The sequence below is a fragment of the Paenibacillus cisolokensis genome (assembly GCF_050481165.1).
Lineage (GTDB): Bacteria > Bacillota > Bacilli > Paenibacillales > Paenibacillaceae > Paenibacillus_AH > Paenibacillus_AH cisolokensis.
On the sequence record NZ_JBCNFP010000017.1, the window covers coordinates 1 to 115,343 of the forward strand.

Annotated in this window: 97 protein-coding genes and 2 pseudogenes (1 of these 99 running past the window's edge); 13 read left to right on the forward strand and 86 right to left on the reverse strand. The window is 57.9% G+C overall.

Features of this window, described 5'->3' with window-relative positions; all coding sequences use genetic code 11:
- Positions 1 to 24 precede the first annotated feature (24 nt).
- The 11 genes and pseudogenes from ABEV74_RS02840 to ABEV74_RS02890 form a co-directional block, all read right to left on the reverse strand.
- Positions 25 to 381, reverse strand: coding sequence for an HIRAN domain-containing protein (locus ABEV74_RS02840; protein ID WP_430143301.1), 357 nt, complete (start codon positions 379 to 381; stop codon positions 25 to 27).
- Positions 382 to 508: 127 nt separating this feature from the next.
- Positions 509 to 1,630, reverse strand: coding sequence for a Fic family protein (locus tag ABEV74_RS02845; protein ID WP_430143303.1), 1,122 nt, complete (start codon positions 1,628 to 1,630; stop codon positions 509 to 511).
- Positions 1,631 to 1,722: 92 nt separating this feature from the next.
- Positions 1,723 to 2,679 (reverse strand): 3'-5' exoribonuclease YhaM family protein, encoded by a 957-nt coding sequence (locus tag ABEV74_RS02850; RefSeq protein ID WP_430143477.1) that lies wholly within the window; start codon positions 2,677 to 2,679, stop codon positions 1,723 to 1,725.
- A 390-nt stretch (positions 2,680 to 3,069) separates the two neighbouring features.
- Positions 3,070 to 3,654 (reverse strand): ATPase, encoded by a 585-nt coding sequence (locus ABEV74_RS02855; protein WP_430143304.1) that lies wholly within the window; start codon positions 3,652 to 3,654, stop codon positions 3,070 to 3,072.
- The gene (locus tag ABEV74_RS02860) at positions 3,647 to 3,826 is read right to left on the reverse strand and encodes a hypothetical protein (protein ID WP_054797303.1); all 180 of its coding nucleotides are present in this window, start codon (positions 3,824 to 3,826) and stop codon (positions 3,647 to 3,649) included. The genes ABEV74_RS02855 and ABEV74_RS02860 overlap by 8 nt, the downstream gene beginning before the upstream one ends.
- A 151-nt stretch (positions 3,827 to 3,977) precedes the next feature.
- A complete protein-coding gene (locus tag ABEV74_RS02865; RefSeq protein ID WP_430143306.1) occupies positions 3,978 to 5,642 on the reverse strand; it encodes an SWIM zinc finger family protein in 1,665 nt (554 codons plus the stop codon).
- A gap of 368 nt (positions 5,643 to 6,010) precedes the next feature.
- Positions 6,011 to 6,649, reverse strand: a complete 639-nt coding sequence (locus ABEV74_RS02870; RefSeq protein ID WP_007781149.1) for a UPF0158 family protein — start codon at positions 6,647 to 6,649, stop codon at positions 6,011 to 6,013.
- A 12-nt stretch (positions 6,650 to 6,661) separates the two neighbouring features.
- Complete coding sequence (locus ABEV74_RS02875; protein ID WP_430143308.1) at positions 6,662 to 7,795, reverse strand: DUF6155 family protein; 1,134 nt, start codon at positions 7,793 to 7,795, stop codon at positions 6,662 to 6,664.
- A 78-nt stretch (positions 7,796 to 7,873) separates the two neighbouring features.
- Positions 7,874 to 8,266: a type II toxin-antitoxin system VapC family toxin gene (locus ABEV74_RS02880; RefSeq protein WP_036712124.1), complete on the reverse strand. Its 393-nt coding sequence runs from the start codon at positions 8,264 to 8,266 to the stop codon at positions 7,874 to 7,876.
- Positions 8,267 to 8,602, reverse strand: a complete 336-nt coding sequence (locus tag ABEV74_RS02885) for a hypothetical protein (protein ID WP_430143310.1) — start codon at positions 8,600 to 8,602, stop codon at positions 8,267 to 8,269.
- A 284-nt stretch (positions 8,603 to 8,886) separates the two neighbouring features.
- Positions 8,887 to 9,084: pseudogene (locus ABEV74_RS02890) on the reverse strand (RNA polymerase subunit sigma-70); the annotation flags it as partial.
- A 95-nt stretch (positions 9,085 to 9,179) separates the two neighbouring features.
- Between ABEV74_RS02890 and ABEV74_RS23245 the strand changes: the two are divergent.
- Entirely contained in the window at positions 9,180 to 9,527 is a 348-nt protein-coding gene (locus ABEV74_RS23245; RefSeq protein WP_488168578.1) for a hypothetical protein, read from the forward strand.
- A gap of 167 nt (positions 9,528 to 9,694) precedes the next feature.
- Positions 9,695 to 10,174, forward strand: coding sequence for a GAF domain-containing protein (locus tag ABEV74_RS02895; RefSeq protein WP_430143312.1), 480 nt, complete (start codon positions 9,695 to 9,697; stop codon positions 10,172 to 10,174).
- Positions 10,175 to 10,180: 6 nt separating this feature from the next.
- Here ABEV74_RS02895 and ABEV74_RS02900 read toward each other — a convergent pair whose 3' ends face one another.
- Positions 10,181 to 11,167 carry an aldo/keto reductase gene (locus tag ABEV74_RS02900; protein WP_062492148.1) on the reverse strand — a complete coding sequence of 329 codons (987 nt, stop codon included), beginning with the start codon at positions 11,165 to 11,167 and terminating at the stop codon, positions 10,181 to 10,183.
- Between the two features lie 135 nt (positions 11,168 to 11,302).
- On the opposite strand from ABEV74_RS02900, the gene ABEV74_RS02905 reads away from it, so the two are divergent.
- Positions 11,303 to 11,833 carry a YfiT family bacillithiol transferase gene (locus tag ABEV74_RS02905; RefSeq protein ID WP_430143314.1) on the forward strand — a complete coding sequence of 177 codons (531 nt, stop codon included), beginning with the start codon at positions 11,303 to 11,305 and terminating at the stop codon, positions 11,831 to 11,833.
- A gap of 9 nt (positions 11,834 to 11,842) precedes the next feature.
- On the opposite strand, the gene ABEV74_RS02910 is transcribed toward ABEV74_RS02905, so the two are convergent.
- Positions 11,843 to 12,589 (reverse strand): MBL fold metallo-hydrolase, encoded by a 747-nt coding sequence (locus ABEV74_RS02910; protein ID WP_430143316.1) that lies wholly within the window; start codon positions 12,587 to 12,589, stop codon positions 11,843 to 11,845.
- 311 nt (positions 12,590 to 12,900) lie between these two features.
- Positions 12,901 to 13,134: pseudogene (locus ABEV74_RS02915) on the reverse strand (YdeI/OmpD-associated family protein); the annotation flags it as partial.
- 753 nt (positions 13,135 to 13,887) lie between these two features.
- On the opposite strand from ABEV74_RS02915, the gene ABEV74_RS02920 reads away from it, so the two are divergent.
- The 4 genes from ABEV74_RS02920 (at position 13,888) to ABEV74_RS02935 (ending at position 15,078) form a co-directional block, all read left to right on the forward strand.
- Positions 13,888 to 14,088, forward strand: coding sequence for a hypothetical protein (locus ABEV74_RS02920; protein ID WP_430143318.1), 201 nt, complete (start codon positions 13,888 to 13,890; stop codon positions 14,086 to 14,088).
- Positions 14,089 to 14,102: 14 nt separating this feature from the next.
- A complete protein-coding gene (locus tag ABEV74_RS02925) occupies positions 14,103 to 14,336 on the forward strand; it encodes a transposase (RefSeq protein WP_430143479.1) in 234 nt (77 codons plus the stop codon).
- Positions 14,308 to 14,778, forward strand: coding sequence for a hypothetical protein (locus ABEV74_RS02930; RefSeq protein WP_430143320.1), 471 nt, complete (start codon positions 14,308 to 14,310; stop codon positions 14,776 to 14,778). Before ABEV74_RS02925 ends, ABEV74_RS02930 begins: the two co-directional genes overlap by 29 nt.
- Before the next feature lie 78 nt (positions 14,779 to 14,856).
- The gene (locus ABEV74_RS02935) at positions 14,857 to 15,078 is read left to right on the forward strand and encodes a hypothetical protein (RefSeq protein WP_430143322.1); all 222 of its coding nucleotides are present in this window, start codon (positions 14,857 to 14,859) and stop codon (positions 15,076 to 15,078) included.
- A 608-nt stretch (positions 15,079 to 15,686) separates the two neighbouring features.
- On the opposite strand, the gene ABEV74_RS02940 is transcribed toward ABEV74_RS02935, so the two are convergent.
- The 5 genes from ABEV74_RS02940 to ABEV74_RS02960 form a co-directional block, all read right to left on the reverse strand.
- Entirely contained in the window at positions 15,687 to 16,769 is a 1,083-nt protein-coding gene (locus ABEV74_RS02940; RefSeq protein ID WP_430143324.1) for a transposase, read from the reverse strand.
- Between the two features lie 102 nt (positions 16,770 to 16,871).
- Positions 16,872 to 18,305, reverse strand: coding sequence for an FMN-binding glutamate synthase family protein (locus ABEV74_RS02945; RefSeq protein WP_430143326.1), 1,434 nt, complete (start codon positions 18,303 to 18,305; stop codon positions 16,872 to 16,874).
- Positions 18,292 to 18,564 (reverse strand): hypothetical protein, encoded by a 273-nt coding sequence (locus ABEV74_RS02950; protein WP_430143328.1) that lies wholly within the window; start codon positions 18,562 to 18,564, stop codon positions 18,292 to 18,294. Before ABEV74_RS02950 ends, ABEV74_RS02945 begins: the two co-directional genes overlap by 14 nt.
- Positions 18,565 to 18,674: 110 nt before the next feature.
- A complete protein-coding gene (locus ABEV74_RS02955) occupies positions 18,675 to 19,535 on the reverse strand; it encodes an aminoglycoside 6-adenylyltransferase (RefSeq protein ID WP_430143330.1) in 861 nt (286 codons plus the stop codon).
- 1 nt (position 19,536) lies between these two features.
- The gene (locus ABEV74_RS02960) at positions 19,537 to 20,700 is read right to left on the reverse strand and encodes an iron-containing alcohol dehydrogenase (protein ID WP_430143332.1); all 1,164 of its coding nucleotides are present in this window, start codon (positions 20,698 to 20,700) and stop codon (positions 19,537 to 19,539) included.
- A 139-nt stretch (positions 20,701 to 20,839) separates the two neighbouring features.
- Here ABEV74_RS02960 and ABEV74_RS02965 point away from each other — a divergent pair, with 139 nt between their 5' ends.
- Entirely contained in the window at positions 20,840 to 22,639 is a 1,800-nt protein-coding gene (locus ABEV74_RS02965) for an extracellular solute-binding protein (protein ID WP_430143334.1), read from the forward strand.
- Between the two features lie 67 nt (positions 22,640 to 22,706).
- Here the strand turns inward: ABEV74_RS02965 and ABEV74_RS02970 are convergent, their stop codons facing one another.
- The 7 genes from ABEV74_RS02970 to ABEV74_RS03000 form a co-directional block, all read right to left on the reverse strand.
- The gene (locus ABEV74_RS02970) at positions 22,707 to 23,906 is read right to left on the reverse strand and encodes a trans-sulfuration enzyme family protein (protein ID WP_213528544.1); all 1,200 of its coding nucleotides are present in this window, start codon (positions 23,904 to 23,906) and stop codon (positions 22,707 to 22,709) included.
- Positions 23,903 to 24,730: a carbohydrate ABC transporter permease gene (locus ABEV74_RS02975; RefSeq protein WP_430143336.1), complete on the reverse strand. Its 828-nt coding sequence runs from the start codon at positions 24,728 to 24,730 to the stop codon at positions 23,903 to 23,905. Before ABEV74_RS02975 ends, ABEV74_RS02970 begins: the two co-directional genes overlap by 4 nt.
- Before the next feature lie 3 nt (positions 24,731 to 24,733).
- Positions 24,734 to 25,615: a carbohydrate ABC transporter permease gene (locus tag ABEV74_RS02980; protein WP_082655145.1), complete on the reverse strand. Its 882-nt coding sequence runs from the start codon at positions 25,613 to 25,615 to the stop codon at positions 24,734 to 24,736.
- Between the two features lie 61 nt (positions 25,616 to 25,676).
- Positions 25,677 to 27,026, reverse strand: coding sequence for an ABC transporter substrate-binding protein (locus ABEV74_RS02985; RefSeq protein WP_062492118.1), 1,350 nt, complete (start codon positions 27,024 to 27,026; stop codon positions 25,677 to 25,679).
- A 134-nt stretch (positions 27,027 to 27,160) separates the two neighbouring features.
- Positions 27,161 to 27,850: a FadR/GntR family transcriptional regulator gene (locus ABEV74_RS02990; RefSeq protein ID WP_062492116.1), complete on the reverse strand. Its 690-nt coding sequence runs from the start codon at positions 27,848 to 27,850 to the stop codon at positions 27,161 to 27,163.
- Between the two features lie 144 nt (positions 27,851 to 27,994).
- Positions 27,995 to 28,906, reverse strand: a complete 912-nt coding sequence (locus tag ABEV74_RS02995; protein ID WP_430143339.1) for a Gfo/Idh/MocA family protein — start codon at positions 28,904 to 28,906, stop codon at positions 27,995 to 27,997.
- A gap of 222 nt (positions 28,907 to 29,128) precedes the next feature.
- Positions 29,129 to 33,793 (reverse strand): Ig-like domain-containing protein, encoded by a 4,665-nt coding sequence (locus ABEV74_RS03000; protein WP_430143341.1) that lies wholly within the window; start codon positions 33,791 to 33,793, stop codon positions 29,129 to 29,131.
- A gap of 594 nt (positions 33,794 to 34,387) precedes the next feature.
- On the opposite strand from ABEV74_RS03000, the gene ABEV74_RS03005 reads away from it, so the two are divergent.
- Positions 34,388 to 34,552: a hypothetical protein gene (locus ABEV74_RS03005; RefSeq protein ID WP_162492428.1), complete on the forward strand. Its 165-nt coding sequence runs from the start codon at positions 34,388 to 34,390 to the stop codon at positions 34,550 to 34,552.
- A 63-nt stretch (positions 34,553 to 34,615) separates the two neighbouring features.
- Here ABEV74_RS03005 and ABEV74_RS03010 read toward each other — a convergent pair whose 3' ends face one another.
- Positions 34,616 to 35,881: a DegT/DnrJ/EryC1/StrS family aminotransferase gene (locus ABEV74_RS03010; RefSeq protein ID WP_430143481.1), complete on the reverse strand. Its 1,266-nt coding sequence runs from the start codon at positions 35,879 to 35,881 to the stop codon at positions 34,616 to 34,618.
- A 236-nt stretch (positions 35,882 to 36,117) separates the two neighbouring features.
- Here ABEV74_RS03010 and ABEV74_RS03015 point away from each other — a divergent pair, with 236 nt between their 5' ends.
- The gene (locus tag ABEV74_RS03015; protein ID WP_430143343.1) at positions 36,118 to 37,500 is read left to right on the forward strand and encodes an extracellular solute-binding protein; all 1,383 of its coding nucleotides are present in this window, start codon (positions 36,118 to 36,120) and stop codon (positions 37,498 to 37,500) included.
- 22 nt (positions 37,501 to 37,522) lie between these two features.
- Here ABEV74_RS03015 and ABEV74_RS03020 read toward each other — a convergent pair whose 3' ends face one another.
- The 42 genes from ABEV74_RS03020 to ABEV74_RS03225 form a co-directional block, all read right to left on the reverse strand.
- Positions 37,523 to 38,413, reverse strand: coding sequence for a carbohydrate ABC transporter permease (locus ABEV74_RS03020; protein ID WP_430143345.1), 891 nt, complete (start codon positions 38,411 to 38,413; stop codon positions 37,523 to 37,525).
- A gap of 14 nt (positions 38,414 to 38,427) precedes the next feature.
- Positions 38,428 to 39,384, reverse strand: coding sequence for an ABC transporter permease (locus tag ABEV74_RS03025; RefSeq protein ID WP_430143347.1), 957 nt, complete (start codon positions 39,382 to 39,384; stop codon positions 38,428 to 38,430).
- A gap of 70 nt (positions 39,385 to 39,454) precedes the next feature.
- Positions 39,455 to 41,089, reverse strand: coding sequence for an extracellular solute-binding protein (locus ABEV74_RS03030; protein ID WP_430143349.1), 1,635 nt, complete (start codon positions 41,087 to 41,089; stop codon positions 39,455 to 39,457).
- A 375-nt stretch (positions 41,090 to 41,464) separates the two neighbouring features.
- Positions 41,465 to 43,180, reverse strand: coding sequence for a polysaccharide deacetylase family protein (locus ABEV74_RS03035; protein WP_430143351.1), 1,716 nt, complete (start codon positions 43,178 to 43,180; stop codon positions 41,465 to 41,467).
- A gap of 9 nt (positions 43,181 to 43,189) precedes the next feature.
- Positions 43,190 to 44,455, reverse strand: coding sequence for a DegT/DnrJ/EryC1/StrS family aminotransferase (locus ABEV74_RS03040; protein ID WP_430143353.1), 1,266 nt, complete (start codon positions 44,453 to 44,455; stop codon positions 43,190 to 43,192).
- Entirely contained in the window at positions 44,448 to 45,434 is a 987-nt protein-coding gene (locus tag ABEV74_RS03045; RefSeq protein ID WP_430143355.1) for a Gfo/Idh/MocA family protein, read from the reverse strand. The genes ABEV74_RS03040 and ABEV74_RS03045 overlap by 8 nt, the downstream gene beginning before the upstream one ends.
- A gap of 218 nt (positions 45,435 to 45,652) precedes the next feature.
- Positions 45,653 to 47,164, reverse strand: coding sequence for an FGGY-family carbohydrate kinase (locus ABEV74_RS03050; RefSeq protein ID WP_430143357.1), 1,512 nt, complete (start codon positions 47,162 to 47,164; stop codon positions 45,653 to 45,655).
- Between the two features lie 101 nt (positions 47,165 to 47,265).
- Positions 47,266 to 50,541, reverse strand: a complete 3,276-nt coding sequence (locus ABEV74_RS03055) for an FAD-dependent oxidoreductase (RefSeq protein WP_430143359.1) — start codon at positions 50,539 to 50,541, stop codon at positions 47,266 to 47,268.
- Between the two features lie 45 nt (positions 50,542 to 50,586).
- The gene (locus ABEV74_RS03060; protein WP_430143361.1) at positions 50,587 to 52,776 is read right to left on the reverse strand and encodes a Sip1-related alpha-galactosidase; all 2,190 of its coding nucleotides are present in this window, start codon (positions 52,774 to 52,776) and stop codon (positions 50,587 to 50,589) included.
- A gap of 327 nt (positions 52,777 to 53,103) precedes the next feature.
- Positions 53,104 to 54,111 (reverse strand): ROK family protein, encoded by a 1,008-nt coding sequence (locus ABEV74_RS03065; RefSeq protein ID WP_430143363.1) that lies wholly within the window; start codon positions 54,109 to 54,111, stop codon positions 53,104 to 53,106.
- Entirely contained in the window at positions 54,108 to 54,740 is a 633-nt protein-coding gene (locus ABEV74_RS03070; protein WP_430143364.1) for a D-sedoheptulose-7-phosphate isomerase, read from the reverse strand. Before ABEV74_RS03070 ends, ABEV74_RS03065 begins: the two co-directional genes overlap by 4 nt.
- Positions 54,737 to 57,178, reverse strand: a complete 2,442-nt coding sequence (locus ABEV74_RS03075; protein WP_430143366.1) for an alpha-mannosidase — start codon at positions 57,176 to 57,178, stop codon at positions 54,737 to 54,739. Before ABEV74_RS03075 ends, ABEV74_RS03070 begins: the two co-directional genes overlap by 4 nt.
- Positions 57,179 to 57,199: 21 nt before the next feature.
- Positions 57,200 to 58,126, reverse strand: coding sequence for a class II fructose-bisphosphate aldolase (locus tag ABEV74_RS03080; protein WP_430143368.1), 927 nt, complete (start codon positions 58,124 to 58,126; stop codon positions 57,200 to 57,202).
- 69 nt (positions 58,127 to 58,195) lie between these two features.
- On the reverse strand, positions 58,196 to 58,867 hold the full coding sequence (locus ABEV74_RS03085; RefSeq protein WP_062492080.1) for an aspartate/glutamate racemase family protein: 672 nt from the start codon (positions 58,865 to 58,867) through the stop codon (positions 58,196 to 58,198).
- On the reverse strand, positions 58,864 to 60,318 hold the full coding sequence (locus ABEV74_RS03090) for a sedoheptulokinase (protein ID WP_430143370.1): 1,455 nt from the start codon (positions 60,316 to 60,318) through the stop codon (positions 58,864 to 58,866). Before ABEV74_RS03090 ends, ABEV74_RS03085 begins: the two co-directional genes overlap by 4 nt.
- Positions 60,319 to 60,389: 71 nt before the next feature.
- The gene (locus tag ABEV74_RS03095) at positions 60,390 to 62,441 is read right to left on the reverse strand and encodes a YyaL domain-containing protein (protein ID WP_430143372.1); all 2,052 of its coding nucleotides are present in this window, start codon (positions 62,439 to 62,441) and stop codon (positions 60,390 to 60,392) included.
- A 22-nt stretch (positions 62,442 to 62,463) separates the two neighbouring features.
- Positions 62,464 to 63,735, reverse strand: coding sequence for an amidohydrolase family protein (locus tag ABEV74_RS03100; RefSeq protein ID WP_062492074.1), 1,272 nt, complete (start codon positions 63,733 to 63,735; stop codon positions 62,464 to 62,466).
- Between the two features lie 90 nt (positions 63,736 to 63,825).
- Complete coding sequence (locus tag ABEV74_RS03105) at positions 63,826 to 65,172, reverse strand: ABC transporter substrate-binding protein (protein ID WP_430143374.1); 1,347 nt, start codon at positions 65,170 to 65,172, stop codon at positions 63,826 to 63,828.
- A 145-nt stretch (positions 65,173 to 65,317) separates the two neighbouring features.
- Complete coding sequence (locus ABEV74_RS03110) at positions 65,318 to 66,154, reverse strand: carbohydrate ABC transporter permease (protein WP_062492070.1); 837 nt, start codon at positions 66,152 to 66,154, stop codon at positions 65,318 to 65,320.
- A gap of 14 nt (positions 66,155 to 66,168) precedes the next feature.
- Entirely contained in the window at positions 66,169 to 67,041 is an 873-nt protein-coding gene (locus ABEV74_RS03115; RefSeq protein WP_213530355.1) for a carbohydrate ABC transporter permease, read from the reverse strand.
- 5 nt (positions 67,042 to 67,046) lie between these two features.
- Complete coding sequence (locus ABEV74_RS03120; RefSeq protein WP_160327779.1) at positions 67,047 to 68,060, reverse strand: LacI family DNA-binding transcriptional regulator; 1,014 nt, start codon at positions 68,058 to 68,060, stop codon at positions 67,047 to 67,049.
- Between the two features lie 609 nt (positions 68,061 to 68,669).
- Entirely contained in the window at positions 68,670 to 69,464 is a 795-nt protein-coding gene (locus ABEV74_RS03125) for an ABC transporter ATP-binding protein (RefSeq protein WP_062492064.1), read from the reverse strand.
- On the reverse strand, positions 69,464 to 70,375 hold the full coding sequence (locus tag ABEV74_RS03130) for an ABC transporter permease (RefSeq protein WP_430143377.1): 912 nt from the start codon (positions 70,373 to 70,375) through the stop codon (positions 69,464 to 69,466). The genes ABEV74_RS03125 and ABEV74_RS03130 overlap by 1 nt, the downstream gene beginning before the upstream one ends.
- Positions 70,376 to 70,445: 70 nt before the next feature.
- Complete coding sequence (locus ABEV74_RS03135) at positions 70,446 to 71,510, reverse strand: ABC transporter substrate-binding protein (RefSeq protein WP_430143379.1); 1,065 nt, start codon at positions 71,508 to 71,510, stop codon at positions 70,446 to 70,448.
- Positions 71,511 to 71,714: 204 nt separating this feature from the next.
- On the reverse strand, positions 71,715 to 72,236 hold the full coding sequence (locus ABEV74_RS03140) for a DUF2179 domain-containing protein (protein WP_062492062.1): 522 nt from the start codon (positions 72,234 to 72,236) through the stop codon (positions 71,715 to 71,717).
- 26 nt (positions 72,237 to 72,262) lie between these two features.
- Entirely contained in the window at positions 72,263 to 73,006 is a 744-nt protein-coding gene (gene nfsA, locus ABEV74_RS03145) for an oxygen-insensitive NADPH nitroreductase (protein ID WP_430143381.1), read from the reverse strand.
- A 20-nt stretch (positions 73,007 to 73,026) separates the two neighbouring features.
- Positions 73,027 to 73,824, reverse strand: a complete 798-nt coding sequence (locus tag ABEV74_RS03150; protein WP_213530353.1) for an ABC transporter permease — start codon at positions 73,822 to 73,824, stop codon at positions 73,027 to 73,029.
- Complete coding sequence (locus tag ABEV74_RS03155) at positions 73,821 to 74,465, reverse strand: ABC transporter ATP-binding protein (protein ID WP_430143384.1); 645 nt, start codon at positions 74,463 to 74,465, stop codon at positions 73,821 to 73,823. Before ABEV74_RS03155 ends, ABEV74_RS03150 begins: the two co-directional genes overlap by 4 nt.
- Before the next feature lie 483 nt (positions 74,466 to 74,948).
- The gene (locus ABEV74_RS03160) at positions 74,949 to 76,475 is read right to left on the reverse strand and encodes a xylulokinase (protein WP_430143386.1); all 1,527 of its coding nucleotides are present in this window, start codon (positions 76,473 to 76,475) and stop codon (positions 74,949 to 74,951) included.
- Positions 76,476 to 76,601: 126 nt separating this feature from the next.
- Positions 76,602 to 77,246, reverse strand: a complete 645-nt coding sequence (gene fsa / locus ABEV74_RS03165) for a fructose-6-phosphate aldolase (RefSeq protein ID WP_430143388.1) — start codon at positions 77,244 to 77,246, stop codon at positions 76,602 to 76,604.
- A 59-nt stretch (positions 77,247 to 77,305) separates the two neighbouring features.
- A complete protein-coding gene (locus ABEV74_RS03170; protein ID WP_062492047.1) occupies positions 77,306 to 78,310 on the reverse strand; it encodes an ABC transporter substrate-binding protein in 1,005 nt (334 codons plus the stop codon).
- Positions 78,311 to 78,426: 116 nt separating this feature from the next.
- Positions 78,427 to 79,413, reverse strand: a complete 987-nt coding sequence (locus ABEV74_RS03175; RefSeq protein ID WP_062492045.1) for an ABC transporter permease — start codon at positions 79,411 to 79,413, stop codon at positions 78,427 to 78,429.
- A 29-nt stretch (positions 79,414 to 79,442) separates the two neighbouring features.
- Positions 79,443 to 80,942, reverse strand: coding sequence for a sugar ABC transporter ATP-binding protein (locus ABEV74_RS03180; protein ID WP_430143391.1), 1,500 nt, complete (start codon positions 80,940 to 80,942; stop codon positions 79,443 to 79,445).
- A 161-nt stretch (positions 80,943 to 81,103) separates the two neighbouring features.
- Entirely contained in the window at positions 81,104 to 82,114 is a 1,011-nt protein-coding gene (locus tag ABEV74_RS03185; RefSeq protein ID WP_430143393.1) for a substrate-binding domain-containing protein, read from the reverse strand.
- On the reverse strand, positions 82,111 to 84,033 hold the full coding sequence (locus ABEV74_RS03190; protein WP_430143395.1) for a cache domain-containing sensor histidine kinase: 1,923 nt from the start codon (positions 84,031 to 84,033) through the stop codon (positions 82,111 to 82,113). The genes ABEV74_RS03185 and ABEV74_RS03190 overlap by 4 nt, the downstream gene beginning before the upstream one ends.
- 8 nt (positions 84,034 to 84,041) lie before the next feature.
- Complete coding sequence (locus tag ABEV74_RS03195) at positions 84,042 to 85,649, reverse strand: response regulator (protein ID WP_430143397.1); 1,608 nt, start codon at positions 85,647 to 85,649, stop codon at positions 84,042 to 84,044.
- Positions 85,650 to 86,601: 952 nt separating this feature from the next.
- A complete protein-coding gene (locus ABEV74_RS03200) occupies positions 86,602 to 87,144 on the reverse strand; it encodes a hypothetical protein (RefSeq protein ID WP_213529750.1) in 543 nt (180 codons plus the stop codon).
- A gap of 174 nt (positions 87,145 to 87,318) precedes the next feature.
- The gene (locus ABEV74_RS03205; protein ID WP_062492035.1) at positions 87,319 to 87,798 is read right to left on the reverse strand and encodes a MarR family winged helix-turn-helix transcriptional regulator; all 480 of its coding nucleotides are present in this window, start codon (positions 87,796 to 87,798) and stop codon (positions 87,319 to 87,321) included.
- Between the two features lie 315 nt (positions 87,799 to 88,113).
- The gene (locus tag ABEV74_RS03210; RefSeq protein ID WP_430143400.1) at positions 88,114 to 89,073 is read right to left on the reverse strand and encodes a D-alanyl-D-alanine carboxypeptidase family protein; all 960 of its coding nucleotides are present in this window, start codon (positions 89,071 to 89,073) and stop codon (positions 88,114 to 88,116) included.
- A 126-nt stretch (positions 89,074 to 89,199) separates the two neighbouring features.
- Entirely contained in the window at positions 89,200 to 89,655 is a 456-nt protein-coding gene (locus ABEV74_RS03215) for a VOC family protein (protein WP_430143402.1), read from the reverse strand.
- A 39-nt stretch (positions 89,656 to 89,694) separates the two neighbouring features.
- Positions 89,695 to 90,858, reverse strand: a complete 1,164-nt coding sequence (locus tag ABEV74_RS03220) for a sensor histidine kinase (protein WP_430143404.1) — start codon at positions 90,856 to 90,858, stop codon at positions 89,695 to 89,697.
- Positions 90,851 to 91,546 carry a response regulator transcription factor gene (locus ABEV74_RS03225; protein WP_213529757.1) on the reverse strand — a complete coding sequence of 232 codons (696 nt, stop codon included), beginning with the start codon at positions 91,544 to 91,546 and terminating at the stop codon, positions 90,851 to 90,853. The genes ABEV74_RS03220 and ABEV74_RS03225 overlap by 8 nt, the downstream gene beginning before the upstream one ends.
- 451 nt (positions 91,547 to 91,997) lie before the next feature.
- Between ABEV74_RS03225 and ilvD the strand changes: the two genes are divergently transcribed.
- Positions 91,998 to 93,683: a dihydroxy-acid dehydratase gene (gene ilvD, locus ABEV74_RS03230; protein WP_062492026.1), complete on the forward strand. Its 1,686-nt coding sequence runs from the start codon at positions 91,998 to 92,000 to the stop codon at positions 93,681 to 93,683.
- A 120-nt stretch (positions 93,684 to 93,803) separates the two neighbouring features.
- Here ilvD and ABEV74_RS03235 read toward each other — a convergent pair whose 3' ends face one another.
- The gene (locus ABEV74_RS03235) at positions 93,804 to 95,207 is read right to left on the reverse strand and encodes a polysaccharide deacetylase family protein (RefSeq protein WP_430143407.1); all 1,404 of its coding nucleotides are present in this window, start codon (positions 95,205 to 95,207) and stop codon (positions 93,804 to 93,806) included.
- Positions 95,208 to 95,409: 202 nt separating this feature from the next.
- Here ABEV74_RS03235 and ytvI point away from each other — a divergent pair, with 202 nt between their 5' ends.
- Complete coding sequence (gene ytvI, locus ABEV74_RS03240; protein WP_062492023.1) at positions 95,410 to 96,528, forward strand: sporulation integral membrane protein YtvI; 1,119 nt, start codon at positions 95,410 to 95,412, stop codon at positions 96,526 to 96,528.
- Between the two features lie 40 nt (positions 96,529 to 96,568).
- Here ytvI and ABEV74_RS03245 read toward each other — a convergent pair whose 3' ends face one another.
- From ABEV74_RS03245 to cymR, 16 genes are all read right to left on the reverse strand, one after another.
- Entirely contained in the window at positions 96,569 to 98,383 is a 1,815-nt protein-coding gene (locus tag ABEV74_RS03245) for a peptidoglycan D,D-transpeptidase FtsI family protein (protein ID WP_430143409.1), read from the reverse strand.
- Between the two features lie 129 nt (positions 98,384 to 98,512).
- On the reverse strand, positions 98,513 to 99,214 hold the full coding sequence (locus ABEV74_RS03250; protein ID WP_430143411.1) for a SurA N-terminal domain-containing protein: 702 nt from the start codon (positions 99,212 to 99,214) through the stop codon (positions 98,513 to 98,515).
- A 1,301-nt stretch (positions 99,215 to 100,515) separates the two neighbouring features.
- Positions 100,516 to 102,675, reverse strand: coding sequence for a methyl-accepting chemotaxis protein (locus tag ABEV74_RS03255; protein WP_430143412.1), 2,160 nt, complete (start codon positions 102,673 to 102,675; stop codon positions 100,516 to 100,518).
- A gap of 228 nt (positions 102,676 to 102,903) precedes the next feature.
- Positions 102,904 to 104,151, reverse strand: coding sequence for a peptidase U32 family protein (locus ABEV74_RS03260; RefSeq protein ID WP_430143414.1), 1,248 nt, complete (start codon positions 104,149 to 104,151; stop codon positions 102,904 to 102,906).
- Positions 104,152 to 104,177: 26 nt separating this feature from the next.
- Positions 104,178 to 105,107, reverse strand: coding sequence for a peptidase U32 family protein (locus tag ABEV74_RS03265; protein WP_062492012.1), 930 nt, complete (start codon positions 105,105 to 105,107; stop codon positions 104,178 to 104,180).
- Positions 105,097 to 106,239, reverse strand: a complete 1,143-nt coding sequence (mltG, locus tag ABEV74_RS03270) for an endolytic transglycosylase MltG (protein WP_430143415.1) — start codon at positions 106,237 to 106,239, stop codon at positions 105,097 to 105,099. The genes ABEV74_RS03265 and mltG overlap by 11 nt, the downstream gene beginning before the upstream one ends.
- Positions 106,240 to 106,331: 92 nt before the next feature.
- Positions 106,332 to 106,634 (reverse strand): DUF1292 domain-containing protein, encoded by a 303-nt coding sequence (locus tag ABEV74_RS03275; protein ID WP_213528966.1) that lies wholly within the window; start codon positions 106,632 to 106,634, stop codon positions 106,332 to 106,334.
- Positions 106,631 to 106,936, reverse strand: coding sequence for a DUF1292 domain-containing protein (locus ABEV74_RS03280; RefSeq protein WP_062492009.1), 306 nt, complete (start codon positions 106,934 to 106,936; stop codon positions 106,631 to 106,633). Before ABEV74_RS03280 ends, ABEV74_RS03275 begins: the two co-directional genes overlap by 4 nt.
- A gap of 8 nt (positions 106,937 to 106,944) precedes the next feature.
- Entirely contained in the window at positions 106,945 to 107,361 is a 417-nt protein-coding gene (gene ruvX, locus ABEV74_RS03285; protein ID WP_062492007.1) for a Holliday junction resolvase RuvX, read from the reverse strand.
- A 22-nt stretch (positions 107,362 to 107,383) separates the two neighbouring features.
- Complete coding sequence (locus ABEV74_RS03290; protein WP_062492005.1) at positions 107,384 to 107,644, reverse strand: IreB family regulatory phosphoprotein; 261 nt, start codon at positions 107,642 to 107,644, stop codon at positions 107,384 to 107,386.
- Between the two features lie 54 nt (positions 107,645 to 107,698).
- Positions 107,699 to 110,332 carry an alanine--tRNA ligase gene (gene alaS, locus ABEV74_RS03295; protein WP_430143417.1) on the reverse strand — a complete coding sequence of 878 codons (2,634 nt, stop codon included), beginning with the start codon at positions 110,330 to 110,332 and terminating at the stop codon, positions 107,699 to 107,701.
- A gap of 398 nt (positions 110,333 to 110,730) precedes the next feature.
- The gene (locus ABEV74_RS03300) at positions 110,731 to 111,801 is read right to left on the reverse strand and encodes an AI-2E family transporter (RefSeq protein WP_430143418.1); all 1,071 of its coding nucleotides are present in this window, start codon (positions 111,799 to 111,801) and stop codon (positions 110,731 to 110,733) included.
- A 151-nt stretch (positions 111,802 to 111,952) separates the two neighbouring features.
- Positions 111,953 to 112,150: a hypothetical protein gene (locus tag ABEV74_RS03305; protein ID WP_062491997.1), complete on the reverse strand. Its 198-nt coding sequence runs from the start codon at positions 112,148 to 112,150 to the stop codon at positions 111,953 to 111,955.
- Positions 112,151 to 112,153: 3 nt separating this feature from the next.
- Positions 112,154 to 112,702, reverse strand: coding sequence for a PRC-barrel domain-containing protein (locus tag ABEV74_RS03310; RefSeq protein ID WP_213528968.1), 549 nt, complete (start codon positions 112,700 to 112,702; stop codon positions 112,154 to 112,156).
- Positions 112,699 to 113,877, reverse strand: a complete 1,179-nt coding sequence (locus tag ABEV74_RS03315; protein WP_430143420.1) for a cysteine desulfurase family protein — start codon at positions 113,875 to 113,877, stop codon at positions 112,699 to 112,701. Before ABEV74_RS03315 ends, ABEV74_RS03310 begins: the two co-directional genes overlap by 4 nt.
- A gap of 25 nt (positions 113,878 to 113,902) precedes the next feature.
- A complete protein-coding gene (gene cymR, locus ABEV74_RS03320; RefSeq protein WP_062491992.1) occupies positions 113,903 to 114,322 on the reverse strand; it encodes a cysteine metabolism transcriptional regulator CymR in 420 nt (139 codons plus the stop codon).
- A gap of 248 nt (positions 114,323 to 114,570) precedes the next feature.
- On the opposite strand from cymR, the gene mnmA reads away from it, so the two are divergent.
- On the forward strand, positions 114,571 to 115,343 hold the 5' portion of the coding sequence (mnmA, locus tag ABEV74_RS03325; RefSeq protein ID WP_430143422.1) for a tRNA 2-thiouridine(34) synthase MnmA. 379 nt of this gene lie beyond the right edge of the window; the window shows 773 of its 1,152 coding nt (coding positions 1-773); the start codon lies at positions 114,571 to 114,573; its stop codon lies beyond the right edge, outside the window.

Here is a 115,343-nt window from a genome sequence, read left to right on the forward strand (position 1 = left end):
TTCTTCTTTTTCACAGAAGAATTATCACGGATTCAGGGAAAACGCAACGTTCTCTGTCGTTTTGATGATGTACACTTCCTCTAGACCCGGCGTAAGTTCAACAATTGCCGTATCCTTAACGACAAATCGCACCATGCCGCAAACATGATGCTCAAACATATCATAAATCCGGCCGGCGCTGCGGCATCCTTTCGGTACGGTATGCGGACTGTTGGCGACATAGCCGATTTTGCCCAATGGGATCATATCCACCTTTATCGCTTCATGGTCATGCGGATTATCCGGGTCTTTGATCAAGTGAACGACCTGACCCGGCTTTAGAAATGCTGCTCCGTAGTAATGCTGAGTGCCTGTGACGGCGATATAGATCGGTTGATCCACTGTACTCACTCCCGCATGTCTTTCCTTCATTATGACGGATCGCAACGACCATAGATTGTCAGCGAATATATGTTCTGCGCACAAAAAAAGCACTGCGGCATCTCAACTTGAGATCGCAGTGCTGCATTCATTTTAGAAAATGGGCAAACTGATCCGGCGCATTCCGAATGTCTTGTGCCAACTTCTCGTATTCCGCGGATAATTTGACCGAACGAACTCTTTTGGCGTCTTGATCGCGCGGCTCAATGAATCCTTCTTCTCTCCAATGACTTACCTTTTCCCTTATTGAACGGTCCGACAAACGCAGCAGGTCCCTCATTTCGCTTGTCGTTAGGGTATCTTGTTTAAAGGTTAATTGAGCAAACACCATTCTTTGCTGGGGATCTAACTTGCGAATTAGATCCGGTTCGATTTTGGTCATTTGAGCAGATTTCTCCGTTACGATGGCAGCGGCCTCTTGAAAAACCTCCGCCAAACCATCGATAAAGAATTCCAGCCAAGGCGTCAAATCAGCTTCATTCCGCCCAAAATAATAATTGTGATGGAGACCCAACTGGAGTCGGCGATAATATTCAGCCAAGTTGCGGTCATAGAAATTCTCGAGTACAAATAACCCCTTTAAGCCATATCCGCCGCGTCGTAAAAGATATGTCGTGATCATCCGAGCCGTTCGGCCATTCCCGTCCAAATACGGATGGATCGTTAGGAACTGCCACATGAATATGCCAGCCTTGATAGGAACCGGAACCGAATAGGTTTCCGGCGAGTTCACCCAGGCAACCAAATCCTCCATTAATACCGGGACATCTTTCCATTCCGGCGGCAAATAAAAACCGGAGGCATTGCGGCTGCCTACTTGATTCTGTTCTTCGCGATACTCGCTAACACGCGGTCTTCGTCCGTGTGATATTCGGATAATAGCATGCAGCTTTTTAATAAATTCCTCTGTGACCGGGAGCTGTCTTTTTTCGGCTTCATCCAGGTATTCCAAAGCTTTCATTAAGTTATAAACTTCCTGCTCTTCATTGTCATTGCTGGTTTGGTACAAGACTTTTCGCTTCGTCACCTCGTCAAGTGTGTTTCCTTCAATTTTCGTTGAAAGAATGACTGTCTTTTCCATGGATTCTTTCTTAAGCATATCCAGAATAGATGCGGGCAATGGAAGCAAATCCACCACAACACTGGCGCGTTGTATATCCATTAGTCTGCGGGCTATGGTGTCCGTTATTGAATATTTGGGTGTAAACATAACATCACCTTCCTCAATAACATTGTACCATTGCCGCTATTTTGCCGCAAAGTATTTTTGTTTCATTGCATTTTCTTCGTATATTTTAATTTCTACAATGACATCCTGTACAACGCTTTATTCTCCAGCCCTCGAACCGGCTGTGTCCACAACTCCTTGTCCGAAGTGGCGCTTAGTGCGTCCTCCGCCATCTGGAGTTTGGCATCCAGTGCGTCAATATAGTGCAATGCTACCGCTTCTGCCGTTTGCGGCTGTACCGGGCTCCCCCATTCTCCGAGGTTATGGTGAGAGAGAATAAGGTGCTGCAATCCGATTACTTGTTCCGAATCAAGCGGAAGTTCCAGCCGCAATGCAGCTTCTGTGATCCAACCGGCTGCCATTGCGATATGACCGATCAGCTTACCTTGTACGCTATAGTCTGTCACGACCCCAAGCTGGGCGATCATCTCCTCGGGCTTCGCGATATCATGCAGGATAATCCCGGCTTTGATCATATCTGCATTCAGAAATGGCCGCTGCTTGCATAGGAACTCACCAATTTCCAGCATACGAACGATATGATAAGCCAGTCCGGCAAAGTAAGCATGATGGTGCATTTTGGCTGCCGGATAATGAGCCAGTTTCTCACTCACCTTATCGACGCAAAAGCTTATAATATCACGAATGACCGGGTCCGAAATACTCTCGATTACTCTGTATATGACCTCTAATAATTCCGCAGATTCAATTGGAGCCGCCCGAATAAAATCGGTTAGGGACACACCGTCTTCATTACTTACATTGCGAATCCGGGTGATCTTAACCTGCGGCTTTTCCCGATACAATTGAACGATTCCCTGAACCTTGACTAGCGTCATCGGAGAAAAGCTGTCTTTTTCTGTTTCCTTCACATCCCAATACTTGGCAGGGAGCTGGCCGCTGGCATCACACAGCACCAAATCGAAGTAATCCTTTGCCGGGGATGTATTGGTCTGCTTCAGCTCCAGCTCTTTCAGCAAATAGAAGCCGACGAACTCATCGTTCGTGGTCAGTTCTTTTATCAAAGTCATTCTTTTCACCCCCATCTACAACTCCAAAAACTCTGCCTCTGCCTCTGCCTCAGTGATCTAGTATATTTTTATTTTATAGTTAAGTCATGACAACACTTTGTCAGCGAATATATGTTCTGCACAAAAAAAACGACCAGATCTAATCCGGTCGCGTAGAATTCCTTATTCACATTGGGAGAAATGTAAAATTCAAGATTTAATCATCTTCGGTTAGTAGTAATTCCCTTTTACAAACATCACACTGGACCTTGATAACCAATCCTAGACTTGTTGGTATAAATATGTACGCAAACTTTGCTCCCGTTACATCTTTGGGTTCACATTTATCCCAATTATTAATTTTGTTTTCCATAGATTTGCTAATTTCAAACTTCATATGATTCTCCATAATCAATGTAACTGATCCTTGATCTTATGCACCCATTTTGGAAGAGATTCGGCCTGATATTTTAAAATACTATGTTCAGCTTGCATAACGATTTTACCGGAAACTTCGCTATTATCAATCACAATCAAATGATCAATGAGATGGATATGAGTTAGCAGATTTTGCATGGATGTGGTTTGTCTCCGAATGATGTCTTCAGTCGGTATATGATGTCCGCCGTTTCGAACTCTGGCGACAACACGTTCGATATTGAGCCGAACATCATTTAGACCCACATAAAACATCGTCACTTCAAAGCCGTTCGCCTTGGCTTCCCGTATCAGTCTTATCGCATTACCGCCGGCCAAAGTCGTTTCTACAGAAAAATCGCGTTTATGATGGATACAATCTCTCGCAAGTTTAATCGCTTCTTTGCCTGCGGATACTTTGCGGCGATCCGGATGGTCAGGATCAATGCCGCGAGCTAAAGCGTCGGGATCTATATTGACACTGATACCAAGCCTATCCACTATCAAATTGCGAATGGTGCTTTTGCCGCTGCCGTTATTGCCGGCGAATACAACCATCACTGTGGAGTACTCATTCATGATGAACCCCAGGATTGTCGATTGGCTCGATCACACCGTTTGAATATTCTTTGACAATCTGGCCTTTTTCCGTTTGATAGACAATATAAGTTCCGTTCGCTTTTGCATCCAGTTTCGCGCGATCGCCCGTAAGTTTGATCAGTTTTTGCAAATCTTGAATACGATCCATCATAGGTCACCACCGAATCCGTCTCCATTTAGACATTATTATAACATATTCGATTATGATCAAAATTACAGGTTTCGCATACCGGTTTGTCCACCCTCATCACAAAAAAATCCGCTGTGCACAAACCGCGTGACTTCTTATTCCATTATAAAGTTCAAAAACGGATCTTCCCCAACTCCTCCCGGAAAGCCGGTCTTCGCGGAAACCTGGTTAACAATTTTTGTGTGACGGTGAACGCTTCTTTCCGTCCGCCAACCTGTTGAAGCATTCGAATGATCCGGCAAACATCGGCGTAATCTCGCCTGTCTCTGGATTGATCCGCCCGGAATTCGATATATGCCACGAAAAGCGCCTTCACCTCCTCCGGGTAATGCGGAAGCAATTGCTTATAGAACGATTCAATTCGGTAAGGTGCCTTGCGGACATGTTCCAAAAGCCGTGCGAACATCTCCTCTTCCACCAGGATTTGGGTATACGTATGCTCTCCCCTCGGGCTCTGCTCCAATTGATCAAACATATCTTGCAGATACAAGGACCATTCTCCCTCATCCGAAAATGTATCCTTCACAGACCGGTAATAATCATATTCTCCGTTCATGATCAGCTCCATCCCGAGTTTCCGCTGCTGTTCGACTTGTCCTGTGCGATGGTATGCCTCATACCGATATTTCTTCCAGCGATAGACGAGCCCCGGCAGCCCCTGATCTTGAGCTTCCCCAGCCTCCGCCAATCGGATCGCTTCCTCGGCATCGCCTTGCTCAAGCGCCGCACGAATCGCAATCTCCCGGATTTCCGGGAAATGCAGATGTCTATACAAATAAGCTTTCGCCTGTTCTTCATCTGAACGTTCCAATATTTGACCATATCGGAGCACAGCCACCCGCTCGTCTGCGTACCTCTTCGACCAATTGCTCCCGGACATATGACCCAGGAGTGAATCCGCCGCATCATCCCATTGATGTTGCATCTCTTCCGACTCGATCAGCGCGCCCGCCGCCTCGAGGAGCGCGAGCTGCCAATCCGGCCACCCGTCATAATAAGGTTGATGTATCTCCTCCAACAACCGACGGAAAATCTTCATGCGTTCTTCCGCCGGAATATGATGGCGATCCTGAACCAGCTTGAAGATCGATTCCAGACAGCTTTCGATCACGATCCCGACTCCACCGTCCGAATCGTCGGCGGACTGCAATAATTCAATCATCTCTTCGATGATGCAAAACAGAATCGCCAGCCCGTGCAACCATTCCTCTTCATCGAAGGCGGAGAGAGCCTTTTCAGCGACGATCTTCGCACCTTCCACCGCGTGGCTTACGTTCCGCCAAGACACAAAACCATGATCATCCGAATATGTGTCAATGTAGGATCGAATCAACCGTCGGCAGGCGTCCAACTCCTGATCCGCGCCCCTTTTCGACAAGTGGAGTCTGATGCGCTCTTCCGCGGTATATGAATCCGATGCAATCGAGAGCAGCAATTCGATTAATTTCTCCTTGCTCTCTGCTTCCAACAGTTGCCGGAGAGACGGTTCCGGTGAAGATACCCCGTCTGCTTCTCTATTCTTAAGCTCGAGGAATACGGCGACTTGATGCTTGCATACCGGTCCAAAATCGTACGGACAATCGCATTCCGATTCCATTATGTTGTTCTCGTTGTCTAGCCTTACATAAACCTCATAATCCTCGTACCCGCGCACAACCGCAGTGTACTTTTCATCGGCAATGGACTTCAAGGAAATTACCCGTCCTTCGGACGCGTATTCCTTCCCTCTGTGTACAACTGCAGGATCTATGTATCTGGAAAAATCGGATAAATTCAAGAGGACCACCCCCTTTTGATGCTTCTTTCCATCTTGGAATTCCAATAGTCGATGAACACCTGATAAGATCGCACCGTGGTAAAGAAGGGAATATGTTGGTCTGCCGCAGCGTCTACATATTCATCTTTTAGAAATGGTGACAGCGACACAGGTAGTATATCGGTTGCCATTTGGAAAATAATCCTGCTCATTTGTTGCTTTTATGCTTAAGGATGTATGTTTTAGCCAAGTGGTTTAGATGGCCAACAGCAATTGAATTGGGATAACCTAATTGTTGAAGTTCCGAAATGACCGCTTGAGCATACAGCTTAATCATCGTCTGTCTTGAAGAACGTTTCACCGGTATCCCCTGCCCAAACATTTCTTTATTACTCGAGAATCAACTTCACTTCAATGGATTCGAACCAATCAGAAACACGTTTGCGATTCTGCTCTTCAACAAACTGGTAATACCGCTCTAACTGCTCGCTGTCGGAAGATAACGCATCCTTGAATCTTCGGAATATTCTCTTGCCGCCGCTTAATATGTGCATCAAAGTGGATTGCAGCTTTTTATCTTCAACCGTTTCCGCAAAATCAACCATGTCGGTATATCCTTCATCCGACTCCCGTTTCGGTATCCGAAAGTAAATTTCATTAAAGCCTTCTTCAATGATCTCGCTTAATTCTTCGTCCTCTTCATCCCGGTCAAACGTTCGCAACATGACAACATCTCCAGTTTCGATATTCAGGAAGGACTCTATTCCTTCTACGTACATGTCGTATGCATCCACAATCTCCTGAAACTGCTGCTTGGTCAATTTCAATTCTTTCATAGGTTCTCCCTCAGCTACTGTCGCTTTGATCAACTCGCCGCGTTGTTCCGCCTCATATTCCTCCCACGTGATTCCATACGGGAAGCCGCCATCCGTATATCCGGCGATAAAATAGAAATTCTCGTCTTGCTCCAACAGCCCCGTGAATTCCGCTTTCTGACCGGTCCGCTTATTTTTCTTCCTGCCGCGCATTAAGTTCCCCACCTAAATCCATCTTATTTGAGCGTGCAGATTAGCCAAATTGTCATGAAAACCCCAGCCGATCCCTTCTGTTTTCGAAACAACGGCTTCGAGACGTTCCTCGAATTCGTCGAACAACTCGGCTGTTTCATCTTTATTTACTTGATCAATGATATCGGCATACATGGACATCATGCTGTAGTAGAAGCGTTCATCAATATCCCCGTAGCTTAGGGTGAAATCAACTCCATTTTCAACGTAGACCAGCTTCAATTCCAGGGCGTACCTGGCATTTCCAGTCAATCTCTCGAATTCCGAAATCGCATGTTTCGCTTCCTGGAGTCTCAGCTTGCCAAATCCCCGCTCAGGGAAAAACTCTTTCTCAACCTTCTTGCAATACTCTTGAAAGAGAGACTCTACTGCTTCATCGCCCAGTATTCTTACAGCAAGAAACTTCTCCATATCTTTGCTGGCGCCATAACAAGCCTTCACCAAATCGATAAGCTGGTCGCTATTTAGCTGCTTCAGATGCTTATTCAGAGCAGACTTCGTCAGCTTCACAGGCTTTTTCCCTACCGGCCGCTTAACCAGTGACTTGGGGATCAGCTTGTCCTTCTGCCGCTCAAGCTCCTGATTCACTTCTTCGCAGGAGAAATGTTCGGGATCATATCCTTCTCGAACCCAGCCTATAAAATGATCCCGCTCCGGATGATTGGGAGTAAGCAGTACTTCCAGCATATGCTGATGCCCCCACACGCCTCCCACATCTTCCTGCGGACAGCCGCGGGCACCATCTAGACACAAGGGTGCCGGGTCGGATGTCGATGCGTCGATTTTGATCAACGTAACCGTGTGCTGCCAATCATCTCCAAAATCATACACGTATGTAAATACGGTGTTTTCTTCGTGAACATGCTTCTGAACGATTTCCCTCCGTGCATTCAGCACCTCGCGGTCTTCTATATGCTCGAATGTCGGATCGGGCAGACCGATCACCTTTTCTTTCACATGAAACTCGTATAAATGGTAATTTTCCCATCCCATGACCGATTGGATGATTTTGTGAAGCTGATGAAACGTCACGTCCGGATGAAATTGAAACTCCCGCCAAATCTTCGGGGCAATCTCATTCAGTTCGATTCTGCATCTATAAACCATGATCGTCTGTTCTCCTTTTAAGTATTCCGAGTATATAAACAAACCCACTGTATCCCGGTTGGAATTACAATGGGTAGGCTAAATGGTAAACAGCGGCAAACCGAATGCTTCCCGAACAAAGCTCATATCGTGGTCCCTTGATACAAGACCAAGCTGGTGCTCAATAGAAGTTGCAATAATAATTGCGTCCGGAGTTTTAAGCTTCCGTCCTTTCGACTTTTGTTCCCTGCGTATGTCCCCGGCAAGTCGGGCAACACTGGAACTTACCTCAATACATCTTCGTGAATTAAACAGCTTGATTCCTTGCAAACGATAAGCGGATTCCAGCCCGCTGAACACTTCGCACTCCGTAATTACGGAGAAATAAATCGACATCCGATCGTCACTGGCTTGCCGAACAAAATCCAACGCGGCATGCTCACCAGCCAGCAGTGCAATGGCGATATTGGTATCGAGTAAATAACCATCCATTTAATTCCACTCTTCCTCGCGCATTTTCTTGACTTCATCAGCCAACTGTTTAGCTTGTTCCGGTGTTAAAACCCCGGCCGACTCGAGTATGTCATCAATGGAATAGTCATCCTCGACTTCAATCGTGTCGTTATCCAAATTGATTTTTACTTTGCTGTGCGTAATATTCATCTTTTGCAGTATGGAGCGAAGTTCCTTAGCCGTTTGTTGATCCATCTTTTTGGGCAAAGACATGGTTAAAACACCAACCTTCCGATTTAAGATTTGCAAAATATTTCCGTATTTCCGACGTATTCTGGGCTTTGCCGGATTTATATTCCATTCTGCTCTGCTCAATCAGGGATTGGAGCTCCGGATTGGCTTCAACATCAGCTTGAATCGATCACTGTTTTTCGATATCATTTCACTCCTGTCATAATCGTTTCTTCTGTCATACTGGAGCGCTTAATTTCGTGTTACCAACAGTATAACATAACACACTCAAAATCCAGAAGGAGATAAGCCGGCCTCTTTCGGACCAGCTTATCGATCCAGATGGCTTGTCCCCCCTCACCGCACAAACCGCCCGCTGCACACAAATCGCGCTGCTTCCGGACGTCGGTTCGTGTTCACAACGTGTTGACAATATGCGCGACGAGCCGCAAATTGTGCTCGATGAGCAGATTGCGCGAGTACTGGTTGCCCTCCGCCATCAGCTGCAGATGCTTCAATTCCTCTTCTTCGGAAAGCGGCTGCGGAAAAGCGTTGTTCTTCACATACGAAACGAGCAACGACAGCTGCTTGATGAATAAAGCAATAGCGGCAAACAATCCGGGCATCGTGCCACCCACCCCCATGAAGAATTTGCCGGGAACTGTTCCGGTTCCGGCAACGAAGAAGCCGTTCTTCATTGTATGTGGGCATAAGCCCAGAAGTGCCTGTACGCCGGGATATCGCAGCCGCGACATTTTCCGGAGCGGATTTTGCAGGGCGATGCGGCGTACCGGAATTATTTTATCGAAGCGGATCCGAATATGGACTATTCCTCGGTCACGAGGCCGCGGCCCATGAAGAAATCGGCTTTATCGAATCGCAGTCTTACTTGAAACCGGAAACGCAAATCAAGGAGCATTTCAAGGGAAATATTACGGACAACCGTGCTTTTGGCCGCAAAACGAACGAAGGGATTGAAAGCTATTTTCAACCGTTCTTCATCGAATCCATACTGAACAAAGAGACGGCGCAAGAAATACGAAATATTTGGACTACCCTTATCCTGTGAAGGTTTGACCGCTTTCCGTCAAACCCGCTTGACACATCGGAATATCCGTCATATGATCGAATCCAAATGACCGGGGTATCCGGCAAAATCGCGTGATTAGGACTCGAACAGGTGATTGTCGCCGACTACGACCGTCCTTTGAACCGCTTTGGAGGTGCGGAAAAGATATGTTCAGGAAGCAACCCTATACCGGCACGCGCGAGGAGCAATACGAATTGCTGCTCCGCCAGTTGACCGGTCTGATCGAGGACGAGACCTACCGCATCGCCAATCTGGCCAACGCCGCGGCGCTGCTCGGTCAGTTTTTGGACGATATCAATTGGGTCGGATTTTATTTGCTGGAAGGGGACCAGCTTGTGCTCGGGCCGTTTCAGGGGCTCCCGGCCTGTGTCCGGATTCCGGTTGGCCGCGGCGTATGCGGGACGGCCGTAAGCCGGGGAGAACCGATTGTCGTCGACGATGTGCATCGGTTCCCCGGCCATATCGCTTGCGACAGCGCGTCCAACTCGGAAATCGTCATCCCGCTGCGCAGCGGGAATGCCATCATCGGCGTGCTGGACATCGACAGCCCCCGTTTCGCCCGTTTCGATCGGACGGATTTGCATTATCTGTCCCGATTCTGCGACACGTTGGCTGCGCATTGGTAAGAGAGCCTATTCGGTCCGGACGAGCGGCCGGTAGACCGCGAACGGCTTGCCGTAGCGGAACGGCTCGCTCATCTCGTCCAGCGCGGCTTTTACTTCCGCATCCAGTCCGATCTCCAGGCTCTTCAAATTTTCCTCCAGCTGCCCGACGCGCGTGGCGCCTACGATGACAGTCGAGACGGCCGGCCGGTCCATCAGCCACGCCAGCGACAAAGCGCTTGGCGACCAGCCGCGCTCCGCCGCCAGCCGGCCGACCCGCTCCCCGAGCGCAATCGTCTTCTCATCCAGAAACCGGCGGAATGTCGGGTCCGTATCCGCCCTCGATCCTGCAGGCACGCCGTTCGCCGCGCCGTATTTGCCGCTTAGGATGCCGCCGGCCAGCGGAAAATAAGGGATGATGCCCACGCCCTGATCCGCGCACAACGGGACCAGCTCCTGCTCGGGTGTACGGTCCGCGAGCGAATAGCTGACTTGCGTAGAAATATACCGGGCATACCCTTGGCGGTCGCTGATCGCAAGCGCCTTCATCAATTCCCATGCGGCATAGTTGGACGCTCCGATATACCGCACCTTCCCCGAGCGGATCATGTCGTCCAGCGTGCGCAGCGTTTCGTCAAGCGGCGTGTTCGGATCGAAGGTATGGATCTGATACAAATCGACATAGTCGGTTCGGAGGCGCCGCAGGCTGTTTTCCAGTTCCCGCTGCAAATGGTACCGGGAAGAGCCGCTATCGTTCGGCCCTTGCCCTCGCGGCAGCCCGGCTTTCGTCGCAAGCACAACGTCGTGCCGCTTTCCGGCGAGCGCCTGTCCGATGATGCTTTCCGATTCGGTATTCGCATATATATTCGCCGTATCGATGAAATTGATGCCGCGGTCCAGCGCATGCTCGATGATGCTGATCGAGGTGTCCCGGTCCGCCCGTTTTCCGAAAGCGTTGGCGCCCAGTCCCAATGCGGAAACTTGCAGCCCGCTGTTTCCAAGACGACGATATTGCATGGTCATTCGCTCCTTTGCCCCTATAGATCGCATCTATTGTACCCCGATTTTCTTCCGGATGAGAAGCCGCACAGTACAAGTTTCTCTTAACCTTTGATATGATAGAACATAAACCGAACGAGGAGGATGAAAAATATGGGATTGGATCTAAACCGGCTGCGATATCCGATCGGCCCGTTCACCCCGCCGTCCGGCGGCGACGACGTCGAGCCGTTCATTCGCGGCCTCGAAGAAGCGCCGGCCCGGCTTCGGCAAGCGGTCGACGGACTGAGCGAACCGCAGCTCGATACGCCGTACCGCGAAGGCGGCTGGACGGTCAGACAGGTCGTGCATCATCTGGCGGACGCCAGCATGAACGGTTTTATGCGGACAAAGCTCGCCCTGACGGAGGATACGCCGGTGATCAAGCCTTTCGAAGAGGAAGGCTGGGCGCTGCTCCCCGATGCGAAGGAAGCCGAGGTCGGCCTGTCCCTGGCGATTCACGGCGCGCTGCATGACCGTTGGCTCATCCTCCTGCGCAGCCTGCGGCCGGAAGACTTCGAACGTTCGTTTCGCCATCCGGCCAGCGGCATCTGGACGTTGCGCAAGGCGATCGCGTTCTTCGACTGGCATAACCGCCATCATACCGCTCATATCACCGGCTTGCGCGAACGTATGAATTGGTGATTGCCGCTCTTATACCGCGGCCAATTCGGCGATTCGCCGATTGCAATCCCCGCGGTACATGCCGCCGTGATAACAAATCACCCGCTCGATATCGAAGGCGGCAAATTTCGTCAACGACCGGACCGCCAGCCCGGGATCGACTGCATGTTCGGGATCGGGTCCGAGCAATTCGCCTCCGGCGACGTTCATCGCATCCGCTGCGATGAGCGTCTTGCTCGGCCTGTGATACAGGCTGATATGGCCCGGCGTATGGCCCGGCGTTTCGATGACCGTCAGCCCGCCGCCGAACGGCAGCTCCTCCCCGTCCACCACCAGCCTGTCGACCGGTGCCTTCGGCGGATTCTCCAACGTCCGCTTGAACGCCTCTTTCCATTCACCCGGGACGCCTTCCGGCATGGAACGCAAAGCCGACGCGATGCGCTCCGGCGTAACCTTCAGCAGCATTCTGTCCCCTTGTATATACGGCTTCTCCAGCTCGCTTGCAATCACGTTGATTCCGTCCGGACCGTTCTTCAGTATGGTGGCCAGACTGCCGATATGATCGATATCCTGATGGGTGATGATGATGTTCGTCAGCCGATCGACGGAGAACCCTTCGGCTTCAATCGCACGCTTCAGCAACGGGTATTGGCCCGGATATCCGGTATCGATCAGTACAATGCCGTCATCATTCCATACCATGGCCGGACAGACCGTTTCGGTCCGGCCCATCACGACGGCCGAAAGCTCGAGCATGGCGATTCCTTGACTTGCCATCGTACAATGCCTCCTTCAAAACGGATGTTGGGTTCAGCCGCATTGTACCAGCAAGCAAGATTTTTGTAAATAAAAAATATTTATTATACCATATAATTTTATATTTGTCAATAATCTTTTTTCGCAAGGCTATGTTTAACCTCAATGTTGATTTTCAGCTTAAAGAAAAACCGCTCTCACGGGTGATCGATTTGTTCAGCTAACGTGTCCCGTCAGCTTAATTCTCTGTTCTCCTTTAATAGAGTGTTTATACTGCAACTTTCTTATTTGATTGAGTGTTACCTGCGATCCAAAAAGGAGTTCGAATGAACGCAAAGTGAGGATTTCATCGAATTTATTTTGAAGTTCTTCAGGAATGATGAATTCTGTATTCTTTTTAAAATTCACTTCCAAACCGGCTTTTTCAACTTCAATGGCTTCATGAATATAGGCTTTCAAGATGGTTTCCATTCAACTATTTCTCGAACATTGGTAAACCGAATCTGGCGCCCCGCCTGTACATTCTCCGTTTGTTGGATTAGAATACCATGGGCATCATGTAACAAGGGATCCCGCTCTTTCATCGCTGCTCGGATTTTGCGCAGCAAGCGGAGAGACGGTGCCGATTTTCCCCGCTTATCATAACAACGATGTCTGTATCTTGCTGTGGTCCATTAGCATTGGCTGCTTAGGGAAGAAGTAAAGCAGTTACGATTGAAAGTACCGTTGCTCGCAAAACTTTTCTAGACATAAACCATCCTCCTCCCTATTATTATAATTTGTTTCGTATATATGGTAAAATATACTAAAAAAAGTGTATATTGGGAGTGTGATATTGTGCATAAAAAAAAACAGAAGCTATATTGTTTTTGCGCTGCTTGTATGTTTGGCATTCTCTTTAACTGTGAACGTTTATCTAATGAAAAAATCTACATATACTGCTGAGGTTGCCAAAGTAATTAGTATTAATCGAGATCAAACAACGATCACAATTAGGAATTTAGGTGGTCAGGAAAGGTTGGTTAAGGTTAAGGCGGTGGACTCTGAGGTTCTTCAATTGGATACAACCTATTGGTTAGAATACAAATCGAACTTCGGTGAAACGCCTCGATTAGTTTCTTATAAGTTGTTGAAGTTCGATGAGTGATGCGAAATGTTGAATTGAGAGTTATTCATGACTTGAACCCTCTGTAAGCTTTTCTTAAATAGCGAATCAAAAGTCCAACAGCCACAAGGGTTTAGGACCTCTTTTGTCGAATTCAAGTGCAAGGAAAACAGGGGCTTACTCGCGAAAAACCTTGCACATGGTGGCATCCAAATTGTATCAGCGAACCGAGAGCCAGATGATCATGCAAGGCGACTTCTTTTTGCCGTTTGGCGGGAAACTCGCAGAAGATAACCGCTGGGTGTTGCTCGCCCAAATGTTTCCGTGGGGGAAGCTCGAAGAGAAGTATGCGAAGAACTTTGAGTCTCAAGGGTCAGAAGGCTGTATCGAATCCGTGTCGCTCTCGGCGCCCTGATCATCCAGGAGCGGCTGGGCACCGATGATCGTGAGACGCTTCGTCAGATTCTGGAGAACCCGTATCTGCAGTACTTCCTCGGTCTGCCCGAATACCAGTACCGTCGCCCGTTTCACCATTCACTCATGACACACTTTCGCAAGCGGCTGAGCGTGAAAATCCTCGATGAAGTCAATGATTGGATCGCTCTGGAAGAAGCGCGTAAGTCGAGTGAAGCGAATGATTCATCGGACATTGACGACGATTAAGCCTGGCAACGGGGCGGCCGCAGCAACGGACGAGTGCGCAGAACCGCAACTTCGGCAGATGGAACTGACAAACGTGGGGGAACTGTTGCTGGACGCGACGTGCGCGCCGGCGGACATCGCCTACCCGACGGATCTGTCTCTTCTGAATCAGACCAGAGAAAAGCTGGAGCAAATCATTGACATTCTGCATGAACCACAGCGCGGAACAACTCGCAAGCCAAGAACATACCGGGAGCGTGCCCGCAAAGCCTATCTGGCGATTGCCAAGCAAAGGCGCGTGAAGCCACGCACGATGCGCAAAGCCATCGGCAAGCAGCTGCGGTTCGTCTCCCGTGATCTTCGCATCATCGCCAAACTCGCCGAGACGACAGGCGGCCTGACGCAACTGCCGCGCCGTTTGTACAAGGAACTACTGGTCATTCAAGAGCTCTATCGCCAATAGCAAGCGATGTATGACAAGCGAACGCATAGCATACCCGATCGGATTGTCAGTATCACACAGCCGCACGTGAGGCCGATCGTGCGTGGCAAGGCTCGGGCGAACGTCGAGTTCGGCGCGAAGCTGGCGATTAGCCTGGTGAACGGTTATGCCTTCCGGAAGTATTTGTCCTGGGAAAGCTTCAACGAAGGACAGACGCTGCAGAATGCAGTGGAACGCTACCGAGCCAAGTTCGGCTATTATCCCAAAACGGTGCTGGCTGACCAGATTTATCGCACACGCGACAACTTGCGCTACTGCTAGGAGAAGTTCGTATACAGCAAATATCAACAGTTGAATTTTCTCGCAAAAAAAACTACGACTGACCAATTAACATACAATACTTATTTTCTGTTTCCTTGAGGTACTTTGCAGGATTCCGTCTAAATCTTCTGCGCTTTGTTGTTTCTTCAAGGCGTCTAGCCCAACGTTGTCGTTCAGCGTGGAACACTTCGTAGCTAACGCTTTGGAGCCTATTCAACACATCGGTTTGCCGGAGAGCATCATCGACAAATACAACAAACTCACCGGACCGCATGATGTACTCGTTCCAGCTTCTGAGTCCCGTCATTCGTCGATGACGTGTCTTTGTCCGTCGGAAAAATCGCTCATGATCGTTATTTGTTCGAGGAACATGAGGGTGATCGTAACAAGTAAAGAGTCCTTTCCAGAATCCGTTGGTGTAACTCTTGAAGTTAGTGACCATTGGGCGGTCGTGCTCTTTGGTGTATGTTTGCTCCAACCATTGCATCAAACATCGCATGTGGAGTCGCACCGATTCACTCGTTTGGTCAATGTCTGGATTCAAGATGTTAGCGGCGTGATGCAGAGGACGTGACCAGCGTTTCACTTCTTCATAGAGTTGATGGAACTCATTCAGTTTGTTGAATATTCTGAAAACGTTCTGGAGCAGAGAGGGCCCCTTTTTTATCCAGGCAATTTTGAAGCGATGTCTGAATGGCCTGGGCGTTTTCGCAAATTCGCACTCCGGGTAAGTCTAACGGTGGATTACCGTCCTCCAGTAGTACAGAACGGATCGCCGCCAAATAGTCTTTCACTACTTCGTTTTCCGGCGATTCGTCTTTGTCTAATTTTCTTTCGATATCGCGGATTCCGCGAAGACTTTTCTTAATGCCGGTTTTCAGCTTCCGGTCAAGCTCCACTACTGGCTTAGCGATGTCTTTTAAGTAGTGGTACTGACAATATTGGTACGGCACCTCTGGGAGCAGCGACTCCATTGCAAGACGTATAGATTGCTGTCCGTCCGTGACAATTCCAATGATACGGAAGCCAAGATCAATGACAGGCTGAATAAGTTCTTTCAGTTCTTCCGACGAGCTGCTCTTCACGCTTTTCGCGACAAGAATCGTCCCGCTAAACACTTCACGGATCACATAGAGCGTCTCGTTTCCTTTCTCGGGTTGAACGCCATCCATGGAGATCATAATTCCTCCGTGTTCTTCAGCAACTTGTTTGAGGACGGATTTCACATGGTCTGTGACGCTAGAGCGGAGTAAAGTGACGTACCGCTCGTACAATCTTTGTGAGTTTCGCTCAGAAGTAGCGACACCGCGTTCATTAAGTTCTTGGGTGATTTCTGCAATGGTCATGTGATGCTTAAACCGTAATTGCCCGACGAGAGCCAATACATCGAAGCCGTATGATGTATGTTTCATGCACAAGGAATCTGCTTCAGCTGATCTGTAGTATGTCTTAGGGTAGGCGCAGTTAGAGTTGGAGCAGACATATGCCATGCTCCATACTTGAATAACACCGGAAAGAGTCGCAATATTTTTCTTCCATGCTGTGTGGCTACGTTTCAATTTCGAACCACAATGGAGACGCTCAAGCTCAGGTCGATAGTATATTTTTCTCTCGGGAACAATTCGATTTTTAGGCAAAGGCATTAGAAAACCTCCGTCAAAGTATGTAAAAAATACTTCGACGAAGGTCATTGGAAATCCTTGTTAGTTAATTGGTCAGCCGTAGAAAAAAAAAGCCGGGCCGGAGGCCGGACGAATCCGCCGCCTCGCGCACCCGACTGGTCCGATTCCGGTCTAGCTGTGCAGTGGCCGGGAATGCTCAGCGTCTGCCGCGACGCCGGTTTGTTCCGAATGCGGAAATCGGACCTCCGTTTCTTCCCGCACCCGGCGCTCCGTGTCCGGAGCGACCCATCCCCACGAAATGCCGGTCGCGCGGGCGATTTCGGCATCCGTCGTGCACAGATCGCTTTTGGAAATGTCGGACAGAGCCGTTCGGCCAAGCGATTGCGCGACGAGCTCCATCTCCATGACGCAGGCGTTCAGATAGCGGGCGAGACTGCGCGACGCCGCCTCGACATCAAGCTCCTCCGTCCGTTTGCCCGTATAGACGACAAGACTTGTCGCCGGTTCGAAAGGAGCGGACTTGACGAGCTGTTCTCCGATCATCGCCATAACGGCGGCTGTGCCGATATAGACGGCGTCCGCGCCCAATGCCATCGCTTTCAGCATGCTGCCCGGCGTGATAAGCCCGCCGGTTGCGATCAGGCTCACTTTGCCGGTCTCGCCGTGGCGGGCGAGAAACTGCGCGGCGCGGGTGACCGCGAACATCGTCGGCAGCCCGACATCGTCCTGCAGCGTCGGCGCCCCGCCATGCGTACCGCCTTCCGCGCCGTCCAACGTGATGAAATCGACGCCCGCTTCCAGGGCGATCCGCAGCTCCTTCTCCAAATGATGCGTGGCGGCGATTTTCAGACCGACAGGCACGCCGGTTTCATGCCGCAGCCGTTTGACCAGCCGGATGAAGTCGTCCGCGGAATCGACCCCCGGCAGTCTGGAATGGATGACGGCGGGCTCGCCTTCCTTCAGGCCGAACACCTCCCGGTAATCCTCGCCGATATTTTTGACCGTCGTACGCTGGGAAGTCGAGCCTTGCGCCCCTTGGCCCAATTGAATCTCGATCGCGTCGAGCTGCATATATTTGTCCGGCGTATTCATCCAGCCCCCGCGATTGTACTGGCCGATAAAGAGGCGGGCCGCTTCCCGCTCCTCTTTCATCAGTCCCGCCTCGCCGGAATTGGTCGCCGTGCCGACCGCCGTGGCGGCTTTGGCCAGCGCGAGCTTGGCGTTTTTGCTGAGCGCTCCGCCGAACGACATCGCCGCGATCATGATCGGAATGGAGACGGTCAGCGGTTTTCTCGCCCGCGGTCCGATCGTGACGGACGTTTGAATGCCGATTTGCTCCGGCGTCGGCATCCGGAACAGATGAACCGGGTTGAACAGCACGCTCTCCCATGGCGAGAAATGGATGTAGCTGCCGAGCGGACGCGGCACCGGCGTGCCAGTCTCCGACCGCATCAAGATTTCCGTAAAGTTCGGCATGCCGATTTTGCGTCCGGCCGGGATCATGGCCGCTATATTTTCCACATAATGGTCCTTGATGACGCGCGTAAGCGCTTGATCCACCGCCACATCGGCAACGGAACGGACGATGCGCTCAATGAATTTCATGGTCGGCTCCCCGCTCCGTGCTGCGAAGCATGCCGTCGATTTGGCGGGACATGTTCTGGCACATCTGCTGTATCGCGCCGAGCTGGCGGGAGGCGCTCTGCTCTTCGACCGCAATATCCACGAGCTCCCGCTGATCGAAGTTCGTCAGCCGCTGAAAATGCTCCCGCTCCACGCCGGACAAGGTACCGGCCATCGTTTCGATCCGGTTAATTTCCGATTGTAAATATTGCAGCACATGCTTGACATCCTGTTTTCCCATCGCTTCTGAGCTCCTTCTGCTAATATTCGGTTATTGTCGCTCATAGCGTATCCAGAATCAGGATTGATCATGCAGCGGTTTCCTTCAGCTCCAATCGTTTGAAACGGCGGTCAGGAGCTTCGGGGCATCGCCTTGACGCGCCGCAAATAACCCGTGACGTTTTCGTCCTCTTCGGCCGGATAGCGGTACCCGAAATGGCTCGCGACAGCCTGCGACGTATCGCGGAACAGATCGCACATCGCAAACAGAGCCCGCCACATCTTCTCCTCGTCGGCATCCGCATACGTGGCGGTGAAAGCCTTCCACCGCTCCGGCTCCAGAAGCCGCTTATAATATTTGCCGAGCTTGCCGGGATCGGCCGTAAAGCCCGTTCGTACGCCGATATGCCAGTTAAGCATAAGATGGAGCATGTCCCGGACCGGACCGTCGGCATGATATTTGGCGTAGGAAAGCTCGCCTCTCCACAACCCTTTGGCGACATAGGTCGCGACCCACCAAAACTCGTTGCAGCAATCGGCGAATTGTCCGGCTGTCGGCGGCTTCGGCAAATAATCGCGATTGCTCGGGGGCGGTAATTCCCCTACGGCACCGTCCTTGTCCAGCAGCAGCAGGCTCAGGCTGTCCGGCGCCATCTCGCGGAGCCGGTCAGCGGGATAAAACGTCAGATCGATCCGGTCGCCGTCCTGAAACAGCATCAAATAAGCGAAACGATTCCGATCTTCGGACGGCGGAAACAGCCGCGAGTCGTCCGGCGTCTGCATGATCAGCACATCGCCGAAGCGGCCGATCCAGCTGCGGTCGCGGACGAATGCGCCGACGTCCGTCACGGCATAGACGATATCGTAATCCTGAAAGCGGTCGCGCGGCGCATCCGGATTGGCGCGGGAGCCGTTCATGATAACCGCACGTATCCGCTCGTCCTCCCGGGCGAAGCCGACAATCGCGTCAAGCATTTCCCGCTCGCTTCTCATCTTACAGACACATCTCCAGAATCGTTCTTACGTCGTCCTTCTCCAGCTTCTTGAAATTGCCGATCGGACCGAAACGAACCGCTTCCTCCGCCATCCGGTCCAGCATCTCGCCGCCGATGCCGAGCTGCCCGAGCGTGGCGGGCGCCCCGATGCGCGTGAAATAGGCGCGGGTCGCCTCGATGCCGGCGAGCGCCACTTCGTCGTCGCTTTTGCCGCGCGGGTCGACATTCCAGACCCGGACCGCGTACTGCACGAAGCGGTCGACCCGCTCCTTGTACACATATTTCATCCAGTTCGGGAAAATGATCGCGAGACCGGCCCCGTGCGCAATATCGTAAATCGCGCTTACTTCATGTTCGATCGCATGCGTCGCCCAATCGGTTTCGACCCCGATCGGCAGCGTGCCGTTCAGCGCATACGTGCCGCACAGCATCAAATTGGCGCGCGCCGCATAATTCGAGCCGTCCTTAAGCGCCAGCTCCCCGTTCTCGATCACCGTCTGCAGAATCGATTCCGCGAACCTTTCCTGCAGCGGCGTATCGGTCGTCAGCGAAAAATATTGCTCGAATACATGCGACATCATGTCGACGATGCCGTTCACCGTTTGATCGCGCGGGACCGTAAACGTCAGCTGAGGATCGAGAATCGAAAATTTCGGGTAGATCAGCTTGCTTCCCATTCCCCGCTTCAGTTTCTTCTCCCAATCGGAAATGACCGCGTTGCCGTTCATCTCCGAGCCCGTCGCCGCCAGCGTCAGCACCGTTCCAAGCGGCAGCGCCTCCTGGATGACCGCTTTGCGCACACAGAAATCCCATACGTCGCCCTCGTAAGGAACGCCGGCCGCAATCGCTTTGGCGGCGTCGATGACACTGCCTCCCCCGACGGCCAAAATAAAGTCCACCTTCTCCCGGCGGCACCGTTCAATCCCTTTATGTACGGTCGCCAATCGCGGATTCGGTTCGACTCCCGGAAGCTCGAACACCTCCGCCCCGATTCCGTTCAGCTGCGCGATCACCTCGTCGTACAGCCCGGAGCGCTTGATGCTGCCGCCTCCGTACACGAGCAATATCCGCTTGCCGTATGGCTTGACGTGCTCGCCGAGCTGGCTGACCGTCCCTTTGCCGAACAGAAGACGGGTCGGATTGTACAATTGAAACGAGTTCATAACACGACAACCTCCTTGAATGGTTCGTATCGCTTCATCTTTATTTTACCTTAACCGGCCGGCGCGTGCCGATTGATTATTCCCATAATTCGGAATCTTTTGTACAATGAAAATATGACATGGACGAAAGGAGATCGGTATGAAGAAGTCTGTAAAGACCGCAATCGCGTCCGCCGTTGCCGCCGCGGCGATCGCCGCCGCTCCCGCGGGAGCCGCTACGCCCCCGGGTCCCGGGGACGATCCGACGCTGTCAGAGACAACGTCCGCATATGCCGGCATTCGCGTCGCGTTTCCGGATACGCCTGTTTCGTTCCCTTATCCGCCGCGCGTAATCGACGGCACGACGATGGTGCCGGGGCAAGCGCTGCTGGAAGGGTTCGGCTATCAGGTCGAATGGAAAGCGGACAAGCAAATTTTGAAAGCGGTTCACAAATCCGGTTCCGAGCTCGTGTTTCAGGTCGGTCTGCGGGAAGCGATTTTGAACAGCCGCAAAGTTTCCGGTTTGCCGGCGGCGCCTTATATCGAACAGAATACGGTGTTCATTCCGCTCCGGATCGCCGCCGTGGCGAGCGGCATGACCGTCTCCTGGGATTCGGCCAAACGCGTCGTCGTCGTCCGCGATCCCCATGCCCTGCCCCGCATAAGAGTAAGCACAAGAGCGGACGGCGACGCCAGCGTCGCGCCGGACAAGCTGTTGGCGTACATGAAGGAAAACGCGAAGGTGAATGCGGAAATTCAGCTTATTCCGTCGGAGCACTACCGCGATAAGACGAACCTGATGATTGCCGCGGGCGATCTCCAGGACATTATGCTGCTGCAGGACCATGAAGGGTACCAGGACGAGCTGCTGCCGGCTATCGCGATCGACTTGACGGATAAGATCAAGGCGTTCCCCCGTCTGCAGAAGCTCGCGGAGAGCGGAAGATGGATTAACGGCAAGCTGTACGGCATCCCGAAGCCGGCCGACCCGCATGACGCCGCCTTCCCCGCCGTCCGCCAGGACTGGCTGAACGCGCTCGGCCTTGCGCAGCCGAAGACGATGGACGAGCTGTACGAAGTGATGAAGCGATTTGCCGAGACGGACCCGGACGGCAACGGCAAGCACGATACATACGGTCTGGCAGGATATGCGGACGGGGCCGGCTTGGGCGGGCTGGCCTGGGTCGAGCACGTCTTTACCGGCAGCCCGACCCGATTTTCCGTCAAGGACGGACAAGTGGTCGACCACGCGGTAAGCCCGGAAGAGACCGAGGCGCTCGCCTGGCTCTCGCGCGCCTATGCCGACGGATTGATCGACCCTGAATTTCCCGTCCTGAACAAATCGCAATTCGCGCAGCGGCTGTCTGCCCATACCGCCGGCATCGCCGCCGTCACCGTCGCGGAAGCCGGAGCCCTGTCCGCCGGCGATGCCGACTGGACGCCGTTATCCGATTTGAAGGCCGGCGTTTCCGGCAAGCCGGTCTCTCCGTGGAATACAAGTCATGATATGTACATCATCAGTTCCATGTCAAAGAACGATCCGCATAAGCTGCTGGAATGGCTGGACCGCGGATTCGCGATGGCCGAATCCGGGGAATGGGAGCGGATGCCCGGTTTCGGGATGGACGACCGGACGGCGGCAGGCTATCTGTTCGGCCGGCCCGATCTCGCGAACGTCATCGACGGCCTGGACAGCCTGTCGAACGAGCAGAAGGAGACGTATCGTACAGCCGTGCAGACGTGGCGTCGGACGTCTTACGAAGGGCAGACGCTTCCGCAGGCGGAAGCGTTGTGGCGATCCGGCCAGTTCGCCGAGATCAACAGCAATCTGGAGCTGTACAAGCTTAAGGTCATCCTGGGCCAGGCGTCGCTGGACGATTGGAATCAATATATCGCCAGGCTGACCGCCTCCAGCGATTACCGAAATATGATGAACGTGTTGAACAAGCTCGTCCCGTAACCCGCAACGCAAACAGGCTCTTGTCCTTCACCCGGACAAGAGCCTGTGCTGTGTAACCGGAAAACGGCTATTCATCCTGCAGCGATGCCCACGCGTCGTCCAGATCGCGGATCAGGTCATCGGGATTTTCGAGGCCGACGAAGAAACGCACGAAATTCCGCATCTCGCCGGACCGGACCGGCAGCCGGTGAACGGTAACGAGGCTTTCGAATCCTCCCCAGCTGACCCCGATCTTGAAGTAGCGCAGCCGCGTCGCCCATTCTTTCAGCTTGTCCAGCGGCTCGTCGGATTGGATGGAGAACAGGCTGCCGAAGCCGCTCATCTGCCGCAGCGCCAGCTCATGCTGCGGATGCTCCGGCAGGCCGGGATGATTCACCTGGCGGACGTAAGGGCGGCCGCTCAGGTGGCGGGCCACCTTCAACCCGCTGCTCTGATGCCGCTCCATCCGCAGCGGAAGCGTGCGCAGCCCGCGCATCACCGTCGCCGCCGTCTGGGCGGTCATAATGCCGCCGAGCAGCATATATTCCGAGCGGATCAAGCTTTCCATCAGCCGATTCGGGCCGATGACGACGCCGCCGACGCAATCGCTGTGCCCGGAAATATATTTCGTAATCGAGTGAACGACGAGATCGATGCCGAGCCGGAGCGGCTGCTGATAGACGGGCGTCGCCCAGGTGTTGTCGATAATCGTCACCGCGCCGATGCTTCTGGCGAAGGCGCCGACCGCCGCCAAATCCTGCAGCTCGAACTGCAGCGACGTCGGGCTTTCCAGATAGAGCAGCTTCGTATTCGGGCGGGCTTCCGCCTTCCATGCTTCCAGCGAGGAGCCGTCCACGAACGTCGTCTCGACGCCGAACCGCTTCAAATAATTGCCCATAAACTCCCGGGCCGGGCCGTACGCCTGGTTCGAGCATAAAATGTGATCGCCCTGCCCGACGACCGACAAGACGGCCGCCGATATGGCCGCCATGCCGGAGCCGAAGCATTTTGCCCGCTCCCCGCCTTCCAGCTCGGCCAGCTTTCGTTCCAAATATTCGACGGTCGGATTGTTGCCTCGCGAATAGACGTGAAACTGCCCGTTCTCGTCCTGGATCGCCTGCTCGAATTGGGCATAGCTCTCGAAGGCGAACAGGCTGTTCTGGTAGACGGGCATCGAAACCGCGCCGTAATGCCGGGTATCCAGCGGATCGTAGGCGATCTTCGTATAGGCCGACTCCGGTTCCGGCGCATCGTTCACGCCGCCGCTTTTCCTGTTGTGACTTGTCATCCTTTCTCCGCTCCTTGTGTAAGTCCTTCTACGATAAATCGCTGAGCCACGGCAAACAGCACGACCGTCGGAATGACGGACAATACCGTGCCCGCCGACATGGCGCCCCAGTCCACGTCAAACTTTTGCACGAACGAGTTCATCGCCACCGGCAGCGTCTTGAGCGGCTCGTCGTCAATGAACATGACCGCCAAGAACAGCTCGTTCCAGTTTTGGACGAACGCGAAAATAAAGGTGGAGGCGATCCCCGGCAGCATAACCGGTATAATGACCCGGAACAGCGCCGAAATTCGGGAACAGCCGTCCATCATGGCCGCTTCCTCCAGGCTCGAAGGGATGCGCTGAAAAAAACCTCTGAGCAAAATGGTGGAGAACGGGATCATAATGACCGTATACATCAGAATGAGCGAAAACCGGTTATTGATCAGATTCATGCTGGACATCATCATATAAAGCGAGCTCAGCGAAATAAACCCGGGCAGCATCTGCGTCGCAAAAAAGCCGAGCATAATTTGCCCATGCCCGCGGAACCGGTAGCGCGCCATGACATAAGCGCTGAATACCGCAATGACGATCACGATGAGGGACGCCACAATCGAAATCATGAGACTGTTGCCGATATAAATGTGAAACTTGGATATCCGAAAAATGCTCTCGTAATTTTCAAAAGAGATGCGTTCAGGCCAGTACCGGATCGGATAGGTAAAAATGTCTTTTTGCGGCTTGAGCGACGTAATGGTGATCCAATAAAGCGGAAATACCATCACGACCAGAAAAACCGCGAGAAACACGATTTTGAAAGCGGGAAGAACGAAGCGCTTCATCTGTTAAAAATCCCCCACTTTCTCGGCTTTCGTTACCGTCAGGTAAAAAATCGTATAAAGCAGCAAAATGGCGATCATAATGACGCCGACAGCCGCCGCCCCGCTGTAATCGCCGCCGTATATGATTTTGTCCAGCATGAAAGAGGACAAAATATGCGTACGGCCGGCAGGCCCGCCGTTCGTCAAACCGTAAATAATCGTCGGATCGTTAAAAATCCAGATCGCGCGCAGCAGCGTGGTCGCAATGATCGTCGGCATAATATACGGCAGCGTCACGTTCAGCAGCTTGCGCACGCCTCCCGCGCCGTCGATATCGGCCGCTTCGTACAGATCGGCAGGCACCGACTGCAGCGCGGCCAGCAGCATGATGGCAAAGAAGGCAATGCCATACCATATATTCGCTACGATGACCGAGAACATCGCCCACTTCGGATCGGACAGAAAGCCGATCCGCTCTTCGATCAGGCCGATCCTAAGCAGAAGATCGTTGATCACGCCGATCTGGGAATTGAACATCCATTTCCAGATCAGGCCGATCAGAAAACCGGACAGCGCCCAGGAGTAGAATACGAAACCCTGATAAACGCCCCGTCCCCGGAACGGCTTGCGCAGCAGCAACGCGAGCGTCAGACCGATCACGAACTGGCAGACGAGCGAGAAAAATACCCATAAGGCGCTGTTCTTCAGCGCGGACATAAATTTCGGATCGTTGAAAGCCTTCTCGAAGTTTTGAAGGCCGACGAACTCGATATTGCGCATGTCGAAAATTTGCACATTCTGGAACGCCATGACGACGCCCCGGAAAAACGGATAATACGTAAAAACGAGCACCAGCAGAAGCGCCGGAAGCAAGCTGCCGATTATGAATATGCGCCGATTGTTCACCCTGCATCGCCTCCGAAAAGAAATGACGATGGGCGCCCGCGGGCACCCATCCGATCATTCATCACTTGTTCATTTTCGCCTTTTCTTCTTCCCAATAAGCGCTCCAATCGGCCAACATTTCGTCGATCGTCTTCGCGTTCATCAGCATCGCCTGCTGGCTTTCCATGCTGACCTGGCTCCATTGGCCCGTACCCGGGTATTGATACGGCGGCTTGTAGTTCAGGAAGATATCCGGCTTGTCGGTCATCTCGAGCAGCGTCTTGTACGGTCCGCTCTGGAAGTATTCGTCTTCCGCCGCCGTGGAGTGGATCGGCACCATGCCGAAATCTTTCGAGAACTGCGTATTCCGCGGCTCCGAAGACAGGAACTCGATCAACTTCCAGGCCGCTTCCTTATGCTCGGAATGAGCGGCGATACCCCAGCCTGCGCCGCCTGCGGCGATCAGCGCTTTCCCGCTCGGTCCGAGAGGCATCGGAGCGGTCGCCCATGTCCCCTCTTCCATCTTCTCCGTCAACACTTGAATGACGTCGGGATCCTGCAGCAAGAATGCGGTTACACCGGATGTAAAGGCTTGCACTTGCTCCTGGAATCCCCAGTTGATCGAATCCGGCGGCGACGTTTCTTTATAGATTTTCAAATAGAGCTCCATCGCCTGCTTGGCTTCCGGCGAAGAGTAGATCGTCGAGCCGTCTTTCAAAAATTGGGCGTCCTCCAGGTTGACCTTATCGCCGTTGTAGGCCAGCACCATCGCATCGGTTACGCCTTGCGAGCCCGGGCCGCCGCGGAAGGAGAAGCCGAACCGGTTGTTTGCGGGGTCCGTCAGCTGCTTGCCGATCTCGTACAGCTCCTCGTACGTCGTCGGTACTTTCAGCCCTTTCTCATCCAGCCAATCTTTACGATAGAACAATTGTCGTTGATACAGTCCGTTTGGTATGAAATAAAGCTTGTCCTTGATCATCCCGACCGACTTGGAAACGTTGCTCAGCGTATCGAACTCGCTCCAGCCCGACGTAAAGCTGTCCAGCGGCTCGATATACCCGTTGTTTACAAATTCGGCGACGGTCAGATCCCTGACCTCCAGTACGTCGACATCCTCTTTGGCGGACAGCATTTGGCGGATTTTATTGTCCGCCTGATCGAACGGCGGCGAAATCAGCTCCACCTTGATGTTCGGATTTTCCGCCTGGAAATCGTCCAGCATTTTCTGAATGAGAGCCGTACGATTCGGGCTTGTCAGGCTTTCGACCACGCGCAGCTTGATTTGCTCGTCCCCGCTTCCGCCTGAGGACGATCCGTCGCCCGAGCCGCCGCCCGTTCCCCCTTCGTTACCGCCGCACCCTGCCAACAGACCGGCCAATAGCGAAGCGGCGACAAGCAGACCTTTCCCCTTTGTCAACCATTCTCTCTTCATAGTCAATTCGGCCTCCTCCAATCGGTGTCTTGCTGCCTTCCTTTCACACTATCTAACTATCATGCTGTCTGATAGGTAGATTATAGAAGGGACTACGGCCATGTGTCAACCGTTTTGTTGTCGGCCTTTTGCGATTATTCCGGCGTATATTTGCGAATCAGACTTTCCACGCTGTCCATCAGTTTGTGAAATTCGGTCATCGCCCGATCGACGTCATGGGCGGCTATTCCTTCGAACATCGTAAAGTGATACGGGTACGTTTCGTCAAACAACCGCTTCTCGCCGAGCGGTTCGTTGAAAAACCGTTCGTACATCCCGGAGACCGAGGTCAGCACGCTTTCCAGCACCGGATTGCCGGCCGCCTTGATGACGAGCATATGAAACATGAAATCGATCTTCGACGTATCCTTGCCGTTCTCTTTCAGCCTCTTGTATTCTTTCAGGCATTGCTCGATCTCTTTCACCTGTCCCGGCGTAATGCGCTTTGCTGCCAGTTCGACCGCCTTGCCCTCCAATGCGCGCCGGACATCGAGAGCGGCGAGCAAATACCGCCGTTCATGCTCGACCCTGATCGTGCCGCTGAACCGGAAAGCGTCGATGGCATCGCGCACGAAGACGCCCTTGCCGTTCTCCACCCGCACGATCCCTATCGCCTCCAGGTAGCGGAGCGCTTCCCTCAACGAGGAACGTCCGACGCCGAACAATTCGGTCATCTCCGCCACGGAAGGCAGCCTGTCTCCTTCCTTCAAACGATGCTCCCGGATAAAATTTTGAATTTCTTGGGCAACCAGCTCATGGACATGCTGCTTCCGGATTTTTGGCATACTCGGCTCCATCCTCCTCTCGGTCAGCAGAATCATATTGGATTTTACAAGACGTGTCAAGTTGTTTCATAGACGCCGGAGGCGCTATAGAGCCGGTCCGCGCGAACCGGCGATGACGCCCGGCATGCTTTCGAGCCGGCCGTATTACAGCGCGACGGCCGATCCGGAAGCCCGGCTTTCATTCGCCGCTTCGAGGAAGCGGATCACTTCGACCGAGTGCGTCATCGGCACCGCCGGCACGCCTGTCTGGAACAGGCCGAACACCCGCTCCAGCAGACTCGCGTAGAACGGCTTCGCGCCCGCGCTCACCTCGGCGAAAGCGCTATTGCGCTCGCGGTGAATAACGGCCGAGAAAGGATGATAGCTTGCGCTGCTGCCGCGGACGGTGCCGATTCGGCCATCCTTCCATACGCCGACGATCATCTCCTGATCGCCGGCGCTGAAAGCGGTGACGCAGCCGCAGCCCGGGCCCAGCGCGGCAAACAGCATTTCCGCCGCATGAATGCCGTACCAGAAATAGCCGCCCTGCGTCGGCTCGATGATGATCGGGCCGCAGCAATCGGCGCCGGTTATCTCGCCGTCCCGCTCGTCATCCAGCTTCTCCCGCAGCGCCTCGGCGAACCGCAGCGCCGAAGCCGTCATGACCGGGACGCCGTACCGCTCGGCCAGCGCCGCGATCGCCTTCGCATCTTCCGTATTCGTCGCCAGCGGCTTGTCGATGAATACCGGCTTGCCGAACGGCGCGATCCGCCCGAACAGGCTGCGGTGCGCGCGCCCGTCGGCGGCCAGCAGCAAGATGGCGTCGCAGCTTTCCGCCACTTGCTCCGGCTCGGCGAGAATCCGCACGCCGAATTCGTTTTGCAGCCGCGCGGCAAAGCCTTCCACCCGGGATATGCTCAGCTCGAAGTCGGGCGACCCGCCTTTATAGGCGGCGACAATCCGTCCGCCCGGCAGATGCCAGGCATGATTCCGGTCGTTCAGCAGCTCCGCAAACGCAACGCTGTGGGAAGTATCCGTTCCGATAATGCCGATGTTCAGTTCGTTCGATTCGTCCATTTGTCCATCCCTTCCTTGTTCGCGATGTCGCCTTTCGTGTAATGCCATTGTACTCGAATCCGGTTTAAAGTCATCTTTCGGACAATTTAAAGACGAGGAGGTCCGCATGCCTCGGCAACTATGCCGCAAAAAAAAGAGAACCGGGAATTGTCCCGGTCCGTTATAAGTCTATATAAGTCTTTCGACCCATCATTTAGAAAACCTATTCGCTTGCCTATGCGATTACTTCTTCGGCTTCGGTCCGTTGCCGTTCTTCTTCACCACCTCAACTACCAGCACATTGGAGCGCACCGTCTTGTTGCGATACGTCATTTCCGCCCATATTTCCGCAGTCCTGGTCTTTTGCGTCACCAGCACGCCGTCCTTGACGTCGGCGATTTTCGGGTCAGTCGTAGCGTAACGGACCTCCACCTGCGACATGTCGATCGGCTCGCCGGAATTCAAGTAGGCTTGCGCCTCCAGCGGCACCCGATCCTTGCGCTTGATCTCCTCCCGGTCGTAGCCGATGACAGCCCGCTCGATTTCATATTTCGGACCGTAAACGGCCGTCTCCGCGATGCTGTTCCACAAGTTCAGATTGTTGCCGAAGCCGTTGACGCGCACGTACCGGGCCGGAACCGGTGTGAACGGATACAGCTCATGCTCCGTCGTCCGGCCCGAGCTGATGCCGTCGTATGCCCGTTCCCACTGCTCCCCGTCGACGGACACCTCGATATTGAAAAAGCTAAATCTCGTATTGCCGCTGTACCACGCCAGGCTCAGCGCGGATACGTCCCGCATTTCGCCGAGATCGTACTTTATCCACTGCTCGCCGTATGCCGACCATCTGGTGCCCATGTTGCCGTCAATCGTATTTTCCGGCACATTGCCGTCATGGCCGCTGGCCGCAACCGCCGCCACCGGCCAGACGGGCCGGTCTACCGGCAAGCCGTATTCCGGCGGATGAGCGAACGATACGTAGTAGACGGCGGCAGCTTTCATCCCCGCCGGGTCGGACACTTCGATCCGCGCCGTGCCGGGAATAGACTCCGCTTGCCGGACATTCACGAGCAGCCCGTCTTCCGCCGCGGCCGCCGTGACGACAGGCGGCGCCGCTTTATCGGCCGGAACTTCAACCTCGTACCCGTAGCGGTCCGGTTCGAACGCCGCAAGCGGCTCGCCGTCCAGCGCAATGCTGCCGAGCCGGGCCAGCTCGCCTCCGGCTACCGCCCACTGCGCGAGCGGCAACGGCGCCGGCGCCTGCTGCGGCAGCGGCTCGCCCGGCATAAGCGGAACCATCCAGACGCTGATCGTGCCGCGCAGCATATCGTCCATATGGATCGTCAATTTTTTTACGCCGAGATTGGGCGTCTGCCCGGAAGGCTGCGGCGACGACGCGAGCGGCTCGGCCGGCATAACGGTGAAGCGCGCTTCGCCGGGCGTCAAGATTTGCACCCACAGCCGTTTGTCGCCCTGCCGCAATACCGCCGTGCGTCCCGACTCGCCGATTTGAATGTCGGCCCGCGTATGCATAAACCAGTACAATTCCGAAGGCACCTTCATTTCGATCTCGTCCTGCACGATCAGCTGCCGGCGATGGTCGATCAGCGCCACTCCCCTTTGCACCGACGCCGCATCGTTCCGATAGGCGGGCGTCATATCCGCGATCGCGAACGACCCTTGCGGAAGATCGAACTGCTTGCGCACGATGTCCGATACCGCCTCCGCCTTCTGGTCCGGGCCGGAAGAAGGATTGATGACGAGCGTATTATGACCTTCGGCCCGTTTGCGGTAATACTCCCATCGTTTTCCGTTTTCGCCCATTTCCCAATAACCGGGCAAATTGTAGTCCTCTTTGCCCAGATCTTCGGCCCAGCGCACGCCAAGCGCGTCGAAGACGAACGAGCCCGTATCGAGGTCGCCGTGCGGCGCCCCGTTCACGCCGCCTTTGAACCCGACGAACAGCGCATGGCTGTCGTTCCAATGGCTGCGCATCGTCACCGCCTTCGGCCGGTCGAAGTATTGATCCGGCTGATCGGGAGCGAACGCGCCGTACGTCTCCGGCCGGTACCAGAGCAGATCGTACAGGCCGGCGATGCCGTTGTTGTTCACGGCGAATTGATGGTACCAGGTATACGCCGGTTGGTCGAACCGGTCCGCGAACCACAGGAGCAGACGGCCGGGAACGAGACCGGCATCGTTGTCCGAATAATTGAACGTGCCGCGCGGCCCGGCGATATAGATCGGAAAGCGGGCCGTTTCGTACAGCCCCTCCCGCTGCGAGAAGCCGTAATCGTGGCCGGCCGCCGTCTCCAGCGCGTTCAGGAAATAAACGAGATAGATCGTTCCGTATTCCCAATACCCCGGTCCCTCGATCGCCGAGCCGTCCGGCGCGTATTGCGGCAATCCGTACTGGATCGATTTGAACGCCTCGCGCAAAATGAGGCCGGCGAGCTCCTCCTCTTCGTCCGCAATCGCCAACGCTCCGAGCGCGATCCCGGCGTTGCAGACGAAATTCCAGTTGTCGCGGTTATACACCCACCAGTACGTTTTATCCAGATACATCGGCACGGCGGGGCGCAGCCCTTTGTCCGCAATCGCCGTGCGGACGGTTTCCCGCTGCTGTTCGTTCAGCGTATCGTACAGCCAATCGTAAGCGAGCGCGACACCGTGCGTCATCGTCGCTGTATCGAGATAATGCTGCGGGCTCCAGTCGGGGTAAGCGTCGGACGATATAAATTCCAGTTCGACCCAGGCCCTCTCGGCATACCGTTCGTCCTGCGTGATTTGATAAACGAAAGCGAGCGTCGCCGCCCTTCTTGATGACGTCGCATCGAGACGCAAGCCGTCGGGCTTGTTGTACGCGACAGGCGGCAGCGGCAGGATGGAGTCGGCCTCACGCTTGACGGAATCGAACCAGCCCGCCGCGTGCTCGTCGGTTACGACCAGCTCGCGGATGCGCGCAAAGTCGTCCGCCGTAGCCAGCAGCCGCGGATGCCGGCGATCCGGATGCCGGGTTTTTATTTCCCGGACAATATGTTCGGCGGAAGGCGCGGTATACAAGCGGACGACGGCCGAATCGGTCCCCCCTTCCGGGTCCGTCGCCGTGAACGTAAACGCGTCCGCCCCGACATAGTCCGTCTCCGGCGCATACGTCCACCGGCCGTCGGCGTTCAAGGTCAGCGTGCCGTGCGCCGGCTGCGTTTCCGCCGCGAACGTCAACGGGTCGCCGTCCTGATCCTGCGCCTTCAAGGTGCCGGATACCGGCGTATTGTAATCTGTCGGCTGAATATCGTCTTCCGCCACCGGCGGGTGATTGACGGCATTCACCCGGATCGTCGTCTTGGACAGTCCGTACGACCCCATACCGTCCTCGACGACGACGATGAACGAATCGGTTCCGGTAAAACCTTCGTTCGGGAAATAGGTCCAGAACCCGTCCGGTTCCACATGGACGAGACCGTTGCGGCCGCCGATTCCGATTCGGTACGCGAGCTCGCGGCCGTAATCGGACTGCGCATCGATACGGCCACTGACATATTCGTTCTCATCCGTTTCCTTCTCGTCGTCCGATACCCGGATGCCAGCGGCATTGCCGACGATCACGATGCAGGACGCCGATAATGCTTCGTCCGGCGTCGAGACGGTAATAACCGCGATGCCGTCGCTTAACGCCGTCACGTCGCCGTTTTGAACGGAAGCGACGGACGGATTCGAGCTCGTCCATACGACTTCGCGCACCGATGCGTGTTCCGGAATGAAGCGAACGTCAAAGGTGGCGGTATCCCCGGCATTCATTTCGTATTGCTCGGCGCTCAGTTCCAATCCCTCCAGCGGATACCATGGGACTAAGCTGACCTCGTCAAACCAGGCCGTACCGGTACCCGTTTCCAAAAAGTTCTCGATCTTGACGGAAACAATCGACGGATCGTCGGGAACGCGGATCGTTTTCTCCACCCTCGTCCAGTCGGCCGTCTCCCTCACCGTATCCAAATATTCGAGAGCGCCGACCCGCTGCCCGCCGCTATTATTATATTGCAGACGGGTGACCGCTCCGCCGGTGACGGCTTCCGTCCGGATCCACAGCCCGATTTTGAACGTTTGGCCGAGCTGCTCAGGCTTGAGCGGAACGGTCTGAAAAACCGCCGCTCTGCCTGTCTCCGGGGCCGCGATTTTCAGGGAGGCTTGTCCCGCATAAACACGGTACGTATCCGCAGTTACCGTCGGTTTGCCTGAAGCGATCCACGTCGACCAGTTCAGAATCGAGCCGTTCGAATCCGTCGCTTCGAAGCCGCCGTTGATGACAAGTTCGCCGTCCGCTCCCGGCTCGAGCGGAACGAGCGCGGCGCCGTCGAACCAGGCCGTGCCGGTGCCGGTATCGAAAAAGTTTTCGATCTTGATGCCGGCGATCTGATCGTCGTCGGGGACGAAGATCGACCCTTGTACGAGCGTCCACTCCGCGGTGCCCTGCAATTTTTTCAATTCGATCAACGGACCTTGCCGTGTACCGCTGCCGTTGATCAGAAACATGCGGTTGTATACGCCGGCGCCGCTGTAGCGGTCCGTCCGAATCCATTGGCTGAACAGATAAATCCGGTTTTTCTGTTCTTTCGGAATGACGATATCCTGGTACATCGTCAACCTGGCGGACGTTTCCGCGCTTATTTTCAATGCGCGATCGCCGTCCTTCGCGTTTTGCCCGTCCGTTTCCACGACCGGCGCACCGCTGAACAGATAGCGGTTCCAGCCTAGCGGCAGCTCGCCGTCAAGCTCCTCGAAGCTGCCGTTGCGCAGCAGGTCCGCCGTTTCTCCCGCTTCTCCGGCGATAGCGCCGATCGCTCCTGCGGCCGGGCCGGCGGCAGAGTCGGAGGCGGGCGAGACTGCGGCGCCCGAATCTGCGGCACCCATGTCTGCGGCACCCGTGTCTGCGGCAGGTGATACTTCAGCGCTTGTATCTGCGGCACCCGTGTCTGCGGCAGGTGATACTTCAGCGCTTGTGTCTGCAGCGCCCGTATCTGCGGCGGACTGGGCAGTTGCAGGAGGCACTGCTGCGGCAGACGGCGCATCGGCCGCTGCCGCCGGCGGAAGTGACAGCAGTGGAGTGAGCAGCAAAGAAAACGCTGTCAACACTGCTATTTCCGAAATCCATCTTTTTCGAATCATCATCTCATCCCCTTTCCATCGGTTATCACCCCGATTATATAAGCGGCCGCCCGTTTTCGATACCGTCCGATTTCGTGACGGACAGCCGGCTTTTAACATTCGGCGCTATCCGTTGTTGCGGCGGATTGTCCATTCTTTATATCGCGATCGCGAAGGGAACCGGGAAACACGCAAGCGCCCTGCCGGCCTGTCTGCCGAGCGGGGCGCCTGAAGTTCACCGTCATTTCTTATTCATGCTTCCTTGCCCTGAACCGCAGTTGCAGGCCGCAGGTCGAAGCATATTTCGGTCCGTTCAAGAAACACTAAACCCGATCTTGCGAACGGAAGGAGGTGTCAACATTGGCAAAATCGAAACGACAGCCTTCCAAAGCGGAAGTGCAAACGACCAAGCTGAACAAGCTGCCCGTACCGGATAGCAACGACACGGAATTTTCCGCGGAAGCAGCGGCGGAAGCGTTCGAAAACAACCGCTCCGCCGACCGGTCCCCGCGCTCGTCGGAATAGATTCAAGAGGCCCCGGCGCGCGCCGGCGGAGAGAGCCGAACGCCGGGGCCGGGCGCGAACATCTTATAAACCGAGCGATCGGCCCACTTTGACGATACCGTCCGCAATTTCCCCGGCATCCCGGCTGTCAAGCAGCGGGCTGACCGGCATATAGACCGTCCTCGCCATCAAGTCGACGGCGCGGGGACACATGTCTTCCCGATAGACGACCGGACGGCGGAACGGGAAATCGAACGGAAACCCGGAACGCTCCGCCGTTCTTTGCCGGAACAGCTGCGGCATCATATAGACCGGACGCCCCCCGTACAGCAAATGCGCCGTAATGTTCTCCGCATTCAACGCCTCGATAAAGCGGCCCGCCTGCGCGGCGGAAGGCAGCACCATCCCGAGATTCGAACCGATATCGCCCGCAGGATCGGCAGACCGGCGAAACTTCAGGCCGGGCAGCCCTGCCGCAACGGCCTCGCGAATGGCCGCGCAATTCGCCCGCATCCGCGAGACGATGTCCCCGAGCTTCTTCCATTGCTCGACCAGCACAGCCCCGGTTAATTCGCTCATTCGATAGTTTTGCCCGAGGAAGGCGTGTTCCTCTTCCGGAGATGCGATGCCGTACCGGGCCTGTTCCCGGAACAGCCCTTGATCGTGATAACGAACCGCCCGTTCGAACAGCAGCGGATCGGATGTAACGACGGCTCCGCCTTCGCCGGCCGTCAATATTTTGTTCATCTGGAAGCTGAATACGCCGATATCCCCGATCGTGCCGGCATAGCGGCCTTTGTACGTGGCGCCGCACGACTGCGCGACATCTTCGATCACCCGCAAGCCGTGACGCTTCGCAAACGCCATGATCGGGTCCATATCGACAGGATTGCCGAGTATCGGCACGGCGATGATCGCCTTTACTTCATCGTCCAGCACCCGCTCCAGATCGTCCGGGTCGAGATTCAGGCTGTCGTCGACGTCGGCGAACACCGGAACGGCATGGCTTGCGACGACGGCGCCGGGTGTCGCGAGGAACGTATTGGCGGGGACGATCACTTTGTCACCGTAGCCGATGCCGAGCGCCTTGAGCGCCACGACGAGGGCGGCCGTGCAGGAGGTGACGCCGAGCGCATAAGGAATGCCGAGTTCGGCGCTCATCATCTCCTCCAGCGTCCGAACCGCATGCTGCATGTCGATGCCGTAATACCGGAACGGAGACTGCGCCCGAAGCACCCGGGCCGCACGCTCCGCCTCCTCCGCTCCGATCACCGATGCGCCGGGGTAATTAGGCGGCAGCGGCTTGCTCCGAGCCGCTGCGCCGCCGTCTATCGCCAATTTGCTGTCCATCGCGGTCAAAACATCATCGCCCCTCTCTTCTTAACCAATTAATAAATATATTAGTCAACGAAAGATATTGGTATCATACCTGTATTATATAATCGCGCCGCCGACTTTTCCAGACCCTGTTTCAAGCGTCCGCAGTAAATATTTCCCTCCTGCGTTGTATTGAACTTGTATTTATATTAGCCTTGAATTAAAATACTATGTAGCCCGAGGCAATAAGAAGGAGTATTGTATAGCCTATGAAAAGAGAAAACGAATTCCGCTATTCCAAGCTGGCCAATATTTTACGGGAGCAAATTCTGTCCGGTTATATCAAGCCCGGGCAATTTCTCATGTCCGAGAACGACTTGTGCAGGCATTACGGCATCAGCCGCACGTCGGTCAGAAAATCGCTGGACCAGCTGATGAAGGAAGGATTAATCGTCAAAAAAGTCGGCCAGGGAACGATCGTCTCGCCCGATCTGGTCATACCGAACACCAAAAACAAGGTGCTGCGCATATTCGCGACCTCGCCATCCCATTTTTACGAGCATTGCATGCCGATTATTATCGAGCAGTTCGAGCGGGAGAATCCGAATGTGGAAGTGAAATGTCTGGGCTTCTCCTCCGCCGAATTTTGGGAATCCGTGCAAGCGAGCATGGATCTCGGGCTGCAGCCGGATATTCTGCTCACGACCGACCGGCATTTTGACGAAATCGGATCGGACATCGATTTTATCGATTTGAAAGAGCATCTGGCCGACAGCTACGAGATGCTGTATCCGCGTCTGAAAACCCCGTTTCTGCGGGACGGCAAGCTGAAAGGGGCGATCGCCACTTTCTCGCCCGTATATCTGGCCTACAATCCGCAGCTGTTTCGCAAGCATCAGGTGCCCGAGCCATCGGAGCTGTGGACGACGGAGGAATTTCTCCAGGCCGCGAAGCGCCTGACGATGGATACGAACGGCGATGGCATCGACGACCAGTACGGGCTTACGCTGTCGTCTTCGCTCGGCCGGTGGCCGGTCATCGCCTTGCAGAACGGCGCCGATTTCAAGGCGACAAGCGGAAAAGCTCCTCTGGTCAAAACGTTAAACTTGATTCACGACTTGCTGTACCGTTACCGGGTCGCCACCTTGTCGCCCCGCTCGATGCTGAACTCCGAAGCTTACGTCAAAGGCAAGGCCGCGATGATTATGACCACTTCCATCGAAATGGCCGGATGGAACAATGTCATGCCCGGATTCGAATCGAAGGTCGCCTCCCTTCCCTTTGGCGAGCGCATGGGCACGCTGCTGATCGCAAACGTCTGGATGATCCCTTCCGCCAGCAACGAAACGGAGCTGGCCGTCCGGTTTCTGCAGAAGGCGCTTTCCCCCGAAATCCAGGAAAAGCTCGGCAAGGCGGCAGGATTCATGTCGGCGCTAAGGCCGATCAACGAGAAAACATGGAACAAGTCCATGCTTCAGTCGCTGTACATGAACGAAGACATTACCGAGCACAGCTATTTTCTGTACGAATTGTTCGGCGACTTCAGCCTGGCCGACGATATGGAGAGCGAGATGCAATTGTTCTGGGCCGGCCTGGAATCGGCGGATGAAGTCGCCGACAGGCTGCTGGCGATGATGAGCGAAAGGTCCTGAACCGGCCGCGCGGACCGTCCGTTCATCCCTTGATCGCGCCGAGCAGCATCCCCTTGACGAAATAACGCTGCAAGAACGGATATACGACCAGAACAGGAATGATGGCGACGACTACCGTCGCCATTTTGATCGTTTCCGGCGGCAGCGCGGCGAGCGTCATCGGATTCGCGATGGCCAGCTCCTGGCTGACGTTGGGCGTCTGGATCATGTTCCGCAGGACGACCTGAATCGGATACAGCGACTTGTCGTTCAAGTACATAATGCCCGCGAAGTAGGCGTTCCAATGGCCTACGCCGTAAAACAGGCCCAGCGTCGCCATGATCGGCGTCGACAGCGGCAATACGATTCTGACCCAGGTCTGGATGTCGCCGCAGCCGTCCACCTTGGCGGCCTCCTCCACCTCCGCCGGCAAATTTTCGAAATACGTTTTCATAATCAGCATATTAAATGTGGACACCAGACCGGGGATGATCAAAGCCCATATCGTATTGATCAGGCCGGTCGCCCTCACGACCAGATACAGCGGGATCAGTCCGCCGGAAAACAGCATCGTAAACACGATCGCCATCAGCACCGCATTCCGCCCCGGAACATATTTTTTGGACAGCGGGTAGGCGAGCATCGTCGTCACCAGCAAGTTCAGAAACGTTCCCGCGACCGTGACGGTAACGGTCACTTTCAACGCCTGGGGAACGGTCTTGCTGGAGAAGACGGCGTCGAACGCTTCCCATGTAAACGCGGACGGGAAAATGACGAACCCTCCGTTGCGGAGCACCTCCGAATACGGCGTAATCGACATCACGAATACGAAATAAAGCGGGAACAGCGTCAGCAAACCGAACAGCGCGAGCAGCGTGTAAATCGCGGCGTCCGCGATCCGGTCGGCTTTCGTTTTGTATAATACGCGGGACATGGGGGATCAGCCTCCTACCAGATTCCGGAACCGCCGAATTTTTTGGCAAGCTTGTTCGCGCCGATGACGAGAATGAAGCCGATGACCGATTTGAACAGATTCGTCGCTATGGCGACGCTGAACTCCAATTGTTCGAGCCCCCGCCGAAACACCCAGGTGTCGATAATGTCCCCGACCTCATACACGCGCGCGTTCAGGAAAATGTACACTTGTTCGAATCCCGCATCCAAAATGCTGCCGATTCGCAAAATGAGGAGCAGGATGAACACGTCCCGGATTCCCGGCAGCGTAATATGCCACAGCTGGCGCCAACGGCCCGCCCCGTCCACGACCGCCGCCTCGTAAAGCTCCTGATTGATGGTGGCCAGCGAAGCGAGATAAATGATGGCGCCGAAGCCCGTATTTTTCCAAATATCGGTTGAAATCAGAATCGACCGGAATGTGCCGTTATCCGCCAAAAAGTTGACCGGCGCGCCGCCAAGCTCCCGGATATAATAATTGACGACGCCGGTGTCCTGCGCCAGAAAGGCGACCGCCAGACCGTAGACGATAACCCATGACAAAAAATAAGGGCCGTAAGTGACCGTCTGAATGATCCGCTTGAACCACATCTTGCGAACCTCGTTCAGCATCAGCGCAAGCAGCACATCGGGCAACATATTGAAGACGATCCGATAGACGCTGATGACCAGCGTGTTGCGGATCAGCTTGTAAAAATCCGGCGAGCCGAAGATCGTTTCGAAATGTTTGAACCCGACCCACTCGCTGCCCCATATGCCTTTGCTCAAATTGTAATCTTTAAACGCGATCATCAAGCCGGCCATCGGAACGTAATGGTAAATAAGGTAGTAGAGCAGCCCCGGCACCATCATCAAATAAAACCACCGGTAACGGAACAACGCTTTTCCGAACCGAATGCGGAGCGGGACGGGACCGGCCAGTGCATGCCCGTTTATGCCGTTGCGCTTCATTCGCATACTCCTCTCTGTTGCGGCAACTGCCGATACGGAAGGGAAGTTCCCTCCTTACCGGCAGGAAAGGTTACTTAATGACGCCTGCGGCTTTGATCTGCTCCGTATAGGTGTCGATCATGTCCTGGCCTCCGTACTTGTTCATCAGCTCTTCGTGATATTTGGGCCAATTCGAAGCATCCGGCTCATCGAACAGCACCTTGACCTGGTATTCTTTCATTTTTTTGCGGAAATCCGCCAGATTGAAGCCTGGAGGCGGCGCGACGTTCGTGCCGATCGACGGCAGCAGCTTGTAAGATTGAATCGTTTCCACAATTTTGCGGTCCCGCTCGGTCATCCGTTCGTCGATCAGTTCCAGTCCGAGCGGCTCATGCTCCGGATTGTTTACATAGAAGAAACGGTATACCTGCTGGAAATTCCCCTGCTCGACCACATCGCTCCGGAGCGCTTCGACATGCTGCTGCGTAACGGTGATCGTATTGCCGCTGCGCGAATAATGTTTGCCTTCCTGTCCGTAATTGATGAGCAGGAACCCTTCCTCGCTCGCCATCCAATCCAGAATTTGCACCATCCGTTCGATCTTCTCCGGATTGCTCTCGGCCGTCGCCTTGGCGAACATAAACGGCGCGTCCGGCAAATTTTCCGTCCAGGTGCCCGTTTCGGCAAAGGGATGGAACGGCATCCAGTTCGCTTCCGGAAAAATCGCCTTCGTCTTGTTTTGCAGGCTGAGCGGATCGCTGTCGAAAGCGAACGTCTTGCTCCCTCCGACAATGATGCCGACCTTGCCGCCGACCGCCTTGTCGACATGCTCCTGCCCCTTCATCAGGAACCAGTCCGGATCGACGATGCCTTCGGCCATCGTATCCTTGATTCCTTGAAGGACATGCTGGACGGCGAGGTCGCTCTGCACGTCGACGAGCTTGTTGTCGCGAATCATGAATGCGCCGACCAATCCGTTCTCGATCCAATGCGGAAAGTCATAGGAAACGGAATCGCCGTTTCCGATCGCCGACATGCCGTACGTGTCGTTCCGGTTGTTCCCGTCCGGGTCGTCGAACGTGAAGGCGCGCATCACGTCCATCATTTCTTCAAAATTGGCAGGCACGGGCAAATTCAGACGGTCCAGCCAATCCTGCCGGATATAGTAGGAGCGATATACGTTCCGGGGAAAAATTAAAGGCGCCCGTTCGAATTTCCCTTCCACGGCATAACGCTGCAGCTCCAGCTCGCTGACCCACTTGAAATAGTTGGGCATCGTTTGCGGCGATACGTAAGGCGTCATATCGGCGGTAATGCCGTCGAGGATATACTTCTGGGAGTTGATGCCGGTTGAGACGAACAGATCCGGCACATCGCCGGAAGCGATAAGCATGTTAAGCTTGTTGTCATAGTCGGCGCCGCTTGGCATGTACTGAACATTCAGATCGACATTAAATTTTTGCTCGATCGCCGCCCCGACAAAATCGATGTCTCCTTCGGGCAGGATGGCGTCCGGCGAGGCGGGGACGAACCAGTTCAGCTGCAGCCGGGGAAGTTCCGATTCGGAAGACGTCTCCCCGTCCGAAGTTTCCGTCTGCTGCGAGCCGTTATCCGCTCCGGCCGGATTGTCGCCCGGGTCATTGCTGCCGCCTTTCGAACAGGCGCCGACGATCAGCGCGAAAGCGAGAATGGCGAACGCCATGAGCGTTATGTTCTTCGTTTTCATGGAAATTGACCTCCCTTGATCATGATTTCACTGCACTCCGTTCGTATCCGCCATAAAAAACCCTCACCTCCCGTCACACTTAAACACGCTATACGTAATGAATTATGACATTAAAATCGTAACAAAAATGATAATATGTATCATACCTGTATTATATTATACCGTTTCTTTAACCGTCAACGTCTATTTTATTAGATGTCCATAAGATGGCAGCGTTTTCTTTGGAGCGGTGAAGAAAGGACGCTTTTCGGTTCGCTTGATGTAATCCTTGGCGTCCCAAATAAATGTTACATTACCTTACAACCACAATGCCGCGATGCCTTTTTCTCTTAGCGCCAAAATAGCCTGCAACCGCGAACGGCCGAAGCCGTCCGCTCATTCCGTTACGCTCGCCGGCGCTTGACGAAGGGGATTCAGCACGACCTTGCGGCACGGGACGCCGTAACGGATCTCGGTCTCCGCGCCTGTACGGTCCGTTTCGTCCGGCTCCGACAGGGGAATATATACGACGATATTGTTGAGATGATCGATTCCTTCCGCCGTCACCTTGCCGTCGGAGCCGATAGCGGTCACTTTCACCTTGCGGCGCGCCCGCTCCCAGGCATTGATTTGCTCCGAAGTCCAAAATTGGAATCCCCGGCTGCGCGCCTCGGCCACCACCTTTCGCAGCGCCCGCGTCACCCGAGGCTGCTCGTGGATGTGAATCTGGTGGAACAGAAAATGCGCCGCCCCGCCCACTCTGGCGACCTGCTCCAGGAACGGGACGATAACGCTGGAATCGGAGAGATGCACATGGTCCAAATCTTGCGTCAGAAAGCTGATTTCGAGCACGTCGTACAGCCGGTTCGCTTCGTCGAACCAGGCGATCGGAAAATACGGGTGGCATGTGCCGAACAAAAACCCGATGTTCCCCTTCTTGCTCGGACCTCTCGTCTGATCGGCCTGAATCCCGTTCTGTTCGCACCAAGCGAACAGCTCGCCCCAGCCTTCAAACCGGGTATAGTGGTTTTTGTTCGAGACGACCTCCGCCTTCCCCGTCGCTTTCTTCAGCCAATCGAACTGGCGTCCGAACTCGCTTGCGTCCCATTTGCCCTGTTGCGCTTCCAGCGCGTTGTAATGAAAGGCCAGTTCATGCCCTTTCGACTTCACCCGCTCGTAAACAGAAGGGCTGTATCCCGGCTCGATCATGCACCAGGTGGAACGAATGCCGCATTCCTCCAGAACGTCGAGCGTCGTCTCCGCGCTTTCGTCCACATTCAGGTCGCTGTCATGGGAGATCAGGGCGACGGCGGGCACGCCTTCCGGCCAATAGCCGAGGAACGGAACGGTCAGTCCTTTCGCCCGCGCGCATTTCAACAGATGTCCGATCAGCCGCTCCTTCCACAGATCCGCATAGGGGTAAGCGAAGTAGGGAGCTCCCGTTTCCGTGCGCAGCCGGTCCCATTCCCAGTCCATGCCGCACCGGTCGTCGGCCTTCAGGATGCCTTCATCGACGGCTCCCGTACCGTCCCTCGCCGGAATGCCGTCTTGCAGTACCGGTCCCGTCCCTTGCTGGAAAAGCACGATCGTTTGCGGAATATTGACGGCCCATCGCTCGATCGCGCCCTCGCCGACCGTGAATCGAAGCAGCGCCGGCCCCGCCGTCGATCCGGACGGCCGTTCCTTGCGGATCACCCCTTCGCCTGCTGCGGGGTATGCCCCGGCCTCCTCCTGCTCCCAGGGCGTCGCGCTTAAAAACCGCAGCCGTTCCTCGCCCGGCCAGCTGGCATACCCGACCGGAATGCTCCATTGCTCGTAGCAGCCCATTCGGGACGCGAGCGCGCGCAGCCCGGCGTACGAGATGACGGTGCCTCCCCGCTCCGCATAAGCCCAGATCGCATCCGCCGAAGCCTGGTCGTCCTCCGCGAGCGCCACGATCAGCAAGTCCGGATTGCTCCGCGCGAGCTCCTCCGCGCCATCGATCCATTCGTACGCAATGCCCGCATGCGCGAGCACCTCGCCGACGAACGCTTCAAATACATTGATTCCGTACCGGTGGCGCCGTTTCGCAGCCTGCCGATCCAGCAAAACGGCTGTCCGTGCCATTCTCATCAGTCGTTCTCACCTTTCCGTGTCTCCGATTGTTTGCGTCGTATGCGAATGAAAGTACCGCGCGACTTTACCGATGCCGGCGGCGATTTCGTCCACGTCGAGGTCGGAATAAAATTCGCTGATCGCGATCCGTACCGCCGTCCGGAGAATCGCCTCCGCGTTCGGGCATAGCCCTCTTTCGTACGTTATCCCGGTAATATCGAACGGAAAATGCGTCCCCGCATAGGCTTCCCGCCGTTGAAACAGCGGCTGCATGTACACGACGTCCGGAATGTAGCCCGGCACGTTCGGTATGCCTTCCGCCGCCAGCGCCTCGCTGAAAACCTCGCGGGTCGCTCCCAGTTCCCGTTCGTCCACGCGCAGCATATAAAACCAGTACGTGCACTCGTTTCCTGCCTCGACGCGGTGCGGCTTAATGCCGGGCAAATCCGAAATAGCCGCGGTCAGCCGGTCTCCGTGCTTCCTGCGCGCCGCGCAAATGTCGGGGAGCTTGCGCAGCTGGGCGATGCCGACGGCCCCCTGCAGCTCGGTCATCCTGTAGTTGGGCGCAAGGCCGTGAAGCTCCCGGACGACTTCGCCGCCGAACCGGCGGTAATTTTTGTCCGCAAAGGCATGGACCGCATAGTAATCCGATTCGCTGCCGGAATTGACCGTTACGATGCCGCCGTCGCCGGTCGATATATGCTTGAAGTCGTTTGTGCTGAAGCAGCCGTAATGACCGATCGTACCGACGAGTCTCCCCTTGTAACGGGTCAGATAGCTTTGCGCGCAGTCTTCGATGACGGTGAGTCCGTGCTTCCGCGCGATCACCATAATCGGGTCCATATCGCACGGATTGCCCGCCAGATGGACCGCGACGATCGCTTTCGTCCGGGGCGTAATGCGCGACTCGATCGATGCCGGATCGAGGTTGTACGTATGCGGGTCCAAATCCGCGAACACCGGAATGGCGTTCTGGTACAAAATGCCGATCAGCGTTCCCTGGTCCGTAATCGGACTCGTAATGACCTCGTCGCCGACGCTGACGCCCGCCGCGCCAAGCGCCACGTGAATGGCGGCGGTGCCGGACGAGGTGGCGACGCTGTATTGGACCCCGTACAAATCGTTAAACCGGTCGAGAAACGTCTTCACCTTGGTGCCGAAATGATAGAACAGCGTATTCTGTTCAAGCGCCTCGGCCAGCTCCTCCAGTTCTTCCTCGCCGAACCGCCTGCCCGTTCCGAACGGCGCCGTCTTGCTTTTCGGACCGCCGTGGATCGCCAATTTGTCACTCATCGTCCATTCCTCCCCGCTGCTGGTCTTCGTTATCCTGGCCGGCAAGCCGCGCGCCGGACGCGCTCCCGCCCCATGCCATCTCGACCGGTTTCCCCGTTTCGCGGCTTTCGTTGGCCGCTTCGAGAAAACGGACGATCTCGACCGTCTCCCCGATCGCGATCGGCGGCGGACCGCCCCGGAACATGTCCATGACGCGTTCCAGCAGGCTCGCATAATAAGGCTTGTCGAACGCATATACATCGACGTACCGGGTTTCCTTCGCGCCGTGAATCAGCGCGCCGAACCGGTTGTTGCCGCTCCGGTTGCCGCGAATCGCGCCGATCCGCCCGTCCCGCCATTCGCCCGTTACCGCTTCGTGCTCCGGGCTCGTATGCGCCGTCACCCGCACGCAGCCCGGCCCCATCGCCGCATAAAGCATTTCCGCCGCATGGATTCCGTACCAGAACAATCCCGGCTGCGTCGGCTGCAGCGCCATCGGTCCGAAGCAGTCGGCGCCGATAACGTCTCCGATTCCGTCCGGTCCGCTCTCCGCGAGCGCGCGGGTCAAACCTTCCGCGTAACGAAGCGCGGAGCAGCTCATGAGCGGAAAGCCGTACCGCTCGGACAGCCGGAGCATCCGTTCGGCATCGGATGACGACACCGCGAACGGCTTGTCGACGAATACCGGCTTCCGGTACCGCGCAATCGACTCCAGCTGCCGGAGATGAACGCGTCCGTCCGCCGATTCTAGCAATATCGCGTCGCATGCTTCCGCCACCGCTTCCGGCGAATCGACGATCCGCACACCGTAACGGCCGGCAAGCGTTTCCGTAAATCCGGCGACGCGGCCGATGCTGAGCTCGAAATCGGGCGAGCCGCCCGGATAGGCGACCGTCACCCGTCCGCCGGGCACATGGTAAGGATGAGCGTCGTCGTGCAGCAATTCCGCAAACGCGGTCGCATGCGACGTATCGAGACCGATCATCCCGATGTTGAGCATGGCCGAAACTCCTTCCCGCAGCGCAGTTTTTTAGTTACATGTATCTAACCTGTATTATAATGTGATTATATCACGGACGAATCGGTTTGCAAATCTTTTTTGCCCGAATTCGGCCGGCTTCCCAAAACGGCGAACAACCCGCTTCCCTCCCGGGAAACGGGTTGTTCGCGCATCCGTCAGGCTCCGGCCGCATTCAGCCTGCAAGCGGGTTGCCGGCCTCATCCGCCGCCCGCATTCTCCCATTCGCCGAATGAAGCGACCGGCAGCCGCAGCTTCTCGTACACTTGCTCGTAGAAACGGCGGTAAAATATGTGCCGTTCCCCGTCCGGGAGCACAATCGCGGAATCGGGCGGGCGGACGGATGCCATCGCCTCCTCGAACGATGCGTACAGGCCGGAACCGACTCCCGCCGTCAGCGCCGCCCCGAGCAGAGCGGCTTCCGGAATACCCGGCACGCGCAGCTGCAAGCCGGATACGTCGGCCTTTACCTGCAGCCAAATCCGGTTGCGCACGCCGCCTCCAACGACGCAAAGCTCGCGGATCGGGCCGCCGCTTGTCTGCTCTGCGCATCTGCGCATCGCCTCCATCTGGCAGGCGTTCCCTTCCAGCACCGCCATCAGCAGATCGCCTTTCCCGTGGCGGTTCGTGAGGCCGATGAACGCCGCTTTGGCCCCGGGGTCGGGCGTCGGCGCCCCGCATCCGGCCAAATACGGATAAAACAAAATGCCGGTAGGCCGGTGTCCCCTCTCCTGCAGCAGCTCCATCATGCCGCTGTAGCTGAGGCCTTCGTCGCCGAGCAGACCGCGCAGCCATTCCACCGATCCTCCGGACGACGAATGGCCGCCCATCCAGAACATGCGGCCCGGCAGCGGATGGAGACCGAACGACAGCCCCGCCGCCAGATCCCGCTCGCCGAGCGGCCGCTCTTCGAGCAGGCCGACGAGCGTCTCGGCCGTTCCCATCGAATTGTAGACGGCACCTTGCCGCAGCCCTTCCACGGCCAGCGAGGCGCAGACATGGTCATGCCCGGCGATGCACACCTGCGTATCCGGCCGCAATCCGAGCTGCGCCGCGAGTCCGGCCTGTACGCGCCCCGCCGCTTCACCGGGCGGCAGCACCGGCGGAAAAAGACTGCCGGACAGGCCGAAATGGCGGATGAATGGTTCGTCCCAGCTCCGCGTGTCGATCCGGTATGCGAACGTACGGGCGGCCAGCGTCGTCTCCTCCGCGAACCGTCCGGTCAGCCGATGCGCGATATAGGCTGACACCGACAGCCAGACGCCTCCTTCGAGCGCATCCGGATGCCGCTGCGCCAGCCGGAGCAGCTTGGCCATTCCTTGCTTGAAGGAAGGGCGAAGCCCGCTCGCCCGGAACCGTTCGAGTATGTCTATCTCTTTCTCGATCCGCGCGGCCTGCGGCGCCGAGCTCCGGTCAAACCACGGCAAAACCGGCGATTTCGGGCGTCCTGTCCGCATGTCGACGACAACGCCGCTCTCCGCCATGCTCGTAATGCCGACCGCGCGAACGCCCGCCGGTCCCGCCGCGCCGGCGACTGCCCGGATCAAACCGGCGGCTCTTGCCCACAGCTGGTCCGGATCGTAAATGGCGCAGCCGTCATCGTCCGTCCGCCGCTCGTTCGAACATGCGGCCGACGCCAGCATGACGCCGCGTTCGTCGAACAATCCGGCCTTCATATTGGTTGTGCCCGCATCGATGGCCAGCAGCATCATAACGTCCTCCTCTCCTCATGGAAGCTAAGCGGGCAGGCAGCGGCGATGCGAAAGCGTCGCGCTGCCGCTGGCCGCCTGCACATCTTCGCGGCGAGCCGCCTCTAGCGCGGCAAGGCTTCCGCGTTCTCCTCGCGGTCGAGCTTCAGCGTCATCGGCTGCGGAAGCAGATCGGCACGGCGCTCCCGCAGCCAGCTCCTCCACCGTTCAGGCTCCGCGCCGAACGATTTTCCGCTCAGCCTGCGCAGCTCCAGCAGAGCCTGCCCGGCAAGCAGCGAGCGTACATCTTCCAAATAGTCGATAAGCACCGCATAGCCGTCCGGACATGCGCAGCGGGCAAGCGCCCTGCCGATCGCCAGCTCCAGCATGGCACGCCGCTCGGGGAAGTAATCCGCCTGCACGCCGCGCTTGCATTGCTGGCCGCGCAGGGCGGGAAAAGCGTGCAGCCGCCGCAGAACCGGGACGGCCGCCGGCGATCCGAGCCTTTCGGCCCCTTGGCACACTGCGTCGACGTAATAGAACAAGCCTTTCCGCATATCCCTGAAATCGTCTTCTTCGGCTTTCATCAAATCGACGACGCGCTCCCAGACGGGGATCGCCCGCTCGTCGCGCGTCTGGGCGAGCGAATAAAGCAGATAAGCGGCATCCGGCATGGCACCGTGGTCCGGCGGCAGCTGAACATACAGCATGTCCGCCTCACGAACCGGCAGTTCGTCCCGCCCTTCCAGTTCCCGCACAATCGCTTCCACGAGAACGGGCACGGCCGCCGGCGATTCCAGCATCGCCAGCGCCTGTGCCGTCCGCAGCCGCTTCGTCCCTTCCGACCGTTCCAGCTGCCGCTCCAGAACCGGCACGATGCGGGGGCCGACAGAGCAGATTTCGACGAACGGAATCCGACCCCGGTACACTTCGTTCATTCGCATGTTGGCATAATCGTACAGCGGACGGTCCGCTTCAATCGAATCCGCCAGCCGCTCCAGCTCCGCGTCGCTGTACGTTACCGGGGCCAGCGTCCGCGTCAGCGTCTCCTCCGGAAGCAACCCTTCCGAGACGAGACGGCGCTGCAAGCTGGCGACGTCAATGGCGCGCGGCGTCGTTCCTTCGCGGACCGCCATTGCGGCGGCAAGCGCCGCAACGGCGCCGAGATTTTCCAGATCGGCCTGCATTCGGATCGCCGGCAGCGCGTCATGCGTTGCCGAAACCGCTTTGCCTGCGACCAGCAGCCCTTCCAGTCCTTGCGGCAGCATGATCCGGTACGGCACCTCGATTTCGAGGTTCGGCGGAATGAGCCCGATGTTGATCCAGTCCGCTCCGCTTACGCCTTTGACATCGTGGTTGCTGAAATGGATGTTGACGATGTCCGGCCACCGCCGCTGCAGCAGCTGGTCGGTCAGCCGCATGACGACATCGCCGAGCACGTGACGGCTCTCGCGCGGCGCCACGTAGATGCCGTGATCGTGGCAATCCGGACCGCGCCGGCGGCCCGCCCGAATCGCCCGCGTATAATCCCGAATATCCGAAACGTTGACCATGCTCGTAAAATTGTTCCGGATTTTCGCCGGCTCCGCAATCTGGGCCAGCGAATACCACATAACCGTATGGTCCCGCTCGGAGCCGTAGACGAACGGCGCCCCGGCGAACGCCGCCAGATCGCCGTCCCCCGTCGCGTCGATAACCGCATCCGCCGTTACGGCGAGTGGCCCCCACCGGGTGGCCGCCGCCGCTCCGCAAACCCGGTCGCCCGCCGTGACGGCGCCGAAGGTGACCGCGCCCAGCACCGTCTCGACGCCTGCCCGTTCCGCTTCATTCAGCAGCGCGTAGGCTTTCGCTTCAATATTCCATTTATGTCCTTTGTAGCGGATCGCCTGCTGCACCTTCTTGACTGCGTCGTGAATAGTGGCGGCGAAGCCGGTCCGGCGGCCGAACCAGTAGCTGTCCACGCCGCCGTACGTCCCGGTGCCGCCGAGCCCCGGATTGAGATCGATCAGCACCGTATCCATTCCTTCCCGCGCGGCGGTAATGGAAGCGCTGGCCCCGCTGGAGCCGCCGCCGGCCACAAGCACGGACGCCCGCCGGGCGACCGGCAGCGCCGTCTCCGGGAGACGGACGGTTCGAGCCGGACGGTCATGCGTGCCGGGCGGAATGCGGACTTCGGCCGACGCGGCAGCGGCAGCGGAAAGCGACGCAGCGAATGCGGCGGATGCGACGGACGGATGCGACGGCCAGGCCGATTGCCGGATCGTCCCGGACGTTTCGGCGAGGATCGACCGGGCGAGCCGCTCGCCGGCGCGCGCAGCTTCGGCAGCGTCCAGCGGCAGACAGCCCGCGCGATCCCCGGAACCGGACAGAAGGTGAAGCCCTTCCGGGAGGTCGGGGATACCGCCGGACGGCATATCGGGCATGGCGTACGGCGCGGCGGCAAACAGGTCGGCGGCCGTTCCGGACAATGGCAGCGGGCCGTACAGCTCATGCGAGGAAGCGCTCCAGACCGCGCGACCGAATGCCGGCACCTCGTTCGCCAAATATTCGGCGAGCCGCACGCTCCTGTGCCTGGCCTCGCTCTCGCGAAAGCGGTCGGCCTCAAGGCTGCAGGCCGCGGGCAGCACAAGCGCCAGCTCCGCGTAGACGTGACCGGCGCCGCGGCAACCGGGCCGCAGCCGGATAGCCCCGCCCGCAAGCGAAAGACGCTCCGGCACCGGCAGCAGGCCGAAAGGCACGGCGCCGACGCCCGTCCATTCGAGCGTGCGCCGGTACAGCGCGGTGGCGGCCGCCGCAGGCGCAGCACCCGGCCAGCCGCACAGCCGGGCGGCGAGCCTTGTCTCGGTCGCGTCGGCAACCGCGGCGCAGCGGACGACCTGCCGCCCCGCCTTGTTGGCGATGACGACGCCGGCGATGCAGCCGCCGTCAAGAACGATATCGATCGGCATGGAAGCATAGAGCCAATCGATACCGGCCGCTTCCAGCGCGTCTTCCAGACACAGCTTCAGCCGATCCGGATGGAGCGGCGTCTCGCCGCCGGAAGCAAGCGGCGCATCCGCCGTCCGGTTCGCCGGCGCGTTCGCCGCGTCTTTCATACGCGAAACGTTCGCCGCGTCCGGCACGTTCATCGCTCCCGTGGCCGCACCGCCACGACCGAAGCCGGCTCTTTCCCTTACGGTCCGGACCAGCGCAGGCTCGTCCGCCTCGGCGGTCCCGAGCCAGGGCCGGAGCGTCGCCGTCAGCTCCCGGCCCGGATAAGTCCGCGGCTCGATAACGGCGACCGAACGGTCGCATTCGGCCAGCGCCAACGCACAGGCGATGCCGGCGAACGAGGCGCCGATGACGGCGACGTCCGCCTCGGCAATGACCGGCACATCACCTGCCGGAATTCGAATGGTCATCGTCAGGCCCCTCCTTGCTTGTCTGTCGCAACAGACGCGCTGTCATCACGCGCCGCCCTTGACGATTTCAACCGTCACTTCGCCTTCGCAGGCGCCGCAGTCGACGGCGTACAGCCCGTCCCCTTTCGCGGCGACGGCGGCGGGAACGCCGTTCGCCGCCGCCCGTTCCGGCGCATCGTCGCAGACCAGCAGCAGTTCCCCGCCCTCCCGCAGCGTAACGAACAGGGATCTCTCCCATTCCCGGACGCCGACGATCGCGTGAGCGGGGACGAATTTGTCCGCCAGCCCGATCGGGGTGGCGCCGCCCGGCCGCACCGGCGTCAGCTGGTGAATGGCGCACGCCCCTGCCTCCAGACGCAGCGGCGCCCTCTCCTCCGCCGCGGCGATCCGAAAACCGCGGCCAAGCACGTCGTACAGCACATACTTTCCCGTCTCCGCCGCAAGCCCCGGGACGTCGGCCGGGCCGATGCCGCCCTCAACGGCGGACTGCCCGTCCCATATATGGAACGATGCGACGATACCCGATCCGCCTGCCGTATTCCACAGCTTGAGGGGCAGCGGCTCTGCGGTCGGATCGCGCAGCAGGCAATCCTCGGTCGGATTCGCCGGACGGTCGCAGCGGACGATGCGCCCGTCCCGGTAGACGAGCGGACGCAGAAGCTCCGGATTCGTGCGCCCGGGCGCATCGCTGAAGTAGACCGGACCGCCGCTCACCGCCCGGAGTACGGCGTTTTGCAGATCGTCGTGGTTCATCGTCCAGAACATGTCCCAGTCGCCCCAGTAGAACGCGCCGTGATAATACGAATTGTAGCCGTTCTGCAGCGCATGCTCGGGAAATCCGCGCTTCTCCTGCGGCACGAAATCGTCGCTGCTGCGGGAGACGGCCGATAATGGCCGATGCCACACATTTTCCGAAGCCATCCCCATGCAGTTGATCATCGTCCCCCCGAAATGGAGCGCGACTGACGCCTCGAGCGCCTCATGCGCAGCGGCGGAAGCTTCGCCGACGGACCGTTCGTATTTCAAAAAATTGGTCACCGCGCTCTGGCTGTCGACTTTGACGAAGTCGACCCCTTGACGGCGCAGCTCGCCATGCCAGGCGTGCCAGAAACCGAACCCCCGTCCCGCCTCCGGGTACGGAATCATTTTGCCGCTTGCGGTCGTGTACAGGCTGCCGCCAAGCCGGCGGGCGATGCCGCTCTCGGGATCGATTCCCGACCAATAGCCGGCGATCGTATGCCAGACGCCGACCCACCGGATGCCGAACCGTTCCTTGAGCGCTTCTATGGCGTGTCCGAGCCCTCGCGGAAATTTTTGCCCGTCGGCGCCGAACGACGCCAGCTTGCCATCCCGCACCTCCGACCATCCGTCGTCGATCATGACCCAACGGACCGGCAAACCGAGCGCCCTGAATTCCGCCGCCTTTTCCAGCAGCCCTTCCTCGCTGACCTGATGATAAAACGCATCCCAACTGCACCATCCGAGGTAATCGAGCAGCTCCGGATACGTCCTCCGGCTTCGCGGCAGCGCCGGCCGGCCGAGCGCGTCCAGCGCCGCTTCGGCGTTCCGCCCGGGCAGGGTATAGGGCTCGTCCGCGACGCTCAGGGCGAACAGCAGCGTATCGAAGCGGTCGAGTCCTCCGATATGGGATGAAACCCGAATCGCCAGCGATGCGGCGCTCTCCCCGCCGGCGCCGCCGGCAAGACCGCTTGCGGCTTCTCCGCCGCCGAGCTCGGTTTTCATCGTCGGTCCCGTAACCGGCAGCAGATGGCGATAGCCTGTGCCATCCTTCCAGAGCAGCGATTGCGTCCGCTCCGGCAAGCCGGCGAACGACGAGCCGAACCAAGGCCTCGTCCACCAGTCCTTATGCTGGTAATTGGCCATGAGGCGCAGCGGCTGGCGCGGCTGCTTCGCCCGGACGACGAGCGCGTCCTTCGGCGCGAACGTCCGCTGCGCTCCGTGGCCGTTCTCGTTGCGCGTCTCCGCCGCAGCGAAGGCGAGCGCCGTGTCCCGGTAGCCGCGGACCGTCAGCCGTACGGACACGGTATCATCCGCGTCGCGGTACGCGACCGCCGTCTCGATATAGCCGCCGAGCCGGTCCGATCCGCGTCCGGCCGTCCGCCCGACCGGCTCAAGCCGTTTCTCCGTTTCGCCGTCCAGCCTGACGCTCAGATCAAATTCGCCCAGCACCTCATGCGCGCCATCCCATAACGCCGATTCTTTCCATTCCAGCATGCGCTTTTTCTCCTCTCCAAAAGCTCTTCGCGCCAGTGCTTCTTTACCCCATACGTCATTCCGCACGTCATTCCGTACGCAATCCCTCATGTTATCCCGCACGTCCACCACGCGCGTCATCCCTCTTGTGTCTTCCCGCACATCACTCGGCGCGTTATCTCTCCTGCACCATCCCGCACGTCACTCGGCGCGTCATCTCTCCTGCACCATCCCGTACGTCACTCAAGCGCGTCATCCCTCATGTATCGTCCCGTACGAGCACCCCGCGCGTCATCCGCCGCTCCAGTCCCGCACAGAGGGGCGTGAGCGGGCGGGCGGCTTCGGCAGTCAGCCGCTGTCAGCCCCGCCCGTTCTCTCCTTCTGCCGCCCCTCCAGCGCCAGCCGCGCGACGGACAGGCTCGCCGCGTCGCCGACCTGCTCGCCGAGACCGGCAGGAACGATCTCGCAAGCCTGCAGCGAGACGGCCAGCGCTTCGCGCCGCAGCTCCTCCATCACGACAGGCTCCAGCAGCTCCCGCTGCCGCGCATAAATGCTGCCGATGACGATCCGCTCCGGATTGAGCACGTCGACCAGCACGGCCAGGCCGCGGCCGAGCTGCCGTCCGACCGTACGCATGACCGCAAGCGCCAGCTCGTCGCCGGCCTGCGCCGCTTCGCCGACCGCCTTCGCCGTAATGCCGGCGACGGCGCCGCGGTCCGCGGCAAGCAGCGTCCGCTTCCCGGCGGCCAGCCATTCGACGGTCATGGCCGCGGCCAGTCTGGCTATCCCGCCGCCGCTGCAAAACCCTTCGAACGAGCCGGCCTTGCCGTAGCCTTCCGGTCCGTCCTCGGCAAGCCGCATATGCCCGACTTCCCCGGCCATGTCGTTCGCGCCCGCATACAGCCGCCCGTTCAAGATGAGGCCCGCTCCCATGCCGGTCCCGAACGTGAGGAAGATCATGTTTTGCGTTCCTCTGCCCGCCCCCCACTTCCATTCCGCCAGCGCGCACGCGTTGGCGTCGTTCTGCAGGCCGACCGGAACGCCGAACCGTTCCCGGACGGGCGCCACGACGTTGAAGCGGTCCCATCCGGGCAGATTGGGCGGCGACAGGACGAGCCCGGACCGGCTGTCCAGCGGCCCGCCGCAGCTGATGCCGACGGCGGCAAGCGGCGGATGGCCGTGCCTCGCCAGCAGCTCCTCCAGCTCGCGGCACAGTCTTGTTATCGCGGCTTCCGGACCGGACGGCGTCGGGAATGCGATCTTGTCCGCGATTTCGATTCCGCCGTCCGTTTCCGTCCCGATCACGGCGGCGCATTTCGTGCCGCCGATATCCAATCCGCCGAGCACCGCCGTCATCCGAAAAACGCCTCCTCCAGCATCATGCATAGCGCGTGATAGATGGGCAGATGCCGCTCCTGAATGTCGGGCGTCGACGTATAGGGCACCCGGATCGCGATATCGCACAGCTCCTTGAGCCTTCCGCCGCTTTCTCCCGTCATCGCGATCGTCGTCAGCCCGACTGCCTTGGCGACCTGCACCGCGCGGACAACGTTGAGCGAATTGCCCGAAGTGCTGAATACGAGCAGTGCGTCCCCAGGCCGGCCGTAGCCGTACACTTGCTGGGCGAATACCATGTCCGCCGCCACATCGTTAATGAACGCCGTCGACAGCGCCGACTGGCTGACGAGCGAGATGGCGGGCAGCGCTCCCTGCAGATGACCTGCCAGGTAATCCGCTTCCGCCTCTCCATACATCGCCAGTTTGTCCCGCATTTCCGCCGGCACCGGCCGCTTCGACATAAACCCTTTCATCAGTTCGCCCACGACATGCTCGCAGTCGGCGGCGCTGCCGCCGTTGCCGGCGAGCAGCAGCTTGCCGCCCCCCGCGAACGTGCGGCGCAGCGCCTCAAACGCCTCCGCGATCTGGCCTTCGCAGCCGCCCAGATCGGGATACTTTTCCATCAGCCGCGCCAGGATCGCGCTCATTCCGTCTCCTCCTCGTCCCATTCCAGCAGATTGGTTTCGCGCACCGGCGCGCGCTCGTCCCGGGGAACGCGGAACGTCTTGATCTCGCAAGGCCCGAACGCCGCCCGAATCGTCCGGTTCCACTTCGGCAGCCGAATCTCCGCCGTCGTCGCTCTCCGTTCCGTCTCGTAGCAGCGGATAATCAGGTCATCGTTGTCCTCGGCCCGTTTGACCGCGCTGACGACGATGTTGTCGCAATCGACCGACAGGTACGAATCAGCCTGCGGCAACGGTCCTTCATGATAAGTCTCGATGACGGCGATCGGTCCGCAGTTCAGCTCGGCGGCGCGCCGCACCGTGCCGGCCCGCTCCCACGATCCTTCGTGCGGCAGCAGCGAATAGGAGAACCGCTGGATGCCCTGATCGATATAGGAATATTCGCCGTCCGGGTCCGGCTCATACGGCACGTGATGCGCGTAGATCGGGCTGCGCAGCACCGTCAGCGCCAGCTCGCGGTTGCGGATGCTGTAGCTGTATTTCGCGTCGTTCATCAGGCTAAGCCCGTATACTTTGTTGCTCGACTGTATAATTCCGGTCATATCGACCCAGCTTTGTCCCGGTTCCTCTTCGCCGTTATGCTCACGCTCGATCGTGCCGTACGGAATTTCGTACGTCTGCTTGCTGAAGATGACGTTGACCGGAAACACGAGCTTGAGCATTTTGAACGTCTCCCGCCAGTCGACCGTCACCCGCACGTCGATCTGATCGCGGTCCGGATACATCGCGAAATCCTGGATGAGACGTGAACGGCCGTATTCGCTGACGACCCGGATCACCGATTTGACCGGACCGTGCTCGATGCGGCGCACGCTGACCGCCTTGAACGTATCCAGCACCTTGTCGAAATAGCGCACGTCGTGGCTCCACGTATCCGACCGATCCTCGATCACATCGGGGCGCGCGGCCGGTCCCTTGAACACCTCGTGGTCCAGCTTCTTGTCGCGCAGACTGCGGATCCAGCCGGTGTCGGGATCGAATTCAAGCCGGTACCGCCCGTTTTCCATATAGGTGTCGCCCGCCTTGATCGGCTCGCCGGCCGGCCGGGCTGCGCTAGCGCCGGTTATCAGCTTGTAAACCCGATAGCCGAGCGGCGGCAGATCGGCCATAAAGCTGAGCCGGTATCTGCCGTTCGCGGCCGCCAGCGACTGCACCGTCTGGAACGGAACGGGACGGCCTTCGTTGTCAACGAGCGACGTCTCCGGCCGGATGCCGCCGACCTCCAGCTCGACGTTGACGCGGCTGTTCCAGGCATGCGGATTGAAAACGACGATCGGCTTCATCCGCTCGTCCTGCTCGATGCCGATGCTCCACGACAGCGACTGGACGGCGTAATTGAGCGAACGGTCGGCGATCGCCATCGCTTCCCCGTACAAATATTGCGCGTCCTGGTACGCAGGCTCCAGGCTCGTGCCGGCCAAAATATCGTGAAACTGGTTGAACAGCACGTTTTTCCACGCGCGGTCGAACTCCTGCGGATACGGCTGCCCGGTCAGCCAGCTGGCCAGCGCGGAAAATTTCTCGGCGGCGATGAGCCGGTTTTCCGCCATCCGGTTCCACTGCTTGACGCCGGAGTGGGCCGCATAGCAGCCGCTCGCATGATGCTGCAGATCGTCATGAACGACCGGGAAGTCGATGCCCTTCTGTTCCATGTCGCGAAAATAGCGGTCGGGAGTGGCGAACACAAGCTGCGGCATGTCCGGATCGCCGTTCAGACGGTAGATGCTTGCGATATTTTCTTTCGTCGGTCCGCCGCCGTGATTGCCGACCCCATAGAACAGCATCAGATCGTTCAGCGGCTCGCGAAACTCGCCGAACGTCCGCCGGACATGATCGTCCAGCTCCTTCCCCCAGGACAGATACTCGAACAGGATGCGGAAGGCGAGCACCCGCGAGCCGTCGTCGGATTCCCACCAGAACAGCCGTCCCGGCAGTCCCTTCTCGTTCGGCATCGGACGCATGAAAACGTAATAATCCATGCCGCTTTTTTTCAAGATTTGCGGCAGCATGCCGTGGTGCCCGAAGCTGTCGACGTTGTATCCGACCTTGGCGGTGACGCCGAGCTTTTCCTTGAAATACCGCTGGCCGTACAGCCCTTGACGCACGAACGATTCGCCGCCGGGAATGTTGCAGTCCGGCTGAATCCACCAGCCGCCGACGATATGCCACCGGCCTTCCCGCACGCGCTGGCGGATTTCCTCGAACATGGCCGGGTCGTTGTTTTCAATCCATTCGTACATCGCCGCCGAGCTGGAGGTGAAGATGAAGTCTTCCGATTCCTTCATCCGGTCCAGCGCGGAGCGGAACGTTGCCTTCGCCTCCTGAAAGCCTTCCTGCCATTGCCACAGCCAGACAGGGTCCAGATGGGCGTTGCCGATCATATACAGCTTTTTGTCCTTCATATACCCGCACTCTCCTCCTTCTCACGCTTGACCCTGCGCGAAGCAAGCCGCCTTGCCCGCGCTGCATACGAAACGGGTTATCTTCTCTTCGACCGTCCGCGCGACCGCAGCCCGTCCGGCTTCGAGCGAAGCCGGGTCCAGCGCCTTGCATTCCGCATTCGTCATCCGCTCTTCGCGGCCGAGCGCGCCGAGCAGCGCCAGCTCCAGATCGGTGGCGATATTCACCTTGCTGACGCCGCCGCCGGGCAGCTCGAACGCCTTGCGCATCATCTCCTCCGGGACGCCCGAACCGCCGTGCAGGACGAGATGAACCGGCGTCAGCGCGCGAATGGCGGCAAGCCGTTCGTAATCGATGCGCGGGCGCTTCACCAGATAGACGCCGTGCGCGGTGCCGCAGGAGACGGCAAGCGCATCGACGCCGGTCAGGCGGACGAACTCCGCCGCCTCCCGCGGATCGGTGAACAGCTCCTCGTCCTTGTCGGTCTCCACGAAATCCGTCGTGCCGATCATGCCGAGCTCGGCTTCCACGGATACGCCGTGCGCATGGGCGTATTCGGCCGCTTCGCGGCTGATCGCCACGTTCTCCGCGAACGGCTTCTCCGACGCGTCGATCATGACCGACGTAAAGCCTGCGGCGATCGCGTCGCGAATCGTCCCGAGTTCCTTCGTATGGTCGAGATGAAGCACGACCGGCACCGTAATGCGGCGGTCGCGGATTTCGCGGTAGAACGTTTCGGCGAATTCGCCCGGCGTGATGCCGTAACGAATCAGCTCCTTGTGGGAAATTTGCACGATAAGCGGCGAAGCCGTCCGCTGGCCGGCCTCCAGCACCGCCGCAATCATCGGCGTGTAGCGCGGCGAGAACGAACCGGTCGCGTAACGATTCGCTTCCGCCACGACCAGCGCCTGTTTTAATGTCACGACATTATCGGGTTTTCGTACGGCCATCTCTTCCCTCTCCCTTTCTCTCTTGATCGCGCCGTACGTCCGGCGCGCCTTCGCTTCTCGGAGCGCCGGTTATTCGCCGCGCTCTCCGTACAGCTTGCGCTTGACCGCTTCCATTCCGAGGCGCGGACTTGTCAGAAACCGTCCGCGTTCCTCCGGCGCAAGCCGTTCCAGCACGCGGGCCATCGACGCCTGCGCCAGCACGACCCGGTCTGTCACAGCGGCCAGCTCCCGCAGCGCGGCGGCAAGGTCCTCGTCGTGCCCGTCGCGGTCGCCTGCCGCCAGCTTGCGGTAAGCGGAAGCGACAAGCATCGGCCGGATCGACGGCGTAACGCCGATCCGCTCCGCCTGCTGCCGCAGCAGATCGGCCGTCGGCTTCAGCGTCGTCTCGAGCGTCGCCGCCACGCCGATTACGCCGCCCGGGCGGACCGCTTCTTCGGCCATCGCTTCGTCAATGCGGACGATCGGCACGCCGACGTCCGGCTGAACGCGGGCGACGAGCCCGCCGATCGACGAGCAGGCGTTCAGTATGCAGTCCGCCCCCTGCTTCTCGGCGATAAGCGCGTACTGCCGCCACCGTTCTTCAACCGCTTCGATCCGGCCGCCGTTGCCGATCAGCTCCGGCAATATCGAATCGTCCACCAGATTGAACAGCTCCAGATCCGGCATCAGCTCCAGCGCAAGCGTCTTGAGCGGCTCGACCGTCACCGGCGTCGTATGGATAATGGCAAGCTTTCGTTTCATCCGTTTTCGCTCCTTTGCATCGTCGATAGCGCCTCCTCCGCGCTGCGGAACAATCCCGCCCCGACGCCGGCGTAGATCGCCGCTCCCCACGCCGCTTCTTCGGCCGCCGCGGCAAAATGAAGCGGCATGCCGAAGCGCTGCTCCGCAAGCCGCCGCAGAACCGGATTCCGGCGCAAGCCGTTGCCCGATCCGGCGACGACGGCAATGCCTTCGCGCACCGGCTTCGGCAGAAGGGAGACGAAACGCGCCAGCTCGTCGAGGATGCCCCGCAGCACGCCGAGCGTCAAGTCGCCGGGATTGAAGTTATGCTCGGTCAGCCCCGCGATATATCCGGTTTTATCGGGATGCAGCCTCGTCCCGAAAAACTGCGTGCCGACGGCAAGCCGTCCCCCCGGCGGCCCGTCTGCGGCTTCCCGCTCCAATGCTTCCCCGGCAAGCCGGTTCATCCGCTCGTACAATCGTCCCTCCTCCGCCTCTTCCCCTGCGGACCGGCTCCCGGCTTCCGCCTCCGGCCCGCTGCAGAAGGCGGCGCATACGCCGCGGAAAAACCGTTCCAGCAGCGCGTAGCTCTTGCCGCCGCCAAGCGACGCGCCGACGAGCAAATATCCGCCGCCGGGGAACGGCCGCGCTTCGAGCGGCGCATTCGCCTGCGGCCTCTCCGCATACGCGGACAATTGCGCTCCCGTGCCGACGTTGACGAGCAGCGTTCCGCCAAGCGCGGGAACGGCGCCGAGAAAGCTCGCCTGGTTGTCGCCGATGGCGCAGACGACCGGCGTTCCTTCCGGCGTCCGGCCGACGACCGCCTGCCGTTCGCCCGCCACCCGCGGCAGCAGCGCGTCATCCAGGCCCGCCCGGCGCATCGCCTGGCGGTCGAAGTCGAGCCGCTCCAGCGCGAACAGGCCGAGACCGGCGGCGTTCGACGGATCGGTCAGCGGGGCGGCAAGACCGCACAGCCGCATCGCCAAATAATCGCCGATCGTACAGAGCGATACGGCATCCGGCGGCACCTCGCCGCGCAGGACGTTGACGTAATGCGTCGCCAGGCCGTAGCCCGGCGCGACCGTATAGCCGGACGCCTCCGCCAGCCGCTCGGCGTATGTCGCCCCGCCGCCGCTATCGGCCGCAAGCGCCGCCCGTCCGTCCTGCCACGTATAGAGCGGACTGCATGCCATTCCGCTGCGGTCCGTGTAGACGATGCCGTGCATTTGGCATGATATGCCGATGGCGGACAAGGCAACGCCCCCGCCTTTCAACCGTTCCGTGCACGCCGCAAGCAGCCGCATCGCTTCGGCGACGATGCGCTCCGGGTCCTGCAGCCGCTCCCACGGCCGGTCGGACGGGATGGACGCATCGTTGGCCGAGCGCAACGTGACGATCTCCCTGCCGGTCGCGGGATCTCCTATCGTGCAGCATATCGAGGTCGTGCCGATATCGATGCCGGCCAGCATCATCGCTTCTCTCCCCTTTCCAACTGTTGCGGGTCGCCGGATAAGTCTTTTCCGGCGCAAGCCGTTGCAAGCCGTTACAACCATTCGTCGATCTTGAGCGCATCGGCGTAAGCCGCCGCTTCCTGGGCGGCGTACAGCACAAGCCCGACGCACCAGGCATGGGACAGCGTCAGCATCATCCCTTTGGGCTGGAAACAGTTCGTATTGTAAAACCGTTCCGTCACCATCCCTTTGTAAGCGTTGAAATCGCCGTCTTCCCTGGCGATAAATTGCAGGAAGCACGCGATATGGTCCCGCGTCCGGTCCAAATAATAGTCGTCGCCGGTATACGTCCACAGCCGCAGCATCTCCGGCACGCAGAACAGCCCGTAATTGTGCAGATGCTGGTTCGACGGCGACGCCTGGTCCGCGCCGCGCGAACGAAAGTCGTACTGCGCGAGCAGCGAATGGCGCGGAAACTGCAAATTGTACGTCCAGCGGAACGTCATCGTCCAGTCGGCCGCGCTGCGCGCGAGCCGCAGCCATTCGTCCCGCCCGTCCGCTTCGTACAACAGCACGTACGCGACGACGGCGTTGTAACCGTCCTCGGACGTCGGCGTCAGATGGACGTCTTCCGGCGCGCCGTAAATCCATTCGTCGCGCACAAACTTCGCATAGTAGCGCCCGGCGCGGACGGCCGCCTCCCGGAACGCCGCTTCCCCGAAGCAGACGGCGCCTTCCAGCAGCGCGGCGATCCAGAGAATGCCGCCTGCGCCGTCCCATTCCTCCACCTCGCCGGTTTCGCAGTGATAGTAGGAGCCGAAGCAGCCGTCTTCCCGCTGAACCTTCACCGCAAAGCGCAAATTGGACAGCGCCGCGCGCTCCCAGTCCGGATGGTCGCAGCCCCGCTTCCGCTCATCGGCCAGCGCCCGGATCATGAACAGCGTCGCCTCCGCCAGCGTCCGCGCCTGCAGCCAGGTCGGCTTCGGATTCCAGCCGCAAGTCCAGCCTTTGCCCTGGATCCACGAAGCCCAGAAGGCGCCGCACGGGGCAATCCCGGAAGCGATCTTGTCCAGTACGGCCGTACCTGCCTGCACATAATCGCCGCGGCCGCGCTCACGTCCGTAGCGGAGCAACGCGCCCGCATACGGCGCGCCGCTTACCCAGCCTACATGCATATGAGGCCGGTCGCCCAACTGCCGGACATTGTTGTTCAGTTCCCGGTCGAACGCCGCCGTCTCGTACAGCAACGCTTCCTCCGGCCGATAATGCCACGTGTAAAGACCGTGGGCGGTCAGTTCCGCCGCTTCCTCCAGCCCCATCCACGGCCGCAGCTCGTGCTCGGCGCAATGCAGCTTGTACAGCTGCCGCACGAACGGATCGTAAGCGTGCGGATCGCCGTGCGCCGCGTATACCCGGAAGCGGATCGACACCGTCTCGCCCGGCGCGAAACGGTAAACCTTCACGTCGGCAGGTGCGGGAACCGGCTCGCCGACGAACGTTACGGGCTCCTCGCGGTACGGGAAGTCGACCCAGATCGTCGTGCCCGATTCGTTGCCGCGGAACCCGAGGCCGTTCAGGCCGAGCGGCGACGTCTCGTCGACCGCGATCGCGCCGCATATGCCGTCGTTCCAGGCGAACACCGCCGGCAGCGCGGCGCGGTCGGCCCGGAACGACCAATAATCCGACACCATCCGCTGCGCATCCCCGCCCCTGTAATCGTAACGCGGGTATTGGCGGGCGTTATGCTCGAAGCGATTCTCCTTGTAGAACGCGCCGGGAATCATCCAGTACGGCCGGCCGGGCCCGATCAGCTCCGCCGCGAACCGCAAGCTGTACGCCGCCGGTTCGCCGCCGGTGTAGGCGATCCGCATCGTGACTTCCGCGTACGCGCAGCCGTCCCGGACGAAGCGCCACTCCTGCTCCGCCCCAAACGATGCCGATGCGCCCTTCGCGCGGAAACCGCCCGGCATGCCTTCTACGCCGTCTATCGCCACAGTCTCCCGCGCGCCGCCTTCTTTCTCCGCGGCCAGCAACGACGGGACGCGAAGCGCATACGATCCGGAAGCTCCTCCTTCCGGGAACAGCCGCAGCTCGGCGCCTTCCTTCGCCCCCTCCGCACGCGCGATCGTACGCCACTCCATCATACTCCCCCCTCGCTCATCCGCGTCATTGGCATCCCGTTTCCTCGCGCAAGCCGTACAGCTCGATCAGATTGCGGCGGAATATCCGCTCCGCCAGCTCCGCAGCTTCCGCTTCGTCGAGCGCCCCGTCCGCGACCTTCTCCGCGAGCACTTCGCCGACAAGCTTGCGCGCCAGCTTCTGATGGGCGTACGTTCCTTCCACATAATTGTAATCGCCGCCGAACGCCTGCAGCTTCGTCTGCGGCACCATCTCGAACAGCTGATGCAGCGCCCGCTTGGCCACGGTAGGCGAAATAATGTACAGCCATGTCATATCCGCATAGACGTTCGGAAAATTTTTGGCGACGCTCATATATTCATCCATATACGGGTACCCGGCATGAAGCAGCACAAACTTCGCTTCGGCATATTCATGCAGCAGCGGCAGCAGGTCCGTCACCCGCGAATTCGTAATCGTATTGCCGTTGCCCGATACGCTCGTCTCATGATGGCCGGTATGAATTTGAATCGGCATGCCGGCCTCGACGGAACGGCGGATGACATGATGGATCAAATAGTCCTGCAGCGGCTGAGCCTCGGGCTGCGACACGCCTTCGTTCAGGCTGTCGCGCATCAGCCGGTTGAACACCCGTTCCGCCTCGGCTTCGTCGGGCTTGCCGCAGGCGAGCGTGCGCCAATAGGCGTGTCCGAGCTTGGTGGCGACCATCCCTTCGCGGACATACCGGTCAAATACCGCGTCCACGGCGTCCACGTAACGGCGCAGCGTATGAACCGCAATTCCCGCTTCCCGCTCGACGGCGGCGATATCGCTCCGTTTTCGCAAATGGTACGTAAAATCCATAAACATGACCGGCCGCAATAGCGGCGTTCCCATATCCGTCGTATAAATGAGCGTAAAGGCGACATCGATGCCCGATTTTTCCACCAGCACGCGGCGGTACAGCTTCTCCGGGTCGGCCGATGCCTCCAGCACCTTGCCGTGCAGCTCGAGCAGCCCGTTCACGCTCCAGTCCTTCATACCGTACAAATCTTCCATCGCGGTCCGGAACATGCGCGCGTAAGTCGTATTTTTCGTTCTTTCCCAATATTTCAAAAAGACCGCCGCTTTCTCCTCCTCGCCGATGCCCGGACGCTTCAACGCGTTCCGTTCCATCCCGGCGGCGATCAAATCGGATTCCAAATAATGCAGCAGGCCGAACAGACCGGTCTTGTCTTGGCGCCGCAGCTTCGGTGTGGCCAAATGCTCGTGTCCGTCGATAATCCGGATCGATGCGATGTAATCGTGCAAGCTGCTCATCGGTTTGCTCCTCCCACTCGAAAAAATTCGCGACTGCTTCTGGCGCGAGAAGCAGCCGCCCTCTCTCTTTTTTTGTCAAAGTATCCGTTGTCAGTCGATCTGCAGCTCGGGGAACGCGTTTTTCACTTCTTTTTTGAATGCGGCGACGACATCCTCGTACGGCGTATTGTTCGTGATACCTTCACCGGCGACTTTCCGCCATTTGCTCAAAATGTCCTCGCCGTATTTATCCGCTTTCAGTCCCGGCATCGCTTTGACCATTTCATAGTATGGCTTCAGAATGTTCTGGTCGCCGAACATCGGCGATTTGAACGTGTCCAGGTTTTTCTCGTATACTTCGGCATTGCCTGGCATATTGCCGGTCTTGTTCAGGTTGTATTCCTGCCATTCCGGGCTCGCGATATATTTGATAAATTCGTAGGCAAGCTCCTTGTTTTCGGATTTCTCGTAAATGGCCCGATACGTGCCGCCGACATAGAAACCGAGCGGCGTCTTCGCCACGCCGTATTTGCCGACCGCTTTGTCGTCCTTGTTGTCGACCATGAACCCGGCCCATGCCGGCATCGAGACGAGCACGACGCTGCCGTCGTTCAGGGCGTTGCCCCAGCCGGCCGACATGAACGGCAGTTTGGCGTCGACATTGTTGTTGCGGATTTCTTTTTGCACCTCATAATATTCCTGCCATTTCGGATCGATGTTCAGCTTGCCGTCCTTCACCCACGGCTCGACGTTGTAGGCGGCCATATCGAACACATCGCCCGCATTGGCGATCAGATGCACTTTGCCGCCGCTTTCGGCGTACACCTTTTGGCCAAGCTCGATAATTTTATCCCAGCTGTCGACCATCGCGCTGATTTCGTCCGGATCGTCGGTACCGAGATACTTTTTCGCATTTTCCCGAATATACCAGAAGCCGCCGGGAGAGGAGTGATCGGAGATCGCCCGCACTTTGCCGTCTGCCGAAACGCCAAGCTCCTTCACGTACGGAATGTAATTTTGAACGAGTTCGTCCGCGCCCATCGCCGACAAATCGGCTACGAACGGAGAGTCGATAAATTTGCCGATATACGCCCGTTCCAGATCGAATATATCCGGCACATCGCGTCCGGACTGCAGCGCCGTCAGCAGCTTCGTCTGATATTGGTCGCCGGGAAACATTTTCACTTCCACCTTGACGCCCGGATGTTTCTCCTCGAATTTTTTCGCCATTTCATTGACCTGGTCGAAGAACGTCCAGATGACGAGGTTGCCCTTGAGCTCGCCCGTCTCCCCGCCCGGCGCGGTGGACGTATCGCCGGACGTATCGCCTGATGTTTCGCTGTTTGTATTGCCGGCGCTGTCCTGTGCGCCGTCTCCGCTTTTGCCGCCGCAGGCGGCCAGAAGGCTCACAACCATCATGATGGCCAGCGTTGCCACAAACCATTTCTTCAAGTTCATCGTGATCGCCCCTTAAGTTTGTTCAGACTTGTCTGATCCTTTCGACCCTTCCTTGTAAAAGCACCGATACGAATCCCAAACCGTTTCAGCCGACAACCGTGCCCCGGCATCACCTCCCATCAGATTTCCCTCCGCGCGGCCCGCTTCAGCCTTTCACCGCTCCCGCCGCCACGCCGCTGATAATCCGTTTCGACATGAACGAGAAGAAGATGAGAATCGGCACGACGGAAATCACGATGCCGACGTACTGCGCGCCGAAGTCGGACGAAAATTGCGATTTTACGCTTGCGATCATGACCGGCAGCGTTTGCAGCTCGTTGTCGAACAAAATGATCATCGGGTTCAGAAAGTCGTTCCACTTGCCGATGAATGCGAAGATGCCGAGCGTCGCCATAGCCGGTCCCATCAGCGGCAGGACGATGCGGTGAAAGATGGCGAGTTCTCCGCTGCCGTCGATCCGGCCCGATTCGATAATTTCCGTCGGAACCGACGAATCGGCGAACTGCTTCATCAGGAAAATGCCGAAAGCGTTATAAATCGACGGCAAAATGAGCGGCCAGTACGTGTTCAGCATATGGAACGCGTCCATCAGCTTGTAGAAGCCGATAATGCCAAGCTGCCCCGGAATCATCATCGTGCCGAGCACGAACAGGAACAAAAACCCTTTGAACCGGAACTGGTACTTGGAGAAGCCGTAGCCGCCGAGCGCCGCGAAATACAGGTTGATCGCCGTCGCCGTCACCGTGATGAATACGGTGTTCAGGAACCCCCGCCAAATATTGACCGTATCGATCAGCCGTTCGTAGTTGGCCATGAACTGGTCGCCCGGAATCAGCAACAGCCGTCTGGCGATATCGGAATTGGCGTGCGTCGACGTAATGAACATGCTGTAAAACGGCAATAAACACGTAATGGCCACCGCGATCAGAAACGCGTAAAGGATGATGACGACCGCGATCGGTTGTTTCGTTGCTCCTTGCATGGCTGCCGCTCCTCCTATTCTTTCAGTTTCGACGCTCTGGCCGTAACCGCCGTGAAGAACATGACGACGGCAAAGATGCCGAAAGCGACCGCAGAGCCGTAGCTGTAATCGAAGTTTTTAAAGGCGGTTTCATACAGGTACATGACCATCGTCCGCGTCGAGTTTTCCGGGCCCGCCCCCAGCATGAGCGCCGAATCGAACAGCTGCAGGCCGCCGATTACCGACGTGATGAACGTAAACAGAAATACCGGCCGCAGCAGCGGCAGCGTAATTTTGAGAGCGATCTGGGTTCTCGTCGCGCCGTCCACCTCCGCCGCCTCGTAGACCGTTTCGGGGATAGCTTGCAGGCCGGCGATGAAAACGATCATGTTAAAGCCGAAATATTGCCAGCACGTGACAAGCGCCACAATGATCCGCGACCAGAGCGGACTGTTGAACCAGTTGAACGGCTCCTGAAGGATGCCGACACTCATCAGCAGCTTGTTGACGCTGCCTGTCTGCCAGTCGAACAAGAGGCTGAACATAACCCCGAGCGTTACCGGCGTCACGATGTGCGGGAAGAAGTAGACCGCCCGGAAAAAGTGCTTGCCGCGCACGAATTTCTCATTCAGGATGAGCGCAAGCAGCAGCGCCAGAATGAGCTGCGGCACGATAGACAAAATCCATATGATGAGCGTGTTGCCGATCGTCTGGTAGAAGAAGCTGTCCTGCAGCAGCCGGCTGTAGTTGGCCAGCCCGACGTACACCGGATCGGTGAAGCCGTCCCATTTCATAAAGCTTAAGTAGAGCGTATACAAAATCGGCACCAGACCGAAAACGGTAAAGCCGACAAAGAACGGCGCAATGAAGAAATAGCCGTAATACGATTTGTTCACTTTCGTATTCATCGGATTCAATCCTTTGCTTCAATTTGCCCGCAGGAATCGCGGATGATCAGCTTCGGCTTCAGCAGACGGCTCACCGGACTGAACCGATTCGTACCTTCAATTTTGTCGAACAGGCCTTCGGCCGCCTGCTTTCCCATTTCCAGAAACGGCTGGCGAACCGTCGTCAGCGACGGATAGACCCATTCGGATATCGTAATGTCGTCGAAACCGACGATCGACAGCTCCTCCGGCACCGTCCATCCCTGTTCCTGCGCCGCCCGCAGCGCGCCGATAGCCGTCTCGTCGTTGGAGGCGATGACGGCCGTGAAGCCTCTGACGGCCATAAGACGCTTCATCGCCTCGTAGCCGCCCTGGTTGCTCCAGTCCGATTCGACGACGAGGTCCGGATTGTAGGTCATGCCGAGCCGCTCCATTGCCTGCCGGTAGCCTTTCAGCCGGTACTTGTTCGCGGCCGCATGCGCGGGACCGGCGATGTACGCGACCCGGCGGTGTCCAAGCCCGTGCAAATAAGCGACAATGTCGGCGACGCCGGCCGCATTGTCGACATCGACCGAGAACAGGCCGTCCATCTCCCCGTGATCGCCAATAATCGCGACCGGATAAGTCGTCTCTTTAATCTTCATCAAATCTTCCGGTTCGCGTTTCCGGAAGCTGACGAGGATAAGACCGTCGACCTGGCCCTCGTACAACAGGTTCAGAAATGAAATTTCGTTGTTATAGTTCGAAGTCCAGCTGAGAAAAATACAGTTATATCCTTTCAGCTTGGCGACCTGCTCGATGCCCCGGATGATGCCGGAATAGAAAATGTTCGAAATATCGTCGACGATGACGCCGATCGTGTTCGTTTTGCTCATGACCAGCCGGCGCGCATTGGCGTTGCGGTGAAAATTCAGCTCCCGGATCGCCCGCTCAAGCGCCTCCTGTGTCTCTTTCTTCACCTTCTGTCCGTTCAAATAGCGCGAAACCGTACTTTTGGATGTGCCCGCAAGTCGCGCTACATCATGAATTGTCGGCCCCATTGCCATCCCCCGTTTTTCAAAAATAATGGTGCGTATCGCCGTAATAAAATACGCAAATTCCCCTCGAAAACGCGATCATTTCCGGATTCGGAAAATTTGCGAATTCTATTTTGGGAACGTTCCCATTTTCGCGGAAAATGAACCGCTTTCAAGTTATGCAAGCCATCTGGCACGACTTTTCGGGAACGTTCCCATTTTATTGCGAAAAACAATCTTCGATCGCCTCCATTTGCTTTGGAATGTCCGGCAATCATTAATCCTTACAGCAAAAGCGTGCGAGAACAGCCACTATACAGCGCTTTCCCGCATGCGGCGATCATGCCATGGCGTCGTCATGCCCGGTGCGGGCATCATCGACGATTGGCATCATCGGCGCGTGGTTTTATCGATTCGCGGCTCCATCGATGTGTGACTTCATCGACTCGCGGCTTCATTGCATCGAATTTTGGGAACGTTCCCATTTTTCGCAACGAACTATTTATGTCTTGATCTTACCTTGGACCGTCGAATGTGTCAAGCGAGAGAGCGAATGGAAATTTCCGGGATGTGCAAATACGACAAACGGCTTCGCCGCAAACCGGCGAAGCCGTATAACCTCTATTGCCGGCGTCAGCCCAGCACGACCCGGTCGTCCGCCAGCTTCCTGCCGCTGATCCGTTCGAATTCGCCAAGCAGCCGCTCGACGGTCAGATGCTTCTTCTGTTCTTCTTCGATATCGAGAATGATGCGGCCTTTGTCCATCATAATGAGACGGTTGCCGAGACGGATTGCCTGCTCCATGTTGTGCGTCACCATCAGCGTCGTCAGCTTCATTTCGCGGACGATCGAGTCGGTAAGCGCCGTAATCAGCTCGGCCCGGTTCGGGTCGAGCGCCGCCGTATGCTCGTCCAGAAGCAAAATTTGCGGCTTCGTGAACGTCGCCATGAGCAGGCTGAGCGCCTGACGCTCGCCGCCGGACAACAGGCCGACCTTGGCGCCGAGACGATTCTCGAGACCGATGCCGAGACGGCTAAGCTGATCGCGGAACATCTCGCGCTTCTTCCGGTTGACGCCGAAGCGCAAACCCCGGCTCTGTCCGCGCCGGTAAGCCATCGCCAGGTTTTCCTCGATCGTCATATGCGGCGCCGTTCCGGCCATCGGGTCCTGAAAGACGCGGCCGATCCAGCTGCTCCGCTTGAACTCCGGAAGCGCCGTAATGTTCCGCCCGTCGATCCGGATTTCCCCCGTATCCGGCTTCAGCACGCCCGAAATCATATTCATCAGCGTCGATTTGCCCGCTCCGTTGCTGCCGACAATGGTGACGAAATCGCCCGGGTTCAGATGAAGGCGGATACCGGCCAGGGCGATCTTCTCGTCGACCGTTCCGGGATTGAACAGCTTCGATACGTTCGAAATTTCCAGCATCAGCGTTCCCCTCCCGCACCCGGCTGCCCGCCCGCGCCCAGCAGCTGGGCCGAACGTTTGCGTGCCGTCTTTTTCTGGCTGACCGAACGCTGCAGCGAGGGGAATACAAGCGCGAAAATAACGATGACGGCGGTAATCAGCTTCACGTCATACGCTTCCAGCCATTCGACCCGCAGCGCCAGCGCGACGACGAGCCGGTAAACGATCGAACCGATCACGACGGCAAGCGTCACCCAAAACACTTTGCGGGCTCCGGTGATCGCCTCTCCGATAATGACCGAAGCGAGTCCGATCACGATCATGCCGATCCCCATCGAAATATCCGCAAAGCCCGACTGCTGGACGATGAGCGCGCCGGAAAGCGCGACGAGACCGTTGGACAGCGAAACGCCGATAATTTTCGTCGTATCGGTATTGGCGCCGAGACTGCGGATCATCCGCTCGTTGTCTCCGGTCGCCCGCAGCGCAAGACCCAAGTCGGTATGCAAAAAGCCGTCCAGCAGCAGCTTGATCAGCACGACGACGATAGGCATCATGACGAGCACGGAGATGCCGGAAAACACGGTATCCACGCCGATCAGCGAAATGTTGGGCACGCCCATGATGCGCGTGTTGATCGAATAAAGGGCGATCATCATTAGAATGCCGGACAAAAGCCCGTTGATCTTGCCTTTCGTATGCAGCAGTCCGGTACAGGCGCCCGCCAGCATGCCGCCGGCGAACGCGGCGATCGTCGCCAACCAGGGCGAGACGTCCTTCGTAATCAGGACGGCGGCGATAGCCCCTCCCGTCGTGAAGCTGCCGTCGACCGTCAAATCGGGAAAATCGAGAATGCGGAACGTTATATAAACCCCGAGCGCCATTAACGCATACAGCAGCCCGAGCTCAAGCGCTCCGGTAATTTGAACCACGAAACCATCACTCCTTCAGAACCGAGAAAAAGGGGGGACGTGAGTATCCGCCCACCCCTTCTGTTGCCGTTTACTCGATGATGTTGTTTTGCTGATCCTGCACGCCGGCTTTCATTTCGTCAGTCACTTCGATACCTTGCTCCTGCGCCGCTTTCAGGTTCAGAATCAGGTCAAGCTTTTCCGGCACGGTAACTTTCATGTCGCCCGGATTCGCGCCGTTTTTCAAAATATCGACGGCCATCTCGCCGACTTGGTAGCCATGGTCGTAATATTTGAAGCCGACCGTGGCGAAAGCGCCTTTCTCGACCGTATCGCGGTCGCTGGAGAAGAACGGAATATCGTTCGCGTTGGCAACCTGGATAATCGAATCGACGGCGCTGACGACACGGTTGTCCAGCGTGATGAAGAACGCGTCCACCCGGCCGACAAGCGATTCGGCGGCCTGCTTCACTTCGGACGAATTGGTAATGGCGGCCTCCACCAGCTCGATACCGTGCTTGGCCAGCGCTTCCTTCGCGTTTTTCGACATGACGACCGCGTTCGGTTCGCCCTTGTTGATAATAATGCCGATTTTTTTCACGTTCGGAAAATGTTCCGCGACAAAATCCATCAGCCGGATCGTGGCCTCGGGATTGGTATCCGCAGCGCCGGTAACGTTGCCGCCCGGCTTGTCCATCGAACCGATAATTTTGGCATCGACAGGGTCGGTCACCGCGGCGAACAGCACCGGACGGTCTTTGACCTTCTGTACGACGGCTTGAGCGGAAGGCGTCGCGATCGCCAGCACGAGATCGCTCTTGCTGCCGGCAATTTTTTGCGCGATCGACAGGTTGTTGGTCGAATCGTCCTGCGCGTTGTTTTCATCGATCTTGAGGTTTTCCCCTTCGACGAAGCCGCCGTCTTTCAGTGCAGCCAGAAAGCCGTCGCGGGTCGCGTCGAGCGACGGATGGCTCAAATATTGCGAAATGGAGATCGTATACGTCTTCTGCTCCTGACCGGCACCGGTTCCTTGGGCTCCGCCGCTGCCTCCGCTGGATGAACCGCCTTCTCCAGCCTTGTCCCCGGTTGCGCCGCAAGCCGCGCCGACGACCATCGTGGCGGCAAGCGCCAATGACAACCAAAGCTTCTTTTTCAACCTGATATCCCCTCTCTCGAATTTGGCGTTTCCGGGAAATTCCTACACGTCAAATATGCATTTGCGCAACCTTTCCGCTTTAACGGATAAAAGCCATAACGCGTTGACGCGCAACGTTTTTTGGCGCGAAATCCCCTTTATACAACTCTATTATTAAATGTACCGCGCTTTACCGTCAATTGTTTAATCCCGGAAACTCCACATCTACCGGTTCGTCAGCTTGACCCAGAACCCGCCCTTGAAATGCTTCGGCTCATGCGAGATGACGAATGCCCTGGGCGAAATGCGGTTGATCGTCTCCATCATCCGCCGCTCGTTGCTTCGCTTCACCAGGACCTGCATGACGAGCCGGCCGCCGTCCCTTCCCCGCGCTTCCCAGGACGTGACGCCGTAGCCGAGCTTGCGCAGCTCGTTCGGCAGCTCCATCTGCAGCGAATCGACGATGACCTGCACCACCGTATAGCCGAGCGCCAAATATTCTTCAATGACGCTGCCCAAATAGACGCCCAGCCCGAAACCGATGCAATACGCGATCATGTTGACCGGATTGTCGAGATTTTGCAGAACCAGATTCAAACCGGTCAAATAAATGAACACTTCGATGACCGACATGAGCGCGGCCGCCGCTTTCCGACCTTTGATCGTCAAAATGAGCCTGAGCGTGTAAATCGACACATATGCGACATTGATCCCGACAATCGTTCCGATCAAACCAAGCGATACCATGATGCTTCAACTCTCCTTGTCAAATGCTACTCCTCGAACCGGAACCCTTGCCGGCGCAGCACTTCGCCATGACGTCTGGACGGATAGCGCGTACGCGCCTCCATGTCCCGCGACCAGGTCGTTTGCTTCGTGCCGCCCTTCCTCCCGGCCGCATACTGCCTGTACGTCTCGTCATACCGGCGAATATACGCTTCCTGCCCCGCGGCGTCGTAAGCCTCCCGGTGCAGCACCGCCTCAAGCGGAAGGCGGGGACGGATGTCGGGGTCGTCCGCGGGAACGCCGATGCACATGCCGAAAACCGGATAGACGAGCGGCGGGACCTGCAGCAGCTCCGCCACGTCGGACAGCCGGTTGCGGATGCCACCGATATAGACGATGCCGAGACCGAGCGATTCGGCGGCAACCGCGGCGTTCTGGGCGGCAAGCGCGGCGTCGACCGTGCTGACGATAAAATATTCGAGCGTCGGTTCGAACGATCCGCCGTGCATGCGCACCGCTTCGCCGAAGCGGTACAGGTCGGCGCACCAGACGAGAAATACGGGCGCCTGCTCGACATGCCGCTGCCCGCCGGCCCATTCGGCGATTTGGCGCCGTTTGTCGGGATCGTCCACGGCAATGACGCTGTAAGCCTGCATGTTGCTTGAAGTGGACGCCATCTGCGCGCTGCGGATGATCAGCTCAAGCCGCTCCCGGCCGACCGGCTCGTCCGTAAAACGGCGGACGGAGCGGTGACGAAGCAGCCGTTCGATCGTTTCGTTGGCCGTTGCCATGGATTCATTCCGCCTTTCCTTCATTGAACTGGGGATTCGCCGCTTTCGAGCTGCTGCCGCGAATTGAAATAGAAGCGGTAGCCGAACTGGGCGAACATCAGCGCGGACAGCGCCACGCTGCCGAGCATGCTGAGCATGACCGCAATTTGGTACTCGATTGCGACAAGCGGCGAAGCGCCGCCCAAAATCTGGCCGGTCATCATGCCGGGAAGAAACACGATGCCCATTCCGAGCATCGAATGAATCGTCGGCAGCATCGCATCGTCGAACGCCTGGTTGGCGATGTCCCGGCACGCCTGCTTCGGCGTGGCCCCGAGCATAAGCGCCGCCTCGATGTGCGCCCTGCGGCTTTCCATGCCTTCCATCAGCGTATTGACGCCGAGCGCTATCCCGGTCATCGAATTGCCGACGATCATCCCGGCGATCGGAATGACGTAGCGCGGCTCATACCACGGCTCAAGCCCGATGATGACGAGGATAAAATAGGCGATGCTGAACAGGATGCCCGTCATCATCGACAGCGCGATCCATCGCCGCAGCCGGGGGCCGGCCTTGCGCTTCGCCCGATTCAGCACGGTGCGGATCGAAAAGGCGACCATGATGCCGACCAGAACGATCGTATAGAGCGGATGGGCGTTGACGAACACATATTGCAGCAGGTAGCCGACCAGAATGAGCTGCACCGTCATGCGGAAAGCGGCGACGGCAATATCCCGCTCGCGGTTGATGCCTTTCCACTTGACGATCGCAAGCGGCAGCAGCACGAACAAATAAGCGGCCGCAAGCCGGTACCATTCGAGGTCGATCGGTCCGTTCACGATTTCACCTCTTCCGCCCGGACGACCCGTCCGGCCCGAACTTCGATGAGAAATTCGGCAAACGAGCGGACGACGGACGGCGAATGGGTAACCATGACGATCGTCCGGCCGCCGGCCTTCATTCGCCGCACAAGCCGGGCCATCACTTCCAGCGAGGTCCGTTCGTCGAGCGCCGACGTCGGCTCGTCCATAAGCCACACTTCCGGCTCCATCAGCAGCACGCGCGCCAGTGCCAGCCGCTGCTTCTCGCCCCCGGACAGCGTATCCGTCCTGTCGTCCGGCTCCTTGAGCAGGCAGACCGTCTCCAGCGCTTCGCGCAGCGCCTCCGCCGATGCCGGCTGCCGGCCGGAAAAGCCGAGCCCGGCCTGCAAATTGTCGCGCACGGTGGAGCCGAACAGGACCGCGTTTTGCGGCGACATAATGACGCGCCGGCGCAGCGCCACGAGATCTATGGCGGACAACGGCTCGCCTCTTACATAGATTTCCCCCGAGTCGTAAGGCATCATGCCGTTGAGCAGCTTCAGCAGCGTCGTTTTGCCGCTGCCGCTCTCTCCTGTCATGCAGACGACTCGGCCTTCGGGAATCGCCAGCTCGTCGACAGCCAGTACGCCTGCCGCCCTTATTTCCTTCAGTCTGAACACGAGCGTTTCATTCCTCCGCTTCTTGCCGGTGAATGGTTGCTCATTTAGTATAACGCATGGACCCGTCTTGGACAAAAGGGGAAGCCGGCGCCTGCGGAAAAAAAGCGAAGGCGGACCGCCAGGCCCGGCGGCGTGCGCATGGCGGCGTCCGTACGGCGCAACGCAGACAGGCCGCGCCGGACGCCCGAAGGCGCGGCGCGGCCCGACTGCGGCCTCGTCTGCGGCTGTTGGCGACCCGGCTGCGGCCCCCGTTTACGGCCCGGCTGCATCCCGTTCGCGGCCCGGCTGCGGCCCGTTTGCGGTTCGGCTGTGGCCGTTGGCGGCACGTTGCGGCCCTGCTACGGCCGGTCTGTGACCATTTTGTGGCCTTGTCTGTGGCCGGCTCCGACCCGTTCGCGGTCGTCTGCGGCCCGGCCACGACCCGGCTGCGGCCCCCGTTTACGGCCGGCCGCATCCCGTTTGCGGCCCAGAGCCGGCCGCGCATTATGCGCGCAGTGTCCGCAGCCGCGGATACAAATCGCGCAGCCTGGCGTACAGCTCGCGGAATAGACTGTATCCCGCGAGCACCCGCTCGCGGTCGGCCTGCGGCACGATCTCGCGGACCTCCCCGGCGAACCGGCGCCGCGCATCGGCATAGCCGGAATAGATGCCGGCCGCCACGCCGGCCGACATCGCCGCTCCGAGGGACGTCGCCTCCTCCGTCTGCGCCGGCACGCGGATCGGCGCGTCCAGGGCGGAGGCGATAATCGCGCGCCAGGCCGGACTTTTCATGCCGCCGCCGATAACCGTATAGCAAGCGGCGGGCTCCCGCCCTTGCAGCGGCTCGGCGATCGACCGGAGCGCATAGCCGACGCCCTCCATAACGGCGCGCAGCATATGGAAACGGGTATGACGGGCGTCCAGCCCGAAAAACAGTCCGCGCACCTCCTCGTCCCATATCGGGGACCGCTCGCCCAGCAAGTACGGGTGGAACAGGAGGCCGTCCGAACCCCAGGGAATCCGGGCGATTTCATCCTCGATCAGTCCGTAAGGCGATTGGCCGTCCCGTTCCGCCAGCAGCGCCTCGCGCGAGCCGAGCTCGCGCACCGCCCACTGATGGGCGGCGCCGGCCGTCTGCATCGTCCCGAGTGCATAGTACAATCCCGCCTCCGGGCCGCACATCGTGAAGATCCGCTTCTCCTTGTCCGCGATCGGCGAGGCGGAAGCCCGCGACACCCAGGCCGTCGTCCCCAGATAGACATAAGCGTCCCCCGGCGCGATCGCGCCGGCGCCGAGCGCGGCGCACGAGCCGTCGCCGCCGCCGAGCACGACCGGCGTCCCGGCGGCCAACCCGGTCGCCGCCGCCGCTTCCGCCGTCACACCTCCCGCCACTGTCGCCGACGAGACGATATCGGGCAGCTTCGCCCGGTCGATAGCGAAAGCCGACAAAATGTCGTCGTCCCAGCGGCAGCTGCCGATGGCGAACATACCCGACAGCGAAGCGTCGGAGAAATCGGTGATGCCGAGCGTTCCGGACATGCGAAAGACCAAATAGTCTTTGGGCTGCAGGAAATACGCCGCCGCGCGATACGTATCGGGGCGGTTCCGTTTCAGCCACATCAGCTTGAGCAGCGGATAATGGCTGTCGATCCGGTTGCCGGTCCGCTCGTAGAAACGGTCCTCGTCCATCCGGGCGAACGCCTCGGACTCCAACCCGGCGCTGCGGGTGTCCGCATGAATGATCGCCCGTCCGAGCGGACGGCCGGACCGGTCCACCGGGCAGACGCCCATCATATGGGCGCTGAAGCCGACCGCGGCGATTGCGGACGGCTCGACGCGCTCCAGGACGGCGCGCGTCGTCCGTACGACCGCGTCCCACCAATCGTCGGGATGCTGCTCGGCCTCGCCGCGGTCGCCATAATGCGTCGGATAAGACAGAGACGCTGTAGCTACCGCTTGTCCGTTCAAGTCAAACACCGAGCATTTGTGGCCGGATGTTCCCAAATCATGCGCCATGATGTAGCGTGACATCGTCAAGCCTCCCTTGTCAGCCTCGTCCTGTAATTCCGTCAAAGCGCGAATGGCCGGCTCCGGCCGGGGGAACGACAGATCCCCTGCAGCCGGAACCGGCCAGCCGCTTCCGCTTGCGCCGGTTCGTTACAAACCGGCTTCCTTCCAGTCCCGCAAGAAGCCTTCCAGTCCGATATCGGTCATCGGGTGCTTCATCATCGCCGCCCATACCGAGTACGACGTCGTCACCGCGTGCACGCCGAGGTTCAGCATATCGAGCACCTGCTGCGGCCCGCGGACGCTGGCGGCGATCACTTTCGTCGGCAAGCCGAGACGGGCGAACGTCTCGACGATGCCGCCGATCAGCGTCGCGCCGGACCATGCCACATCGTCAACCCGACCAAGATAGGGACTGACATACCCGACGCCCGCTTTGGCCGCCAGCACCGCCTGCCCGACCGAGTAGACGAGCGTCATGTTCGTCTCGATTCCTTCCTTGGACAGGCGGCTCGCCGCCTTGACGCCTTCGGCGCCCATCGGCAGCTTGACGACGACGCGATCCGCCCAATTCCGGAACATGCGGGCTTCCTCCACCATCGTGTCGGCGTCCGTGCCGATGACTTCGCACCAGACTTTGCCCGGCGTCTCCCGGGCGATCTCCCGGATCAATTCCTCGAAACCGCGCTTCTCGCGGGCGACGATCGACGGGTTGGTCGTCACGCCCTCCAGAATGCCCCATGACATCGCTTCTTTAATTTGCGCCAGATCCGCCGTGTCGATATAAAATTCCATTGCGGCCTCCTCTTCTGCTGCCGTTCGGATATTCCTTTCTTGCCTTCATTCCTTCAATCTTACTCGTACAGCACCGCTTTGATCTCTTCGTCATCCATGTTCGACTTGTCGTAATAGAAGAAGCCCGTGTCGATGTTCGGCTCGACCTTCTCGCCTTTCGCCGCCGCAACGGCCGCCTTCACCGTTTCATAACCGATGCCGATCGGGTTTTGCGTAATCGCGCCGGCCATCTCGCCGTTGCGGATGGCGTCGATTTGCTGCTTGCCGGAGTCATAGCCGATGATGACGATTTTGCCCTGCTTATTCATCTCTTTTACCGCATTCAGGACGCCGATGGCCGAGCCTTCGTTGGCGCCGAAAAACCCTTTCAGATTCGGATGAGCCTGCATAATCGCTTTCGCCAGGTCGGTCGATTTCAGATGGTCGCCGCCGCCGTACTGAATGTCGACGATTTTAATGTTCGGATACTTCTCCTCGATCCGATTTTTGAACCCGTCGCGGCGGTCGACGCCGGTGCGGCTCGTCTGGTCGTGCACGATCATGGCGACTTCGCCTTCGCCGCCGATCAGTTCGGCCATTTTGTCAGCGGCCAGAGCGGCTGCGGCGATATTGTCGGTAGCGGCCGTGGCGACCGGGATGTCGCTCTCGACGCCGGAATCGAAGGCGATGACCGGGATGTTGTTCGCCTTCGCCTGCTGCAACAGCGGAATGGACGCCTTGCTGTCGAGCGCCGCGAAGCCGATGGCAGCCGGCTTCTTGTCCAGCGCGACCTGCAGCATTTCGATCTGCTTGTCGACCTGGGATTCGGATTCCGGTCCTTCGAATGTAATTTCCACATCCAGCTCCGCGGCCGCCTTCTCGGCGCCCTGCTTGACCGCTTGCCAAAATTGGTGCTGGAATCCTTTGGACACGATCGGAATGTACATTTTTCCGCTGTTGCCGCCGGAAGCGCTTTCTCCTCCGGGAGCGCTTTCCGAATTGCTCCCGCATGCGGCCATAAGCGACGCGAACAGCGCAAGCGCCGACGCGACCGTGACGAATTTGCCGAATGTTCTTTTCTTCATCCTTAGTCTCCCCTTTTCGCAATGTATACAGATAATGATCCGTTGCCGCCAATTGAAAGCGGCATTTGCATCCGCCGCCCGTCATGCCGATGACGGCGGATAGCTGCGCCGGACCGTTACGCCGATTTGCGGCGACGCAAAATGTCCGTGTACACCGCAAGCAGAATGACCAGGCCGACGACGACCGTCTGCCATTCCTGCGGAACCGACAAGATGCGAAGCCCGTTCGTCAATACGCTCATAATCAAGGCGCCGATCACCGTTCCGGTAATCGTCCCTTTGCCGCCGCTCAGCGAGGTGCCGCCGATGACGACGGCCGCGATCGCTTCCAGCTCATAGCCCTGGCCGAGAGCGGGATTCGCCGAGTTCAGCCGCGAAGCGATCAGCACACCCGCGAGGCCGGTGAATGTCCCGGTAATCGTGTAGATGACGATTTTCCAGAAGTTGACGTTGACCCCGGACAGCCGGGTCGCTTCCTCATTGCTGCCGAGCGCGAAGTTGTATCTTCCGATAATCGTCCGGGACAGCAAGATGCTGCCGATAATGGCTGCGCCGAAAAAGATGAAGACGGCAAACGGCACGCCGAACACGCTGCCAAGCGAAATTTTCGAAAAGCCTTCCGCATGCTTATCCGTGAAGTAGATCGGCTTCGCGCCGGAGATGACAAGCGCCAGCCCTTTGGCGACCATCATCATCGCCAGCGTAGCGATGAACGGCGGAATTTTCAGCTTCGAGACGAACACGCCCGACAAAAAGCCGCACAGCGCGCCGGTCAGAATGCCGCCTATTACGCCGATCGGCACCGGCATTCCCCAGAAGGTGATGAACACCCCGGTCATGACGGCGCTGAGCGTCATAACGGTACCGACCGACAAATCGATGCCGCCGGTAATAATGACGAAGGTGGAGCCGAGCGCCAGCACGCCGATAACCGCCGTCGACATTAAGATGCCGACGATATTGGAAAACTGCAGAAAATTGCTCGAAGATACCGAAAATACGATAATAAGGACGATCAGACTGGCGAAAGCCAGCAGCTGCTGAAGCGCTCCCGAAGGGATACGGGAACGGGATGCCTTGTTCGTTGCGACAGACGGATTCATGTCCGGTTTCCCCCTTTGTATGGTCTTGCTTACGCCATGTGCTTCGTGGCCAGCCGCATGATGCTCTCCTGCGACGCTTCATCGTGCCTGAGTTCGCCGGTGATGCGCCCTTCGCACATGACGATGACGCGATGGCTCATGCGCAATATTTCCGGCAGCTCCGACGAAATCATGATGATCGACTTGCCTTGCGCGGCAAGCTCGTCGAGCAGCTTGTAAATTTCGCTTTTGGCGCCGACATCGATGCCTCTGGTCGGCTCGTCGAAGATCAGGATGTCGCAGTTGCGGGCCAGCCATTTGGCGATGACGACTTTCTGCTGGTTGCCGCCGGACAGAAACTTGACTTTCTGGCCGATTCCCGGCGTCTTGACCCGAAGCTTCTCCACCATTTGCTCCGCCGACCTGGCGATCGCTCCGTCCTTCATCATGCCGAGCGGACCGGCGAACGAACGGTAGGAGGCGATGGCGACGTTCGTCTTGACATCCATATCGACGATGCAGCCGAAACGTTTGCGGTCCTCGGACAAATAGCCGATGCCGTGGCGAACCGCGTCGTACGGACTGCGCAGCGTCACCTGCTTGCCGCGGATGTAAATTTCGCCCGAGTCGATCGGGTCCGCCCCGAAAACCGCTCTCGCCACTTCGGTCCGTCCCGCCCCGACCAGGCCGGCGAATCCGAGAATTTCGCCTTTGCGCAGCTGAAAATGGATATTTTTGAGCGTTTTGCCCCGGTTCAGCCCTTTCACTTCGAGCACGACCTCACCGCTGTCAGATACGATGTCCGTACGGACGCTGTGGTAAAACTCGCGGCCGACCATCATCGAGATGATTTGATCGCTGGTCACGTCGGCCGTATTCACCGTATCGATATAGGCGCCGTCGCGCATAACCGTAATGCGGTCCGTAATTCGCTTTAATTCGTCCATCCGGTGGGAAATATAAACGATTCCCACCCCTTCCCGGCGGAGCTGCTCCACGATGGCGAACAGGTCTTCGATCTCCGAATCGCTGAGCGCCGCCGTCGGTTCGTCCATAATGAGCACCTGGGCATTGAACGACAGCGCCTTGGCGATTTCCACCATCTGCTGCTTGGCCACCGTCAGTTCGGAGACGGGCGTGCGGGGGCTGACGTTCAAGTGCAGCCGGTCCAGCAGCTCCTGCGCCATCCGTTCCTGACGCTTCTCATCGATGAACAGCCCGGCCAGACGCGGCTCGCGGCCGATAAAGATGTTCTGCGCGACGGTCAGATCCTGCGCCAGGTTCAGCTCCTGGTGGATCATGATAATGCCCGCGTCCTGCGCCGCTTTCGTATTCGCCGGCGCAAACTCGCGGCCTTTGTACTGGATCGTACCGGAATCCTTCGTATATACGCCGGTCAGCACTTTCATCATCGTCGACTTGCCTGCGCCGTTCTCGCCGACCAGCGCGTGCACTTCGCCGGCGCGCAGCTCGAACCGGCACCGGTCAAGCGCCTTGACGCCAGGAAACGATTTGCTGATCTCTTCCATCCGGACCAATATTTCGCTCATGCGATCACCTCGTTCATTCTTCGCTGCCGGTGGTATCGAATCCGGGTGCGACTTCGAAATTTGCTTTCTGTTCCCTAATTGTAAGCGGATACAGCCGATTGAAAAATAGAATAACTTCCACAAAAAGTCGAATATCTTATTTTCATGCAAAAGAAAAAAAGCTACTCTCCCACAAAGGGGAAAAGCAGCTTCTGATTTTCGTCCTCGTACATATTCGCCTTCGTAATGACGACAGCGCCGGTGTCGATCACGCGCGGCACCTTCTCGCCCCGAATCGCCTGAACCGCGGTTTTGACGCCCAGATACCCCATATTGAAAGGCCGCTGCACGACCGTCGCCTGCATGACCCCTTCCTCGAGCAGCTTCACCTCTTCGATCGAGCTGTCGAAGCCGACAAGCTTGACGCGGCCGGCGGCACCGGCGTCGCGAAGCGCTTTGCCGGGACCGACCGAAGACGCCTCGTTCAGCCCGACGATGCCTTTCAGATCGGGATGCTCCTTCAGCAGTTCCAGCGTCATCTCGTAGGCTTTGCGCTCGATGCCGTCGCTGTAGAAGGTGCCGACGATTTCAACGCCCGGCGTCGCTTCCAGCACGTTGCGCACGCCTCTCTCCCGGTCCAGCTGCGTCGCCGTCCATTGGACGTAGCTTATAATGGCGACTTTGCCGCCGCGGCCGGCCAGTTCCTCCGCCATCAAACCGCCGATCTTCTCCCCTGCCGCCACATTGTCCGTCGCGATAAAGCTTTTCGGCACATCGCTGTTGATCCCCGAGTCGGCCATAATGAGCGGTATGCCGGCGTCGCCGGCCTGCCGGGCGGCCGGCACAAGCCGGTTGAAGTCGGTGGCCGCCAGGACGATCGCGTCCGGCTTCCGGGCGACTGCCGCCTCCATCATCGCAATCTGTTCGTCGATATCGGTTTCCTTCTCAGGCCCGATCACCTCGATGTCGGCATCGAATTCTTTGGCCGCCGTCTCCGCTCCGTCCGCGAATACTTGCCAAAACTCCATCGACTTCGATTCTTTAATAATGACCGTAATGCGCGGCTTGCCGTTCCCGCCGCTTAAATCCGCAAAGCGGACCGCCGCATAGCAGAAGGCCGCTCCCGCGGCCGCCAGCGCCAGCAGCGCCAGCAGCGCCAGCAGCCTGCCCAATCGTCCGAATCTGGCTGTCACCGCGACTCCTCCTTTCCGCCGGACGCCCCGTCGGAATCCGCCGCTTCCGCCTCGGATTGCTGCCCGCTGTCCGCCGCACGTTTGCCCGAACCCGGCCGGTCGCCGTCTTCCCGGCGCTCCGTCTCGGATTGCTGCCCGCTGTTCGCCGCATGTTCGCCCGCATCCGGCTCGATCGCCGGAATGGTCACCGTTACCGTCGTGCCGACCTCCGGCTCGCTCTCGTAGGACAGACCGAAGTCTCTGCCGAAATGCAGCTGAATCCGCGCGTGCACGTTCGCGACGCCGATGCCTCTCCCTTCGGCCTTCCGGCCGTCCGGCCGCAATATCCGGCCAAGCGTCTCCTCGTCCATGCCGACGCCGTCGTCCGCGACCCGAAACACGATCCGGTCGCCGATTCGTTCGCCGGTGATATGGATGAGACCGCTGCCGTATTTGTTTTTCAACCCGTGGTAAATCGCGTTTTCCACGAGCGGCTGCAGCAGCACCTTGATCGTCCGGCAGTCGAGAATGGCGGGATCGACCTCGATGCGGTAATCGATCTTGTGTTTGTAGCGCATCTTCTGGATCGTCAAATAGTTCGTGATATGTTCGATTTCCGTCCGGATCGGCACCAGCTCCTGGTCCTTGCTGATCGAGCTGCGGAACAAGCGGGCCAGCGCGGACGTCATGAGCACGACTTCCTCCGACTTCTTCGCTTCGGCCATCCAGATGATCGAATCGAGCGTATTGTACAGAAAATGCGGATTGATCTGCGCCTGCAGCGCGTTAAGCTCGCTTTGCCGCTTGAATTCCTGCTCTCGCACCACCTGGCTCATCAATTCCTTGATCTGGGCCACCATCATATTAAAGGTGCGGGCAAGCAGGCCGATTTCGCGCTGGCTGTCCGGCGGCACGTAAATGTCCAGATTGCCGCGTTCGACCTCCCGCATCCGCTCCTGCAGCCGCTTGATCGGCCGCGACAGCTTGCGGGACAGCAGCACCGACAGCGCGATCGCGACGAGCAGGCAAAAACTGCCCCACAAGACCAGCGACAAATCCATCTGCCGCTTGTTGCCGACCAGCTCGCTGACGTACGAAACGCCGACGATTTTCCAGCCGAATCCCGTATCCTGTATCGTGTAGATCCGGCTCTGCTTCCCTTCGTCCGTCATGAAGCTGCCGCTGCCCTGGCGCAGCACGTCGTCAATCCGTTCGCTCTTCAAGCCGCTGTACACGAGCTGCTGCTGCGGATGGTACACGAGATTGCCGTCGTGGCTGACGATGAAGACATAGCCCCGCTGCCCCAAATCGATTTGCGTCAGCATATCGTTCATGACGTTGAAATTGAGGTCGACAAGCAAAATGCCGACGCCCGTGCCGTCCTCACGCTGGAGCTCGCGGCTGAGCGATACGACCCAGCGGTATTCGTCCTTGAATATTGGCTGGACATGCGACGACGAGATGACGACGTCGCCATCGGCGGCTTTGGCCAGCTTGTACCATGACTGCCCGGCGATGCTGACGTACGGATTGAGCACCGCGTCCCGCCGGTCGGAGACGAACGAACCGTCATAGCCGAAAATGTTAATCGAGGCGATATCCTTCCGGGAGATCAGAATGGAATGAAAAAACTCCGAAATCTGCTCCTCGGTCTCCTTCCGCTTCTCCTTCGGCATCGAATCGGCGCCCGCAATGTACGAGCGGACGTCGCGGTTGTTCAGCGCCAGCGACGATATCGTGTGCATATTGTCGACATAGGTCCGGATGTTCGCGTTAACCTGGCGGACCAGCTCAGCCGTATAGTCTTCCGCGGTCATTCTGACCGCCGACGTGGACAAGCGGTAGGCGATAAAGCTGAGCAGCAGCACCGTCAGCAGAATGAGGCTCGCGAACGCCGCCGCCATGTTGGTCTGAATGCTTTTGAACGGTAACCATTTCATGCGCGCCATCACTCCGAAGCCGCTTTCTGCCGATATTCCTTCGGCGTCTCCCCGGTCGCCTTCTTAAAAATCATGCTGAAATAATGCGGGTCCTTATAGCCTACCCTGGCCGCGATTTCGTAAGTCTTCAAATCGGAAAATTTAAGCAGCTCCTTCGCTTTGGCGATTCGTTCGGCCGTTACATATTCAATGAACGTCTTGCCGGTATGCCGCTTGAATTCGGCGCTGAAATAGCTCGTGCTCATATGCAGATGCTGGCAAATCGCCTTGAGCGACAGCTCCGGATCGCCGTAACGTTCCCGAATATACGTTTCCGCGTTCAACATTTGCAGCCGGCAAAAATCGGTCCGGGCCGCGGCTACCGCGGCGATTGCGCGGCGGCAAGCCGCCTTCAGCCATTCTTCGATCTCGTCGAGCGTCTTGCGGGCGTAGACGTCGGCAAACGGATTCGTCCCGCGGCCGAACAGCTCCGTCTCGTCTCCGCCGAGCTCGGCAACGGTCTGAATCAGCGCGATGATCATTTTCTGAATCTGGATGTAACAGCGTTCGACGGTCGGAAACGCCGTTCGCAAATGGGCGAACGTCTCCGTTATCGCCTCGTCCGCTTCTTCGCCGTTGCCGGTGCGGATGCCGGATACGAGCTTTCGTTCCCATTTCGCCGTATCGAAAAACCGGGCACTCTCCCGGCCTTCCATATCCGTAATGCTGATGACGCGGTTATCGCCGAGCAGCAGCCGGTATTCCAGCGCCGTCACGGCGTCCAGATACGAACGGCGCAGCTCATGCAGCGCGCCGACCGAACGGCCGATGCCGACCGTCACCGTAATATTCAGATACGTCTCCGCCGCATCGCGAACCCGTTCGGCCAGCTGCTGCGCGCGCTCCTCCAATTCGTCGGACGGGAAGCCGGACAAGACGGCGAGCACCCGTTCCTCGCGGCTGCGGAATACCGCCGACCGGGCTTGCTTTCCCGCCAATTCCTGCACGATGTTGAACACGGCGAAGCGCAGCAGCTCCCGGTCTTCGGCGCCGTCGCGCTCCCGGAAGCGGTCGGGGTCGACCGCGAGCACGATATAGTCCGGGCCGTCAAGCCCAATCCCGAAATAGGCGAGCCTCTCTTCCGCTTCCCCGCTGCGCATGCCCGTGATGACGAGCCGCTCGAGAAAGCGCTCCCGAAGCAGCGGAAAGCTTTCGTTCAGCTGCCGGCGCAGCCGGTCCATATCCTCCAGCCGGGAACGCTCCTCATCCAGCTCCGTCCGCAGCCGATCCAGCAGCGCACGAAGCTCGGCCGCCGTAATCGGCTTCATAATATAATCGTCCGCTCCGAGCTTGACCGCCTGCCGGGCGTATTCGAAATCGTCATATCCGGTCAGAAAGACGATCCGGCAGCGGGGATGCTCCTCCGCCAGCCGGCGGGCCATCTCCAGACCGTCCATGAACGGCATTGAAATATCGGTAAGTACGACGTCGGGACGATGCCTGATCGCCGCCTCAAGCGCTTCCATTCCGTTTTCGCAATGGCCGACGCAGTTGAAACCGTGGCTGTTCCAGTCAATCAGCTCAAGAATCATCTCCCGGACGACCGCTTCGTCGTCCACGATCAGGATGTCATACATGGAAACCGCCCCTCTCTGTTGGCTGATGCATCGCGCAAAAATGGACCATTGGCGAATGTAAACCTTTTCACATTCAAATTGTACACAAAGAAAGGACCGGCGGACAACTGGCAAATTGCAGTTCAGCCTGTTATCGCAAGATGCTTTAAAGGATGACATTAATGCCTGTCCGGACATTGACCGATATAGAGACCGCAAAGTTTCTTTAGGGAAGGGAAAAATTATCTCGGAAAAGGAAAAAAACGCCCCCGTGTGGATGAGGAACTGCTGCAACCGTACTTCCCGGCAAACACGGCGATCTTTTCGCCCGGGGCACATTTGGCTTGGTGCGCCGAATGAACAAAACCTGCAAAAATGCAGTTTTTTCGGGCGGAAAATGGCCAAAACGCAAAAATTGCTGCAATTGTGCAGTATTTTTTCCATTTGAGGCTAAATCAGCAAAAATCGTATAAAAATTCCTGTATCTTTGCAGGATTTGGCTCAAACGTCGTCAGTTCGGGCCAAAAATCCTGCACTTTTGCAGTTTTCGGTAAAGCGTCTTAGCCGGAAGGCATACTGTGGCGATGGCCGGGGAACTTCGTCGTCCCCGTCTAAGCGCGAGAAAATCAGGCCCGCCGCCATCCGCGGCGGACCCTTAGGTTGCGGATCGCCCGGCCGCCCCCCGGCAGGGACGGCTCAGGTTAATACCGCGTTTCGATATGAAGCCGGTCTTTCACTTGGAGATGAATGACGGGGTATGTTTATTCATAGGTAGTGATTATATGTTTATGCTCCCAGTCGGAATCGGTTCGCCTTATCCCGTTTCTTTGTCAACGTAGAGATCATATTCCGCAATGGGAGCTTGCTTCTCCAATAATCCCCTTTCAATTTCGTGAACGTCTGTTCCTTTCTTTTCTAGAACCGCACAACATCTACGTCTTCTCATCTGAATATGTTGCCCGACTTCTCATCGCTATGCGCGTCGTTCTTCTTTTTTGGGCCAGATCGTATAGCTGAAGCTGATGATGAAATCGATGGCCAGCACAACCGTCCAGATCCGCGCCTGGGCGAGAAGCGTGCCGGTCTGCTCCGGATTTCCGACAAGCAGTATCATGCCCATCATCAGCGCCGTGCCGATCGCCCAGGCGAGAAGATGGCGGTACCAGCCCGCACGCTCCGCGCGCGCCCGTTCGCTTCCGTATCTGCTTGCTTTCCGCGGCTTCTCTCCTCCCGCAAAGCGGTAGGCGAACCGCTCGTCCGCCCAGCGGATCATCCGGTGTCCGAACGCGACCGTCACCCCGATATAAACGGCCGCCAGCCCGTGAAACACGCCCGCTTCCGCTCCGTTCTTCATATCGATGACGGTAAACGCAAGCAGAAACAGATCGACTAGCGGCGTGAGCAGCAGCAAAATTCCGCCCAGCCTGGGCCGCCGCATCATATATCTGGCGAATAAGCCCGCCAGCACCAATACCCAGAATCCGATTTCACAAGCGACAATCAACCAGCCGATCATGCGTCCACCTCTTATTTAGCACAATGTATTAAATAAAATCACGGTTCATTGTACCGCAATCTTTTCCGGAAAGCAACGGATTTTTCGTCTTTAACGAACAATAAAAAACCTCCGTACCGTTTGCGGCAACCGGTTCCGGAGGTTTTCGGCTGGACAGCCGGTATAAATTATTCGTTACGTTTCGTCGGACGGATCGTCCTCTTCGCTTTCAAGATTGCGTACCATTCGCTCGAAAAAACCGATCAACTCCGTCATTTCCTCGATCGACATGTCTCGAAAGAGGCGGTTCATCAGTTGAATCCGTTTTTTGTATATAAAGGAGACAAGCTCCCGTCCCGCATCCGTTATATCCAACAGGACGACGCGGCGGTCGGCTTCTCCGCGCTCGCGTTTGACCAAGCCCAGCTCGATCAGGCGATCGGCAACGCCGGTTACCGCTCCGTTTGTAATGTTGAGCGTTTCCGCGATCGCCGTTACTTTCTGCGGTCCGCCTTCGGCCAGCAGAAGCAGCAGACGCCCCTGGGAAAATCCGAGCCCGAGCTCGTTATGCTTGTTCCATTCCGCCTGAATGAGCCGTCTCACCCTTCGAAACGCTTCATCCAGCCTGACTCTGATCGCATCCGCCTCTTCGGCGTTCGGTCGTCTGTCGTTCATGCCCTCACTCCATCAGTCATCCATCGCGCCCCCGGTTACGATAATGCGTTTCTGTCGCTAAAAGTATACCGTTGAACGGGCGGACGGTCAATCTGAAAGGGTTGCGGCTGTTATGGCCTGGCCCAGGCAAGCACTGGAGAGGCTTTTCAAGCGTCTGCTTGTTGTTGGCGTTTTTCAAAGCGTCTCCATAAGGCTTTCGCACTATTCGATATTCAATCGACCGCTTCATAAATAAGAAAACCCCAATCCCATAAGGATCGGGGTGAGCCTGGAAAAACATTTCGTTCGTATTCCAATCCGGTACCTGCCTCGCCTTCAGGCCGTCCACATGGAAGTCAACGCCGACGCCGCAAATTGAATGCGCGATTCCAGACGGAACAGAGCGAGATGAAGCGGCTTCGTATCGAAGCCGTACCGGAACAGCTTCTCGGCCTCGACGAAGCGCGCCTGCTCCGTATCCGTTCCCATAACGACGGCAATGAGCCGTCTGCCGTTCTGCTTGACCGTACCGGTGAAGCAGTACCCCGCCCGTTCGGTATACCCGGTCTTCAATCCGTCGTTGCCCGGATATGCGTAGGGCATGCCGGGCAGCATCTGGTTGGTCGAGGCCAGCTTCACCGGCAAGCTCGTCAGCGTAATGGCATTGCGCCGCGAAATATCCAGAATTTCCGGGTAGGCGAGCAGCAAATAACGGGCCAGCCTGGCCGTATCCCGGGCGGTCAGCAGCGTCTCCTCGTCGGCGGCCGCTTCCGCAAATCCGGCCAGATCGGACGGGCTCAAGCCGGTCGCATTGCCGAAGCGGGCCTCGGCGGACAGGCCGATCTCCTTCGCCCGCTCGTTCATCAGGCGGACAAATTCCCGCTCCGACCCGGCGATATGCTCGGCAAGAGCGACCGCCGCATCGTTGGCGGAATGGACGGCCATCGCTTCGAACAGCTCGCGGACCGTCAGCGTCTCGCCGGCTCCGAACCCGATTTGCGCGCCGGTTACCGCCGCGGCGTACGGGCTTGCCGTCACCTTGTCGCCCCATTGAAGCTCGCCCTTGCGCACGTGATCGAAGACGATGATCTCCGTCATCATCTTGGACATGCTGGCCGGCGGAAGAAGCTCGTCCGCCCGGCGTTCGAACAGCACGTTTCCCGTTGCCGCATCGATCAGCAAAGCCGATTTGGCCGTTATTTCCGGCACATTGCCCCGTCTGCCTTCGAGGGATGCCGTCATCACGAACAATCCGGCCGCCATGGCCGCCGCCAATACTAACAACCACTTTTTCATCCTGATATCCTCCCGCAGCCATCCGTACTTTTTCGACTACGTTTATCGTACAAGGGACGGTTTAAGGAGAATTGAAGCAAATCATAAAATTTCCTTAAGATTTTTCAAACATCGCCGGGCGCCCGGTCAGCGGTCATTCTCCAGCAGCTCGATAATCACCTTCAGCTCGCGGCTCGAGTCCAGATAGGCATACCGTCCGCCGGTATATTCGCCCTTCTGCAGCAGCGGCATGCCGCGGCCTTCCATCAGCGAAATTTTTTCCTTCATCCCGTCGACGACGAACGCGATATGGTGAGGCCCTTCGCCGTACTTGTCCAGATGCTCGCGCCAGGTGCTCGGATTGCGGTCCGGTTCGATCAGCTCCAGCTGCAGCGAGCCCATATCGAAGAACGCAAGCTTCGCCCGGGCTTCAGACCGTTCGCCGCGATACTCCGTCCGGGCGATGTCGGGCGCATCGGTGACGATGATCTGCGGCTTCTCCACTCCGAAAAACTCGGCGTAAGCCTGGCCCGTCTTTTCGATGTCGTGCACCAGAATACCGATTTGCGTAATCGTCTTCGTACCCAGCAGAGACGTTTTCATCGTGCCGTCTTCCCCTCTCCCGCGGCCTAGGCCGCAAATTCATTTTTTGCCGGCTTGCTGCGATGCGGGAACCGCCTGCTCCGTCTGCCGCTCCTCGCGCGGAGCCAGCGGCAGACGAACCTGGAACGCCGTTCTCGTGCTGTCGCTCGCGACGCCGATTGCGCCGCCATGCTTCTCGACGATCTCTTTGGCGATGGCGAGCCCGAGCCCCGAGCCGCCGCCCGAATCGGCGCGCGAAGTACGCGATTTGTCCCCGCGGTAGAAGCGGTCGAAAATGTTCGGCAGATCGACCGCCGGTATCGGCTCGCCGTAATTGACAATTTCGACAACCGCATACGGTTCTTCCTTCTTCAGGAAAACATCCACGCGTTTCCCGTCGCGGCCGTACGCAATCGCGTTGGCCAGCAAATTTTCGAACACGCGCACGAGCTTGACCGCGTCCCCTTTGACCGTCACGACTTTATCCACCGCATGCAAATGACCGGTCATGCCGGCCTCCTGCAGCGGCACGTGATACTGCACGAGCAGCTCTCCGAGCATCTCGGTCAAATTAAGCGGATCGCGGCGAATCGGCACCGCATCGTTGCGCATCCGGGTATACTCGAACAGATCGTTGATGAGCACATTGAGCCGTTTCGACTTCTCATACGCGATCTGGACGTAATGGCGCAGCTCGATCTCGTCGCGATAGCGGTCCTGCTCAATCAGTCCGAGATAGCCGAGCACCGATGTCAGCGGCGTCCTCAAATCGTGGGACACGTTCGTAATCAGCTCGTTTTTCGTCTGCTCGGCCCGCCGTTCGTCGTCGAGCGACTTTTTCAACTGGGTGACCAGCCAGTTCGTGTTCGCCGCCAATTGCCCGAGCTCATTGTTTTGCTTGACCGGAATCTGATAGTCGAAATGGCCTTCGGCGATATGGCTGACGGCGCGGCCGATCTGGCTGAAATAGCGGAAATGGCGCCATTGCAGCAGCAGCAAATACATCACGAACAGCATAATCCAGAGAACGATGAACAGCAGCTGATCGCTGAACATGAACATGATGCTTCTTGCGATTTCCCGCAGCGGGCGAAGCAGCGTAAACGTCATTGTCGCCCAATCTCCGAAGACGAAGAGAAAAAACTCGGTAACGATGGCAAGTACGGCGCTGAGCACCAAATGCAGCAGCAGCCGCGCCATCATGCGGACCGTCACTTTATCCATCGATTTTGTAGCCGACCCCCCAGACGGTCACGATAAGCTTGTCGCCCAGCTCCTGCTCCAGCTTGTCCCGCAGCTTGCTGATGTGGACCATCACCGTATTGTTCGATTCAAAATATTTTTCTTTCCATACTTGCTGAAAGATATCCTCGGCGCTGAACACGCGGCCCGGATGGCTCGCCAAAAGATGCAGAATGCCGAATTCGGTCGACGTCAGATGAAGCGGTCTCCCGTGAGCCTCAGCCGTATGGGTCGCCTTGTCGATGCGCAGCGCCCCGATCCGGATCGACGAATCTTCCGAGGCCGACGCTGCCGGCTGGCTGTACTGATACGTGCGCCGCAGCAGTGAACGGATGCGGGCAATCAGCTCCAGCGGATTAAACGGCTTGACCATATAATCGTCGGCTCCGGTCATCAGCCCCATTATTTTGTCCATGTCTTCCGCTTTGGCGCTCAGCATCAAAATCGGGACCATTTGCGTGCGGCGCAGCCTTCTGCATACTTCCAGCCCGTCCAGCTTCGGCATCATAATGTCGAGCACGACAAGATGAAACGTCTCCCGCTCGAACAGCTCAAGCGCCTGTTCCCCGTCATGGGCCAGACGCGTTTCAAACCCTTCGTTGCGCAAATAGATTTCGATCAGTTCCGCAATTTCCCGTTCGTCGTCCACAATTAAAACGCGATGATTCATGCCATCACTCCTTAACCTCATGCAGGCGGAACTAACATTCCCGCCATGCCGCCTGTTCACTCGCTTTAACGATGCCTTGTTGAAAAAAGTTTTATCTGTTCCATCTTACCGCATAGCTGAAAAAACCGCACCCCGTACGGGATGCGGTCCGTGGACGGACTGCGGTTTCGGCGCTGATTGCGATATATGCTGACGCTGTAGCGAGTGAACGACGCGGTTCAGGCTCTGCCCTGTCTCAGCGCTTCGCCGCGCCCGTTCGGCAGGCGATCCGGCTGTATCGGGATGACGACGTCATCGACTTTCAGAACGGTTCTGGCCTTAAGCGGCCAGCCTCCCGCTACTGCCCGCCCCGCCGTCTTCGGCGGCGCCCCCGGGCCTTAGCCGTAGTAGTCAACCGCCGATGGATGTGATAGACTTGTTCTTATGGACATTCATTTCAGGAGGAACGAACATGGCGTCTAAAAAAATGCGTTCGGATATGATCAAAAAAGGTTTCGACCGCGCGCCTCACCGCAGTCTGCTGCGCGCAGCCGGCGTCAAGGAAGAAGATTTCAATAAGCCGTTCATCGCGGTTTGCAACTCGTATATCGATATTATTCCCGGTCATGTTCATTTGCAGGAATTCGGCAAACTGGTCAAGGAAGCGATTCGCGAAGCGGGCGGCGTCCCGTTCGAATTCAATACGATCGGCGTCGACGACGGCATCGCGATGGGCCATATCGGCATGCGCTACTCGCTGGCCAGCCGCGAAATTATCGCCGATTCGGTCGAAACGGTCGTCAATGCGCACTGGTTCGACGGGATGGTCTGCATCCCAAACTGCGATAAAATTACGCCGGGCATGATGATGGGCGCGCTGCGCGTCAATATCCCGACCATCTTCGTCAGCGGCGGCCCGATGAAGGCGGGCAAAACGTCCGACGGCCGCTCGATCTCGCTGTCGAGCGTATTCGAGGGCGTCGGCGCGTATCAGGCGGGCAAAATCGACGAAAAAGGGCTGCAGGAGCTGGAGCAATACGGCTGTCCGACATGCGGTTCCTGTTCGGGCATGTTCACAGCCAACTCGATGAACTGCCTCGCCGAAGGACTCGGACTCGCGCTCCCCGGCAACGGCACCATTCTCGCCGTCGATCCGGAGCGCCGCGAGTTCGTCAAACGTTCGGCCCGCCAGCTGATGAAGCTGATCGAGATGGACATCAAGCCGCGCGACATCGTGACGAAAGAAGCGATCGACAATGCGTTCGCGCTCGACATGGCGATGGGCGGCTCGACCAATACGGTGCTCCATACGCTCGCGCTGGCGCATGAAGCGGGCATCGATTACCCGATCGAGCGCATCAACGAAGTGGCGTCGCGCGTTCCGCATCTGGCCAAGATCGCTCCGGCGTCGGAGTATCATATCGAGGACGTGCATCGCGCCGGAGGCGTCAGCGCCATTCTGAACGAGCTGTTCAAGAAGGAGGGCGCGCTTCACGGCGAATGCATTACGGTGACCGGCAAAACGCTGCGCGAGAACGTAGCCGGCCACGAGATCACGAATCACGACGTCATCCGTCCGATCGACAACCCGCACAGCGAGCGCGGCGGACTCGCCGTTCTGTTCGGCAATCTGGCGCCGAACGGCGCGATCATCAAGGTCGGCGCGGTCGATCCTTCGGTCGGCGGCTATATGAAAGGCGAAGCGATCTGCTTCGATTCGCAGGACGAGGCGCTGGCCGGCATCGCGAGCGGCAAAATCAAGGAAGGCCACGTCGTCATTATCCGTTACGAAGGCCCCAAAGGCGGCCCCGGCATGCCGGAGATGCTCGCGCCGACATCGCAGATCGTCGGCATGGGTCTTGGCGCCAAGGTCGGACTCGTCACCGACGGCCGGTTCTCCGGCGCATCGCGCGGCATCAGCATCGGGCACGTTTCGCCGGAAGCGGCCGAGGGCGGTCCGATCGCTTTCGTCAAGGACGGCGATCTGATCGAGCTTGATCTGAACAACCGGACGATGAACGTGCTGATCGACGATGCGGAGATGGAAGCGCGCCGCGCCGCATGGAAAGGGTTCGAGCCGAAGGTGAAGAAAGGCTACCTGGCCCGTTATTCGCATCTCGTCACCTCGGCCAGCACCGGCGGTGTCATGAAAATTTAATCAAGACGAATACGACAATAAAAGAACGTCCGGATCATGTCCGGACGTTCTTTTATTGTACGCCTTCCGCATCGAGAGACGCAGTTAAAGGTTTCGGCCGAATAAGGAGGGCTGCTCATCTCAGATGGCCGACGGCGAATTGACGACGGTCGGCGCATCTCCCATCGCTTCATCCGAAGCTTGCAGCTTGTCGGGAGCGGCCTGCGTGTTCGCCGAGGAGTCCCCTCCGCGTTCGCGGCCGGTCATCTGTCTAACCCGGTCCATCGTCATGACGAGCATGTGCGGATTGATCGCTTCGCTGCCCCGTTCTTTCTTCCGGTTTCCTTTCTTCTTCGGGGTCAGTACGCGCATCAGCAGCCGGAGATAGAGGCGCGTCATGCGATCAAACCATCCTTTCTCCAGCTTGACGATCTGAAACCCGAACCGGTCCGCCCCCCGGTGAATCATCGTCACGCCGACCATCGCACGGGCGTTTTCGGCTTCGGGATCGGCGGCGATTTGCGACAGCAGCTGCGGAATGGCCTTTTCCATTTCGCGCAGCAGCCGGATCGCCGTATGCACCGGCGGACCGCCATGCGATGCGATATTTTGCAGCATCCGGTTGTCAAAGTGGATCTCGACAATCGTATCGCCTTTCTTCAATTGCCGACCTTCTCCCATATCGACATGCTGTCCGGCGTAGGTCCGCACCCGGTAATGGAAAGTCGGATTTTCCCCGCCGACGGGCTTCAGCCGGAACACGGCGTGGAACGCCTTCTCGTACAGCAGCCAGAGCGCGACGATGAGCCGCTTGAACGGCCCCAATTCCCTCGCCTTATTCTCGTCCGTAAGACGGATCATTTCATCGATCGCGACAAAGCGGTAGCCTCGCCGCGTGCCTTCCTCCAAATACCGCTCCAGCGCAATCAGCATATTTTGCGGCGCGTCGGCATCCGCTCCGAACGTATGCCCGCAGTCGTGCAGCAGCAGCACCTCGCCGGGCGCCAGCTTGCGCATCATCCGCTTCGTCAGCCTGTCCGCGCCAAGCCGGATGCGCCAATCGCCAAACATCGCCGACCATAAAATAATTTGCAAATAGCCGAGATTGGAAAAATCGAACAGATTGACGATGCCCCACGGCGGCCGGTAATAGGCCGGGCGTTCTCCCGTCGCCTTCTTGACGATTTCGGAGGTGCGGTGAATTTGCTTTCTGACGGATTTGGGACGCATCAGCCAATTCGTTTTATGAACGTAATTATGAATGCCGATTATGTGCCCTTCCCGATGCATCCGCTCAAGAATTTCCGGATTCTGTTCGGCGTGAACGCCGACGACGAAGAACGTCGCTTTGGCGTTGTATCGCTTCAGCAGATCGAGCAATCGCGGCGTGTAAACGGGGTCGGGTCCGTCGTCGAAAGTCAGCGCGATTTCGCGTTCGACCCGCCCTTTCTTGAAAACGCGAAAACCGAACGTGCGGCTGACCAATCCCGGGAGAAAAGCGTAGAACGTCAATATGTAGAATCCCCACAACAGTAAATTCTCCATTGTCTTTTCCCCACCATATCGTATCGATTGCGAAGTCCGCCTGTCACGGCGGATCGCATGCATCACCATACAATTGTAACATACAGCCGTTAAAAACGGGAGAATTCGAGCATGAAAAGTCGACAAGCCTATAGGCATCGTCTTATAACTATAGTACAATCAATATTAATTTATGTTATATCTGTCAAAAAGGAGTACATCGATGCTCAATTTCTACCAGAAATATTGGCGGACCGCCTTCGACATTGCGCTGATTGCGCTCACGGTCTTTTTGATCATGTTCGTCTTCAGTTATTTGTACAAAATCGCGGCGCCTGTCTTTCTCTCCTTTCTGATCTACCTGTTTATCGAGCCGCCCGCACGGTGGCTCGCCAAGCTCGGACTTAGCAAAAGCATTGCGGCAGGCATATCGGTTCTGTTGTTTACGATCGTCATTCTCGGCCTGTTTTTCGGAGCCGGATATATGGTCGTCAGCCAGATTAACGGCCTCGTTGCCAACTTGCCCGAATATCAGCGGTTTCTGAGCGAGCAAATCGCGAGCAATTCCGCTTATCTGCAGGAGAAGCTCGGAACGCTCCCGCCCGAGGCGCTGAATCAGATCAATGACTTCCTCGACCAGGCGACCAAATGGGGACAAAACGTGGCAACCGATTTTCTTCATCGGCTGGGAGGCTATCTGTCGTCCGTATCGACGTTCGTGTTCAACTTTGCGCTCGGCATCGTGCTCGCCTACTTTCTCAGCATCGAGATCAACAGCTGGAAGAAGCTGGCCAGCGAAAAGACGCCGCGCACGTTCAAAAACGCGTTTTTCTTTTTGCGGGACAACGTGTTTCGCGGTATCGGCGCGTACCTGAAGGCGCAGTTCAAGCTGATCAGCATTACGTTCATCGTCGTCTTCGCCGCGCTCATGCTGCTTGGCGTCAAAAATGCGCTGTCGATTTCGCTGCTTGCCGCGGTTTTCGATATTTTGCCTCTGCTTGGCGTCGGGACGATCTTCGTGCCGTGGATCATCTATCTGTTCATCGTCGGCGACGTTTCGCTCGCCATCTGGCTGACGGCGCTGCTCCTCGTCGTCGTGCTGACGCGGCAAATTCTGGAGCCGAAAATTACCGGCGATACGCTCGGCGTATCGGCTTTCACGATGCTCGTCATTATGGTCGTCTCGCTGTCGCTGTTCGGCGTAGCCGGTGTCATTCTGTCGCCGATTCTGACGATACTGCTCAAGGCGCTGTACGACCAGGGCTACCTGCGGCGCTGGATCCGGCTGCCGCAGGGCGAATACGATACCGTCCAGCAGGAACCGCCGCCGAACGCGAACTGAAACGGCGGCAGGCCGGGAAGGCATCCCGCGAAGCTTCGCTTTAGCGGGACGCCTTCCCGGCCTTTTCGTGCGCGGCGATGACATCCATCACGCCGCGGAACAAGGCGGTCGCCCGATTGGCCGAATCGGGCGGCCGATTCGCCGCGAGCACGGCGACAGCGTAGCGCGGCGATTGAACCGGGCCGTAGCCCGCAAACCATTGATGGTTGCGGGCTGCGGCCGCGCTTGTCTCGGCGGTGCCGGATTTGCCGGCCACCGCCCAAGCGCCTTCGCGGATCGACTGCCCGGTGCCCCGGGCGACGACCGCTTCCATGCCGCGCAGCAGCGCCCCGGTTACGGCCGGCGATACCCGGCCGTAACGGGAAGCGCCTTCGCGCGGCGCAAGCGCGGCCATCCGCTGGCCGTTGGCATAGCGGATCTCCGATACGAGGCGCGGCTCCATGACGCGCCCGCCGTTCAGCAGCGTGACGACCAGATTCGCCGCCTGCAGCGGCGTCACCCGCACGTCACGCTGACCGATCCCCGTCTGGACGAGCAATCCGCCGTCCCGGACGGAAGGGACTCGCCCGCCCGCAAATACCGTTCCCGCCTCCTCTTCCTCCAGCAGCCGCAGCGCCCCCAGCGGGCCGGACGCTTCTTCCCGGCTCCAGCCGATCTGGCGGCCGATGCCCAGTCTGTCGGCCGTTTGGTTGATTTGGGCGGCCGTCAGCCGCTCGGCCAGCGTCGCAAATACGATGTTGCACGACTGGGCCAGCCCCTCCCGCAGCGTCAGCAGGCCATGTCCGCCGGGCTTCCAGCAGGACAGGCCGTATTTCCCGTACTCCCCGTCGCATTCGAACTGCTCGTGATTTTCGTCCGCGACGCCGTATTCAAGCGCCGCCGCCGCCGTCACCAGCTTGAATACGGAGCCGGGCTCGACCGCGCGAATCGCGTGATTGGCCAGCTCCGGTCCGGCCGGATCATCCAGCCGCCAAGGATCGAACGACGGGCGCGACACCATCGCCAGCACATCCGCACTGGCGGCGTCCAGCACGACGATCGCCCCTTCGCGCAGGCCGTTCGCATCGGCGTACGCCTCGAGCGCGTTCTGCAGCTTCAGGTCCAGCGTCGTGACGACGCGCAGCGGATAATACGGATTGTCCGATTGCGACACTCTTATCCCGAGCCCCCGCAGCGGCCGATCCGTCCCGTCGATGAAATACGATACCGACGTTGCGCCCGTGCCCCGCAGCAGCCGGTCGAGCGACCGCTCCAGCCCGCCGCCGCCGACCGTATCCGTCAGTTTCACTGTCCCTTTGGCCAGCTCTTTCGCGTAAACTTCCCGCACGAGCTCGGGATGCTGGCTAATATAACCGATCGCATGCTTGGCCGGGAACGAAGCCGGATACCGGTTCCGGTAAGGAAGCACCCGCACGCCGCCCAGCGTCAGCCCGGACAGCCGGCGAATCTGCTCCTCGCTTAGCGGATAAGGCACTTCCTCTCCTTCCCGACGCCAGAACTTCGCTTCCCGCAATCCGTCAAGCTCGCGCCGCAGAGCGGCCGGCTCCACCCCCAGGATATCGGCCAGGACGGCCATGTCCCGCTCATTCCCGCGCGCAGCAGGACGTATCGGGAAAAGCGCGAGCGCCTGATACGTCTCGCCCGTGATCGCCCTGCCGTACCGGTCGACGAAATCGCCCCGGCCCGTGTCGAGCACAAGCCTGCGCTGATGCTGCGCGACGGCCCCTCGCTTCCAGTCTTCGGCCGCCCGGATGCCGGCCGCGGGAGAAACCAGCTGCAGCCAGGCAAGCCGCACGACGCTGCCGAACAGCAGCAATGCCAGCAGCAGCGCCGCCAGCCCCATTCTTCTTTTCACGTCAAATCCCCTCGTCAATCGCACGCGACCGACTTTCCCCAATTCCCGTCCGTTTCCCGCTCCTGAAACGCAAAATTCCGATAATGTCCATTATCGCCAAATCGTAAACGGCTTATTACTTTCCGCCGCCTAGATAAATTCCCCCACCGGAACCGGCAGAGGAATGAGGGAAGCTACCGCAAGGCAGCGGTATTTATTTTCAGCTTGTTTTTTGAGCTGGCCAAAAGTTCCATTTTGGAACTCATTCAAGTTCGTGATGCCGTTAATTTTACCTTCGGCTATATGGCTAGCCAGTTTTGCGATCAACAGCGATTCTTCATAATGATTTCGCACCAGATCGCTGTTCCAAAAATCGTCTTCGGTCATTCCGGTAATCCGAATCCGATTTTTCATAAGTTCTTTTACGAAATCACTGTCCGAATCGGCATTTTTCAAGGATTCCCGCTCGAATCGGACAACCTCGTCGATTTCTTGCGGCGATACTTTAAAACCCAGCTTTTTGGCATATTGAACCGCCAGTTCTTTCTTTATCATTTCGTCAATAATCTGACTGTCGGTCAACATCGGCCCTTTTTGCAGGCTGTGAATCACTTCCAGGTTCTTCTTGTAGAAAATGAAACGTTCGGCATCAATCCGGATTCCTTCGCCTTCAACCAATAGAGGTGCGTCCGTTTTGGCCTTTTGCTCGTTCAAGCTTGCTTGTATGGCGTCGAAGCCGGCCTTAATTTTGTCTGCAAGAGATGGCGAAACAGAGGATTGGGAATAAATAACAGACGCGCTCCCTACCAATACTCCCAGTCCGATCATGATTGGCAGGAATTTCTTCTTCATTGAACCCTCCCCTTTTTTATCGCCCTATGTAAACCTGTCTTTGACGCCACGGCCGTCAAAACAAGGAAGCAAGGTTTGGCTTAACGACTCCGTCGTTTGCGATACGAACAAAATACGACGAATCAAGGGTAGATCGATCGCATGACGAATTCGATCGCATGACGAATTCGATCTCTTGGCGAACTCAATCGCATGGCGAACTCAATCGCATGGCGAACTCAATCGCATGGCGATCGCATGGCAAACTCAATCGCATTGACTAACGACCGTTAATTAGGACAAATTTCAGGAATTTTCGAAAAATTTAACGGACGACAGATAGCGGACGAAGACCGCAATTTAATGAATTATACGTCGGGTCCGGGTTTTGGTTTCGGCCGGGCGGGCAAAAGATCATTAGGGAAAGCCGGCGCTGACGGCCGCCGAGGCTTGCAAGCAAGAAAAACGGCTCCGTCGTCAGATAACGATATGGTTTCGCGATAAATGCTTAAACAAGGATGGCGGCCAGGCTCTATTCGCCCTCGCCTACCCGACCATTGGGCGACTAATTGCGAAGCTCCAGGACCTTTATTCGCTCACGCCGCCCCCGCCGGGCGCCTCACTGCGAAGCTCCAGAACCATATTCGCTCGCTCCACCCCCGCTGTAAACTGCCACCAGTCCCGAAATGGCTTGCTTTACTCCGGCTCCGCGGCAACTGGCATACGGAAGATGAGACAATAGAGGAAAATGCTGCAAAAGTGCAGTATTTTCTGGCGTAAAATAACCAAAATGCGAAAATTACTGCGATTATGCAGTTTTTTGGACCCGATCAAGCCAAACAAACGATAATTTCCCAAAATTACTGTATTTTTGCAGGATTTTGCACCAAAGTCATCTTTTCAGGCCAAAGTTCCTGTATTTTTGCAGCTTTTTCGTCAAGGCAATCGGCCGGGAGACGAGGGTGTTAAAGGCGGGGCGCACCGACCAACGGGCGACGATTTGACGGAAGGCTCGGACGGCCTCCGGGGCGTATAGCAAAGACGGAGCGCACCGACGGACGGGCGACGATTTGACGGAAGGCTCGGACGGCCTCCGGGGCGTATAGCAAAGACGGAGCGCACCGACAGACGGGCGACGATTTGACGGAAGGCGCGGACGGCCACCGGGGCGTATAGCAAAGACGGAGCGCACCGACCAACGGGAGACGATTTGACGGAAGGCAAGGACGGCCTCCGGGGCTTGCAAGCAAAAAAAAGCGGCCGCCATAGCGGCAGCCGCCTGTCGTTCCGCGTCCGCAAGGACCGGGCGAAATTGCACTCGCTTATATTGAAAACTTGGACAGCGATTCCTTGAGCTGACGCGACGCGTTCTCCAGCTTGTCGGACAGCTTCACGAGCTCTTCGCTCACATGGAGCTGCTCGTTGCCGAGCGAAGCGACCTCTTCCGATGTGGCGGACGATTGCTGCGCGACGGCGCTCACGTTGCTCATCGCTTCGGACAGCACCGATTGCGACTGATCGAGCTCGCCGATCGATTCGGTCACCGAATGCAGGCTGTGCACGAACAGATTCATCTGACCTTGCACCGTATGGAAAATTTGGCTTGTCTCTTTAACCGACTCGATCTGCTGCTGGAAGATCGGGTAAGCGTCCGACAGCGCGGTAACCGTCTCGTCGATTTCGTGTTGAATCGTCTCCGTCATCTGCGCCACGACATCGATCGACTGCCGAGACTGGTCGGCCAGCTTTCGAATCTCGTCCGCTACGACCATGAACCCCTTGCCCGCCGCTCCTGCGCGGGCCGCTTCGATCGTGGCGTTCAGCGACAAAATGTTCGTTTGCTTCGTAATGTTGTTCAATACGTCCAATATTTTGCGGATCGAACGGGTGCTTTCTTTCAACCGGTCCACTTTCTCGACCATGTTGCGGGTCATTTCTTCCGCTGCTCCCGTCTTCTCGATCAGCATGCTCATATGCGTCGTTCCGCGTTCGCTCGCTTGCTCGACCTCGCCGGCCGCCGCGCTCATCTGCGTTTTGGCGTCCAGCACCCGTTTCATCTGGGTGTTGATGTTCAGCGTCAGGTCCGTGCCTCTTTCCGCTTCCATCGCCAGACTTGTCGCGCCTCCGGCAATTTCTTCCGTGGCCACCGCAATTTCTTTGGCGGCGAGCGCCGTTTTCTTCGACGCTTCCGAAAGCTCGCCGGCCGTATGAAGCACATCCTGGGCCGTCACGTTCGTTTGCTGCACGAGCTCCGTAATTTTCTCCATCATCTGATTGAAGCTTTGCGAAAGCTGGCCGATTTCGTCTTTTCGTTTCAATTTCGAACGGACGGACAAATTGCCTCTCTCGCCTTCGTTCATCAGGTTCCGGATATTCGAAAGGGGAACCGCCACCGTATAAAGCACGAAAATCCCGATGCCGGCCGCCAGCACCGCTGCCAATATGGAAACGATGACCGTCACATTGCGGATATAGCCGGCGCTCTTCACCAGCTCGGCGACCGGAATCGTTCCGAGAAGCCGCCAGCCGGGCGATTCCAGCGTCTGATAGATAGCCAGCACCTTCCCGCCGGCGCTCGTCGCCTCCAGCGTACCGGAAGCTTTCGCATTCTCTCCGACAGGAAGCTGAACGTCGGATGGCTGGCCGATCAGCGTCTCGTCGGCATTCGTCAAATAGTTGTTGTTCTGGTCGAGCAACACGATGCGCGATCCGTTGCCGAGATGAACATTTTCAAATTGATTTTGGAATTCCTTCAGGCTGATTTCGAGAACAAACACATACTGGGCATCGTTGTTCAGCGTATTTTTCAGCAGACGCGCCACGCCGAATGTCGCCGATCCGCTGCCGCCGAGCGATTTCGGCTGCGTCGGAATCCATACCGTACGCCCGTTCTGCTCCAGCGCAGCCTTGTACCAGTCCGTGTTTGTGACCGATTCCCACGAAAGCGACGAGCTTCCCAGTATGCCCTGATCGCCCGCTTGCTTGATCGGTATCAAATAGCTCCCTTGCACGCCCCGGTTGCTCATCGTAAAGCTTTGCAGCCGTTCGTTCAGGGAGCGGCTGGCCTCGAACCGCTCGTACTGCGATATCCCGGTTTTGCTATACTGCGCAATCCGCTCTTGAATGACGCTGTCGACGATAACCTGCATGGTCAGCTCTTCGTAGTTTTTGATCATCAGGTCAAGCTTCTCGGCCGTCTGCTGAATCGTCTGATAACCCGATTGCTTCGCCTGCGATTCGATCGTCGACTTCGAAATAGAATAAGACAGCAACCCGACAATAAGAACGCATGCCAGAATGCTGGTGAAAATGACAAGAAACAGCCGGGTCCCTACCGATTTGGCCGGATTGAAGGACAGCGCTCCCTTCAAATCGGCAATTCGGAACATTCCGATCCGCTTCTTTGCCTTCTCCCCGATCTGCTGCGAAGTATTGCCCTTGTCGACCGGCTTGTCGGTTTTGGGCGACTTGCTTCTTTTCATGTACAGACACCACCCGTTTCTTATGCATAATAACCGGTCGGAGGGATAGTTCCTCCTCCCATTGTAGCCTCAACATTTTATATATCGGTATCGGGGAGGCAAAACATAAGACCAACGGGCAAAAAATGAAGCAGAAACTCGTCTTAAAGACCTATGTATGTTTTGAGAGACCTGTAAATAAGACAAAAGACCCGGGATCCAAGTACCCAGGTCTTGTCGTCATTATGATCAGATGCGCTTGCGCATCATGTCCATCGGCTTCACCGGTCTGTCCGTACGAATGCGGAGCCGCTGCAGCGGATGGCGGGCGGCGTCCAGCCGCTCCCCTTCCTCGCTGAAAATTTCGCCGATCGTCTGCTTGAAGAACGTCCCGCCCGGACCGAAAAATTCGACTTCCTGTCCCGGACGGAAATGATTGCGCTGCTGAACGATTGCAGTGCCGGTCGCGCTGTCGTAATCGAGCACGACGCCGGCAAAATCGTACGGCGCCTTTTTCTCTTCCGGCTCGTAAATATGGGCTTCCGCGCCGGGCTCGTCCAGGAAGAAGCCCGTATTGAGCGGCCGGTTGGCGGCCTTGTCGATCTCTTCCCGCCATTCCGGCTTCAGCTTATAGCCTTCCGGATCGGCGAAATAGGCGTCAATGGCTTGCCGGTATGCGTTCACGACCGAAGCGACATAATGGACGCTCTTCATCCGCCCTTCGATCTTGAAGCTGTCGATGCCGAGCTCGATCAATTGCGGCAAATGCTCGATCATGCACAGATCTTTCGATCCCATCGTGAAAGCATCCCCCGCTTCTTCGAGCGCCGGCGCTCCCTCCCGCTGCAGCTCGTACTTCCAGCGGCAAGACTGGCAGCATCCGCCCCGGTTCGAATCCCGGTCCGTAAAATGGTTCGACAATACGCATCTGCCGGAATAGGACGAGCACATCGCGCCGTGAACGAACACTTCGAGTTCGATATCGACATGGGCCTTGATTTCCGCAATATCTTCGAAGCTCGTTTCCCGGGCCAGCACGACCCGCGGCAGCCCCTGCTCTTTCCAAAATTGCACGGCCCGCCAGTTCATCGTCGATTGCTGGGTGGACAGATGCACTTCCAGTTCCGGCGTCAGCCGCTGCGCCGTCTCGATGACGACCGGATCGGCGGCGATAATGGCGGCGACTCCGACATCGCGCAGCCCGCACAAATATTCGCCCAGCCCCTCGATATCCTCGTTATGCGCATAAATATTGGTGGCCACGAACACTTTTGCGCCGTAGCGGCGGGCAAATTCGACGCCCTCCCTCATCTCCTCGAGGCTGAAGTTGTCGGCATTGGAACGCAAGCCGTATTTTTGCCCGCCGATATAGACGGCGTCCGCGCCGTAGTGGACAGCAAACTTCAGTTTCTCCAGACTGCCCGCGGGTGCGAGCAGTTCGGGTTTGTCGAGCCGATGCCGCTTGCCCTTCGGCAGCGGCTTCGTCATCGTTGTCACTCGTCAGGCACTTCCTTTCGCTTGCTTCAATACACTTGTTCCTTGTAAAAAAAGCCGAAGCTCAATTCCCGTCCGGGCGGCTGAACCGCCCGAATCGCATCCAGCCATTCTTCCCGGAACACGTATTCGTCCGGATTCGCGGCGTACGCGTCGATGGCGGCCCGGTAGCTCCGGACGACCGTCTCATTATAGGCGACGGATTTCATCAAACCTTCGATCCGCAAGCTGTCTATGCCGGCTGCCAGCAGTTCGTGCAAATCCTCGATCATGCAAATGTCGTCGGCGCTCATCATATGCGTGCCGTTGGCGTCCTCGTAGATCGGATACATCTCGCCGGCCCGCTCTTCTTCGGTCAGGTATAGGCCGGCGTCGGCCGAGACCGGCACCGCCCGGTGCGCGCCGCGATGATCCAGATAGCTGCCGACGAGTTCGCGCCGGGAATGATAAATATTGGTCATGCCGTGCACCTGGACCTGAACTTCAAGCGAGGTCCGGGCCTTCAATTCCTTCACCTGCTCCAGATTGAGCTCCCGGGCCAGGACGACACGGGTCGCCCCGAACCGGCCCCAATAGTTCGCCGACGCGTAATTGGTCGACGTCATCTCCGCATTCCAATGAAGCTTCAGATGCGGAGCTTCGGAACGGACCGCCATCAGCACCGCCGGATCGCCGAACACGACGGCGTCCGCGCCCGTCTCGGCTACGCCCCGGATATAAGCGGGCAGCTCCTCCGCTCTGCGATTGTCCATAATATTGTTGACGACGGCATAAATTTTGGCCCCGTGCGCATGGGCGAGCCGCACCGCTTCCGCCATGGCCGGCAGCCCGAATTCGCCCGGAAGTCTGAGCCCGTACCGGGATTCCCCGATGGCGAACGCGTCCGCTCCTGCCGCCAGCAGCACCTTCATCTCTTCAAGCGACGAAGCCGTCGCGAGCAATTCCGGTTTATTGCGCACCTTCTCCCCCTCCATTCCGCTTCGCCGTCCGGTTGCTTTCCTCGATGTTGCGCTCATGCTCCTCGAACGTGCGGGCGAACAGATGCTCCCCGCTTCCGTCCTTCTTGGTCACATAGAACAAGTAATCGGATTTCGCCGGGTACAGCGCGGCTTCGATCGAAGCGAGGCTCGGACTGGCGATCGGGCCCGGCGGCAGTCCTTCGTACTTATACGTGTTGTACGGATCGTCAATTTCCAGATCTTTGTACAGCAGCCGCTCCTTCTGTTCCCCGAGCGCGTATTGAACCGTCGCATCGATCTGCAGCAGCATCCCTTTTGCCAGCCGGTTGTAAATGACGCCGGCGACGAGCGCCCGCTCCTCGTCGACGACGACTTCCCGTTCGACAAGCGATGCGACCGTCATCAGCTGATGAAAATTCAGCCCCCGTGCGGCCATTTTCTCTTTCCATCCTTCGGGAAGCTCGTTCAGCTTGCGCTCCAGTTCGCTCACCATCCGAACGATCATATCGTTCAGCGTACTGTCCTTCGGAAACTCGTACGTTTCCGGGAACAGATAGCCCTCGAGCCGATAACGCAGCTTCCCGTCTTTGGGAATGGACTGCAGCACGGACGAATCCGCCGGCAGTTTAGGATCATCGACCAGACGGAGAAACTCTTCTTTATCGGCCAATTTCTCCTTGTCCAGCTTCTCGGCCATTTGCAAGATCGAATAGCCTTCCGGCACCGTGAACCGTATCGTCTCCGGCTTCACTGTCTCTCCCGCATTCAGCTTCGCGACTATCTCATCGTTCGTCATGCCGGGATGCAATTCGTATATGCCGGCCTGGAACTTGTTTCCTTCATCCTTGTAGCGCAAATAATATTTAAACAGGAATGAATTTCGAATGATTCCTTGTTGCTCCATCATGTCGGCCACCTGGAAGGCGGTCATTCCGCGTTCAATCTCCACCCGCTTCGCTTCGCCTTCCGGCGCCGGCCGCAAGCCGTTCCAGACATACAGGGCCACCGCTCCGCAGCCGGCCAGCAGAAGCAAAATGATGACAACGATTACCCAGAATGTGATTCGTCCCTTCTTCGGTCCGAGAGACGTATCGGACGAGTATCCGTCCGTCCCTTTCATCGGCCTGTCCAACGCACTTTCCTCCGTTTCCGCAAGCGAAGGGCGGTATCAACCGCCCTTCGCGCCTCGATGGATATATAGCTGCGACAGCTTCGACATGCTGATCAGGAACGTTCGGTTTCCTGGAACAACAGATCGTCGTACGCCTCGGCAGCGGCCTCCCATTCCTCGTCGTCCTCGATGCTTTCAAGCTCCGGCTCCTCGCCGTCGACCACGACGCGGAACATCTCAACCTCGTTCTCCTTGCGCATGGCGGGAGACTGCAGGGCGGCATAGACTTGCCCGCCGAGTTCGAATTCCGCCATAATCCGGTACGATTCGGGCTGACCGCCCTCCGACAGCAGTTCTACTTCTTCGCCGTATTTGCTTGCAAGCAGACGGACCCGGACCGGCTGTATTCCGTTCATCCGTTATCATCTTCCAGTTCGCTAAGGAGCGTATTGAACGTTTCTTCGACCATATTCCATTCTTCTTCGTCTTCGATCGTATAGAGCTTCAGGTCGTCGCCGTCCTCTTCGTAGCGGAACGCGTAAACCTCGTCCTCTTCGGCGTCCTCGTCGCCGTCTCCGATCGGCACGACCATCATATATTTCTTGTCGGAACCGTCGACTTCGAACTTCATGATGACCTCGAATTCTTCCTCGTTGCCGTCTTCATCCGGAATATAAATAATTTCCGGCTCATCAAACTGCATGTCGTCCTTTGTCATCGTTACCCTCACCTTTTCGTTTTAGAATCGAGAAAATTTTGCAAAATGAGCGCCGCGGCCATTTTGTCCACGACCCGCTTTCTTTTCTTTCGGCTGATGTCCGCTTCGAGCAGCGTTCGTTCGGCCGCCACGGTGGTCAGCCTTTCATCCCACAGGTGAACAGGTAATTTTAGTTTTTGCCGGAGCTGTTCCGCAAATGCGATGCAAATTTCGCCACGAGGACCGACGGTGCCATTCATATTCTTCGGCAAACCGACGACAACTTCCCCAATTTCGTGCTCTCTGACCAGCTCGGCGATCCGCTCGAATTCGCTTCCGTCCCGACGCCGTTCCACAACCGTGACACCTTGCGCGGTCCAGCCGAACGCGTCGCTGACGGCAACGCCGATATTCCGGTCACCGTAGTCCAGTCCCATCCATTTCATGCCTGACTCCGTTTCCCGCCGCCTACCGATGCCGGCTTAAATAGGAACGGACCAACTCCTCGATCAGTTCGTCCCGTTCTTTTTTGCGAATCAAGCTTCTGGCGTTGTTGTGCCGTGGAATATACGCCGGATCACCGGAGAGCAGATAACCGACGATCTGGTTGATCGGGTTGTATTCCTTCTCCAGGAGCGCATCATATACTTTCAGCAAAATTTCCTGCGAAGAAATTTCGATTCCTTCCGCTTTCACGTCAAACTTCATCGTTTTATCCATGGAACTCATCGCCAGCACCTCGCTTTCCTCAATCGGCAGGTTTCAAAAGGTTCTTATTTTCTACTATATCACATTTGCCTGCTTTAGAACCAGTTCTTCGGCAAGTTTCAGCGCTTCTTCCAGTTTGGACGCATCCTTGCCTCCGGCCTGCGCCATATCCGGCCGTCCGCCTCCTCCGCCGCCGCAGCGCGCGGCCGCTTCCTTGATCAGCTTGCCGGCATGAAAGCCTTTCTGCACGAGATCGGGCGAGACGGCGGCGACGAGTTGAACCTTGTCGTCCTGAACCGCGCCAAGGATAATGACCGCCGAACCGAGCTTCGCCTTGAGCTCGTCGGCGATGCTCCGGAGCGCGTCCATGCTCGGCGCCGAGACGCGGGCGGCCAGCACCGTGACGTCGCCGGCCCGCTTCGCTTTCGACTCGAGCGAGCCGGCCTCGATATGGCTCAGCTTCGCCTGAAGCGATTCGTTCTCGCGCGCCAGCTCTTTCGTCTGGGCGAACAGCGCCTCGATCCGCTTCGGCACGTCCGCCGGATTCGATTTCAGCAGCGCCGCAGACTGCTTCAGCAGGTCAAGCTGGCTTTCCACATAAGCATAGGCGTGACGTCCGGTTACCGCTTCGATGCGGCGCACGCCGGAACCGATGCCGCTCTCCGCCACCAGCTTGAACAGGCCGATCTGGGACGTGTTCGTCACGTGGCAGCCGCCGCACAGCTCCAGACTGTAATCGCCGACCCGGACGACGCGGACGATATCGCCGTATTTTTCGCCGAACAGCGCCATCGCGCCCATCGCCTTCGCTTCCGCGAGCGGTTTGCTCGAAATCTCCACTTCGGTTCCGAGCCAGATCTGGCGGTTGACGCGGCGCTCGATCTCCGCCATTTCTTCCGCGGTGACCGCGCCGAAGTGGGAGAAGTCAAACCGCAGACGTTCCGGCTCGACGAGCGAACCCGCCTGGTTGACGTGCTCTCCGAGCACTTCTTTGAGCGCCTTGTGCAGCAGATGGGTCGCCGTATGATTTTTTACAATATCCGCGCGCAGTTCTTCCGCGACGGCCGCCCGTACGACATCGCCCTTGCGGATCGTGCCGGATACGACGACCGCCCGGTGAACGGGCTGGCCGTGGGGCGCCTTCGTGACGTCCTCAACGTTCAGTTCGAAGCCTTCGCCCGCAATCGTTCCCTTGTCTCCGACCTGTCCGCCGCTTTCCGCATAAAACGGCGTCCGGTCCAGCAGCACCAGCACCCGGCTGCCGGGTCCCGCGATGTCGACCATGCTGTCGTCCTTGACGATGGCCGTCACTCTGGCTTCAGTTACCAACTCATTATAACCAACGAACTCGCTTTTAACCGTGAAATCGGCGAGCGGACCGCCCTGCGTATTCATGCCGCCGGTCTCCGTCCGGGCATCGCGCGCGCGCTTGCGCTGCTCTTCCATCGCCGCCTCGAACCCTTCGCGGTCGACCGTCAGCCCGTGCTCGCCCGCATAGTCTTCGGTCAAGTCGAGCGGGAAGCCGTACGTGTCGTACAGCCGGAACGCGTCTTCGCCGCCGATAACCTTCCGGCCTTCGGCTTTCGCGTCCGCGACGAGACCTGCGAGCAGGCCGAGCCCGTCCGACAGCGTGCGATGGAACTGCTCTTCTTCCATCCGGATGACGCGCTCGATGAACGCCCGCTTCTCGACCACTTCCGGATAGTAGACGCCCATAATGCCGCCGACCGTCTCCACCAGCTCGTACAGGAACGGGCGGTCGATGCCGAGCTTCTTGCCGTAGCGGACGGCGCGCCGCAGCAGCCGCCGGATTACGTAACCGCGACCTTCGTTGCTCGGCAGGACGCCGTCGCCGACGGCGAACGTGACTGTCCGGATATGGTCGGCGATCACCTTCAGCGCCACATCGGCATCCGCGTCTTCCTTGTAGGTTACGCCCGCTATTTTACACGTCCGCTCGATGATCGGCAGGAACAGGTCGGTGTCGAAGTTGGAATCCACCCCCTGCAATATCGAGGCAAACCGCTCCAGGCCGGCGCCGGTGTCGATGTTTTTGTTCGGAAGCGGCGTGTAGCTGCCGTCCTTGTTATGGTTGAACTGCGAAAATACGAGGTTCCACACTTCCAGGAAACGCTCGTTCTCCCCGCCCGGATAGCATTCCGGGTCGGACAGGTCGCCGTATTGGTCGCCGCGGTCGTAAAAAATTTCCGTACAAGGTCCGCAAGGACCTTCGCCGATATCCCAGAAGTTGTCTTCCAGCTTGATAATGCGTTCGTCCGGCAGACCGATCATATTGCGCCAATAGTCGTAAGCTTCCTCGTCTTCCGGATAGACCGTTACCGAGAGGCGTTCCGGATCGAAACCGATCCAGCGGGGCGACGTCAGAAACTCCCAGGCCCATTCGATTGCTTCTTTCTTGAAATAATCGCCGATCGAGAAGTTGCCGAGCATCTCGAAAAACGTATGGTGGCGGCGCGTTTTGCCTACATTTTCGATATCGTTCGTGCGAATGCATTTTTGCGAGTTGGCAATGCGCGGATTGGCGGGAATTTCCCGGCCGTCAAAATATACTTTAAGCGGTGCCATGCCGGCATTGATCCACAGCAACGACGGATCGTTGTTCGGCACAAGCGATGCGCTCGGTTCGATCGCATGGCCTTTGCTTGCAAAAAATTCGAGCCATTTGGAACGGATTTCGCTGGCTTTCATGGAATGACGCCTCCAATCAGAATGTTATCGTTCGTGTCCTGCGCCCGATCTGACGTTCGGACACAAAAAAACGCCCACTGAATACTCAGGGACGAATGATCGCGGTACCACCCTGGTTATCGCCCTGCGGCCGGACGCTGACTTGGCTCCTGACCGGCGGCGATCGCCTCAATCGGACGGTAACGGGTCCAACCGGTGAAGTTCGTTCACGCTCCGAAATGAGCTTTCCGCCATTCTTCGTCACAGGCGTTATCGCAGCCGCGCAAGCCGGACTCCCGAACATGCGCGTAACGCCCTCTCTGGCTGACGGGCTATGGCGTACTTCCAATTCGTCATCGCTCTCATCGTATGGAACATACATAGATATTCAAGATTATAGGGGATACTGCGGCCTGCTGTCAAACCATGCTCCGTCTGACATAATAGGCGAAAATGTGCTGGAAAATCACCTTCAGGGCGGCGAAGATCGGAACGGCCAGAATCATGCCGACGATGCCGGCGATTTCCCCGCCGACGAGCAGCGCGAATATAATCGTCAGCGGATGCATATGAAGCGTCCGCCCTACCACCTGCGGCGAGACGACGTTTCCTTCGAGAATTTGGCATACCGTATTGACGACGACGACGAGCAGCACCATTTTGACCGACAAGGTCGAAGCCACGATCAGCGCCGGAGCGGCGCCGAAGAACGGTCCCAAATACGGAATGATGTTGGTGATCGCGACGATGCCGGCAAGCAGCAGCGCATACGGCATGCCGATGAGCAGGTAGCCGATATAGGCCAGCGTCCCGACGATGACGCAGACGAAAAACTGGCCCCGAATATAACTGCCGAGCGCGCTGTCGATATCTTTCAGCAGCCGGACGGCGCCTTTCCGGTGGCTCTTCGGCACAAACGCGATGACCGTCCGTTCGAACACTTCGAAATCCTTCAAAATATAAAAAGCGAGAAACGGGATAATGAAGGCGATGAACAGCGCGTTCAGCATCGCGCCGATATTGTTGACGAAATCGAATATGGCCGCCGACAGCCGCTTCTCCATCTGGTAAAGCGAATTGTTGATGCCCGTCCGCACGCTTTCCGGCAGCAGCGAGCTGTTGTTCAGGTCGCTGACGATGTCCTGCGCGCGTACGGTCAACTCCGGCACATGGCGGTTCAATTCCTCCAGCTGCTCCAGCACCATCGGGATAAGGTTGACCAGCACTACCGCGATGGCAAATCCGAAAACGGCGTAGATGAGCAGCACCGCAATCGTGCGCGGCATTTTCCGATCGTTCAGCATGCTGACGATCGGATTCAGAACGTAAGAGATGATCATCGCGATCAGAAAAGGGGCCAGCACCGCCTTCAGAAAGTTGTATACGTTCACGATAAGCGGCTTGAGCTGCAGCAACAAATAAAGGGCGGCAAGGCCCAAAATAACGTATACCAGGCCGGCAAACAGCCGGCTGTTCGTAAAACGTTCCATACTACCGTACCCCCGCATTCCGGCAGCTGTCGAAGCGTCAGGCCGCTGACGGTCGGCCGCTTCGCGCCGGAGTCATTGCTCCGTTCAGTATATGTACATGCAGGGCAATTCATCCTGTCACATAAAAAGACGGCCCTTAAGGCCGTCTTCGTCAGTTCGCATGAATTTGCGGCATATCCTCTTCAAAGAACAGATCGTCCAACGAGCTCAGCGTGCCGTCCTCTTCCACCTGGTAGACGGACATCTTGTCCCCGTTGACGGTCAGTTCGATGAAGCAGCCCCAGCAATAGAACTGATGGGAACCGATTTTCCCGATGTCTTTCGAATTGCAGTTGGGACATCTCATCATCTTTCATTTCTCCCTAATAACCGAATCGGAAGAAGCGACCGGTTCCAGCTCCGTTTCGCTAATGGCCGGCACGATGATCGCATCTTCCCCCAGAAGGATAACGTCGGAATCGGCGGGCGCACGAAACCATTTGCGCCCTTCCATCACGTCCGAAATAAATCCGTCTGTCAATTCATAACCTACTATCTGTGTACCCTGAAACGGATAAAAATAAACGTCCGACAATCTGCCCAGCTGTTGACCGTGAACCGTCATAACGGGCAAATCGCGCAGTTTAACGCATCCGCTTTGGAAGAAAGACCTTCCGATCTCCGCAGCCTTCAACTTGCGAACCGAATCTCCTTCGGCAATAAGAACGGCATCTTCGCCGCAGGTCAGCACGTGGTTCCATTCCACAACGCGTACGCCGCCGGACAACCGCCAGCCCGTCTCCAGAATGAGACCTCTGAGCCGCCAATGTTCGTCGAACCATGCGTCCTTCACTTTCCCGACTTTTTTGCCGGTGTGGATGACGAGAACAGGAAGACCGATAAGCTGTTGAAGTTTGATCACGGGCCTGAATGAGCCTCCTGGTCGGTAGTACGAGCCCGGCGCAAAATCGTTTCAATTTTTTGCGCGGCCAGCTCGATCTCCTCCATAGTATTGCCCAATCCGAAGCTGAATCTTACAGCGGATTCCAGCCGCCAGCGGGGGAGGTTCATCGCTTTCAGCACATGCGACCGCTCAAGCGATCCCGATGTGCAGGCCGAACCGCTCGATGCCGCGACGCCCGCCAAATCCAAATTCATGAGCAGCGTCTCGGTATCGAGTCCGGCGAAGCTGATATTTGCGATATGAGGCAGACGATGGAGCGGATTGCCATTGACGGCGATGCGGTCTTCACCCGCAATCGCTGCCAGTCTCTCTATCCATGTAGAACGAAGCTTGTCCAAAAATAGTTTCTTCGTTTCCCGTTCGTTCACACAACGTTCAAATGCACGGGCAAAACCGGCGATCGCGGCGACGTTCTCCGTGCCCGGTCTCCGTTTTCGCTCCTGATTGCCGCCGTGCAGCAGCGGCTCGAACGGCGTGCCGCGGGCGATATAGAGCGCGCCGACGCCTTGCGGGCCGTTGATTTTATGGGCGGAGAAGCTCATCAGATCGACAGGCAGCCGGCCAAGATCGATCGGCTCGGTTCCGAGCGACTGCACCGCGTCGACATGGAACGGGACGCCGGCCGCCCGCGTCAGCTCGCCGATTTCCTCAATCGGCTGGATCGTGCCGACTTCATTGTTGCCGTGCATAATCGTCACGACGGCGGTATCCGGCGTGAGCGCCTCGCGCACGTCATCGACCGAAACCCGCCCCGTTTCGTCGACCGGCAGCCGCGTAACCCGAAATCCTTCCTGCTCAAGCGCGTCGCAAGTATGGAGCACCGCATGATGCTCGACCGCCGACGTAATAATGTGGGTCTTGCCCTGCTTGCGGCGGGCTCTTGCCGTTCCGGCGATGCCGGCATTGTCGCTTTCGGTGCCGCCGGACGTGAACATCAGCTCGCCCGGTTCGCATCCGAGGCCTTCGGCGATCAGATCGCGCGCCCGGTTGATCCGCTGCCGGGCCGCCCGGCCAAAGGCGTGCATGCTGGATGCGTTGCCGACCGTCTCCCGCATAACTTCCAGCATCGTCTCGGCAACATCGGGATGCAGCGGCGACGAAGCGGCGTGATCGAAATAATGTCTGTCGTTCATTGCATTCATCCTATCGGTTCGTTTCCTAGATGTAGAACATGTAGCTGTCCGGCTGTCCTTCGTCTTTATAGGAGACAAGATCGGCCAGCGTCGTCGAGTCGAGCACGTTGGCAATGCTGTCGCGAATGCGCAGCCACAGATCGCGTTTGGCCGGATCGTCTTCTTCGGTAAAATCGACCGGCGAGATCGGCCCTTCCAGAATGCGGATCACATCGCCCGCCGTAATCGATTCGGGTTCTCTCGACAAAACGTAGCCTCCGTAGGCGCCCCGGATGCTTTTTACCAAACCCGCGTTGCGCAGCGGCGCGACGAGCTGTTCCAGATAGTGCTCGGACAACTGGTTACGTTCGGCAATACTTTTTAATGAAGTCGGCCCTTCGCCGAATTTGGCCGCCAACTCCATCATAATAGTCAGACCGTAGCGGCCTTTCGTCGAAATTTTCAATGTAATGGACACCTCTTTCCAAACTTACAGCAGTTTTTCGTCTATGTCTATATGAAAAACAACGCCATCTAATCCATGGTATTCCCAGTTCGAATATATGTTAACATATCTTAGAGGTTAGAGCCACCGGAATCGTCACTTGCAGGTTGTAAACTTGTGAAAAATCGCAGCCGACTGTGTTACAATAGGATTAGCGTTTCTGCGCGGGCCGCCTGCCTGAAACGCCTGCAAATCGGCAGTTACAGAAAGTGGTGATCAAGATGACGAAACCGAAATCGTCGACACGCGTAGTTGTCGGCATGTCGGGCGGGGTCGACTCGTCCGTGGCGGCATTGCTGCTGAAGCGCGAAGGCTACGACGTAATCGGCATTTTCATGAAAAATTGGGACGATACGGACGAGAACGGTTTCTGCTCCGCAGAGGAGGATGCGGAGGACGTTCGCCGCGTATGCGACCAACTCGGCATTCCCTATTATACGATCAATTTCGAGAAAGCCTATTATGATAAAGTTTTCGCCTATTTTCTCGATGAATATAAGCGGGGACGCACGCCGAATCCCGATGTGATGTGCAACCGGGAAATCAAATTCGGCGAATTTTTGCAAAAGGCGCTCGAACTCGGCGCCGATTATTTGGCGATGGGACATTATGCGCGCATCGAGCGTACCGCCTCGGGGGAGGCGAAATTGCTGCGCGGCGCAGACAGCAACAAGGACCAGACTTATTTTCTGCATGCGCTGAATCAGGAGCAGCTGGCCAAAGCGATGTTCCCGATCGGGCACTTGACGAAACCCGAGGTGCGCCGCATCGCGGAAGAAGCGGGACTTGCCACCGCGAAGAAGAAAGACAGCACCGGCATCTGCTTTATCGGCGAGCGGAATTTCAAGCAATTCCTGAGCGGTTACCTGCCCGCGCAGCCGGGACCGATGGTCGATCTGCGCACCGGGGAGACGAAAGGACGGCATGACGGGTTGATGTACTACACGCTCGGACAGCGGCAAGGGCTCGGCATCGGCGGCTC

What these genes read in the sequence shown, in the direction of transcription:
- ABEV74_RS02870 (WP_007781149.1), bottom strand. Translation starts at nt 6,649, where the DNA reads ATGCGCGGCAGGAAGAAAAATAAGCGGACCGGTCAGAAAGCGGAATTC.
- ABEV74_RS03195 (WP_430143397.1), bottom strand. Translation starts at nt 85,649, where the DNA reads ATGTATGACATCCTGATCGTGGACGACGAAGCGGTCGTCCGGGAGATG.
- ABEV74_RS02910 (WP_430143316.1), bottom strand. Translation starts at nt 12,589, where the DNA reads ATGGCAAGTCAAGGAATCGCCATGCTCGAGCTTTCGGCCGTCGTGATG.
- ABEV74_RS02880 (WP_036712124.1), bottom strand. Translation starts at nt 8,266, where the DNA reads ATGGATGGTTATTTACTCGATACCAATATCGCCATTGCACTGCTGGCT.
- ABEV74_RS03235 (WP_430143407.1), bottom strand. Translation starts at nt 95,207, where the DNA reads ATGGAGAATTTACTGTTGTGGGGATTCTACATATTGACGTTCTACGCT.
- ABEV74_RS03015 (WP_430143343.1), top strand. Translation starts at nt 36,118, where the DNA reads ATGAAAAGAGAAAACGAATTCCGCTATTCCAAGCTGGCCAATATTTTA.
- ABEV74_RS03180 (WP_430143391.1), bottom strand. Translation starts at nt 80,942, where the DNA reads ATGAGCGAAATATTGGTCCGGATGGAAGAGATCAGCAAATCGTTTCCT.
- ABEV74_RS03210 (WP_430143400.1), bottom strand. Translation starts at nt 89,073, where the DNA reads ATGAAAAAGTGGTTGTTAGTATTGGCGGCGGCCATGGCGGCCGGATTG.
- ABEV74_RS02895 (WP_430143312.1), top strand. Translation starts at nt 9,695, where the DNA reads ATGTTCAGGAAGCAACCCTATACCGGCACGCGCGAGGAGCAATACGAA.
- ABEV74_RS03095 (WP_430143372.1), bottom strand. Translation starts at nt 62,441, where the DNA reads ATGATGGAGTGGCGTACGATCGCGCGTGCGGAGGGGGCGAAGGAAGGC.
- fsa (WP_430143388.1), bottom strand. Translation starts at nt 77,246, where the DNA reads ATGGAATTTTATATCGACACGGCGGATCTGGCGCAAATTAAAGAAGCG.
- ABEV74_RS03110 (WP_062492070.1), bottom strand. Translation starts at nt 66,154, where the DNA reads ATGCAAGGAGCAACGAAACAACCGATCGCGGTCGTCATCATCCTTTAC.
- ABEV74_RS02995 (WP_430143339.1), bottom strand. Translation starts at nt 28,906, where the DNA reads ATGGACGAATCGAACGAACTGAACATCGGCATTATCGGAACGGATACT.
- ABEV74_RS03025 (WP_430143347.1), bottom strand. Translation starts at nt 39,384, where the DNA reads ATGAAGCGCAACGGCATAAACGGGCATGCACTGGCCGGTCCCGTCCCG.
- ABEV74_RS02855 (WP_430143304.1), bottom strand. Translation starts at nt 3,654, where the DNA reads ATGAATGAGTACTCCACAGTGATGGTTGTATTCGCCGGCAATAACGGC.
- ABEV74_RS02845 (WP_430143303.1), bottom strand. Translation starts at nt 1,630, where the DNA reads ATGTTTACACCCAAATATTCAATAACGGACACCATAGCCCGCAGACTA.
- ABEV74_RS03215 (WP_430143402.1), bottom strand. Translation starts at nt 89,655, where the DNA reads ATGAAAACGTCTCTGCTGGGTACGAAGACGATTACGCAAATCGGTATT.
- ABEV74_RS03020 (WP_430143345.1), bottom strand. Translation starts at nt 38,413, where the DNA reads ATGTCCCGCGTATTATACAAAACGAAAGCCGACCGGATCGCGGACGCC.
- ABEV74_RS03050 (WP_430143357.1), bottom strand. Translation starts at nt 47,164, where the DNA reads ATGATGCTGCTGGCCATCGATGCGGGCACAACCAATATGAAGGCCGGA.
- ytvI (WP_062492023.1), top strand. Translation starts at nt 95,410, where the DNA reads ATGCTCAATTTCTACCAGAAATATTGGCGGACCGCCTTCGACATTGCG.
- ABEV74_RS02975 (WP_430143336.1), bottom strand. Translation starts at nt 24,730, where the DNA reads ATGAAGCGCTTCGTTCTTCCCGCTTTCAAAATCGTGTTTCTCGCGGTT.
- ABEV74_RS02950 (WP_430143328.1), bottom strand. Translation starts at nt 18,564, where the DNA reads ATGGGAAAACAGGATGTCAAGCATGTGCTGCAATATTTACAATCGGAA.
- ABEV74_RS02965 (WP_430143334.1), top strand. Translation starts at nt 20,840, where the DNA reads ATGAAGAAGTCTGTAAAGACCGCAATCGCGTCCGCCGTTGCCGCCGCG.
- ABEV74_RS03080 (WP_430143368.1), bottom strand. Translation starts at nt 58,126, where the DNA reads ATGGCCGTACGAAAACCCGATAATGTCGTGACATTAAAACAGGCGCTG.
- ABEV74_RS02945 (WP_430143326.1), bottom strand. Translation starts at nt 18,305, where the DNA reads ATGAAATTCATTGAGCGCATCGTCCGTTCCGTTGCCGATGTGGCGGTG.
- ABEV74_RS03275 (WP_213528966.1), bottom strand. Translation starts at nt 106,634, where the DNA reads ATGAACGGAATACAGCCGGTCCGGGTCCGTCTGCTTGCAAGCAAATAC.
- ABEV74_RS03070 (WP_430143364.1), bottom strand. Translation starts at nt 54,740, where the DNA reads ATGAGCGCGATCCTGGCGCGGCTGATGGAAAAGTATCCCGATCTGGGC.
- ABEV74_RS03300 (WP_430143418.1), bottom strand. Translation starts at nt 111,801, where the DNA reads ATGGAACGTTTTACGAACAGCCGGCTGTTTGCCGGCCTGGTATACGTT.
- ABEV74_RS03315 (WP_430143420.1), bottom strand. Translation starts at nt 113,877, where the DNA reads ATGAACGACAGACATTATTTCGATCACGCCGCTTCGTCGCCGCTGCAT.
- ABEV74_RS03120 (WP_160327779.1), bottom strand. Translation starts at nt 68,060, where the DNA reads ATGGGGCCGACAATTCATGATGTAGCGCGACTTGCGGGCACATCCAAA.
- ABEV74_RS03000 (WP_430143341.1), bottom strand. Translation starts at nt 33,793, where the DNA reads ATGGGTGCCGCAGATTCGGGCGCCGCAGTCTCGCCCGCCTCCGACTCT.
- ABEV74_RS03160 (WP_430143386.1), bottom strand. Translation starts at nt 76,475, where the DNA reads ATGTCACGCTACATCATGGCGCATGATTTGGGAACATCCGGCCACAAA.
- ABEV74_RS03255 (WP_430143412.1), bottom strand. Translation starts at nt 102,675, where the DNA reads ATGAAAAGAAGCAAGTCGCCCAAAACCGACAAGCCGGTCGACAAGGGC.
- ABEV74_RS03060 (WP_430143361.1), bottom strand. Translation starts at nt 52,776, where the DNA reads ATGCTGGAATGGAAAGAATCGGCGTTATGGGATGGCGCGCATGAGGTG.
- ABEV74_RS03290 (WP_062492005.1), bottom strand. Translation starts at nt 107,644, where the DNA reads ATGAGTTCCATGGATAAAACGATGAAGTTTGACGTGAAAGCGGAAGGA.
- ABEV74_RS02850 (WP_430143477.1), bottom strand. Translation starts at nt 2,679, where the DNA reads ATGACTTTGATAAAAGAACTGACCACGAACGATGAGTTCGTCGGCTTC.
- ABEV74_RS03115 (WP_213530355.1), bottom strand. Translation starts at nt 67,041, where the DNA reads ATGAATACGAAAGTGAACAAATCGTATTACGGCTATTTCTTCATTGCG.
- ruvX (WP_062492007.1), bottom strand. Translation starts at nt 107,361, where the DNA reads ATGAAATGGATGGGACTGGACTACGGTGACCGGAATATCGGCGTTGCC.
- ABEV74_RS02860 (WP_054797303.1), bottom strand. Translation starts at nt 3,826, where the DNA reads ATGATGGATCGTATTCAAGATTTGCAAAAACTGATCAAACTTACGGGC.
- ABEV74_RS03280 (WP_062492009.1), bottom strand. Translation starts at nt 106,936, where the DNA reads ATGACAAAGGACGACATGCAGTTTGATGAGCCGGAAATTATTTATATT.
- ABEV74_RS03030 (WP_430143349.1), bottom strand. Translation starts at nt 41,089, where the DNA reads ATGAAAACGAAGAACATAACGCTCATGGCGTTCGCCATTCTCGCTTTC.
- ABEV74_RS02960 (WP_430143332.1), bottom strand. Translation starts at nt 20,700, where the DNA reads ATGAACTCGTTTCAATTGTACAATCCGACCCGTCTTCTGTTCGGCAAA.
- ABEV74_RS03220 (WP_430143404.1), bottom strand. Translation starts at nt 90,858, where the DNA reads ATGGATAAAGTGACGGTCCGCATGATGGCGCGGCTGCTGCTGCATTTG.
- ABEV74_RS03040 (WP_430143353.1), bottom strand. Translation starts at nt 44,455, where the DNA reads ATGAGTGACAAATTGGCGATCCACGGCGGTCCGAAAAGCAAGACGGCG.
- ABEV74_RS03100 (WP_062492074.1), bottom strand. Translation starts at nt 63,735, where the DNA reads ATGAGCAGCTTGCACGATTACATCGCATCGATCCGGATTATCGACGGA.
- ilvD (WP_062492026.1), top strand. Translation starts at nt 91,998, where the DNA reads ATGGCGTCTAAAAAAATGCGTTCGGATATGATCAAAAAAGGTTTCGAC.
- ABEV74_RS03055 (WP_430143359.1), bottom strand. Translation starts at nt 50,541, where the DNA reads ATGACCATTCGAATTCCGGCAGGTGATGTGCCGGTCATTGCCGAGGCG.
- ABEV74_RS03085 (WP_062492080.1), bottom strand. Translation starts at nt 58,867, where the DNA reads ATGAAACGAAAGCTTGCCATTATCCATACGACGCCGGTGACGGTCGAG.
- ABEV74_RS03090 (WP_430143370.1), bottom strand. Translation starts at nt 60,318, where the DNA reads ATGATGCTGGCCGGCATCGATATCGGCACGACCTCGATATGCTGCACG.
- ABEV74_RS03045 (WP_430143355.1), bottom strand. Translation starts at nt 45,434, where the DNA reads ATGCTCAACATCGGGATGATCGGTCTCGATACGTCGCATGCGACCGCG.
- ABEV74_RS03010 (WP_430143481.1), bottom strand. Translation starts at nt 35,881, where the DNA reads ATGGACAGCAAATTGGCGATAGACGGCGGCGCAGCGGCTCGGAGCAAG.
- ABEV74_RS03205 (WP_062492035.1), bottom strand. Translation starts at nt 87,798, where the DNA reads ATGAACGACAGACGACCGAACGCCGAAGAGGCGGATGCGATCAGAGTC.
- ABEV74_RS02900 (WP_062492148.1), bottom strand. Translation starts at nt 11,167, where the DNA reads ATGCAATATCGTCGTCTTGGAAACAGCGGGCTGCAAGTTTCCGCATTG.
- ABEV74_RS03250 (WP_430143411.1), bottom strand. Translation starts at nt 99,214, where the DNA reads ATGAAGAAGAAATTCCTGCCAATCATGATCGGACTGGGAGTATTGGTA.
- ABEV74_RS03170 (WP_062492047.1), bottom strand. Translation starts at nt 78,310, where the DNA reads ATGAAGAAAAGAACATTCGGCAAATTCGTCACGGTCGCGTCGGCGCTT.
- ABEV74_RS03065 (WP_430143363.1), bottom strand. Translation starts at nt 54,111, where the DNA reads ATGACGGCGGTGCTCGGCGGATTGGATATCGGCGGCACGAAATGCGCC.
- ABEV74_RS02930 (WP_430143320.1), top strand. Translation starts at nt 14,308, where the DNA reads ATGATTCATCGGACATTGACGACGATTAAGCCTGGCAACGGGGCGGCC.
- ABEV74_RS03225 (WP_213529757.1), bottom strand. Translation starts at nt 91,546, where the DNA reads ATGAATCATCGCGTTTTAATTGTGGACGACGAACGGGAAATTGCGGAA.
- ABEV74_RS02905 (WP_430143314.1), top strand. Translation starts at nt 11,303, where the DNA reads ATGGGATTGGATCTAAACCGGCTGCGATATCCGATCGGCCCGTTCACC.
- ABEV74_RS03105 (WP_430143374.1), bottom strand. Translation starts at nt 65,172, where the DNA reads ATGAACTTGAAGAAATGGTTTGTGGCAACGCTGGCCATCATGATGGTT.
- ABEV74_RS03140 (WP_062492062.1), bottom strand. Translation starts at nt 72,236, where the DNA reads ATGGTATCGCTTGGTTTGATCGGAACGATTGTCGGGATCAATGTCGCA.
- ABEV74_RS02985 (WP_062492118.1), bottom strand. Translation starts at nt 27,026, where the DNA reads ATGAAGAGAGAATGGTTGACAAAGGGGAAAGGTCTGCTTGTCGCCGCT.
- ABEV74_RS02955 (WP_430143330.1), bottom strand. Translation starts at nt 19,535, where the DNA reads ATGAGAAGCGAGCGGGAAATGCTTGACGCGATTGTCGGCTTCGCCCGG.
- ABEV74_RS03190 (WP_430143395.1), bottom strand. Translation starts at nt 84,033, where the DNA reads ATGAAATGGTTACCGTTCAAAAGCATTCAGACCAACATGGCGGCGGCG.
- ABEV74_RS02990 (WP_062492116.1), bottom strand. Translation starts at nt 27,850, where the DNA reads ATGCCAAAAATCCGGAAGCAGCATGTCCATGAGCTGGTTGCCCAAGAA.
- ABEV74_RS02875 (WP_430143308.1), bottom strand. Translation starts at nt 7,795, where the DNA reads ATGGTTTATAGATGCAGAATCGAACTGAATGAGATTGCCCCGAAGATT.
- alaS (WP_430143417.1), bottom strand. Translation starts at nt 110,332, where the DNA reads ATGAAAGCCAGCGAAATCCGTTCCAAATGGCTCGAATTTTTTGCAAGC.
- nfsA (WP_430143381.1), bottom strand. Translation starts at nt 73,006, where the DNA reads ATGGCAACGGCCAACGAAACGATCGAACGGCTGCTTCGTCACCGCTCC.
- ABEV74_RS03035 (WP_430143351.1), bottom strand. Translation starts at nt 43,180, where the DNA reads ATGAGAATGGCACGGACAGCCGTTTTGCTGGATCGGCAGGCTGCGAAA.
- ABEV74_RS02970 (WP_213528544.1), bottom strand. Translation starts at nt 23,906, where the DNA reads ATGACAAGTCACAACAGGAAAAGCGGCGGCGTGAACGATGCGCCGGAA.
- ABEV74_RS02940 (WP_430143324.1), bottom strand. Translation starts at nt 16,769, where the DNA reads ATGACCTTCGTCGAAGTATTTTTTACATACTTTGACGGAGGTTTTCTA.
- ABEV74_RS03075 (WP_430143366.1), bottom strand. Translation starts at nt 57,178, where the DNA reads ATGAAGGACAAAAAGCTGTATATGATCGGCAACGCCCATCTGGACCCT.
- ABEV74_RS03175 (WP_062492045.1), bottom strand. Translation starts at nt 79,413, where the DNA reads ATGAATCCGTCTGTCGCAACGAACAAGGCATCCCGTTCCCGTATCCCT.
- ABEV74_RS03200 (WP_213529750.1), bottom strand. Translation starts at nt 87,144, where the DNA reads ATGATCGGCTGGTTGATTGTCGCTTGTGAAATCGGATTCTGGGTATTG.
- ABEV74_RS03125 (WP_062492064.1), bottom strand. Translation starts at nt 69,464, where the DNA reads ATGCTGGAAATTTCGAACGTATCGAAGCTGTTCAATCCCGGAACGGTC.
- ABEV74_RS03305 (WP_062491997.1), bottom strand. Translation starts at nt 112,150, where the DNA reads ATGATGAGATGTCCCAACTGCAATTCGAAAGACATCGGGAAAATCGGT.